Source organism: Pseudomonas algeriensis, assembly GCF_048847255.1.
Classification (GTDB): Bacteria; Pseudomonadota; Gammaproteobacteria; order Pseudomonadales; family Pseudomonadaceae; genus Aquipseudomonas.
The window spans coordinates 57672-162517 of sequence record NZ_JBKKRK010000012.1; the positions used below are offsets into that span (position 1 = coordinate 57672).

At 61.1% G+C, this 104846-nt stretch carries 105 protein-coding genes, 2 tRNA genes, 3 pseudogenes and 1 riboswitch (1 of these 111 only partly in view); of the genes and pseudogenes, 53 read left to right on the forward strand and 57 right to left on the reverse strand.

Annotated elements, in window-relative coordinates; genetic code table 11:
* Positions 1–296, forward strand: the 3' portion of a protein-coding gene (locus ACLK1G_RS18105) for an AAA family ATPase (protein ID WP_053143593.1). Its footprint begins 550 nt before the window's first position; only the last 296 of its 846 coding nucleotides appear in the window; its start codon lies off the left edge, out of view; its stop codon occupies positions 294–296.
* A gap of 34 nt (positions 297–330) precedes the next feature.
* Complete coding sequence (locus ACLK1G_RS18110) at positions 331–1509, forward strand: vWA domain-containing protein (RefSeq protein ID WP_003198888.1); 1179 nt, start codon at positions 331–333, stop codon at positions 1507–1509.
* A gap of 119 nt (positions 1510–1628) precedes the next feature.
* Here the strand turns inward: ACLK1G_RS18110 and ACLK1G_RS18115 are convergent, their stop codons facing one another.
* The 7 genes from ACLK1G_RS18115 to ACLK1G_RS18145 form a co-directional block, all read right to left on the reverse strand.
* On the reverse strand, positions 1629–2549 hold the full coding sequence (locus tag ACLK1G_RS18115) for a 5-oxoprolinase subunit C family protein (RefSeq protein ID WP_420766675.1): 921 nt from the start codon (positions 2547–2549) through the stop codon (positions 1629–1631).
* Positions 2546–3250, reverse strand: coding sequence for a 5-oxoprolinase subunit PxpB (pxpB, locus tag ACLK1G_RS18120; protein WP_420766676.1), 705 nt, complete (start codon positions 3248–3250; stop codon positions 2546–2548). The genes ACLK1G_RS18115 and pxpB overlap by 4 nt, the downstream gene beginning before the upstream one ends.
* On the reverse strand, positions 3247–3999 hold the full coding sequence (locus ACLK1G_RS18125) for a 5-oxoprolinase subunit PxpA (protein WP_420766677.1): 753 nt from the start codon (positions 3997–3999) through the stop codon (positions 3247–3249). Before ACLK1G_RS18125 ends, pxpB begins: the two co-directional genes overlap by 4 nt.
* A gap of 62 nt (positions 4000–4061) precedes the next feature.
* Positions 4062–5348, reverse strand: coding sequence for an MFS transporter (locus ACLK1G_RS18130; RefSeq protein ID WP_420766678.1), 1287 nt, complete (start codon positions 5346–5348; stop codon positions 4062–4064).
* A gap of 293 nt (positions 5349–5641) precedes the next feature.
* Positions 5642–6184 carry a DUF2937 family protein gene (locus ACLK1G_RS18135; RefSeq protein WP_420766679.1) on the reverse strand — a complete coding sequence of 181 codons (543 nt, stop codon included), beginning with the start codon at positions 6182–6184 and terminating at the stop codon, positions 5642–5644.
* A gap of 12 nt (positions 6185–6196) precedes the next feature.
* Positions 6197–6973: a class II glutamine amidotransferase gene (locus tag ACLK1G_RS18140; protein ID WP_420766680.1), complete on the reverse strand. Its 777-nt coding sequence runs from the start codon at positions 6971–6973 to the stop codon at positions 6197–6199.
* 31 nt (positions 6974–7004) lie between these two features.
* Complete coding sequence (locus ACLK1G_RS18145; protein ID WP_420766681.1) at positions 7005–7499, reverse strand: MFS transporter; 495 nt, start codon at positions 7497–7499, stop codon at positions 7005–7007.
* Between the two features lie 159 nt (positions 7500–7658).
* Between ACLK1G_RS18145 and ACLK1G_RS18150 the strand changes: the two genes are divergently transcribed.
* Both ACLK1G_RS18150 and ACLK1G_RS18155 read left to right on the forward strand, forming a co-directional pair.
* Entirely contained in the window at positions 7659–9713 is a 2055-nt protein-coding gene (locus ACLK1G_RS18150; RefSeq protein ID WP_420766682.1) for a S9 family peptidase, read from the forward strand.
* A gap of 130 nt (positions 9714–9843) precedes the next feature.
* A complete protein-coding gene (locus ACLK1G_RS18155; RefSeq protein WP_420766683.1) occupies positions 9844–10317 on the forward strand; it encodes a cyclic nucleotide-binding domain-containing protein in 474 nt (157 codons plus the stop codon).
* Between the two features lie 46 nt (positions 10318–10363).
* Here the strand turns inward: ACLK1G_RS18155 and ACLK1G_RS18160 are convergent, their stop codons facing one another.
* The gene (locus tag ACLK1G_RS18160; protein WP_420766684.1) at positions 10364–10648 is read right to left on the reverse strand and encodes a hypothetical protein; all 285 of its coding nucleotides are present in this window, start codon (positions 10646–10648) and stop codon (positions 10364–10366) included.
* 76 nt (positions 10649–10724) lie between these two features.
* Here ACLK1G_RS18160 and ACLK1G_RS18165 point away from each other — a divergent pair, with 76 nt between their 5' ends.
* The 4 genes from ACLK1G_RS18165 to ACLK1G_RS18180 all read left to right on the forward strand — a co-directional run bounded on the left by ACLK1G_RS18165 (position 10725) and on the right by ACLK1G_RS18180 (position 12963).
* Positions 10725–11411: a spermidine synthase gene (locus ACLK1G_RS18165; protein ID WP_039593339.1), complete on the forward strand. Its 687-nt coding sequence runs from the start codon at positions 10725–10727 to the stop codon at positions 11409–11411.
* A 48-nt stretch (positions 11412–11459) separates the two neighbouring features.
* Entirely contained in the window at positions 11460–11834 is a 375-nt protein-coding gene (locus ACLK1G_RS18170) for a YajD family HNH nuclease (protein WP_003184246.1), read from the forward strand.
* A gap of 203 nt (positions 11835–12037) precedes the next feature.
* Positions 12038–12508, forward strand: a complete 471-nt coding sequence (locus tag ACLK1G_RS18175) for an RNA methyltransferase (RefSeq protein WP_420766685.1) — start codon at positions 12038–12040, stop codon at positions 12506–12508.
* A 77-nt stretch (positions 12509–12585) separates the two neighbouring features.
* On the forward strand, positions 12586–12963 hold the full coding sequence (locus ACLK1G_RS18180; RefSeq protein ID WP_420766686.1) for a YgaP family membrane protein: 378 nt from the start codon (positions 12586–12588) through the stop codon (positions 12961–12963).
* 120 nt (positions 12964–13083) lie between these two features.
* Here the strand turns inward: ACLK1G_RS18180 and ACLK1G_RS18185 are convergent, their stop codons facing one another.
* Both ACLK1G_RS18185 and ACLK1G_RS18190 read right to left on the reverse strand, forming a co-directional pair.
* On the reverse strand, positions 13084–14313 hold the full coding sequence (locus ACLK1G_RS18185; protein WP_420766687.1) for a hypothetical protein: 1230 nt from the start codon (positions 14311–14313) through the stop codon (positions 13084–13086).
* A 35-nt stretch (positions 14314–14348) separates the two neighbouring features.
* On the reverse strand, positions 14349–14798 hold the full coding sequence (locus ACLK1G_RS18190; RefSeq protein WP_420766688.1) for a YcgN family cysteine cluster protein: 450 nt from the start codon (positions 14796–14798) through the stop codon (positions 14349–14351).
* A 159-nt stretch (positions 14799–14957) separates the two neighbouring features.
* Between ACLK1G_RS18190 and ACLK1G_RS18195 the strand changes: the two genes are divergently transcribed.
* A complete protein-coding gene (locus ACLK1G_RS18195) occupies positions 14958–15551 on the forward strand; it encodes a nitroreductase family protein (protein ID WP_420766689.1) in 594 nt (197 codons plus the stop codon).
* Between the two features lie 121 nt (positions 15552–15672).
* On the opposite strand, the gene ACLK1G_RS18200 is transcribed toward ACLK1G_RS18195, so the two are convergent.
* The 8 genes from ACLK1G_RS18200 to ACLK1G_RS18235 all read right to left on the reverse strand — a co-directional run bounded on the left by ACLK1G_RS18200 (position 15673) and on the right by ACLK1G_RS18235 (position 23910).
* A complete protein-coding gene (locus ACLK1G_RS18200; RefSeq protein WP_420766690.1) occupies positions 15673–16605 on the reverse strand; it encodes a D-2-hydroxyacid dehydrogenase in 933 nt (310 codons plus the stop codon).
* 122 nt (positions 16606–16727) lie between these two features.
* Entirely contained in the window at positions 16728–17021 is a 294-nt protein-coding gene (locus tag ACLK1G_RS18205; protein ID WP_420766691.1) for a YcgL domain-containing protein, read from the reverse strand.
* Positions 17018–18151: a ribonuclease D gene (gene rnd, locus ACLK1G_RS18210; RefSeq protein WP_420766692.1), complete on the reverse strand. Its 1134-nt coding sequence runs from the start codon at positions 18149–18151 to the stop codon at positions 17018–17020. Before rnd ends, ACLK1G_RS18205 begins: the two co-directional genes overlap by 4 nt.
* Positions 18152–18272: 121 nt before the next feature.
* A complete protein-coding gene (locus ACLK1G_RS18215) occupies positions 18273–18914 on the reverse strand; it encodes a class I SAM-dependent methyltransferase (protein ID WP_420766693.1) in 642 nt (213 codons plus the stop codon).
* Positions 18915–18979: 65 nt separating this feature from the next.
* Positions 18980–20629, reverse strand: coding sequence for a phosphoethanolamine transferase (locus tag ACLK1G_RS18220; protein ID WP_420766694.1), 1650 nt, complete (start codon positions 20627–20629; stop codon positions 18980–18982).
* A gap of 162 nt (positions 20630–20791) precedes the next feature.
* Positions 20792–22165 carry a glutamine synthetase family protein gene (locus ACLK1G_RS18225; protein ID WP_420766695.1) on the reverse strand — a complete coding sequence of 458 codons (1374 nt, stop codon included), beginning with the start codon at positions 22163–22165 and terminating at the stop codon, positions 20792–20794.
* A 372-nt stretch (positions 22166–22537) separates the two neighbouring features.
* The gene (locus ACLK1G_RS18230) at positions 22538–22903 is read right to left on the reverse strand and encodes a 5-carboxymethyl-2-hydroxymuconate Delta-isomerase (protein ID WP_420766696.1); all 366 of its coding nucleotides are present in this window, start codon (positions 22901–22903) and stop codon (positions 22538–22540) included.
* Between the two features lie 71 nt (positions 22904–22974).
* Entirely contained in the window at positions 22975–23910 is a 936-nt protein-coding gene (locus ACLK1G_RS18235) for a LysR substrate-binding domain-containing protein (RefSeq protein ID WP_420766697.1), read from the reverse strand.
* Between the two features lie 162 nt (positions 23911–24072).
* Between ACLK1G_RS18235 and ACLK1G_RS18240 the strand changes: the two genes are divergently transcribed.
* From ACLK1G_RS18240 to ACLK1G_RS18250, 3 genes and pseudogenes are all read left to right on the forward strand, one after another.
* Positions 24073–24264 carry a YegP family protein gene (locus ACLK1G_RS18240; RefSeq protein ID WP_249873713.1) on the forward strand — a complete coding sequence of 64 codons (192 nt, stop codon included), beginning with the start codon at positions 24073–24075 and terminating at the stop codon, positions 24262–24264.
* A 134-nt stretch (positions 24265–24398) separates the two neighbouring features.
* Positions 24399–25205 (forward strand): AraC family transcriptional regulator, encoded by an 807-nt coding sequence (locus tag ACLK1G_RS18245; RefSeq protein ID WP_420766698.1) that lies wholly within the window; start codon positions 24399–24401, stop codon positions 25203–25205.
* Positions 25206–25305: 100 nt separating this feature from the next.
* Positions 25306–25675: pseudogene (locus ACLK1G_RS18250) on the forward strand (cupin domain-containing protein).
* A 9-nt stretch (positions 25676–25684) separates the two neighbouring features.
* Here ACLK1G_RS18250 and ACLK1G_RS18255 read toward each other — a convergent pair.
* The 8 genes and pseudogenes from ACLK1G_RS18255 to dapA form a co-directional block, all read right to left on the reverse strand.
* Complete coding sequence (locus ACLK1G_RS18255) at positions 25685–26431, reverse strand: phytanoyl-CoA dioxygenase family protein (protein ID WP_420766699.1); 747 nt, start codon at positions 26429–26431, stop codon at positions 25685–25687.
* Between the two features lie 12 nt (positions 26432–26443).
* Positions 26444–27232: a methyl-accepting chemotaxis protein gene (locus ACLK1G_RS18260; RefSeq protein ID WP_411829982.1), complete on the reverse strand. Its 789-nt coding sequence runs from the start codon at positions 27230–27232 to the stop codon at positions 26444–26446.
* 69 nt (positions 27233–27301) lie between these two features.
* A pseudogene (locus ACLK1G_RS18265) lies at positions 27302–28078 on the reverse strand (MCP four helix bundle domain-containing protein); the annotation flags it as partial.
* 301 nt (positions 28079–28379) lie between these two features.
* Positions 28380–28469, reverse strand: a tRNA-Ser gene (locus ACLK1G_RS18270).
* An 83-nt stretch (positions 28470–28552) separates the two neighbouring features.
* Positions 28553–29266, reverse strand: coding sequence for a phosphoribosylaminoimidazolesuccinocarboxamide synthase (purC, locus tag ACLK1G_RS18275; RefSeq protein WP_025212375.1), 714 nt, complete (start codon positions 29264–29266; stop codon positions 28553–28555).
* A gap of 28 nt (positions 29267–29294) precedes the next feature.
* A complete protein-coding gene (locus ACLK1G_RS18280; protein ID WP_420766700.1) occupies positions 29295–30053 on the reverse strand; it encodes an MBL fold metallo-hydrolase in 759 nt (252 codons plus the stop codon).
* A 4-nt stretch (positions 30054–30057) separates the two neighbouring features.
* Complete coding sequence (gene bamC, locus ACLK1G_RS18285) at positions 30058–31173, reverse strand: NlpB/DapX family lipoprotein (protein ID WP_420766701.1); 1116 nt, start codon at positions 31171–31173, stop codon at positions 30058–30060.
* Between the two features lie 17 nt (positions 31174–31190).
* The gene (gene dapA / locus ACLK1G_RS18290) at positions 31191–32069 is read right to left on the reverse strand and encodes a 4-hydroxy-tetrahydrodipicolinate synthase (RefSeq protein ID WP_420766702.1); all 879 of its coding nucleotides are present in this window, start codon (positions 32067–32069) and stop codon (positions 31191–31193) included.
* Positions 32070–32384: 315 nt separating this feature from the next.
* Here dapA and ACLK1G_RS18295 point away from each other — a divergent pair, with 315 nt between their 5' ends.
* Positions 32385–32945 carry a glycine cleavage system transcriptional repressor gene (locus ACLK1G_RS18295; protein WP_003184325.1) on the forward strand — a complete coding sequence of 187 codons (561 nt, stop codon included), beginning with the start codon at positions 32385–32387 and terminating at the stop codon, positions 32943–32945.
* A gap of 10 nt (positions 32946–32955) precedes the next feature.
* On the forward strand, positions 32956–33429 hold the full coding sequence (locus ACLK1G_RS18300; protein ID WP_420766703.1) for a peroxiredoxin: 474 nt from the start codon (positions 32956–32958) through the stop codon (positions 33427–33429).
* A 130-nt stretch (positions 33430–33559) separates the two neighbouring features.
* On the opposite strand, the gene ACLK1G_RS18305 is transcribed toward ACLK1G_RS18300, so the two are convergent.
* Together ACLK1G_RS18305 and ACLK1G_RS18310 are read right to left on the reverse strand one after the other, a co-directional pair.
* Positions 33560–34630: an AI-2E family transporter gene (locus ACLK1G_RS18305; RefSeq protein ID WP_420766704.1), complete on the reverse strand. Its 1071-nt coding sequence runs from the start codon at positions 34628–34630 to the stop codon at positions 33560–33562.
* A 29-nt stretch (positions 34631–34659) separates the two neighbouring features.
* Positions 34660–34899, reverse strand: a complete 240-nt coding sequence (locus ACLK1G_RS18310) for a sulfurtransferase TusA family protein (RefSeq protein ID WP_420766705.1) — start codon at positions 34897–34899, stop codon at positions 34660–34662.
* Between the two features lie 98 nt (positions 34900–34997).
* Between ACLK1G_RS18310 and ACLK1G_RS18315 the strand changes: the two genes are divergently transcribed.
* Entirely contained in the window at positions 34998–36431 is a 1434-nt protein-coding gene (locus ACLK1G_RS18315) for a M48 family metalloprotease (protein WP_420766706.1), read from the forward strand.
* A 70-nt stretch (positions 36432–36501) separates the two neighbouring features.
* Here the strand turns inward: ACLK1G_RS18315 and ACLK1G_RS18320 are convergent, their stop codons facing one another.
* From ACLK1G_RS18320 to rpoE, 4 genes are all read right to left on the reverse strand, one after another.
* The gene (locus ACLK1G_RS18320) at positions 36502–37929 is read right to left on the reverse strand and encodes a DegQ family serine endoprotease (RefSeq protein ID WP_420766707.1); all 1428 of its coding nucleotides are present in this window, start codon (positions 37927–37929) and stop codon (positions 36502–36504) included.
* 229 nt (positions 37930–38158) lie between these two features.
* On the reverse strand, positions 38159–39106 hold the full coding sequence (locus tag ACLK1G_RS18325; RefSeq protein ID WP_420766708.1) for a MucB/RseB C-terminal domain-containing protein: 948 nt from the start codon (positions 39104–39106) through the stop codon (positions 38159–38161).
* 8 nt (positions 39107–39114) lie between these two features.
* Positions 39115–39702 (reverse strand): sigma-E factor negative regulatory protein, encoded by a 588-nt coding sequence (locus ACLK1G_RS18330; protein WP_039593313.1) that lies wholly within the window; start codon positions 39700–39702, stop codon positions 39115–39117.
* 30 nt (positions 39703–39732) lie between these two features.
* Positions 39733–40314 (reverse strand): RNA polymerase sigma factor RpoE/AlgU, encoded by a 582-nt coding sequence (rpoE, locus tag ACLK1G_RS18335; protein ID WP_003172477.1) that lies wholly within the window; start codon positions 40312–40314, stop codon positions 39733–39735.
* Positions 40315–40871: 557 nt separating this feature from the next.
* On the opposite strand from rpoE, the gene nadB reads away from it, so the two are divergent.
* Positions 40872–42488: an L-aspartate oxidase gene (gene nadB, locus ACLK1G_RS18340; protein WP_420766709.1), complete on the forward strand. Its 1617-nt coding sequence runs from the start codon at positions 40872–40874 to the stop codon at positions 42486–42488.
* On the opposite strand, the gene ACLK1G_RS18345 is transcribed toward nadB, so the two are convergent.
* Positions 42457–42909 (reverse strand): protein YgfX, encoded by a 453-nt coding sequence (locus tag ACLK1G_RS18345; protein ID WP_420766710.1) that lies wholly within the window; start codon positions 42907–42909, stop codon positions 42457–42459. The two genes, nadB and ACLK1G_RS18345, sit on opposite strands and share 32 nt — an antisense overlap.
* Complete coding sequence (locus ACLK1G_RS18350; RefSeq protein WP_003184348.1) at positions 42893–43147, reverse strand: FAD assembly factor SdhE; 255 nt, start codon at positions 43145–43147, stop codon at positions 42893–42895. The genes ACLK1G_RS18345 and ACLK1G_RS18350 overlap by 17 nt, the downstream gene beginning before the upstream one ends.
* Before the next feature lie 149 nt (positions 43148–43296).
* On the opposite strand from ACLK1G_RS18350, the gene ygfZ reads away from it, so the two are divergent.
* Together ygfZ and ACLK1G_RS18360 are read left to right on the forward strand one after the other, a co-directional pair.
* Positions 43297–44238 carry a CAF17-like 4Fe-4S cluster assembly/insertion protein YgfZ gene (gene ygfZ / locus ACLK1G_RS18355; protein ID WP_420766711.1) on the forward strand — a complete coding sequence of 314 codons (942 nt, stop codon included), beginning with the start codon at positions 43297–43299 and terminating at the stop codon, positions 44236–44238.
* 35 nt (positions 44239–44273) lie between these two features.
* Positions 44274–45095 carry an HDOD domain-containing protein gene (locus ACLK1G_RS18360; RefSeq protein WP_420766712.1) on the forward strand — a complete coding sequence of 274 codons (822 nt, stop codon included), beginning with the start codon at positions 44274–44276 and terminating at the stop codon, positions 45093–45095.
* Between the two features lie 58 nt (positions 45096–45153).
* On the opposite strand, the gene ACLK1G_RS18365 is transcribed toward ACLK1G_RS18360, so the two are convergent.
* Together ACLK1G_RS18365 and ACLK1G_RS18370 are read right to left on the reverse strand one after the other, a co-directional pair.
* Positions 45154–46539: a sensor histidine kinase gene (locus tag ACLK1G_RS18365; protein WP_420766713.1), complete on the reverse strand. Its 1386-nt coding sequence runs from the start codon at positions 46537–46539 to the stop codon at positions 45154–45156.
* Entirely contained in the window at positions 46532–47203 is a 672-nt protein-coding gene (locus ACLK1G_RS18370; protein ID WP_420766714.1) for a response regulator, read from the reverse strand. Before ACLK1G_RS18370 ends, ACLK1G_RS18365 begins: the two co-directional genes overlap by 8 nt.
* 420 nt (positions 47204–47623) lie before the next feature.
* Between ACLK1G_RS18370 and ACLK1G_RS18375 the strand changes: the two genes are divergently transcribed.
* From ACLK1G_RS18375 to ACLK1G_RS18390, 4 genes are read left to right on the forward strand one after another with little or no spacing between them, the layout of a single operon-like run.
* Positions 47624–48616, forward strand: coding sequence for a Bug family tripartite tricarboxylate transporter substrate binding protein (locus ACLK1G_RS18375; protein WP_420766715.1), 993 nt, complete (start codon positions 47624–47626; stop codon positions 48614–48616).
* A 54-nt stretch (positions 48617–48670) separates the two neighbouring features.
* On the forward strand, positions 48671–49132 hold the full coding sequence (locus tag ACLK1G_RS18380; protein WP_420766716.1) for a tripartite tricarboxylate transporter TctB family protein: 462 nt from the start codon (positions 48671–48673) through the stop codon (positions 49130–49132).
* A gap of 1 nt (position 49133) precedes the next feature.
* A complete protein-coding gene (locus ACLK1G_RS18385; protein WP_420766717.1) occupies positions 49134–50648 on the forward strand; it encodes a tripartite tricarboxylate transporter permease in 1515 nt (504 codons plus the stop codon).
* Positions 50641–51684, forward strand: a complete 1044-nt coding sequence (locus ACLK1G_RS18390) for an AbrB family transcriptional regulator (protein WP_420766718.1) — start codon at positions 50641–50643, stop codon at positions 51682–51684. Before ACLK1G_RS18385 ends, ACLK1G_RS18390 begins: the two co-directional genes overlap by 8 nt.
* Positions 51685–51809: 125 nt before the next feature.
* Here the strand turns inward: ACLK1G_RS18390 and ung are convergent, their stop codons facing one another.
* Complete coding sequence (ung, locus tag ACLK1G_RS18395) at positions 51810–52502, reverse strand: uracil-DNA glycosylase (RefSeq protein WP_420766719.1); 693 nt, start codon at positions 52500–52502, stop codon at positions 51810–51812.
* A 130-nt stretch (positions 52503–52632) separates the two neighbouring features.
* On the opposite strand from ung, the gene ACLK1G_RS18400 reads away from it, so the two are divergent.
* Complete coding sequence (locus tag ACLK1G_RS18400; protein WP_420766720.1) at positions 52633–53745, forward strand: enoyl-CoA hydratase/isomerase family protein; 1113 nt, start codon at positions 52633–52635, stop codon at positions 53743–53745.
* A gap of 118 nt (positions 53746–53863) precedes the next feature.
* On the opposite strand, the gene ACLK1G_RS18405 is transcribed toward ACLK1G_RS18400, so the two are convergent.
* Positions 53864–54259, reverse strand: a complete 396-nt coding sequence (locus ACLK1G_RS18405; RefSeq protein ID WP_420766721.1) for a hypothetical protein — start codon at positions 54257–54259, stop codon at positions 53864–53866.
* Positions 54260–54565: 306 nt separating this feature from the next.
* A riboswitch (guanidine-I (ykkC/yxkD leader) is annotated at positions 54566–54667 on the forward strand.
* Between the two features lie 60 nt (positions 54668–54727).
* Between ACLK1G_RS18405 and ACLK1G_RS18410 the strand changes: the two genes are divergently transcribed.
* The 12 genes and pseudogenes from ACLK1G_RS18410 to ACLK1G_RS18465 all read left to right on the forward strand — a co-directional run bounded on the left by ACLK1G_RS18410 (position 54728) and on the right by ACLK1G_RS18465 (position 67760).
* Complete coding sequence (locus ACLK1G_RS18410; RefSeq protein ID WP_420766722.1) at positions 54728–55795, forward strand: putative urea ABC transporter substrate-binding protein; 1068 nt, start codon at positions 54728–54730, stop codon at positions 55793–55795.
* Between the two features lie 15 nt (positions 55796–55810).
* Complete coding sequence (locus ACLK1G_RS18415) at positions 55811–56626, forward strand: ABC transporter permease (protein WP_420766723.1); 816 nt, start codon at positions 55811–55813, stop codon at positions 56624–56626.
* On the forward strand, positions 56623–57411 hold the full coding sequence (locus ACLK1G_RS18420; protein WP_420766724.1) for an ABC transporter ATP-binding protein: 789 nt from the start codon (positions 56623–56625) through the stop codon (positions 57409–57411). The genes ACLK1G_RS18415 and ACLK1G_RS18420 overlap by 4 nt, the downstream gene beginning before the upstream one ends.
* 13 nt (positions 57412–57424) lie before the next feature.
* On the forward strand, positions 57425–58150 hold the full coding sequence (locus ACLK1G_RS18425; protein WP_420766725.1) for an urea amidolyase associated protein UAAP1: 726 nt from the start codon (positions 57425–57427) through the stop codon (positions 58148–58150).
* 11 nt (positions 58151–58161) lie between these two features.
* A complete protein-coding gene (locus ACLK1G_RS18430) occupies positions 58162–58803 on the forward strand; it encodes an urea amidolyase associated protein UAAP2 (RefSeq protein WP_420766726.1) in 642 nt (213 codons plus the stop codon).
* Between the two features lie 304 nt (positions 58804–59107).
* Entirely contained in the window at positions 59108–62737 is a 3630-nt protein-coding gene (gene uca / locus ACLK1G_RS18435; RefSeq protein WP_420766727.1) for an urea carboxylase, read from the forward strand.
* 22 nt (positions 62738–62759) lie between these two features.
* Positions 62760–64544, forward strand: a complete 1785-nt coding sequence (atzF, locus tag ACLK1G_RS18440; RefSeq protein ID WP_420766728.1) for an allophanate hydrolase — start codon at positions 62760–62762, stop codon at positions 64542–64544.
* A gap of 245 nt (positions 64545–64789) precedes the next feature.
* Positions 64790–65407: pseudogene (locus tag ACLK1G_RS18445) on the forward strand (GGDEF domain-containing protein); the annotation flags it as partial.
* Positions 65400–65618: a cysteine-rich CWC family protein gene (locus ACLK1G_RS18450; RefSeq protein ID WP_420766729.1), complete on the forward strand. Its 219-nt coding sequence runs from the start codon at positions 65400–65402 to the stop codon at positions 65616–65618. The pseudogene ACLK1G_RS18445 and the gene ACLK1G_RS18450, both read left to right, overlap by 8 nt.
* A 33-nt stretch (positions 65619–65651) precedes the next feature.
* Positions 65652–66344: a pseudouridine synthase gene (locus ACLK1G_RS18455; RefSeq protein WP_420766730.1), complete on the forward strand. Its 693-nt coding sequence runs from the start codon at positions 65652–65654 to the stop codon at positions 66342–66344.
* Positions 66345–66653: 309 nt separating this feature from the next.
* Positions 66654–67538 carry an alpha/beta fold hydrolase gene (locus tag ACLK1G_RS18460; RefSeq protein WP_420766731.1) on the forward strand — a complete coding sequence of 295 codons (885 nt, stop codon included), beginning with the start codon at positions 66654–66656 and terminating at the stop codon, positions 67536–67538.
* Between the two features lie 148 nt (positions 67539–67686).
* Positions 67687–67760 (forward strand) — tRNA-Gly (locus ACLK1G_RS18465).
* Positions 67761–67976: 216 nt separating this feature from the next.
* Here the strand turns inward: ACLK1G_RS18465 and ACLK1G_RS18470 are convergent.
* On the reverse strand, positions 67977–68453 hold the full coding sequence (locus ACLK1G_RS18470; protein WP_420766732.1) for an Lrp/AsnC family transcriptional regulator: 477 nt from the start codon (positions 68451–68453) through the stop codon (positions 67977–67979).
* A 145-nt stretch (positions 68454–68598) separates the two neighbouring features.
* Between ACLK1G_RS18470 and ACLK1G_RS18475 the strand changes: the two genes are divergently transcribed.
* The 3 genes from ACLK1G_RS18475 (at position 68599) to ACLK1G_RS18485 (ending at position 70122) form a co-directional block, all read left to right on the forward strand.
* On the forward strand, positions 68599–69228 hold the full coding sequence (locus ACLK1G_RS18475) for a LysE family translocator (RefSeq protein ID WP_420766733.1): 630 nt from the start codon (positions 68599–68601) through the stop codon (positions 69226–69228).
* A gap of 267 nt (positions 69229–69495) precedes the next feature.
* On the forward strand, positions 69496–69711 hold the full coding sequence (locus ACLK1G_RS18480) for a type II toxin-antitoxin system HicA family toxin (RefSeq protein WP_420766734.1): 216 nt from the start codon (positions 69496–69498) through the stop codon (positions 69709–69711).
* The gene (locus ACLK1G_RS18485; RefSeq protein ID WP_198797116.1) at positions 69712–70122 is read left to right on the forward strand and encodes a type II toxin-antitoxin system HicB family antitoxin; all 411 of its coding nucleotides are present in this window, start codon (positions 69712–69714) and stop codon (positions 70120–70122) included.
* A 124-nt stretch (positions 70123–70246) separates the two neighbouring features.
* Here the strand turns inward: ACLK1G_RS18485 and ACLK1G_RS18490 are convergent, their stop codons facing one another.
* Positions 70247–70393 carry a hypothetical protein gene (locus ACLK1G_RS18490; RefSeq protein WP_420766735.1) on the reverse strand — a complete coding sequence of 49 codons (147 nt, stop codon included), beginning with the start codon at positions 70391–70393 and terminating at the stop codon, positions 70247–70249.
* A gap of 174 nt (positions 70394–70567) precedes the next feature.
* Between ACLK1G_RS18490 and ACLK1G_RS18495 the strand changes: the two genes are divergently transcribed.
* On the forward strand, positions 70568–70972 hold the full coding sequence (locus ACLK1G_RS18495; RefSeq protein WP_420766736.1) for a low affinity iron permease family protein: 405 nt from the start codon (positions 70568–70570) through the stop codon (positions 70970–70972).
* 46 nt (positions 70973–71018) lie between these two features.
* Here ACLK1G_RS18495 and ACLK1G_RS18500 read toward each other — a convergent pair whose 3' ends face one another.
* The 3 genes from ACLK1G_RS18500 to ACLK1G_RS18510 all read right to left on the reverse strand — a co-directional run bounded on the left by ACLK1G_RS18500 (position 71019) and on the right by ACLK1G_RS18510 (position 74208).
* Positions 71019–71927 carry an SDR family oxidoreductase gene (locus ACLK1G_RS18500; RefSeq protein ID WP_420766737.1) on the reverse strand — a complete coding sequence of 303 codons (909 nt, stop codon included), beginning with the start codon at positions 71925–71927 and terminating at the stop codon, positions 71019–71021.
* An 80-nt stretch (positions 71928–72007) separates the two neighbouring features.
* Complete coding sequence (locus ACLK1G_RS18505) at positions 72008–72511, reverse strand: DUF4142 domain-containing protein (protein WP_420766738.1); 504 nt, start codon at positions 72509–72511, stop codon at positions 72008–72010.
* A 347-nt stretch (positions 72512–72858) separates the two neighbouring features.
* Positions 72859–74208 (reverse strand): sensor domain-containing protein, encoded by a 1350-nt coding sequence (locus ACLK1G_RS18510; RefSeq protein ID WP_420766739.1) that lies wholly within the window; start codon positions 74206–74208, stop codon positions 72859–72861.
* 364 nt (positions 74209–74572) lie between these two features.
* Between ACLK1G_RS18510 and ACLK1G_RS18515 the strand changes: the two genes are divergently transcribed.
* The 3 genes from ACLK1G_RS18515 (at position 74573) to ACLK1G_RS18525 (ending at position 78111) form a co-directional block, all read left to right on the forward strand.
* On the forward strand, positions 74573–75808 hold the full coding sequence (locus ACLK1G_RS18515) for an aminotransferase class I/II-fold pyridoxal phosphate-dependent enzyme (protein ID WP_420766740.1): 1236 nt from the start codon (positions 74573–74575) through the stop codon (positions 75806–75808).
* A gap of 12 nt (positions 75809–75820) precedes the next feature.
* Positions 75821–76987, forward strand: a complete 1167-nt coding sequence (locus tag ACLK1G_RS18520; RefSeq protein WP_420766741.1) for an MFS transporter — start codon at positions 75821–75823, stop codon at positions 76985–76987.
* A 104-nt stretch (positions 76988–77091) separates the two neighbouring features.
* On the forward strand, positions 77092–78111 hold the full coding sequence (locus tag ACLK1G_RS18525; RefSeq protein WP_420766742.1) for a DUF4917 family protein: 1020 nt from the start codon (positions 77092–77094) through the stop codon (positions 78109–78111).
* Between the two features lie 22 nt (positions 78112–78133).
* Here ACLK1G_RS18525 and ACLK1G_RS18530 read toward each other — a convergent pair whose 3' ends face one another.
* The 5 genes from ACLK1G_RS18530 to ACLK1G_RS18550 all read right to left on the reverse strand — a co-directional run bounded on the left by ACLK1G_RS18530 (position 78134) and on the right by ACLK1G_RS18550 (position 82489).
* Positions 78134–78715 carry a DJ-1/PfpI family protein gene (locus ACLK1G_RS18530; protein ID WP_420766743.1) on the reverse strand — a complete coding sequence of 194 codons (582 nt, stop codon included), beginning with the start codon at positions 78713–78715 and terminating at the stop codon, positions 78134–78136.
* 201 nt (positions 78716–78916) lie between these two features.
* Positions 78917–80134, reverse strand: coding sequence for a class I SAM-dependent methyltransferase (locus tag ACLK1G_RS18535; RefSeq protein WP_420766744.1), 1218 nt, complete (start codon positions 80132–80134; stop codon positions 78917–78919).
* A gap of 282 nt (positions 80135–80416) precedes the next feature.
* Positions 80417–81034 (reverse strand): TPM domain-containing protein, encoded by a 618-nt coding sequence (locus tag ACLK1G_RS18540; RefSeq protein WP_420766745.1) that lies wholly within the window; start codon positions 81032–81034, stop codon positions 80417–80419.
* Positions 81035–81062: 28 nt separating this feature from the next.
* Entirely contained in the window at positions 81063–81881 is an 819-nt protein-coding gene (locus ACLK1G_RS18545) for a TPM domain-containing protein (RefSeq protein ID WP_420766746.1), read from the reverse strand.
* Entirely contained in the window at positions 81881–82489 is a 609-nt protein-coding gene (locus tag ACLK1G_RS18550) for a LemA family protein (protein WP_420766747.1), read from the reverse strand. The genes ACLK1G_RS18545 and ACLK1G_RS18550 overlap by 1 nt, the downstream gene beginning before the upstream one ends.
* A 261-nt stretch (positions 82490–82750) precedes the next feature.
* On the opposite strand from ACLK1G_RS18550, the gene bglX reads away from it, so the two are divergent.
* Positions 82751–85042, forward strand: a complete 2292-nt coding sequence (gene bglX, locus ACLK1G_RS18555; RefSeq protein WP_420766748.1) for a beta-glucosidase BglX — start codon at positions 82751–82753, stop codon at positions 85040–85042.
* A gap of 130 nt (positions 85043–85172) precedes the next feature.
* Here the strand turns inward: bglX and ACLK1G_RS18560 are convergent, their stop codons facing one another.
* The 5 genes from ACLK1G_RS18560 to ACLK1G_RS18580 form a co-directional block, all read right to left on the reverse strand.
* Positions 85173–86330, reverse strand: coding sequence for a phospholipase D-like domain-containing protein (locus ACLK1G_RS18560; RefSeq protein WP_420766749.1), 1158 nt, complete (start codon positions 86328–86330; stop codon positions 85173–85175).
* Between the two features lies 1 nt (position 86331).
* Positions 86332–86922: a YceI family protein gene (locus tag ACLK1G_RS18565; RefSeq protein ID WP_420766750.1), complete on the reverse strand. Its 591-nt coding sequence runs from the start codon at positions 86920–86922 to the stop codon at positions 86332–86334.
* A gap of 231 nt (positions 86923–87153) precedes the next feature.
* A complete protein-coding gene (locus ACLK1G_RS18570) occupies positions 87154–87465 on the reverse strand; it encodes an amidase (RefSeq protein WP_420766751.1) in 312 nt (103 codons plus the stop codon).
* Positions 87462–88556, reverse strand: coding sequence for a serine hydrolase domain-containing protein (locus ACLK1G_RS18575; protein ID WP_420766752.1), 1095 nt, complete (start codon positions 88554–88556; stop codon positions 87462–87464). Before ACLK1G_RS18575 ends, ACLK1G_RS18570 begins: the two co-directional genes overlap by 4 nt.
* Before the next feature lie 162 nt (positions 88557–88718).
* Positions 88719–89603: an acyl-CoA dehydrogenase middle domain-containing protein gene (locus ACLK1G_RS18580; protein WP_420766753.1), complete on the reverse strand. Its 885-nt coding sequence runs from the start codon at positions 89601–89603 to the stop codon at positions 88719–88721.
* A gap of 144 nt (positions 89604–89747) precedes the next feature.
* On the opposite strand from ACLK1G_RS18580, the gene olsB reads away from it, so the two are divergent.
* A complete protein-coding gene (olsB, locus tag ACLK1G_RS18585; RefSeq protein ID WP_420766754.1) occupies positions 89748–90503 on the forward strand; it encodes an L-ornithine N(alpha)-acyltransferase in 756 nt (251 codons plus the stop codon).
* Entirely contained in the window at positions 90503–91297 is a 795-nt protein-coding gene (locus ACLK1G_RS18590; protein ID WP_420766755.1) for a lysophospholipid acyltransferase family protein, read from the forward strand. Before olsB ends, ACLK1G_RS18590 begins: the two co-directional genes overlap by 1 nt.
* 112 nt (positions 91298–91409) lie before the next feature.
* On the opposite strand, the gene ACLK1G_RS18595 is transcribed toward ACLK1G_RS18590, so the two are convergent.
* Entirely contained in the window at positions 91410–91994 is a 585-nt protein-coding gene (locus ACLK1G_RS18595; protein ID WP_420766756.1) for an acyl carrier protein phosphodiesterase, read from the reverse strand.
* Between the two features lie 152 nt (positions 91995–92146).
* On the opposite strand from ACLK1G_RS18595, the gene ACLK1G_RS18600 reads away from it, so the two are divergent.
* From ACLK1G_RS18600 to ACLK1G_RS18615, 4 genes are all read left to right on the forward strand, one after another.
* Positions 92147–92449 (forward strand): ArsR/SmtB family transcription factor, encoded by a 303-nt coding sequence (locus ACLK1G_RS18600; RefSeq protein ID WP_057449693.1) that lies wholly within the window; start codon positions 92147–92149, stop codon positions 92447–92449.
* A gap of 17 nt (positions 92450–92466) precedes the next feature.
* The gene (locus tag ACLK1G_RS18605) at positions 92467–93633 is read left to right on the forward strand and encodes an MFS transporter (protein WP_420766757.1); all 1167 of its coding nucleotides are present in this window, start codon (positions 92467–92469) and stop codon (positions 93631–93633) included.
* A gap of 33 nt (positions 93634–93666) precedes the next feature.
* On the forward strand, positions 93667–94716 hold the full coding sequence (locus tag ACLK1G_RS18610; RefSeq protein WP_420766758.1) for an alkene reductase: 1050 nt from the start codon (positions 93667–93669) through the stop codon (positions 94714–94716).
* Between the two features lie 177 nt (positions 94717–94893).
* Positions 94894–95520, forward strand: coding sequence for a hypothetical protein (locus ACLK1G_RS18615; RefSeq protein ID WP_420766759.1), 627 nt, complete (start codon positions 94894–94896; stop codon positions 95518–95520).
* 199 nt (positions 95521–95719) lie between these two features.
* Here the strand turns inward: ACLK1G_RS18615 and ACLK1G_RS18620 are convergent, their stop codons facing one another.
* Positions 95720–96352: a TetR family transcriptional regulator gene (locus ACLK1G_RS18620; protein ID WP_420766760.1), complete on the reverse strand. Its 633-nt coding sequence runs from the start codon at positions 96350–96352 to the stop codon at positions 95720–95722.
* A gap of 264 nt (positions 96353–96616) precedes the next feature.
* On the opposite strand from ACLK1G_RS18620, the gene ACLK1G_RS18625 reads away from it, so the two are divergent.
* The 3 genes from ACLK1G_RS18625 to adeC are packed head-to-tail and all read left to right on the forward strand — an operon-like array spanning position 96617 to position 102396.
* Positions 96617–97774, forward strand: coding sequence for an efflux RND transporter periplasmic adaptor subunit (locus tag ACLK1G_RS18625; protein ID WP_420766761.1), 1158 nt, complete (start codon positions 96617–96619; stop codon positions 97772–97774).
* A 3-nt stretch (positions 97775–97777) separates the two neighbouring features.
* Complete coding sequence (gene emhB / locus ACLK1G_RS18630) at positions 97778–100942, forward strand: efflux RND transporter permease subunit EmhB (protein ID WP_420766762.1); 3165 nt, start codon at positions 97778–97780, stop codon at positions 100940–100942.
* Positions 100939–102396, forward strand: coding sequence for an AdeC/AdeK/OprM family multidrug efflux complex outer membrane factor (gene adeC / locus ACLK1G_RS18635; RefSeq protein ID WP_420766763.1), 1458 nt, complete (start codon positions 100939–100941; stop codon positions 102394–102396). Before emhB ends, adeC begins: the two co-directional genes overlap by 4 nt.
* A 72-nt stretch (positions 102397–102468) precedes the next feature.
* On the opposite strand, the gene ACLK1G_RS18640 is transcribed toward adeC, so the two are convergent.
* Positions 102469–102819, reverse strand: a complete 351-nt coding sequence (locus ACLK1G_RS18640) for a DUF6124 family protein (protein ID WP_420766764.1) — start codon at positions 102817–102819, stop codon at positions 102469–102471.
* Positions 102820–103448: 629 nt separating this feature from the next.
* Positions 103449–103745, reverse strand: a complete 297-nt coding sequence (locus tag ACLK1G_RS18645; RefSeq protein WP_420766765.1) for a hypothetical protein — start codon at positions 103743–103745, stop codon at positions 103449–103451.
* Here ACLK1G_RS18645 and ACLK1G_RS18650 point away from each other — a divergent pair.
* Positions 103744–104846, forward strand: a 1103-nt coding sequence (locus ACLK1G_RS18650) for an OprD family porin (RefSeq protein ID WP_420766766.1), incomplete at its 3' end; no start/stop codon positions are given. The two genes, ACLK1G_RS18645 and ACLK1G_RS18650, sit on opposite strands and share 2 nt — an antisense overlap.

The following is a 104846-nucleotide window of genomic DNA, read 5'->3' on the forward strand; positions in this document are numbered from 1 at the left end:
CCCTGCAGAAAATCGTCGACGTGCATTACCCGGATATCAAGAAGGACCTGGTCAGCGAAGCGCTGGACGTGTTTTTCGATGTGCGCAAAGTCCCGGGCCTGAAGAAAAAGCCTTCCACCTCCGAGTTGGTGGATTGGCTCAAGCTGCTGATGGCCGACAACATCGGCGAAGCGGTGCTGCGCGAGCGTGATCCGACCAAGGCCATTCCGCCGCTGGCCGGCGCCTTGGTCAAGAACGAACAGGACGTGCAATTGCTTGAGCGCCTGGCGTTCATGAGCCGTCGCGGCACTCGCTGATCCTCTTCGTCCAACAAGAGCGAGGGCGATTGCCATGCTGCTTAACCTGTTCAATGAGATGCGCGCCGCCAAGGTGCCCGTGTCGGTGCGAGAACTGCTGGACCTGATCAACGCGCTGAAACAGCGGGTGATCTTTGCGGACATGGATGAGTTCTATTACCTGTCCCGGGCCATCCTGGTGAAGGACGAGCGGCATTTCGACAAGTTCGACCGGGCGTTCGCCGCGTATTTCAATGGCCTGGAGAAACTCGACGATCACCTCCAGGCGCTGATTCCCGAAGACTGGCTGCGCAAGGAATTCGAACGCTCGTTGACCGACGAGGAACGGGCGCAGATCCAATCCCTGGGCGGCCTGGACAAGCTGATTGAAGAATTCAAGAAGCGCCTGGAAGAACAAAAGGAACGCCATGCCGGCGGCAACAAGTGGATCGGCACTGGCGGCACCAGCCCGTTCGGTTCCGGCGGCTTCAACCCCGAAGGCATTCGCGTCGGCGATGCCGGCAAGCGCCAGGGCAAGGCCGTCAAGGTCTGGGACCAGCGCGAATACAAGAACCTCGACGACCAGGTCGAACTGGGCACCCGCAACATCAAGATCGCCCTGCGCCGCCTGCGCAAGTTTGCCCGTCAGGGCGCGGCGGAAGAGCTGGACATCGACGGCACCATCGACCACACCGCCCGGGATGCCGGCCTGCTGAATATCCAGATGCGCCCGGAGCGACGCAATACCGTCAAGCTCCTGTTGCTGTTCGATATCGGCGGTTCGATGGACGCCCACGTGAAGATCTGCGAAGAGTTGTTCTCGGCCTGCAAGACCGAGTTCAAGCACCTGGAATACTTCTACTTCCATAACTTTGTGTATGAATCGGTATGGAAGAACAACCTGCGCCGTACCTCGGAGCGCACGTCGACTCAGGATTTGTTGCACAAGTATGGCGCCGACTACAAAGTGATCTTCATCGGCGACGCCGCCATGGCGCCCTATGAAATCACTCAGGCCGGCGGCAGCGTCGAGCACTGGAACGAAGAAGCCGGTTACGTGTGGATGCAGCGCTTCATGGAGAAGTACAAGAAGCTCATCTGGATCAATCCCTACCCCAAAGACACCTGGGGTTATACCGCCTCGACCAACATCGTGCGCGAGCTGGTGGAAGACCGGATGTATCCGCTGACCTTGCGGGGGCTGGAGGAAGGGATGCGGTTTCTTTCCAAGTAAAGTTCTTTGGTGCCTTTCAGGGCCTCTTCGCGAGCAGGCTCGCTCCCACAGGGGTCTTGTATACGACGAAGATCCAGTGTGGGAGCGAGCCTGCTCCGGGCGGCGATCCGACGAAGCTTTTAGCGATTTAATAGCCCCTGCAAACACTCAACCTGCTGCCGATGCGCAACTTCCTGCACCACCGGACGCAACCGCACCTGAGTTCCCGGCAGGCATTGCGCCAACCGCGCCAGGGACAGCGGCGTCAACGCACCCAGGCGTGGGTAACCGCCGATGGTTTGCCGATCATTGAGCAACACGATCGGCTGGCCGTCCGGCGGTACCTGCACGGCACCGAGGGGAATGCCCTCCGAGATCATCGCCGGCCCCTGATACTCCAGCGCAGTCCCCAGCAAACGCATGCCCATGCGGTCGGCGCGGCTGTCCAGCGTCCACGGGCTGTTGAACGCATCGAACAGGCTCCGTCCGCTGAACTCGCCATTCTGCGCACCCAGGATCAGATCCAGCGGCTGCACCTGCTGGAAATCCGGAATCCGCGTGTGCGGCATGGGCCGAGGCGTCGCCGAGCCTGAATAGCTCAAGCGCGCCCCACGATTCAGGGCCCGCCCTCGCCCATCCAGGCCACCGAGTTCTTCACGCACGACGGTCGAACGGCTGCCCAGGACTTGCGGTGCATCGAACCCGCCAGGCGCCGCCAGGTAGGCCCGGGCACCGAGCACGGGCTGGGTCAGCGCCAGCACCTGGCCCTTGCGCAAGCTGAAAAAGCGCCACGACGCCACGCCCTGGCCGTCTATCCGCGCACCCAGGTCCGCTCCGGCCAGGGCCAGCACACAATCCTCTTCAGCCACCACGGTGAAGCCGCCGAGGGCAATCTCCACCACCGCCGCGTCGAGATCATTGCCGAGCATCCAGTTGGCCCACGCCATCGACAACCAATCCGCCGCGCCGCCCTGGGTCACGCCCAAGTGCCTCACGCCGAAGCGGCCGGTGTCCTGCAACAGGCACAGCGGCGTGCTGGCTTCGATCAACAACCGACTCATGCCTGGGCCTCCAACGGTGTGTCGTCGCCACCCAGGGCGATGAATTCGGCGTGGTCCACGGCGGCGAAACGCACCGTGTCCCCCGGCTGCATCAGGCTGTAGCCGTCGCGCTCACGATCAAACAGCTTGGCCGGGGTGCGCCCGATCAGGTTCCAGCCGCCGGGCGACACCGCCGGATACGCTGCGGTCTGCCGTTCGGCAATGCCGACACTGCCCGCCGCGACCCGTTTGCGCGGGGTGTCGAGGCGCGGGGCGGCCAGTGCTTCGTCCACCAGCCCCATGAAGGCGAACCCCGGTGCGAAGCCCAGGGCGAATACCTGGTATTCGCGCTCGCTGTGGCGCCGGATCACCTGCTCCACCGTCAGCCCACTGCGACTCGCCAGCAGGCCCAACTCCGGCCCGACGGTAGCGTCGTACCACACCGGCAGCACGTGGCATTGACCGGCGGATCGGGCGTCCGGTGAAAGGTTATGCAATGCCTCGTCGATCAATTCGCGGGCCTGGACCGGGTTCAGGACGAGCAAATCGTAATGGACCATCAACGTGGTATAGGACGGCACCAGGTCGATCAAACGCTCGGCAAACACCGCTCGCAGGCGCTCGCTGGCGGCCAGCATCCAAGGCATGTTGGCCTCTGCGATTTCGTCGAACAGGCGCACCATCAGGCAGTCCACCGCCACCACTTCCAAGCGTGGTTTCATGGCGCGCTCTGCCGGTCCAGGGCTTCACGGATGCGTTGCACAGCGGCAACCGAACTGGCGTTGTCGCCATGCACGCACAACGTAGTGGCGTGCAGGTTCAGGGCGCTGCCATCGCTGGCCGTCAACGGATCGCCACGAGCAATTGTCAGGGCCTGCGCGATGATGACCTCGGGGTCGTGATGCACCGCGCCCGGCGTTTGCCGCGAAACCAGGCGGCCGGCACTGTCATAAGCACGATCGGCGAAGGCTTCGAACCACAGCGTCAGGCCATACTCATCGCCCAGGGCCTGGGCGGCGCTGTTGTCCCGGGTCGCCATGAGCATCAACGGCAACCCGCGATCATAAGCGGCAACGGTCTGGATGACGGCGCGCAGTTGCGCCGGGTTGGCCATCATGTCGTTGTACATCGCGCCGTGGGGCTTGACGTAGCTGACCTGCCCGCCCTGGGCCCGGCAAATGCCGTCCAGCGCGCCGATCTGATAATGCAGCAAGTCCTGCAGTTCCTGGGCGCCATAAGCCATGGAACGCCGGCCGAAGCCCGCCAGGTCCTGATAGGCCGGGTGGGCGCCTATGCGCACGCCGTGGCTCAGGGCGAGACCGACGGTCTTGCGCATGATGCTCGGGTCGCCGGCATGGAAACCGCAGGCGATGTTGGCGCAATCGATGAAGGGCATCACCTCGGCATCCAGACCCATGGTCCAACTGCCGAAACTTTCGCCTATGTCGCAATTCAATAGCAGGCGGTTCACAGTGAACGCTCCTGTAAGTTCTTTCTTTTAAGCCCGTGGGACCTCGTCCCTCAGGGTATCAGTTACTCGGCTTCCAGCTGCTTGCCTTGGGTTTCCGGCAGGCTCAGGGCCGCCAGGATCACCACGCCGTAGGACACTGCCGCGAACGCACCGATGCCAACACTCAACGGCACCTTCTGGCTCAAGATACCGATCAGCAGCGGAAACAGTGCCGCCACCGCCCTGCCAATGTTGTAGCAGAAACCCTGGCCAGAACCCCGGATGCGCGTGGGAAACAGCTCGGTGAGGAACGAGCCCATGCCACTGAACATACCCGATGCGAAAAAGCCCAGGGGAAAGCCCAGCCAGAGCATCACGTTATTGCTCACCGGCACCTGGGTGTACAGCAAGACGATGGTGAACGAGCCTACGGCATACAGGACGAAATTCTTCTTTCGTCCCAGGATGTCCGACAGGTACGCACTGATGACGTAACCCACGTAGGAGCCGACGATCACCATGGCCAAGTAGCCACCGGTGCCCAGGACGCTCAGGCCACGTTCGTTCTTGAGAAAAGTCGGCAGCCAGGACGTGATCGCGTAGTAACCACCCAGCGCGCCGGTGGTCAGCAACGAGGCTCGTATCGTGGTGAAGAGAATGCCGGGGGCGAAAATCTCGTAGAACTTCGCTGGGTTTTCCGGCGTCAGGCGGGCCTTGGTCTGGTTGTAGACTTCCGGATCCTTGACCAACCGGCGGACGAAAATCACGAACACGGCGGGCACGATGCCGAGAATGAACAGTGCGCGCCAGGCGTCTTCCGGCGGCAGCACCGAAAACAGCAGCGCATACAGGATCGCCGTCATGCCCCAACCCAGCGCCCAGCCCGATTGCACCATGCCCACCGCTTTACCGCGGTCCTTGGCGCGAATGACTTCGCCCATCAACACCGCGCCGGCGGTCCACTCGCCGCCGAAACCGAAGCCCATCAGCGTGCGGGCGATCAACAGTTGTTCGTAGTTCTGGGCAAAGCCGCACAGAAAAGTGAAGAATGCGAACCACAGCACCGTCAGTTGCAGGGTACGGACCCGGCCGATGCGGTCAGAGAGAATGCCCGCCACCCAGCCGCCAATGGCGGAGGCGATCAAGGTGCTGGTGTGGATCAGGCCTGCCTGCCCGGTGGTGATGCCCCACATCGCGATCAGGGTCGGCACCACGAAACTGAGCATTTGCGTGTCCATGCCGTCCAGGGCGTAACCGATCTTGCAGCTCCAGAAGGTGCGCCGCTCCTGCTGGTTGATGTTGCGATACCAATCGAACGGGCCGGACCGGGCCTGGGGTTGGGGGACGCCGAGCGTGTCGGGTGCACTCATGGTGGTTCTCCACGGTTTTATTGTTGTGAGTCTCGACGATGCTGGCGCGAAGACCCTTGCCCCGATTCTTGAGCGCGCAGCCGATCCCGTCCAACGAATAAAACCTTGGCCGGGTCATAAGAAAAATTTGATTGGGTGGGCAAGATTGCCGGAAAACTTGGAGGACACCGTTGTGGCGAGGGGATTTATCCCCGCTGGGTCGCGAAGCGGCCCCCAACAAGGCCAAACAGGATTATCTAATTGACTGCAATGAGGGCTGCTTTGCAGCCCAGCGGGGATAAATCCCCTCGCCACTAGAGCCCGCGCAGGTCACGCTCTTCGATCGGCCGGCTCTGGCGCAGGCGCTTGCCGCCCAGCACCACCCAGTCGATCAGGCGGAACAGGCATTCCAGGCCGAACGACAGCAACATCGCGCCGCTGATGCCCCAGATCATCGCCTCGGGGGTCAGCAGGATCTGGTAGCTGTAGCCGTTCCAGGTTTCCTTGCGGATGTCCGGATCGGCGGCCAGCGCCACTTGCAGCAGGCGGATGTACCACGGGCCTTGCATCGCCTGGAATTGCTTGTCCAGGGCCTGCTGGCGCATGAGCAAGGTGTTCAGGCTGTCGGCATCGCTGCGAAAGATCGGGTCTTCGCTGGCGCGGTAATGGGCCACGAGGGCCTGCATGTCGCCTTTGAAGAATTGATTGGCGGTGCCCTGGAAACCTTGCAGGCCAGTCTGCGCCTCGATCAGGTGAGCCTCGACCCGCTTGGCGTAATCATTGATGAACCCCGGAACCTGGACCCCCACCAACAGGCCCACCGCGAACAACACCAGCCGTAGATAACTGAGCAACATAACGTGACGTCCTTATTCGGTCCGGCCGTGGCTGACGCATTCGCCGCGCCGCCACAGGCTCCATTGGCCCGGCTCGTAGCGGGTCCAGGTTTCGTTTTCGGTCAAGGGTTCGGTAGCGATCACCGTGACCACGTCGTTGGGGGTGGTTTCCGCTTGGAAATCGACAATCACGTCCACGTCCTTGAGCCGCGCCGGGCCGAACGGCGCGCGACGGGTTATCTGCGCCAGTTTGGTCGAGCAATAGCAGAACAGCCAGTCGCCATCGCTGAGCAAGCAGTTGAACACGCCTTTGCTGCGGTATTCGGTGCAGGCCTCGATCAACGACGGCAGCAACTGTTCCACGTCCACTGGCTCGGGAAATGCCTGGCGCACGCGGTTAAGCAGGTCGCAGAACGCCGCTTCGCTGTCGGTATCACCCACCGGACGGTAGAAGCTTGCGCCCGGCTGGAAATCAGCGAGCTGGCCGTTGTGGGCGAAACACCAGTTGCGTCCCCATAACTCCCGCACGAACGGGTGCGTGTTGGACAGGCAGACCTTGCCGACGTTGGCCTGGCGGATATGCCCGATCACCACTTCGCTCTTGATCGGATAACGCTGCACCAGGTTCGCCACTTCAGACTCGCTACTCGCGGCCGGGTCCTGGAACAGGCGCAGGCCACGGCCCTCGTAAAAGGCGATGCCCCAGCCGTCGCGGTGCGGCCCGGTCTTGCCGCCGCGCTGCATCAGCCCAGTGAAGCTGAACACGATGTCGGTCGGCACATTCGCGCTCATGCCCAATAACTCACACATGCTCGAACCCTCGTTTGATTGGGCGGCCCGATTACAAGCGCGGTTCGATACGCGAACGCTGGGGGTTGCTCGGCACGGGTGGGCGACCGTAACGGTCGTCACCGGCCACGCCGAACGGCGGCTCGTCGTCAGGCTCGGCAGCGGCGGCGGCTTTAGCGGCGGCGGCCCGTTCCCTGCGAGCGTGGGCAGCGCGTTCGATGGGGAAGCGGATCAGCACGAAAATCAGATAAAGGCCGAACGCGATCATGCCGTACATAAGCAGGTCGGACGCTGCGCGCCATACGTTGTTGCCGACCTTGAACAACACGTCCAGGGCGACGATGGCCAAGGCCGGCGCGACCTTTTCCTTCACCGGGTCGACGATGGTGGGGCTGAACAGCAACACCGCCATCAGCAGCCGCAGCGGCTCGCGCAACCAGCGCCACATGAAGCGGGTCATGCGCATCCAAACCAGGAGGCAGCCCACGGCGGCAAAGGCGTACAGGCCCCAGGCAATCAGATAGTCGTTCTCGGTCATGGTGTCCATGGCAAGGCAGGCAAAGAGGCGCTTATAGTAACGGCTTTTCGCTCGTCAGGCTGCCCCGGCATCCAGCGGATGCCCGGCATGGAGAGTTTTTCGGTCCGGCGGCAGAACTGACCCCGCCAGGCACTTGTCCCTTTTCGTATCACGCTCGAGAGTTTTTCCATGCCCCGATCTGCCCACGTTACCGATGCCCCGATTGCCCGCAAGGCCCCTGGTATCGACCCGTATGCCTGGCTGCAAGACCGCGACACCGACGCCGTGCTCGATTACCTAAAGGCTGAAAACAGCTACCAGGAGGCCCTGCTTGCCGACCAGGCCGAACTGCGCGAAACGCTGTTCCAGGAAATCAAGGGACGAATCCTCGAAACCGACCTGTCCCTGCCCTCGCCCTGGGGTCCCTACCTGTATTACACCCGAACCACGGCGGGCGACGAATACCCGCGCCACTACCGCTGCCCGCGTCCGGCCGACGACAGCCTGACCGTGGATGAAAGCCATGAACAGCTGTTGCTGGACCCGAACGCCCTGGCCGGGGGCGGATTCTTTGCCCTGGGTGCGTTCAGCATCAGCCCCGATCACCAACGCTTGGCCTACAGCCTGGATACCACGGGTGATGAGATCTACACGCTGTTCGTGAAGGAATTGTCCAACGACAGGGTCAGCGAACTGTCCTTCGAAAACTGTGATGGCAGCATGACCTGGGCCAACGACAGCCTGACGCTGTTCTTTGGCGAACTGGACGACACCCATCGCCCGCATAAGCTGTTTCGTTATCGTTTGGACGGTACCGCCGCCGAAGAGGTCTTCCATGAGCCGGACGGGCGGTTTTTCCTGCATTGCTACCGCTCCAGCTCGGAAAAACAGTTAATCCTGTCCCTGAGCAGCAAGACCACGAGTGAAGTCTGGGTGCTCGACGCGGCGCAGCCGCAACAGCCGTTTACCTGCGTGGCGCCACGGGTGGAAAACCATGAGTACGACGTCGACCACGGCTTGCTCGATGATCGTTGGACCTGGTTTATCCGCAGCAACCGTGACGGCATCAACTTCGCGCTGTACGAGGCCGTCGACACGGGCGAGGCGCCGACCGAGGCCGACTGGCAGAACCTGATCCCCCACAGCGACACGGTGATGATCGACGGCCTGAGCCTGAACGCCATGGCCATGACCTTGAGCTTGCGCGAAGGCGGCCTGCCGATCATCGAAGTTCACCCACAGGGATCGCCGACATATCGGGTGCAACTTCCAGACGCGGCCTACAGCCTGCACGTACAGAACAGTCTGGAATTCGTCAGTGAGCGCATCCGCCTGCGCTACGAGGCACTGAATCGCCCGGCCCAGATCCGCCAGTTGGACCTGGCCAGCGGCAACCAGGTCGTGCTCAAGCAAACCCCGGTACTGGGTCCGTTCGATGCCGACGCCTATATCAGCCAACGGCTTTGGGCCACGGCACCGAACGGCACGCAAGTGCCCATCAGCCTGGTGGTCAAGCGCGAGGCCCTGGGTCGGCCAGTGCCGCTGTATCTGTATGGCTACGGCGCCTATGGCGAAAGCCTCGACCCGTGGTTTTCCCATTCACGGTTGAGCCTGCTGGACCGCGGCGTGGCGTTTGCCATCGCCCATGTGCGCGGTGGCGGTGAACTGGGCGAAGCCTGGTATCGCGCCGGCAAGCAAGAGCACAAGCACAACACCTTCAGCGACTTCATCGCCTGCGCCGAACACCTGATCGCCAATGGCTTCACCACCGCCGGCCAGTTGGCGATCAGCGGCGGCAGCGCCGGTGGGCTATTGATCGGCGCGGTGCTCAACCAGCGCCCGGAGCTGTTCAAGGTCGCGATCGCCGAAGTGCCGTTTGTCGATGTTCTAAACACGATGCTCGATCCCGAGTTGCCATTGACGGTGACCGAATACGACGAATGGGGTAATCCCGAGGAGCCGCAGGTCTATGATCGGATCAGGGCCTACGCCCCGTACGAAAACGTCCGCGCCCAGGAATATCCGGCGATGCTGGTGATCGCTGGCTACAACGACAGCCGCGTGCAGTACTGGGAAGCGGCTAAGTGGGTCGCGAAGCTGCGGGCCACCAAGACCGACGACAACCTGCTGCTGCTCAAGACCGAACTGGGCGCCGGCCATGGCGGCATGAGCGGTCGCTACCAGGGATTGCGTGACGTAGCGCTCGAATATGCGTTTGTGTTGAAGGTTTTGGGAGTGGCCTGAGGAACTCTGTGTGAAGGCCGGGTCTTAGCTCCATGCGCTGGGCCCGGATTTGACACAATCCTCTGTGGGAATTGGCTGATATCCAAGCACTCCAAAACCGCAACGAGCACAAGAAAAAGACCGTGACGACATGTCAGAACCGACCTTACTGAACAACCAAATCCGCGATTGGCTGATGGACTGCGGTCTGTTCGACCAACTGCTGCCCGTCGACTTCGCCGCCGCATCGGGTTACTTCAGCATCAGCACCGTCGCCGAGGGCGAGGCGATTTTTCGCGAGGGCGATGCCGGCAGTTTCATGTGCATCCTTCATACAGGACAGGTGGCCGTGCAGAAAACCGGCCCCGACGGCCAACCCGTGACCATTGCCACACTGCGCAGCGGCAGGGCGTTCGGCGAAATGGCCGTGCTCGACGGCGAACGGCGCTCGGCCAGCTGCATCGCGGCCACTCACTGCCAATTGCTGAACCTGGGCAAGGACTCATTGGAAAAAATGCTCAACGACGCACCGAAGGTCGCCGCCAAGATCATCCGCGCCCTCGCCGTCTCCCTCTCCAAGCGTCTGCGCATGGCGGATGGACAGCTGCTGTCGCAGCAGGTCTAGCTCCTAGCTGAAACACAGACCTATGGGATGGCGTCGTATGCGCAATCTACCCCCCCGGCGACTTGGCCTTCTCCGGCTTCGGCTCCATACCCGGTAGCGGCTGGTCCTTGGGCGGCCTGGGCATTTCGATGGGCGGCAACAGGGGCGGGCCGTTTCCTGGCGCCACCTTTGGGACGCCGCTGGGCGTAACCGGCGGATACGGCATGGGCGTGGCGGTGCCGGGAGAGCCGGGAATGCTCGGCGGCGCGACCGGAATCGTCGGTTGCTGGGCCTGGGCGCAACTTATCGAGAGCGCCACCAGCGCAATGGCCGTTAGAATGATGCACTTCATCAATGGCTCCATGGCTATTGTCTGCTTTCAGGCTAGCCCCTGCCGGGCCGGTCTGCTTCTTCTCCATGAGATTTCCATGAAACGTTTTGTTCTGCTCGACACCACGCCTATCCCCGACAACGGCGGCGCCTTGTGCCTGTTCGAGTATGGCGAGGACTTCGTCATCAAGATCCAGGGCGGCGACGGCGGGCAACTGATGAACACCCGCATGCACGGTTCCGAAGACGCCTTGGCCGAGATCCCCTGTCGCAAGGTCGCCGGTCGCCCCGGCTCGCGCGTGCTGATCGGCGGGCTTGGCATGGGCTTTACCCTCGCCTCGGCCCTCAAGCATTTGGGCAAGAGCGCTGAAGTGGTGGTGGCTGAACTGGTGCCAGGCGTGGTGGAGTGGAATCGTGGCCCCTTGGGCGAAAAAGCCGGGCGACCGCTGTCGGACCCACGCACGGTGATCCGCCTGGAGGACGTTGCCAAGGTATTGCAAGCCGAACCCCAGGGGTTCGACGCGATCATGCTGGATGTCGACAACGGTCCCGAAGGCCTGACCCAGAAAGCCAACAGCTGGCTGTATTCGGCCGGGGGCCTGGCCGCCTGCGCCAAGGCCCTGCGGCCCAAGGGCGTACTGGCCGTATGGTCGGCCAGCGCCGACCGGCAGTTTTCCGACAAGCTGAAGAAGGCCGGTTTCAAGGCTGAAGAGGTGCAGGTGTTCGCCCATGGCAACAAAGGCACCCGCCACACCATCTGGATTGCCGAGAAGCTCAAGGGCTGAGCTAAACTCTATCCAACCGTCATCAGTCTTTTCTACAAAGGTGAACCCATGAGTTCGTCCACCCCGCCGTCCAACACTGCCAAGCTGGACCGTATCCTCGCCGACGCCCAGCGCGACCGGGAGATGGGCTACCGCGACAAAGCCCTGAAAATGTACCCCCACGTCTGCGGCCGCTGCGCCCGTGAATTTTCCGGCAAGCGCCTGAGCGAACTGACCGTTCACCACCGCGACCACAACCACGACAACAACCCGCAGGACGGTTCCAACTGGGAACTGCTGTGCTTGTATTGCCACGACAACGAGCACTCACGCTACACCGACCAGCAGTATTTCGGCGACGGCTCCCTGAGCACGCCGAAGATCGCCAAGGCGACCCACAACCCCTTCGCCGCGTTGGCGGGGTTGATGAAAAAAGACGAGTAATCGTCATCACCCAAGAATTTTTACAGGCTGCAAGGCCGTCATCGCGAGCAAGCTCGCTCCCACAATTTTTTGAACGCCAAAAAATCCACTGTGGGAGCGAGCCTGCTCGCGATGACGATCGAACGAACACCACACATCTCGAACCTGACCACCCTCCCCCATTCCCCGTATAATCGCGCCTTTTCCCAAAGGCACTCCCGTCCGTGGCCAACAAACGCTACAGCTGCATCGGTCTGTTCAACCCCAAGTCACCGGAAAACGTCGGTTCGGTCATGCGCGCCGCCGGCTGCTACGGCGTGGCGTCGGTGTTCTACACCGGCAAACGCTATGAACGCGCGGCCGACTTTGTCACCGACACCAAGAAAGTCCACTACGACATCCCGCTGATCGGCATCGACGACTTGAAAAAGATCCTGCCCCTGGGCTGCGTGCCGGTGGCCGTCGAACTGGTGGAAGGCGCCCGTCCGTTGCCCGAATACACCCATCCGGACCGCGCCTTGTATATCTTCGGCCCGGAAGACGGCTCGCTGGACAAAGACATCCGCGACTGGTGCGAAGACGTGATCTACATCCCCACTCATGGCTGCATGAACCTGGCGGCAACGGTCAACGTCGTGCTGTACGACCGGATGGCCAAAGGCAACAACACGCGCTCGGGACCGCAATTCCGCTGACCGGCCGGAAATTCCATGGAACGACGGATTCGCTCTGGCAGTCAGCTTTATACAAATTCCCACACTGGAGACAGATCATGAGCGATAACAATCCGTTCGGGCCGGTTGAAACCACCCCCTTCCAATCCCACAGCCCACAGAACGTTCACGGCTGGGAGCGCATTGGTTCATTAGCCGGCGGGGTGCTGATGATGGGCAAGGGTCTGCGTCGCGGCGGGGTGATCGGCCTGGCGCAACTGGCAATCGGTGGCATGGCCTTGGCGCGCGGCATCACCGGGCATTGTTCGGCCAAGAGCATGCTGGAAAGAAATCGTCAGCATCTGCATGACGCCCGCGCCCGCATCGAACAGGCCGGCGACGAACTTAGCCGCATGAAGGCCAATGCCGAGGCGGCGACAGGTACGGCCACGGTGACGGGGAATGATTCGTTGAGTTCGCCTAAGGCTGGGCTCTGATTTTTTCAGTGCCGCTGATGGCCGCATCGCGAGCAGGCTCGCTCCCACATTGGATTTGTGGTGTTCACAAGAACCCTGTGGAGCGGGCCTGCTCCGGGCGGCGTTCCGACGATAGCGGTATTACTGAAGTAACCGGGTATCCAGAACAGTTGAACCACCACCCAGAATGCTCTCGCTGAGCTGCACAAATTCCTCGGTGTCGACCGTTTCCAGGCGCATCGCCGCCTGCAGCACATCATCGAGCGAGCGCTTGTTGCGAGTCTTCAGGCGAATCTCCCGGTCCAGCTCCTGTAACAACAGCACCGCCCTGGACACCATCGCGGGGCTCATCTGCTCGCCGCGCAGCGTGGTGACGCCCTTGCTGTCCCGGGCGAGCCGATCGTTCAGGGCCTGATAACGCTCATCGCTCATGCCTCCGGCTCGGCGCAGCAATTCGATGGCGTAGTATTCATTGAACCCTTCGCTGATCCAGTCGCTGCGATCATGATCGTTGATACGCGCCAGCACCTGCATCAACTCGCGCAGCAAAGGGCTGCTGCCTCGCTCGCTGACCAACGGTGGGCGGCTATGCAGATAAATCGATTCGCGGCCGGCCTGGGCGCCACGCCACAACGGATCGCCAGCGCCGACAATCAGCAACTTGCCGGGATGACGCGGCACCACCGCCTGAACCTGCGGCCAGACAAACGTCAGCAGTGTCAGTACGTCCATCCTGCGCATGCCCTGGCCCTTGGGCGAAGTCACCGTCACGTCGGTCTCGCCCAGGCGCGTGCGGCGACTGCCGAGCTTGCCGGCAAGCATCCAACCGGTGGGGCGATCGAAGAGGCGAGATGGATTATCGATACGAAAGCGTTGCTTGCCGATACGCGGCCAGGCCGTCTCGATGCTTTGCCAGCCGCCCGGCAACTCGAACGCCAGGCGCGACACCAGCTCAACGCCGTCCTGCTGGTCCAGCTTCGCCGGCGGCACCAGGGCATCGCCGCGCAGCAGCGCCCAGCCAGGGGTCATGCGGGTTTCGAAAGAGCCGTTCTTGCGCGACTCGCTGATGCGTACGCGGTAAGTCAGGCTCGCCTTGTCAGCAGCGGGACGCCAGACGCCTCGCGACGCCTTGCCGGATGTGAGCTGCCATTGGCCGTCCGCCTTGAAATCGCTGTAGCGGCCATCATCGCCGAGGTCAAAATCCAGGCTGCGCACCGCCGAGCCCCGCGCGAGGGTCAGGCGCACTTCAGCCTGGTCGCTCTGCGGCAACAAATGCACGTGATAATCCAGATCGACTTTCTGCGCCGCCCACAGCGGCCCGCACACCGCCAGCAGCCCCGCCGCCAGTGTCTGTCTCAATCCTGAAGCCATGGGCGCTCCCGTGATGCGATGCGATGTCTTTTGATTCAACCAGCGCGGAAAATCAGATGATCTTCCCAATCTTCTTCAGCCACGCTGCCTTCGGCCAGCATGCGCCCCGACTGGGAAATGCGCTCGTGATGCACGGCATCCCGGTCGCCACAGACCAAGTGGTGCCACAGCGGCAAATCCTTGCCCTCGCTGACCAGGCGATAACCGCAGGTCGGCGGCAGCCATTTGAACTCGTCGGCCTTGCCCGGCGTAAGCTGGATGCAATCGGGAACGAAGTCGCGGCGGTTGGGGTAGTCGGTGCACTGGCAGGTCTTCAGGTCCAGCAGTTTGCAGGCAATGCGCGTGTAATAGACGGCGTTGTCGTCTTCGTCCTCGAGCTTTTGCAGGCAGCACAGGCCACAGCCGTCGCACAACGATTCCCACTCCTGCGGATCGAGCTGATCGAGGGTTTTGCGTATCCAGAACGGTTCGACTTTGGCGGCCATGGCTCGAGCATCAACATCACGTGGTGAAAAGGCCGACAGTCTAGTGCCGAGGCTTCGTGAGGCCAAGCATTGGCGACTGTCGGTAGAAGGGACTTGTCAGGCCACACACCGGGACGTAGGTTGCGTCATCAGATTCCCTAACCTAGCCAAGGTGAACCCATGAGCGCCAACTTCCGCATTGCCGACTACGCGATCCATCCCCAATTCATCGAACGCTGGTCCCCCCGCGCTTTCACTGGCGAACATATTGCGGAAGAAACCTTGCTGAGTTTCTTCGAAGCCGCGCGCTGGGCGCCTTCGGCGTACAACTCACAGCCGTGGCGCTTCCTTTATGCCCGTCGTGACACGCCGAACTGGGAGCGTTACCTGGGCCTGCTCAACGAGTTCAACCGTGGCTGGGCCCAGCACGCCTCGGCGCTGGTGATCATTGCCTCGAAAACCACGTTCGCGGTGCCCGGCGCCACCGAAGAAACCCCGGCGCAATGCCACACCTTCGACACCGGCGCGGCGTGGGGCCATCTGGCGCTGCAAGCGAGCCTAAGCGGCTGGCATACCCATGGCATGGCCGGCTTCGACCAGGAGCTGACCCGCAAGGAATTGAAAATCCCGGACGGCTACGCCCTGCATGCCGCCGTGGCGATCGGCAAGCTGGGGGATAAATCCACCTTGGCCGACTACCTCCAGGCCCGCGAAGTCCCAAGCCCGCGCCGGCCGTTGAGCGAACTGGTGGCCGAGGGGGATTTCACTCTCTGAGCGTCACAAGCAACAGTGGGAGCGAGCTTGCTCGCGATGGCGTCAGGCCAGTCACTTTGGATGGCAACTGACACACCGCTATCGCGAGCAAGCTCGCTCCCACAGTTTGATCGGGGCTTGCTCAATAGCCCCGACTGAAATCCACTTCCCCACGCAGCGCTTCGCCAGCCTGGTAAGCGCGCAGGTTCTCCAGGAACAGCTGCACCATCATGGACGGCGAGGTCGGTGCCGAGCTATGCCCCGTCAACAGCAAGCCCCAAGCCGTCCAGAACGGATGGCGCTGCGGCAACGGCTCCTGGCGACACACATCGATCACCGCCCCGGCCAGGTGCCCGTCCTTCAAGGCTTGCACCAGGTCGGCATCAACCACGGCCACGCCACGGCCGACATTGATAAACAAACCGGTGGGCTTGAATCGCTTGAACAGCGCGGCGTCGTAGATGTCATGGGTATCCGGCGTGTTCGGCAGCAGGTTGATCACGTAATCCATCTCGCCCACCAACCGCGGCAAATCCGCCAGCGCACCGACTTCGATAAACGGCGCCAACTCACGGGCTTCACTGGCGATGCCGTACAACTGCACGCCAAACGGCACCAGGAACTGCGCCACGCGCTGGCCGATATCGCCGGTTCCGACGATCAGCACCTTGCGCCCCGCCAGGCTTTGCCCCTGGCGGTTGTCCCACTTGCGCTCCACCTGGCTGACCAGCCGAGCCAGCACCTCGCGCTCATGCCCCAGCATGTAGGTCAATACATATTCAGCCATCACTTGGCCAAAGATGCCCACTGCGCGGGTCAGGCGGTACTCGCGGGTCAGGCCCTCGGCCAGCAGCGGCGTGATGCCCGCCCACGTCGATTGCAACCAACGGGGTTGATGGCCCTGACGCAACAGCGTCGCCAATAGATCAGGCTGGCCGAGCCAGACCGGGCAGTCGGTGGCAAGCCGCGACAGCTCGGCGGAATCGCCGCTGGTCAGCACTTCGATATCGGGTGCAGCCTGACGCAGGAGCTGGGCATAGACCGCGTGGTCGTGTTCGGCAATCAGAACGCGCATGAATCAAACCTTTCAAAAACAGTGCAGACGACCGCTGACAGAGTATCGCTCCATCCTTGCGGCCAATCGCCAATAATCATTTTTCGTTTTCAACAGGCGCCTGGACAGGCGCCCGGGCATCGTCAGACCGGATCGTTGCGTCGCAGCAACTCTTCAGGCAGATGCTCGATGTACTCATCTTCGGCCGGTGGCATTTGCAGGTGATAACCCTGGGTGTCGAGGTTCTCCAGCACCTTGCCGATGTCCTCCCGGGACAACTGGCGCTCCGGGCTCAATACCAGGTCGAATGCGTGGATGGCCTTGCCGAATGCCGCCATCAACGGTTCCGGCACACGGGCCAACGCGTCGCTCTTGAGCACGTACAGGTACATCTCGTTTTTCTTCGAGCTTCGGTAGATGGAGCAGATTCGTTTCAAGGCTGTTCTCCGGCGGTGGCCAGGCTGTCGAGCAATGCCTGGCCCATCAACTCGCGGCGCCAGCCACGCAGCGAATCGGGCAGTTGGTAAGGGCCCTCGGGAAAGCCACTCTTGATCAGGGCTTCGAGGGTTTTCTTGCGCAGCATCAATTCCGGGGCGATGCCCAGGCGCTCGGCTTCGGCCTGTCCCAGTGCCTTGAGACGCTTGAGCAGCGCCGAGGCCTCGATGGGCAAGGGTTCAGCCACGGCGGGCGGCCACTGTTCGGGCGGCACGCTGCCCGCGCGCTTGATCAGGTCCAGCAGGAACTCACCGTCCTGACGCACGGTACGCGGATGCATGTCTTCGATTTTTGCCAGCGCAGCGAGGTTATCCGGCTGCGTGCGGGCCAGGGGCCACAACGAGTGCTCGCGAATGATCCGGTTGCGCGGCAAATCACGAGCCCTCGCCTCGCGCTCGCGCCAGGCACACAGTTCGCGCAGCACGGCCAACTGCGCGCGGGACAGTTTCCAGGCCAGCTTAGCCTCGCGGTAAACCTCGTAGGGGTCCACTTCGCGACGCAGGTTGGCGACCAGTTCGGCGCCGTCTTCCAGTACCCAGGCGTATTTGTCGTCGCAAAGCTTGGGACGCAGCTCTACAAAGACTTCCGCCAGATGCACCGCGTCCTCCGCGGCGTAGCTGATCTGCGTCTCGGACAAGGGTCGCTGCAGCCAGTCGGAGCGCGTCTCGCCCTTGGGCAACTCGATGCCCAGCACCTCCTGCACCAACCGCGAGTAACCCATGGAAAAACCCAGGTTCAGGTAGGCGGCGGCCAGTTGGGTGTCGAACAGCGGCGCGGGCAGGCTGCCCGTCAGGCGTAGCAGGACTTCCAGGTCTTCGCTGCAGGCATGAAGCACCTTGAGCACAGCCGGATTTTCCAGCAGCGCGGCCAAGGGCTGCCAATTGTCGATGCTCAAGGGGTCGATCAGGTACGCACTTTTACCATCGCCAATCTGCAGCAAGCCGGCGATGGGATAGAAGGTGTCGACCCGCATGAATTCGGTGTCGAGGGCGACGAACGGCAACTGTTGCCATTCGGCGCAAAACCGACCGAGGCTATCGTTGTCGCGAATCCAGTGAATATCGATGGCCACACGGCTCTCCCTTGAAGAATGGCGCGCAGTATATATCGCCGTCGGCGATTGCGAGCATCTACGGAGCAAGAGCTTGAGAGAAATCGCCTACGCAATCGCAAGAATAGTCCTACATCAGAACTTAACTGGCCTTGCGCAATACATAAACCCGTCTCAAGGCGAAACCCGGAAGGAAATCCTGATACCACAGCACACTGAAACCGGCTTCGACAAACTCCCCTTCGACGTCGTTCTTGCCAGCCAGGATTCGCCGCCCAGGCTGGCCGAGCTTGAGACGCCCTTCGATCCGGACCGACACGACCACCGTATCGCGGCTGACCCGATGAAACTCGCGCAACAAGGCCTGGCGATGTTCGCTGGCCTTGATGTGCTGAAACAGTTGCAGGCAGAAAATGCAGTCCACGGCGTTGGCTGACAGCCCAAGGGTAAACGCCGAACTGGGGAAGGTCTTGACCCGCTTGAGCAACGCACCACCGTGGTGGCTGCGTGCGTGATCGAGGGTGTCCGGCGAAGGGTCCGCCGCCAGGATGACCCGGTTGGCATGTTCGGCCAACACCGGCCAGAACCGCCCGGCTCCACACGCGACATCCAACACCAGCCCAGGCTCACCGGCCACTTTCATGGCGTTGCGCACCAATTGCTCGTCACGCCAGAAGGTCAGGCGTAAACGGCGGGGCACCGGCTGGCGACAGATTTGTGCATGCTCTCGGTCATGCTGCCTGGCGAATTCAAGCTCGACGGTGGATGGGGGTTGCCCGGACATACTTACGGCTCATGGAAGATTCGACAACAGCTTAAACAACGCCAGGTGAAAAAAAGGTGTAGGAATCATTCCCGGGCAAGCACGCCATCGATCACCGCTCCCCGGCAATTGGCAAACAGATCGAGGTCCGGGTTGTAGACCTTGCTGTTGACTTCCAACAGCCCAATCATCGAATGAAACAAGTTGTCCTGGCTCAGGGGCTTGTCCCGACTCAGTTGCAAGCAATGGGTGTCGACAGCAAAGGACTTCTGATAGCTATCGGAGAACCATGCCAGCATTGCCACATGTTTCTGTTGCTCCGGCGCTAGCATGTAGGGCGTGCCATGGAGGAACAGGTTGTACTCGCCCAAGGATTCGCCATGGTCCGACAGGTACAGCATGGCCGTGTCGACTTTGTCCTGGTTGGCCCGCAACAGATCGATGAGCGTCGACAACACGTGGTCGGTGTACACCAGCGTGTTGTCGTAGCCGTTGACGATGCTTTCGCGGCTGCAGTTGTTCAACGCGTTGCTTTCACACACCGGGGTGAAATGCTCGTATTCCTTGGGGTAGCGCTTGAAGTATTCAGGCCCATGGCTGCCCATCTGATGCAGTACCAGCACGGTGTCCTTGTCGAGGCTGTCGATGAAGTGCTGCAAGCCCTGAAGCAGGATTTCATCACGGCATTCACTGTTGGCGCACAGCGCCGGGTCCTTGAGATTGCTCACATCCTGCACCGTGACCCGATCACAGGTGCCTTTGCAGCCGGACTGATTGTCGCGCCAGATCACGTCCAGCCCGGCGTGCTTGAGCACGTCGAGCAACCCCTCTTCGTTCTTGGCCTTGCTCGCGTCGTAGTTCTTGCGCCCCATGTTGGAAAACATGCAAGGCACTGACACGGCGGTTTCGGTGCCACAGGAATGCACGTCGGTGAAGGCGATCAGGCCGGCCTCTTTGTCCAGTTGCGGCGTGGTATCACGGTTATACCCAAGAATGCCGAAGTTCTCGGCACGGGCGCTCTCGCCCACGACCAGCACAGTGAGGGATTTTCGTGGATGGGTTTGCCAGGCCGGGTTACGACTCGCATCCTCGCCCAACGTGATGAACGGTTGCTTGGCCGATGCGACCTGCTCGCGCAAATAGCCGATCGACGCACCGATGTAGTTGCTCGGCACGACCATCAAGTGCAACTCGTGATGATTGCGAAACAACGACGCCAAGCCCTGGTAGTTGACCAACGCCACCCCGCCGAGCACGGCAATCGTGACCACGGAGACCACAAACTTACTTAACAACTCCTTGGGCCAGCGACGATATTTTATCGGTGTCTTGAATAACAACCAGGCTGGCAGGACACCCAACGAGAATAAATAGGCAAACAACTTGAACGACAACAGGTCGCGAACTTCCGTGGCATTGGTTTCGGCAAAGTTGCGCAACATCCCGGCATCGATCAACACGCCGTACTCGGCCATGAAATATGCTACGCCAGCGCTGATCATAAACAGCGCCATCAACAACGGCTTTAGCAGCGGCCGGAACGCCAGCAGCGTGAGCACCAGGTTGAACGCGCAGAACACCATCACGCCAAACGCCAGGCACAGCAGCGCAGCGTGCCCATCGGATGCGGTTATGGTGAGCAGATGCTGCCAGAGGATCAGATTGAAACCCACTAACAAAAAGGCACTGGCGGCCAGCGTCACCCACTCGGGGCGCACGGCTTTGATAGTCAGCATGATGGGTGGAAACTTCCTGAAAAGTTGCTCTAAGAAAGAAAAGCGCCGCAAGGAAAATGTGAGAATTCATTCCCTACGGCAGCACAAACTTTAGGTAGCCCACCATCAATTTTTCGTGAAAAAGTTGCCGTTAAATAATTATTTAAATCCTTCTGAACGCCCTCAGGCCTGGTTCAGGTACCAACGCCAATCCTGCTCGCCGACCTCCCCCATGAACTGGCGATACTCCGCACGTTTGACCGCCAGGTAGACACCGAGGAACGCCTCCCCAAAAGCGTCCCGCGCCCAATTGGACGCCTCCAGGGCGCGTAAAGTCGTGAGCCAGTCGGTGGGCAATAATTGGGTGGCCTGGGCATAGCCGTTGCCTTCGACAGGCGCACCAGGATCAGACTGTCCGCGGATGCCCCGATGGATGCCAGCCAATATTGCCGCCGCAGCCAGGTAGGGGTTGGCATCGGCGCCACAGATACGATGCTCGATGTGCCGCGAGGACGCCGGGCCGCCGGGCACCCTCAAGCTGACGGTGCGATTGTCCACGCCCCACGTCGCCCCCAGCGGCGCGTAGCTGTTGCTTTGAAACCGACGGTAGGAATTGGCGTTCGGACAGAACATCAACAGCGAGTCGAGCAACGTTTCGAGCATACCGCCCACCGCTTGACGCAGTAACGGCGTGCCATCGGCGGCTTCGCTGGCAAACAGATTGTTACCATCCCGGTCCGCGAGGCTGACGTGCATGTGCAGGCCAGATCCCGCCAGATGCTCGAATGGCTTGGCCATGAAACACGCCGCCATCCCATGTTTATGGGCCACGCCCTTGACCAGCCGCTTGTAGCGCACCGCTTCATCCATGGCTTGCAAGGCATCGGCACGGTGTTCGAGGGTGATTTCCACCTGCCCCGGAGCGTATTCGGAAATGGCTGTCCGGGCCGCAATGCCCTGCAGTTTGCAGGCCGCATAGAGATCGGCGAGAAAGGGCTCGATCTGCTCCAGTTCACGCAAGCCATAGACCTGGGTATGGCGCGGCCTGCTGCCGTCGACGTCCCGCGCCGGTTGGGGCCGGCCCTCGCTGTCGCGCTGCCCATCCAACAGGTAGAACTCCAGCTCCGCCGCCATCACCGGGTAATAGCCGTCCGCCTGCAATTCGTCGATGACCCGGCCGAGCAGATGGCGGGGATCGGCGATGGCCGCCGGCATGCCCTCCTGGGGATGCATGGCCACTTGCACCGCGGCGGTGGGAATCTGCCGCCAGGGCATGCGTTGCAAGCTGCCGCTGATGGGATAGGCCCGGCAATCAATGTCACCCACATCCCAGACCAGGCCGGAATTCTCCACGTCGTCGCCATTGAAGGTCAGCCCCAGAATCGTGCTGGGCAGTGGCCGGCCACTTTGATAGACCGCGAGCAATTCGTCCCGATGCAGCCACTTGCCCCGGGGCACGCCGTTGTTGTCGACGATAAACAATTCGAACAGCTCGATATCCGGGTTTTGTGCCAGGAACGCCTGGGCCTGTTGCTCGGATGCAAAAGAAAGATTCATGGACACACTCGTATATTCATGTCGGACGGGCGACCAGGCGCCGTCAGGCTGTACTCGCCAGCGACGAGCACAGTTCAAGGATCAACAGGAAATACGAAGGTCTGGAGGACGCGCATGGCGGCAATGCCAGAGCGCCCAGAACGCCAGTTCACAGGGCAGCGCGCAGGATGAAGGTGCTATGGCAGGTATGCGACCGCCAGCCGCCCCCTCGGCGGTGAGTGGTGGGTATGCAGGGCCTGCGGGCCAACCGTCCATAGGGATATCACAGGAAATGTTCGGTTCAAGCGTCACACGACGCCATTGACCGTTAAACCATCATTTAGCGGAGTCTGGATCGACTCGCGCTAAACAATCGCACCGCTCGAACAGACATTAAAAACCGATGGCAGCCTTGGCGTACGGGCCACGGTCGATATCCAGCAGTTCCACGCACAACTGCACGCTAACGCCGGCGGGCCAAGGGCCCAGGTCCTGAATTACCACCAGCAGGCTGTCAGCCAGCTGTTTTTTGATTTCCGGTGAACGGCCGCTCAGCAAGGCCAGTTTCACATGCACGAAAGCCCGCTCCCCCATGCCGGTTCCTACGCGGAACGTCTCGAGCTTCACGGCCCGGCTCTTGATGTCGAACTCGGCAGCGAACTGCCCCGAGGCTACCAGCGCATTGTTCAAGCGCAACAGCGCGACATCAGCGTTCAGCTCGGTCAGGTTGGCGGTGTACTCCATGTGCAAGTGAGGCATGCGTTCGACTCCGATTCGAAAAAAGTGATTGCTGGAATGGGTTGGCGCAACCATACCTCGACTTTGTGCTTTCAGGCAGGTTTTGTTTCGCCCATCGCTCCCATGCGCTCGCTCATGAATGCCTCCAGCCGGGACCTCAACCAACGCTCCGCCGGATCGTTGTCGACATGGCTCAGCCAGACCATGGACAGGTCCAGCGTCGGCGTCTTGAAGGGAAATGGCTCGCTGAACAAGCGACCGGAAGCGGCCATGGCCGTGGCGGTGTAGTCCGGCAGGCTGGCGATAAGATCAGTGCCGGCCAGCAACGCCGGCAGGGCGCTGTACTGGGGCACGGACAACACCACCTGGCGCTTGCGACCGATCTCCGCCAGCCATTCGTCAGCCAACCCGGCGATGTTGGCGGTATGGGAAACCAGCACATGGGGCCGCGAACAATATTCATCCAGCGTCAGCGGCTTGTCCGAAGCGTCGGCCCGCAACACACAGGGCTGGATGTGCCGCAGCAGTTTGCGCTTGGCGTTGGCCGGCAGCCCGCGGGTCTGGCTGATGCCAGCGGTGATCTCGCCGGAAGCCAGCAGATCGGGGATGCGCCAATAATCGACATGCTGGACGACAAACACGATTTTCGGCGCTTCCTGGCGCAAGCTGCGCAACAGCGGGGGAAGCAGGCCAAACTCTACGTCATCCGACAGGCCGATGCGAAATGTCATGGTGCTGCTGGCGGGGTCGAAATCGTGGGTCAGGCTCAGGGCCACCGACAGCGAGTCCAGGGCCGGCGACAAGTGCTGGACGATTTCCTTGGCGCGGACGGTCGGCTCCATGCGGTGGCCGACGCGAATGAACAACGGGTCGTTGAACATTTTGCGCAAGCGGTTGAGCGCGGAACTGATGGTCGGCTGCCCCAGGAACAGCTTTTCGGCTGCCCGTGTCACGTTACGCTCCAGCATCAACGTTTCGAAGACGACCATGAGGTTGATGTCGGCCTTGCGCAATTCGTTGCGGTTCATCCTTTCGCTCCTGGTTATCAGTTTGAGCAGCGCTGAAATTCGCTGAAATATCCCATCATCATTGGAAACGTTTTCCCCATAGCGAAAACGTGCAGCTTGGCTAGGCTTGCGACGACATGTCCAGAACATGTCTTGAATGAATGAATCGCAGGGAGCGAACCGATGTATTTTGAAATCTACCGACAGACCCGAGGAACCCCAAGCACCGGACGAGGCCAGTGGCGCTGGCGCCTGAGGGCCGGCAATCACGAAACCATCGCCAGCGGCGAGTCCTATGTGAACAAGGCCGACTGCCTGCACGTTATCGGATTGATCAAAAGTGCCCACGGCGAGACGCCCGTAAAGGAAATCTGAAGCCGTCCATTGGCGGCGGATGCGCAAGCTGCTCTGCACCAGAGCAGCTTTACCCGAACTTGAGTTGAGTTTTTGCTGCGACGCGAGCTGGCAGGCGGGTATCGTGTGCAGACAACAGCGAGAGGTCGGAGCTCATGAGTCAATTCAGTCACCGTCGCGACTGGCTGATGCGTGCGCCTGAATCGAGGAAACTGGAACGCATCGAGGCCTATTTCAGCGGTCATGGGTATAACACCCATCGGCATGACACCTATGCAATCGGCTTCACGCTTTCCGGCGTCCAGAGCTTCAATTACCGGCACAGCAAGCGCCATAGCCAGCCCGGCGGAACCATCGTCCTGCACCCGGACGAGGTGCATGATGGGGAGGCCGGAACGATCGATGGCTTTCGTTACCGGATGTCCTACATTGAGCCCGCGTTGATCCAACAAGTGTTGGGCGGCAGGTCACTGCCCTTCATCGAAGGCGGACTTTCGAACGATCCACGACTCAACATAGCGACCCGCCGGTTATTGGCCAGCCTCGAGCATCGTCTCGATCCACTGGAGGAAGAGGATGCCATCTACGACCTGGCCCAGGCGCTCGCCGTCGCGTCAGGGAGCCGACGAGGCCGCAGGCTGCTTGACTACCCTGCTGCGGAACGCGCGCGGCTGTTCATTCATGATGCCCTTGACCAACCCATTACCCTCGATGACCTCGTGCAGGCCAGTGGCCGGGACCGATGGAGCCTGTCGCGGGACTTTCGCGCCTTGTACGGCACCAGCCCCTATCGCTACATCACCCAACGTCGATTGAGCGAAGCTCGTCGCCTGGTATTGCACGGCATGCCCTTGAGTGAAGCGGCGCTGGCCTGTGGCTTTTTCGACCAGAGCCACATGACGCGGCTCCATACCCAGGCCTTTGGTCTTTCACCGGCACGCTGGCTGAAAATGCTGCGCTGAAGCCCTGCGCCCCTCCAGCAGAAAGCTGCACGATCATCCAATACCCGCGACGATCCAGACCCTAACGTAGCACTCACTTTCAATTGAGGAGCGTACCGCGATGAATCATTACTCCCCCATTAACTTCGCGCAGAAATACGCGCTGTTCCATGAGCAGTGGACACCCAAGGTTGTCGCCGAGATGAACGACTACCAGTTCAAGATTGCTCGTCTCGAAGGCGATTTTATCTGGCACACCCATGCCGATACCGACGAAACCTTTATCGTGCTGGAAGGTGAACTGCGCATCGACTTTCGCGATGGCGCCGTCATGATTGGCCTCGGGCGAGATGTATGTGGTCAAGAAAGGCGTCGAGCACAAACCCAGTGCCGAGCGGGAAGTGAAGTTGTTGTTGATCGAACCGCGGGGCGTCATCAACACGGGGGAGCAAATCAATACGCGAACCGCAGTCAATGACGTCTGGATCTGACCGGGCAGCTCAGTCGTATTCCGCTTCCTGGTGATCGCCAAGCAGCCGTCGCTGGCGAGGCGTCGCGACGGCCAGTACTGCGGGGTTGAACTGCCACTGAAGATAAGGCGAGAACTTCTGCGCAACCATCCGCCGACCGTAATGCACTTGGAGCATGTACCGCGTGCGGTCGGCGGTCCGGTTGTCGCTGCCGGCGTGCCACAACTCACTGCGCAGTACCAGAACATCGCCCGCCCGGCACAACACTGGCTGCGCCGAACGTCCCTGCCACTGCGTTTCGCCCGCCGCAGGCGCCCGGCCCGCCTTGTGGCTGCCGGGTATTACCCGTGTCGGGCTCAAGTCAGCATCGATGTCATCAAGGTAAAACTGTGCGGTGAACACCTGCATCGGCAGTTCGAAACCGGGGTCGGTCAACAGGGCGGGCGGCAGCTCCATGGGCAGGTAATCCAGATGCAGAGGCGCGCCGATAAAACCGGGATGGCAGCGCCAGGCTGTCTGCCCGATGATATGGCAATCATCTCCCAAGGCGGCCTCGGCAAGCTCGATAACTGCGCTCACGTCCAGGTACGGCAACCAGAACGGATCCCGGTTGAAAACGCATTTGTAATGATCGATGACGCCGCTGTAATCCCAGTGCTGAGGCTTCAGCAAGTCGATAGCGCGACGCAGGTCGGCGACCTGCCCGGCGTCCAACACACCGGGCATCAGGACAAAGCCGTCCTGATGCAAGGCACGTAGAAGGTCGTCAGTCGCCACGACACCACCTCCTCAGGTGCGGAAGCGGCCGGTCAGCTCTGCGAGATTCCTCGACAGATTCGACAACTGCTGGCTGGCATGCATGCTTTGGGCAGAATTGGCGGCCGCTTCGTTGGAAAGATCGCGGATATCGGAAATATTGCGGGCTATTTCCTCGGTGACGCTGCTTTGTTCCTCACAGGCATTGGCGATCTGCGCGGCCATGTCGTTGATCCGCTGGATCGAACCGCCGGTACCGCTGAGCACCTGATCGACACCTGCCGCACGCTCCACGCTGTCCCGGGCCTTGCTGCTGCCCACGTGCATGGCTTGTACCGCCTTGGCGACGCCGCTCTGCAAGCGCTCGATGCGAACCTGGATGTCCTTGGTGGAGTCCTGGGTGCGGGCCGCGAGCGCCCTCACCTCGTCGGCCACCACGGCAAAACCACGGCCCTGCTCACCGGCCCGAGCGGCTTCGATGGCAGCATTCAGCGCCAACAGGTTGGTCTGCTCAGCGATGCCACGGATCACCTCGAGCACGGCACCGATACTGGAGGTCTCCTGGGCCAGTGCCTCGATCGTACCCGAGGCGCTCTCCACTTCCTGGGCCAACTGGCGGATCGACTCGATGGTGCTGCTGACCACCTCGGCGCCATCGCGAGATTGACTGCTCGCCTGTTGCGCTGCATCCGAAGCACTTACCGCGTTGTGCGCCACTTCATGCACCGCCGCGCTCATTTGGGTGGCGGCGGTACTGACCTGATCGAGCGCGGCGTGCTCGCTGCTGATCAACCGATCGTTCGTCGCGGCCATATCGGCCATGGCCCGCGCGGCGGAATCGACCTCGCCGGTCACCCGCCCTACTTCGGCAATCAGCGGTTGCAGCTTGTCGAGGAAACGGTTGAAGGCGCTGCCGAGTTGTCCCAGCTCATCGGACGAACGCACTTCGAGACGACCCTTCAGATCGCCACCACCTTCGGCGATCTGTTCGACCCGGTGGAGCAAGCGACGCATCGGACGCAACACGACCATGGGCAAGGTCACGATCAGCAGGATGCAGCCGACCAGGCCGACCAGCAAGATGCCTCCCTGCTGCAGGCCCACGGCTTGTCCGTGATCGATCGCCGCTTGACCTTCCCGTTGCGACGCCTCGTCTTCCAGCTCACCCAGTTTGTCGATGGCATCGCGCATGGTGTCGAATTTGCTCTCGCCCTCACCAAAACTCAGTGCACTGGCCGCCTGCGGATTGCTCGTGGCTTGCTCGACGACCTGACGCGAGATCTGCGACCACTGGACAAAGCGGTCATTGAACTGACCGACGAGCGCCTGCGCCTCGGCACCTGGCTGCATCGCCGCGTATTTTTGCACGCGATCGTACGCTTGCTTCAAATTGTCCCTGTGACTGGCCCGCAGCGCCTCGACATGAGCCGTCGCCCCGCCACCCAGCAAACTGCGTTCGGCAACGAAGGCCTGATACAGGTCACGATCCGCATTGAGCAACAGGCTGATGGCCGGCAGATAACGCTTGGTCAACTGCGTACTGGATTCGGTCACCTGGCCGATGCCGCGCATCCCCGTCCACCCCATCAGCACCAGCAACACAGCCAGGAACGCAATCGGCAGAGTGATTTTCCAACGAAAGCCCAAGTCGGCGAAAAACCGCAGCATGGTGTCACTCCTTACACGGGGGGAATACCTGCCTATCGGCAGCCTTGTCTTGAGCTATAGCCCATTAGTCTGATTGCCACAAACCAGCGGGTTGGCCGGGATGAACGGTTTGAGGTAGAAACTGCGCGACCTCCCGGACCTCATCCTGGGAGGACGGGCTACTGTCAGAATTTACAGGTCGGAGGAGATTCACGACGGACGGCAGGGTGAGGCTGGACGAGAAACGGATTGTTCAAATCGCCAAAAACGAAAAAGCCCCTGAAATGTTCAACCATTTCAGGGGCTTAGTCGTATTCAATAATGGCGGAGAGATAGGGATTTGAACCCTAGGTACTGTTGCCAGTACAACGGATTTCGAATCCGTCCCGTTCGGCCACTCCGGCATCTCTCCAGTGGCGCGCATCATACCAGCACATTCGCCGGAAGCGAACCCCCGGGCGAAATTTTTTCCGTGCTATCAGTCGCTTGCGTCGACTACAGCGGTACACCCAGGCGCTGGGCGACTTCTTCGTAGGCTTCGATGACGTCACCGAGGCCTTGGCGGAAGCGGTCCTTGTCCATTTTCTTCTTGGTGTCCTTGTCCCACAGGCGGCAGCCATCCGGGCTGAACTCGTCGCCCAGGACAATGGAGCCATCGCTGAACACACCGAATTCAAGCTTGAAGTCCACCAGCAGCAGGCCCGCGTCGTCGAACAGCTTGGTCAGCACTTCGTTGACCTTCAGGGACAGTTCCTTCATGCGAGCCAGTTGCTCGGCGGTGCCCCAACCGAAGGCCACGACATGGGATTCGTTGATGAACGGGTCGCCCTTGGCGTCGTCCTTCAGGAACAGCTCGAACGTGTAAGGGTTGAGCTTCATGCCCTCCTCCACGCCCAGGCGCTTGACCAGGCTGCCAGCGGCGTAGTTACGCACGACGCATTCGACCGGGATCATGTCCAGCTTCTTGACCAGGCACTCGTTGTCGCCCAGCAGCTTGTCGAACTGAGTCGGCACGCCGGCGGCTTCGAGCTTCTGCATGATGAAGGCGTTGAACTTGTTGTTCACCATGCCCTTGCGGTCGAGTTGTTCGATGCGCTTGCCGTCGAACGCCGAAGTGTCGTTGCGAAACAGCAGGATCAAGCGGTCAGCGTCGTCGGTCTTGTAAACCGACTTCGCTTTGCCGCGGTAGAGTTCTTCACGTTTTTCCATGATGGGCTCCGCTTGCTAAGTAGATGGGCTAGGCGATATGTCGCCAGTCGAGCCCTGAATCTTGATCGGCCAGTTGCAGCCAGTCCGGGTCGCACCCAAGGGTGTCGACGAAACATTGCCGGGCCAGCTGCGGCAGGTTGTTCTTGCTGCTCAAATGGGCCAGGACCAGGTGTTGCAGGCCTTGCCAGCCCAACTCGGCCACCAGGTATGCCGCCTGGTGGTTGTTCAAATGTCCGTGCTCCCCGCCTACCCGCTGCTTGAGAAAATACGGATAGTACCCACGCGCCAACATGTCCCGGCAGTGGTTGGACTCGATCATCAACGCATCGAGGTCCCGGTAGCTGTCCATGACCCTGTCGCAATACGATCCCAGGTCGGTGAGCAATCCAAAGCGCCGCTCGCCGTCGCTGAACACATACTGGGTTGGCTCCCGGGCATCGTGGGCCACACTGACCACGCTGATATCCAGGCCGCCGACACGCAGTTGCTCGCCGCCGGCCACGAAACCAGCTGGCTCGATGGGTTTGCGCAGGCCTTCGAACGTCCCACGGCTCAGGTACACCGGCAGATTGTAGCGCCGAGACAGCAAACCCACGCCATGCACGTGGTCGGCATGTTCGTGGGTCACCAATATCGCGCTCAGTTGCGCCGGGTGCACACCCAGGCGCAACAGGCGCTTCTCGGTTTCCCGCAGGGAGAAACCACAATCGACCAGAACGTAGGTCCCAGCACTGGCTATCAGCGTGCCGTTCCCCTGGCTACCGCTGCCGAGAACGGCAAAACGCATCGGATCAGCCCAGGTTGTCCTGAATCACGCCCAACACCTTGCGGGCTACATCGGCCGGCGCCACGGTGTTGATGTTCTTCTCGACGGTGACCTGGACGTTGTCGCCGACCTTGCTCAGGCGAACCTGGTAACGCTCGGCGCGGGCTTCGATTTCTTCCTTGTCCGGCGCGCTGCCGAACAGGTTGCTGAAGAAGCCAGGCTTCTCGTCTTTCTTCTCGGCTTTTTCAGCCAGGTTGATGTAGTACAGGCCCAGGCTGCGGTTGATGTCTTCAACGCGCCATTCGCCCTGCTCCAGCGCACGACCCACGCTCGACCAGGCACGGTCGAGGTCGGAGCCGACGTTGAGCACCGGGTTGCCGCTGCCGTCTTCGCTCAGGCTGACGCGGCTTGGCGTGTCGTAGTCGCGGGTCGCGAGCATCGAAACCGAACCGCCCTGCTCCGCGGTGCGGCTCATGCTGGCAAGCATGTCGTCCACCAGCGCGGCGTCGAGGCCGGTATTGACCGAGCGATTGGTGAAGGCCACGTCGGCGGTGCTGCCGGCGGGACGCTCGGCGCTGACCACGTAAATCTCACTGGTGTTGCGCTGTACGCCCGGCTCGATCCGTACGCGCACGCGGGTTTCGCTGTCTGCCGAGACACCGGCGGCGCTCAGGCGCTTGGCCATGGCGGCGGACAGTTCATCGGAACGCTGCCAGGTGGTGGTGAATTCACCCGTCTGTGGGCGCTGCTCGTCCAGGCGGAAACCGTTGTCCTGGAAGAACTGGATCGCCACCGGCCAGACTTCGGCCGGTGGGTGCTGGCCCATGACCCAGCTGGAGTCACCGCTCTTTTGCAGGGTGTAGTCACTCGCATCGGCCACGGCCGACAGCGGCTGTGGTCGCGGGACAACGTATTCGCCCTTGACGCTGTCGTCGGCGACGTTGCGCGGGATCGGCAGCAGCGGATCCAAACGCTTGGCGACGCTGACGTCCGGTGGCAGTTGCATCGGTGCAGTCTGTTGCGCTTCGAGGTAGTCGCTACCACGGTCGCGGAAGTAACCATCCGGTCCCCAGATCCACCCGCAGCCACTGGTGCTGGAGATAATCAAGGCAAGTGCGGAAAGTCCGGCCATTCGCTTCATGCGTTGTACTTCCTCAATTAAACCAGGACGCCGGACTGGCGCATGGCCTGCCGCAGCGGTTCGTGACAGGTGTTGCTCAACCAGGTGAGCGGCAGGCGAATGCCTTCGTGCATCAGGCCCATTTCGACCAAGGCAAACTTCACCGGGATCGGGTTGGCTTCGATGAACAGGTCCTTGTGCAGCGGCATCAGTTTTTCGTTGATTGCACGTGCGGTCTCGGCATCGCCCTTGAGCGCGGCCTCGCACAGATCGGCCATTTCTCGCGGAGCGACGTTGGCGGTCACGGAAATATTGCCCTTGCCGCCCAGCAGGATCAGCTCGACGGCTGTCGGGTCATCGCCAGACAGCACGATGAAATCCTTGCTGACGCCATCGAGGATGGCCTTGGCCCGTACCAGGTCGCCCGTGGCTTCCTTGATGCCGATGATGTTCGGCACGGTGGACAGGCGAATCACGGTCTCGGCTTGCATATCGCAGGAGGTGCGGCCGGGAACGTTATAGAGGATCTGCGGGATGTCGACCGCTTCGGCAATGTACTTGAAGTGCTGGTACAAGCCTTCCTGGGTCGGCTTGTTGTAGTACGGAACGACCAGCAGGCAGGCATCGGCGCCGGCTTCCTTGGCGTTGCGGGTCAGTTCGACGGCCTCGCGGGTCGAGTTGGCTCCGGTGCCGGCGATCACCGGAATGCGGCCGTTGACCTGCTTGACGACGGCGCGGATGACTTCGATATGTTCGTTGACATCAAGGGTAGCCGACTCGCCTGTGGTGCCGACGGCGACAATGGCATGGGTGCCGTTTTCAAGGTGGAAGTCCACGAGTTTGCTGAGGCTGGCCCAGTCAAGACGCCCTTGTGCATCCATGGGTGTGACCAGTGCCACCATACTGCCCGCAATCATGAAACCGCTCCTGCCGGAAAAAGAGAGCCGTAATGGTACTGGCGCCAAGATGCTTGTACAAGCGAACTCCCATTCCCCTTGGCGATGGTTTTCGCTACCCTTCAGGCTTTGATCGGTAGCGATAAGCTCATACGCCGGTCCCCAGCCTCCGTTTTCGTCGTTACAAGCCCCGATCCTGCGTGTGTCCCGGTGTATTTGTGTTGCCCCGCAACGCAACGCATCCACGAGGCGAAGGGCTTGAACCGTTCGATTTCCCAAGGCTGGCACCACATCGAGCTGAAACGTACCGACCGCTCATCGCTTTAGGAATGCTGCATGTCCACCCCCACAGTCCGCGAACAATTCCTTGTTATCAGTGCCCTTGGCGCCAACCCCATGGAGCTGACTAACGTCCTGTGCCGCGCCAGCCATGAAAATCGCTGCGCCGTCGTGACGTCACGCCTGACCCGTCATGGCGAGTGCAGCGCGCTCGTGCTGGAAATTTCCGGCAGCTGGGACGCGCTGGCCCGCCTTGAGGGCAGCCTGCCTGTACTGGCCAAGAAACATGCCTTCACCGTCAACGTGGTACGCAGCGCCGCCTTGGAGAATCGTCCCCAGGCCCTGCCTTATGTGGCTTACGTGAGCTCGGCCTACCGCCCGGACATCATCAACGAGCTGTGCCAGTTCTTCATGGACCACCACGTCGAACTGGAGAACCTGACCTGCGACACCTACCAGGCCCCGCAGACCGGCGGCACCATGCTCAACGCCACGTTCACCGTGACACTGCCGGCCGGCACCCAGATCAGCTGGCTGCGTGATCAGTTCCTGGATTTCGCGGACGCGATGAACCTCGACGCATTGATCGAACCGTGGCGCCCACAAAACCCAATGTAAGGAAGCGTTCATGGCCGTTGCCATCGACCAGCCGGTTACCGATTTCCAGGCGCCCGCCACCAGCGGGCAGACCATCAGCCTCGCAGCCCTGAAGGGCAAGCAAGTGGTCATTTATTTCTACCCCAAGGACAGCACGCCCGGCTGCACCACCGAAGGCCAGGGTTTCCGCGATCAGTACGCGCAATTCCAGGCCGCCACCACCGAAGTGTTCGGCGTCTCCCGGGACAGCCTCAAGTCCCACGAGAACTTCAAGTGCAAGCAGGAATTCCCCTTCGAGCTGATCAGCGACAAGGACGAAGCGGTTTGCCAGTTGTTCGACGTGATCAAGTTGAAGAAGCTTTACGGCAAGGAATACCTGGGCGTTGATCGCAGCACGTTCCTGATCGATAAACAGGGAGTGTTGCGCCAGGAATGGCGTGGCGTGAAGGTGCCGGGGCATGTGGATGCGGTGTTGGCGGCGGCTCAGGCGCTCAACAAGGCCTGAGTTATCGTTGTCAGCTTCGGCCTCATCGCGAGCAAGCTCGCTCCCACAGGATTTCACGGAACACCGCAAATCCCCTGTGGGAGCGAGCCTGCTCACGAAAGGGCCGGTAGCATCACCGGCTATATCACTGCTATAGCAACGGCGCCACTACCGGCTCCTTGCTCGGCCACGCATCCAGCACTGCCTTGAACAGCGTCGCCAGGGGAATCGCGAAGAACACTCCCCAGAACCCCCACAATCCGCCGAACAACAACACTGCGCAGATAATCGCCACCGGATGCAGGTTCACCGCCTCGGAGAACAGCAACGGTACGAGCACGTTGCCGTCCAGGGTCTGGATGATTCCGTAGACGGCCATCAGATAGATGAACTGATCGCTCCAGCCCCACTGGAACAGTGCGATCAATGCCACCGGCACGGTCACCACCACGGTGCCGACGTAGGGCACCACCACTGAAATACCCACCAGCAGCGCCAACAGGGCGGCGTAATTGAGCCCCAGGGCGACGAAGCCGATGTAGGTGACGCCGCCACAGATAAAAATCTCGATGACTTTCCCGCGGATGTAATTGGCGATCTGCCGATTCATCTCCTGCGCCACCCGGGTGATCAATGCCCGTTCGCGCGGCAGGTAACCGCGGACCCAGCGTCCGATCATTTCCCGGTCCTTGAGGAAGAAAAACACCAGGATCGGCACCAGCACCAGATAGATCATGATGTTCACGAGCAACGGCAGGCTGGACAGCGAAAACGTCAGCGCCCACTGGCCGAACTTGCCGATCTCGCCGCGTACCACTTCGATCGTCTGCAATACCTGCTCGTCCGAGACCAGGTGGGGATAACGCTCCGGTAGCAGCAACAGCAGCGATTGCCATTTGACGAGCATCCCCGGCAATTCGTTGAACAACGTCACCAACTGGTGCCACAGCAAGGGCACGATCACCACCAGGAAGACCACCAGCACGCCCATGAACAGCGCGAACACCAACCCTACCGCGACCGAACCCGGCAGTCGCAAGCGCTCCAAAGTGATGACCAGCCCTTGCATCAGGTACGCCAGCACCATCCCCGCCAACACCGGTGCCAACATGCCGCCCAAAGTGAGCACGGCGGTAAAAGCCAGGAACAGGAGCACTGCCAGGACCACCGCCTCTTCATCGGAAAAGTAGCGCTGGATCCAGTCGCGTAACACTTTGAACATTAAAAATCCCTAAGAGATGTCGCCTGCCTTCAGGCTTTTTTCAACCAGTAACGGTAGGTGCCGTTTTCGTCCTCTTCACGCAGCAGCGTATGACCGGCCAACCGGGCGAAGGTGCGGAAATCGCGCTGGGAGCCAGCGTCCGTGGCGGTTACCTTGAGCACGGCGCCACTGGTCAGGCGATTGAGTTCCTGCTTGGCCTTGAGCAACGGCAACGGACAATTCAGGCCACTGGCGTCCAGCTCGGCATCGTGGGCTACAGCATCGGTCATTGTTTCACTCCGCAATGGGTCGTCGAGCCGCCTAGAATATCTGGTCCCGGACCCGCTGTCCGGCTACAGTAAGGTCTTTGTCGACTAAGGCTTCGTGCATGACATTTCTGCGCCCCACCCTGCTGACGCTCGCCTGCCTGCTTGCCTCACCGGGCTTCGCCGACGACCTGCCGTCACTTGGCGACGCCAGTTCTGCCATCGTCTCGCCAGAACAGGAGCACCAACTGGGCCGCGCCTGGCTGGCGCTGCTGCGCAGCCAGGTTTCACAGCTCAACGACCCCCAGCTCAAGGACTACGTCGAAACCAGCGTCTACAAGCTGGTGGAGACCAGCCAGGTCAATGACCGGCGCCTGGAATTCATCCTGATCAACAGCCCGCAGCTCAACGCCTTCGCCGCACCGGGCGGAATCGTCGGGGTCAACGGCGGGCTGTTCCTCAACGCACAGACCGAAGGCGAATACGCGTCGGTCATGGCCCACGAGCTGGCGCACTTGTCGCAGCGCCACTTCGCCCGTGGCGTGGAAGCTCAACAGCGCATGCAAGTACCGATGATGGCCGCGCTGCTGGCCGGCATCGTGGTCGCCGCCGCTGGCGGGGGCGATGCAGGGATTGCCGCCATCGCGGGGACCCAGGCCGCCGCCATCCAGGAGCAACGGCGCTTTTCGCGCCAGAACGAACAGGAAGCCGACCGAATCGGCATCCAGAATCTGGAAAAAGCTGGGTACGACCCTCGATCCATGCCGACCATGTTCGAGCGTCTGATGCGCCAATACCGCTTTGACGCCAAGCCTCCGGAGTTTCTGTTGACGCACCCGGTCACCGAGTCGCGTATCGCCGACACCCGCAACCGCGCCGAACAGGCCAAGCCGGGGGGCATCGAGGACAGCATGCGTTATCAACTGATTCGTGCGCGCGTCCAGCTGACCTATGAGGAAACCCCAGGCCTGGCCGCCAAGCGCTTCCGCGCACTGTTGGACGAGAACCCCAAAAACGATGTGGCCCGCTATGGCCTGGCCATCGCCCAGGTCAAGGGTGGCCAGTTGAATGAAGCGCGGGAGAACCTCAAGCCGCTGCTGGCCAAATCACCCAACGAAATCATCTACAACCTGGCCCAAGTCGATCTGGACATTACCAACAACAAGCTGGCTGACGCCCAATCCCGCGTCGACCGGATGCTGGTTCAATACCCTGGCAACTATCCCCTCAACCAAGTGCGCGTTGACCTGCTGCTAAAGCAAAACCGCCCCGCTGACGCAGAAAAAGCCCTGGAGACGCTGCTCAAGAGTCGCCCGGACGATCCGGACGTCTGGTACATGGTTGCCGAGACGCGCGGCCTGTCGGGCAACATCATCGGCTTGCACCAGGCCCGCGCCGAATACTTCGCGTTGGTCGGCGACTATCGCCAGGCGATTCAACAATTGGACTTCGCCAAACGCCGCGCCAGCGGCAACTTTCCATTGTCGTCCCGCATCGACGCACGGCAGCGTGAGCTTATGGAACAGGAGCGAATGGTCAAGGACATGATGGGCTGAGCTTCAGCCAGGCATAAAAAAACCGCCTCGACATACATCGAGGCGGTTTTTTTTTCAGCTGCAGACGGGCTTATTCAGCCAGTTTGAACGTGATGAAGCTCGCACGTCCCTGGCGCAGGACTCGCATCGACACCGAGCGATTCTTCGGCAGGGCCTTGGCGATATCGGTGAATTCCTTGGCGGACCCGATGGCCTGGTTATTCAGGTGCGTAATGATGTCGCCCGGTTGCAGGCCGATCAGTGCAGCAGGACCGTCCTGTACTTCCCTGATCACCACCCCGCCCTGCAGTTCCAGAGTGCGCTTCTGCTCGTCGGTCAATTCGACCACCGCGACGCCCAAGCGATTACTGCTGCGCTCTACGCCGGACTTGGGCAGCGAATCCAGCTCCTTGCCCTCTTCCGGTATAGCGCCAACGGTCAACTCGACGTTCTTACGCTTGCCTTCGCGAATCACTTCGAGGCTGGCCTTGGCACCGGCCTTCAGGGCACCCACCAGGTGCGGCAAGTCGGCGGACATGACGATCGGCTGGCCATTGAGGCTGAGAATCACATCACCAACCTGCAAGCCGCCCTTGGCAGCCGGGCCACCTTCCTGGATCTGTGCCACCAGGGCACCGGCGGGTTTTTCCAGCCCGAACGACTCGGCCAGGTCCTTGTTCACTTCCTGGATGACCACGCCCAGCCAGCCACGGCTGACTTTGCCTTCGCTTTTCAACTGATTGGAAACGTCCATGGCGACGTCGATTGGAATGGCGAAGGACACACCCATGAAACCGCCCGAGCGGGTGTAGATCTGGGAATTGATGCCCACCACTTCACCGTCAAGGTTGAACAACGGGCCGCCGGAGTTGCCGGGGTTGATCGGCACGTCGGTCTGGATGAACGGCACGTAGTTCTCGTTCGGCAGGCTGCGGCCGATGGCGCTGACAATGCCCTGGGTCACGGTGTGGTCAAAGCCGAACGGCGAACCGATCGCCACGACCCATTGGCCGGCCTTCAGGTTCTGGGATTTGCCAAGCTTGAGGACTGGCAAATCCTTGCCTTCGATTTTGAGTAGCGCCACATCGGACCGTGGATCGGTGCCGATCAGTTTGGCCTTGAGCTCACTGCGATCGGCCAGGCGGACCAGGATCTCATCGGCATCCGCGATGACATGGTTATTGGTGAGGATGTAGCCATCGGGCGAAATAATGAAACCCGAACCCAGGGATTGCGCTTCCCGCTGGCGGCCACCACCCGGTGAACGAGGCTGCGGCATTCCGCGCTCGAAAAACTCGCGCAGCATGGGTGGCAGACCTTCCAGGTCCGGCATCTGTGGGTCCATCACCCGGCGCTCAGGCAGCTTCTGCGTCGTACTGATGTTCACGACTGCGGGTGAAGCCTGTTCGACCAGTTGGGTGAAGTCCGGCAATTCGACCGCCGCTGCGGGAACGGCCTGACCGAGGACCAGCACGGTGGCGAATATGGAGAGATAGGTTTTCAAGCGTGGTATCGACATACGGCTCCCGTTACGACGAGCATGGTTAAGCGATATGGAGCTGAAACACCGGAGAACGATACGCCGGTATTTTCGTTCCGCAAACAGACAAGGCCAGAGCCGAGCGGCTCTGACCTAATAGAAAAAAAATCGATTTTTTGCAAATGAAAATGCTGACAGGAAGTTTCAGCAATTCGATCAAGCCTTGGCGTTAACGGCCTGCCGCGCAATCGAGCCACTTGCGCAATGGCTACTTGGCTGCCGCGACGTCGGAGCGCATGGAAAGCGCGATCCGTTCCGCCGTCCCGATAGGTATCTCACCTACCACCGTGACCATCATTTCACCTTGCGGCGTGGTCAGACGGCGGGATACGGCGGCGGTCGGACCTAGCTGAGTTCGGGTATCGGTAGCCGTGGCGCCGTTCAACGGCTCCAGAAACACCGAGAACCGAGCCAGGCCATCGTCGTACATGAGGCTGCTGACCTGCACTTTGGTGTCAGGGTCATTTCGCGCGACACTGCTGGTCAATTCAAAGCCCGGCGGAAGCCAGTCCGAACGCCATGCGGTCTTCACTGCCGTCGCCTTGTTCGGATCCTGCGCCACAGCCGTGCATTCGGCACTGGCCTGCAGGTCAGCGTCCGAAGGTGAGGTGATGTTCAGGCGGGTGAATTGAAAGCGCTCGAGCAACTGTCCCTTGTCGTTGAGCAGCAGGGATTTGAGCGGCAGCCCGGTTTCCTTGTCCAGATGCAACTCGAACCCGTAGCGATGCTGGTCCTTCGGAGTCAGGGCCACAATGACAGCTTGTCGCCCAGCCACACGCGACTTGCCGATCACGGCAAGGTCATACCAATTCTTGAGTTTTTGCGGATCGAGCGCACGTGCAGTGCCATCTGGCGTATTTCCCAGCCCGGCGATCAAGGTGCCACTGACGCATTGAGTACGTCCATCAATGCGCATGACCTCCTGTGCCGAACCGTCGAGCTGGAGCAACCGCTCGCGGATTTTGCCATCCTGGACGCGATGCCAGATGTTATGGGTAGAAAAACTACCGTTACGCTCGTAAACGAAAGTGCCCTGGAAGCTTTGCTGTTGCTCGGCTTGACTCAGACGATTAAGCCAGTCTTGAGCCTCGCCGGCATGGGCTGGAATCACGCACCAGCCACCGAGCAGAAGCGATAAAAGAGGTATGGCGCGCATGGTCCTCCTTAACGGTTTTCCAGACTGGCCGCGCGAGCGTAGGGCAGCGCGCTTTCAGTGCCCTTCAATGCAGCCTGTTGGGCATGCTGGCGCAGGTAGTTAGGCAGGCGCTGATCGTGCCAGCCTGGTTGTCCTTGCAGGACACCATTGTTCATCGGGCCAGCAGCTTCCGAACCTTCACTGTAGCCGGCCAGCACCGCAGGACCTTTGACCTGTGGCGTTGCCAGGCTTGGCTGGTTCGATTGCTGCGCCATTTGAACGCCAGCGATCTCATCCTGGTTGTACAACCGCACACCGGCCAGTACCGCAACGGTGACCGAAGCAGCTACAGCCAGGCGACCCAGGCTGCGCCATGGACCGCGGGAGGCTTTTGCCGGTACGGCTTCATCAGCCAGCGCAGCAGACACTGCCGCAGCGATATCCAGACGCGGAAGCAGCAGGTCCTTGTGCATGACAGCCCGGGCGATCTGATAGCGCGCCCAGGTCTCACGGGTTTCAACATCGTCGAAGGCATTCAATACCCGACGTAATTCCAATTCGTCCGCTTCGTTATCCATCACTGCGGACAGCGATTCCTGCAGGGCTTCACGACTCATGGCGTTCCTCTCTTGGCTGTCGCCGCTGTCTCAGTTTTCCTGCAACAACGGTTGCAGGGCTTTATCGATGGCCTCCCGAGCGCGGAAGATCCGGGAGCGCACGGTACCCACCGGACATTGCATGACGCTCGCAATGTCCTCGTAACTCAGACCGTCGAATTCACGTAAAGTTAAAGCCGTACGCAAATCTTCAGGCAATTGCTGGATGGTTCGATGGACGGTGCCTTCGATCTCATCCCGCAGTAATGCACGCTCCGGAGATTCGAGGTCCTTGAGGCCATGATCGCCATCGTAGAACTCAGCATCTTCGGAACTCACATCACTATCCGGCGGCCGGCGGCCGCGTGAAACCAGATAGTTTTTCGCCGTGTTAATGGCGATGCGGTAAAGCCACGTGTAAAACGCGCTATCCCCGCGGAAATTTCCAAGTGCGCGGTAGGCCTTGATGAAGGCTTCCTGGGCAACATCCTGGGCTTCATGGGTGTCGTGCACGAAACGCACGATCAACCCGAGAATTTTGTGCTGGTATTTCAGCACTAGCAGATCGAAAGCTCGCTTGTCGCCGCGCTGAACGCGTTCGACCAGCTGCTGATCCTCTTCCTGGGTTAGCATGAACACTCCTCGATAAGCTCGAAGGAGGGTTGCACTACTAATCGACCGGGCTTGCAAACATAGACTCGGGCTTTTCGCAAAAGTTCTCCCCCTTCCAAGCAAGTTTCCGGCGCGCTCTGATCCGGCACGCACGAAAAACGCAGCACGAGATTCCCCGGCTGCGCGAATAATCTGTCGCCGGGCCTGTCGGACGAGGACTTGAATCGAAGTCCTTAACCAACCCGACGCTGTTCCCTTTTGCAGACAACCGTCTATTGAACGTAGGCGCTTGGCAAAAGTTCCCGCTATTTTCAGCTCTTCGAAACGAAAATCTGGCAACCGTGACGAGATAAACAACGTTCTGTCCGCGAAAACGTCGCGTTGTCGCCATTTCAAGAAAACCCTGATCCGACGAAGCGTGTTGTTTTTCCGTCACGCTGGTTTCACATCGCCATGATTGCCCGGCTATTGTGCCGATCCCCCCCTCTATATACTAGTGGGCTGCAAGGCTGCCCGACCCGTCAAACGGATGTCCGGCGCCAACCCCTCACGGGTCGCTTTGAGCGGAAATCATTCGAATGAGCCAACAGTTCCAACATGATGTTCTGGTAATCGGCAGCGGTGCCGCCGGATTGAGCCTGGCGTTGAATTTGCCCGCGCATCTGCGCATCGCCGTGCTGAGCAAGGGCGACCTGGCCAACGGCTCGACGTTCTGGGCCCAGGGCGGCGTCGCAGCCGTGCTGGATGACGCCGACACGATCCAATCCCACGTCGACGACACACTCAACGCTGGCGGCGGGCTGTGCAATCCGGATGCGGTGCGCTTTACCGTCGAGCACAGCAGGGAGGCCATCCAATGGCTGATCGACCAAGGCGTGCCATTCACCCGCGATGAGCAGTCCGGCACCGAAGATGGCGGCTTTGAATTTCACCTGACCCGCGAGGGCGGCCATAGCCATCGGCGGATCATCCATGCCGCCGATGCGACCGGCGCGGCGATTTTCAAGACGCTGCTGGCCCAGGCCAGGCAACGGCCGAACATCGAATTGCTGGAGCAACGGGTCGCGATCGATCTGATCACCGAAAAACGCCTGGGTCTGAACGGTGATCGCTGCCTGGGCGCCTATGTGCTCAACCGTGGCACGGGCGAAGTCGACACCTACGGCGCGCGCTTCGTGATCCTGGCCTCCGGTGGCGCGGCCAAGGTCTACCTCTACACCAGCAACCCGGACGGCGCCTGCGGTGACGGCATTGCCATGGCCTGGCGTTCCGGTTGCCGGGTGGCGAACCTGGAGTTCAACCAGTTCCACCCGACTTGTTTATATCACCCGCTCGCCAAGAGTTTTTTGGTGACCGAGGCCCTGCGCGGCGAAGGCGCGCACCTGAAGCTGCCCAACGGGGAACGCTTCATGCAGCGCTTCGATCCCCGCGCCGAACTGGCCCCACGGGACATCGTTGCCCGAGCCATCGACCATGAGATGAAGCGCCTGGGCATCGACTGCGTTTACCTGGATATCAGCCACAAGCCCGAAGCGTTCATCAAGAGTCATTTCCCGACGGTCTACGAACGCTGCCTGGAATTTTCCATCGACATCACCAAGCAGCCTATCCCGGTGGTGCCGGCGGCGCATTACACCTGCGGCGGGGTCATGGTCGATCAGTTCGGTCGCACCGACGTCCCCGGCCTGTATGCCATTGGCGAAACCAGTTTTACCGGGCTGCACGGCGCCAATCGCATGGCCAGCAATTCGCTGCTGGAATGTTTCGTCTACGCCCGCTCGGCAGCGGCCGACATCCTTGAGCAATTGCCGCGCATCGACATACCTGCCGCCCTGCCCTCGTGGGATGCCAGCCAGGTCACCGACTCGGATGAAGACGTCATCATCGCCCACAACTGGGACGAACTGCGGCGCTTCATGTGGGACTACGTTGGGATCGTGCGCACCAACAAACGCTTGCAACGGGCCCAGCATCGGGTACGACTGCTGCTCGATGAGATCGATGAGTTCTACAGTAACTACAAGGTCAGCCGGGACCTGATCGAACTGCGCAACCTAGCGCAAGTGGCCGAATTGATGATTCGCTCGGCGATGGAACGCAAGGAAAGTCGAGGGCTGCATTACACCCTCGATTACCCGGACCTGTTGCCCGAGCCATTGGATACTATCCTGGTGCCGCCCACCTACGCCGGCTGAACCTGAGCCGCACTCGCAGGCGTCGGTGCACATCCGGCGCCAGCGCATCACGGGGCACACACAGCGAGCGGACCCGCCGCTCGCCCTGGAGCCGAAAGCGCAACACGACGATTATCGGCAATGCGAGGCTATCGGGCCGCAACTGCACCGATTGCCAGCCGCCGTCGGAGCTCCATAGCTGCCAGCCACCGGCATCGCGACGCAAGCCGCGAAAAGCCTGTCGATGGGTCAGCAGCAGGTGTCGCGGCAGTACCCAGGCGCCATGGCCCAGGCACAGTATGATGCCGACGGCTGCGAACCCGGGTGGAACGGCCAATAGCAACAACGAGCCAAGGGCGAACAGCTGCGCCAGCAGATAGGCCGCCAACAACTGCCCGGAGGCGCGCCAGCGGCATTCGAAGCAATTACTTGGGTTGGACACGGTCCAGGATCATCCGGACCATGCGCTGCAACTCCGGATCTTCGGACTCACTGCGTTCCATGAACCAGCCGAACATGTCCTGGTCCTCACATTCCAGCAGGCGGACGTAGCATGCACGGTCAACCTCATTGAGGTGGGGGTAGACCTCCTTCACGAAAGGCACCAGCAACACGTCAAGCTCAAGCATGCCGCGGCGGCTGTGCCAGTAGAGGCGATTCAGTTCAACATCTTCGACCATGGAGCGCTCCTCAAATAGGGCGCAAGTATACAGGCCCGGCCGTGGCGGAACACACGGCTTTGTCGGCCGTCGACGATCCTTTGGCAACTACCCATTTCAAGGGCGCCCCCTTATGATGTCCACCAGACTTTTTTACCCTGCGATGACCCATGGCTGATTCCGCTTTTTTCTGCACCCTGTCCCACGAAGGCATTCTCGCGGTCCGCGGCGTGGATGCCGGTAAATTCCTGCAAGGCCAATTGACCTGCAATCTCAATTACCTGAGCGACAGCCGGGCCAGCCTCGGCGCCCGCTGCACACAGAAAGGCCGGATGCAATCAAGCTTCCGGATCCTGCTCGAGGGCGACGGCATACTCATGGCGATGGCCAGCGAGTTACTCGAACCGCAACTGGCGGACCTGAAGAAATACGCGGTGTTTTCCAAATCCAAACTCACCGATGAAAGCCCGGCCTGGGTTCGCTTCGGACTGGAAAACGCTGACGCCGCCCTCAGCGAACTGGGCCTGGAGCTGCCGGCCGACACCGATAGCATGGCACGCCATGAATCCTTGATCGCCATCCGCGTATCCCCGGGCCGCGCCGAACTCTGGGTCCGCGCCGAACAGGCCGATACGCTGCGCGCTCGCCTGGGCTCGCAACTGGCCGAAGGCGACTTGAACCGCTGGCTGCTGGGCCAGGTTCGTGCGGGAATCGGCCAAGTCATGGCGGCCACACGCGAACTGTTCATTCCTCAGATGCTCAACCTGCAGGCCGTTGGCGGTGTCAGCTTCAAGAAAGGCTGCTATACCGGCCAGGAAATCGTCGCGCGCATGCAGTACCTCGGCAAGCTCAAGCGCCGCCTGTATCGCCTGCAACTGGACGCCGCCGAGTTGCCGGAGCCTGGCACCCCGCTGTTTTCCCCTACGCATGGCAGCTCGATCGGCGAGGTCGTCATTGCTGCCCGGGCCGAGCAGAATATCGAACTGCTGGGAGTGTTGCAGGCCGAAGCCGCCGAGGATGGCAATTTGCACCTCGGTGCTTTGGAAGGACCCGCGCTACAATTGCTGGACTTGCCTTACGAACTGGACCGCGACCGCGAAATCCAGCGTTGATCGCAACATTTTGTCGCAACACCTAGAGAACCGAAATGAGCGATTTGGCGGATAAGGTCCAGCGGGATTTGGTGGCGGCCATCGATAAGGACGACCTGGTCCTGCCCACACTACCGGAAGTGGCCATGCAGATTCGCCGGGCCGCGGAAGATCCGGAGATCAGTGTCAGTAACCTGAGCAAAGTGATCGGTCGTGACACAGCACTCTCGGCGCGCTTGATAAAAGTGGTCAACAGCCCGCTGCTACGCGCCACGCAGGAAGTGACGGACTTGCACACGGCCATCACTCGGCTGGGCGTCAACTACAGCAGTAACCTGGCGATTGGCCTGGTCATGGAGCAGATATTCCATGCCCGCTCCGATGTTGTGGAACAGAAGATGCGAGAGGTGTGGCGCAAGAGCCTGGAGATCGCCGGTGTCAGTTATGCGCTATGTCGCAGCTATACCCACCTCAAGCCTGACCAGGCCGCGCTGGGCGGATTGGTCCATCAGATCGGCGTGCTGCCGATCCTGACGTACGCCGAAGACAACAACGAATTGCTGTCGGATCCAATCAGCCTCAACCACGTCATCGAGACGATCCATCCAGTGTTGGGGGACAAGCTGCTCAGCGTCTGGGAGTTTCCGGAACGATTGATGAGGTTGCCGGGGTTGTATCTGGATTTCACCCGGGATTCGGAACAACTCGATTACGTCGACCTGGTGCAAGTCGCCGCACTGTACTGCTACAAGGACTCCGACCATCCGCTGAGCAGGATCGACGTATTTGGCGTCCCCGCGATCAAGAAGCTGGGCATTGACCTGGACAACCACGACCGCTGCGCGGATCTGGAAGAAGCGCGGTCGATGTTTTACTGACAAAGCCCGTTGTGGCGAGGGACTTTGCTCCCTTTCCACGGGTTTTGCATTGCCTGGCTTAGCCGGGGATAAAACTCACCCGCACCTTCAGCCCACTCTCCTGCCCGTCATGCAGGGTGATCTGGGCCAGATGCGCGCGACAGATTTCCCCGACGATTGCCAGTCCCAAGCCAGAACCGGCCACTTGCTGGTTGCGTCGATAGAAGCGCTCGAATACTCGCTCGCGCTCAGTCTCAGGAATGCCGGGGCCGTCGTCCTCGACTTCCAGGATCGCCGGCGCGATCACCCGCAGGATGACGTTGCCACCCGAGGGGGTGTGGGCCAGGGCGTTGTCCACCAGGTTGCTCAACAGTTCGTTCAGCAACGTCGGTTCGCCCCGCAACCAGACGGGCTCATCGGCCTCCAGCGCCAACGCGACCCCACGGGCATGGGCCAAAGGTGCCATGGCCATGCCCAGCTCACGGGCGAGCTGGCTCAGGTCGAGCAATTGCGCGCCGCCCTCGGCAATCGCCCGGGCGCCATTTTCCACCCGGGCCAATGACAGCAACTGGTTGGCCAGGTGGGTCAAGCGGTCGGTGCCCTGGGCGGCGGTCTCCAGGGTTTGGCGCCACGTGGCCGGTTCGCTGGCGCGCAGGCCCAGCTCCAGGCGAGCCTTGAGGGCGGCCAATGGCGTTCGCAGCTCATGGGCGGCGTCGGCAATGAATTGCGCCTGACGCTCGAATTGGCCGCGCAGGCGCTCGGTGAAGTGATTGAGTGCCCGTACCAGCGGCCATAACTCATGCTGGACTTCCACCAGCGGCAGCGGTCGCAGATCGTCTGGCTGCCGCTCTTCCACCGCCGTGCGCAAGCGTTCCAGGGGACGCAGCGCGGCACTGACCGCGAACCACACCAAAAGCAGCGCACCCACCGCCAGCATGCCCAACCGCAGCAAGGTATCGGCCATCAAGCTGCGCGCCATGCTGACCCGCGCCTCTTCGGTTTCCGCCACGCGGATTTCCGCCATGCCGTTCATCTCCGGCTCGCTCACGGCCTTGAGCAGGCTTACGACGCGCACATTCTGGCCCTGATAAGAGGCGTTATAGAAGCGCGCCAGCGCGGGGTAATCGTCCGTGCGCGGCGTACCCGGCGGCGGGCCAGGAAGATTTTCGTATCCGGAGATGAGCTTCTGGTGGATATCGTTGACCTGGTAGTAGATACGCCCGGCGCTGTCATAGGCGAAGGTGTCCAAGGCCACGTACGGCACGTCCGCACTCAGGGTGCCGTCTCGCTGGGAAAGCCCGGCGGCAATGGTCCGGGCCGAAGCCAGCAACGTCCGGTCATAGGCAGTATCGGCCGCTTCGCGACCATTCCAATAGGCACTCAGCCCACTGGCGAGCATCAGCACCACCAGCAGCGATGCAAGGTTGCGAAGGAGCCGCCAGCGCAGGCTGTCGGGCTTATGCATCACGGGTTTCCAGCAAATAGCCCAGGCCCCGGAACGTCACGATCGCCACCGCATGGCCATCGAGTTTCTTACGCAGCCGATGAACGTAGATCTCGATGGCGTCGGGGCTGGCCTCTTCGTCCAGGCCAAACACCTGGGCGGCCAGTTGTTCCTTGCTCATCACCCGCCCCGGTCGAGCTATCAACGCCTCCAGGACCGCCTGCTCGCGGGAGGTCAAGGTCATCAGTTCCTCATCAAGGGTAAAGCGGCGGGTGTCCAGGTCGTAGACCAACCCACCGCAGCGCTGCTGGCGCTCGCCCCCGAGTACGCTACGGCGCAGCAACGCCTTGACCCGGGCTTCCAGCTCGGTCAGTTCGAATGGCTTGGCCAGGTAATCATCGGCGCCGAGGTTCAGGCCGTGGACGCGGTCCTTGACGTCGCTGCGCGCGGTCAACATCAGCACCGGCAAGGTCTTGCCCCGCGCCCGCAAGCGCGCCAGCACTTCGAAACCGTCCATGCGCGGCAGCCCCACATCTAGAATCGCCACGGCGTATTCCTCGCTGCTCAGGGCCAGGTCAGCGGCCACCCCATCGTGCAGCACGTCCACTGTCAAACCCGTGCTCTTGAGCGCCTGGGCAACACTTTCGGCCAGCTGCAGATGGTCTTCGACGAGCAGAACACGCATGGGTTTTTCCTCGATTCAGGGATGGCCGGCGCCATTCTTTGGCGCGGAGTTTACAGCCGCATCCGCCACTGTGAAGCCAAAAATCATCCTGAAAGCTTTTGAAAGGTTAGCGAAAGGTTGGGTCGTTAGAGTCGCTCCACGGACAGTTTCGACTGCCGGTCGCGACACACCTCGCGAACGAAAAACGCCACGAAGCGTTTTCGCCGAATAAAAACAATAAGCGGAGTATTCACCATGCTGTCCATACAGCTCCAGGCTTCAATGCCCACCCGCCTTTGCTGCCCCAACCAGACTACCCTTGCCTGTGCCTCTGCGCAGACCGAACTGCTGCGTCTTTGAAACGCGTTCAGGGGTCTGCACCGTACATGTTCTGCGAAGCCTGATTTGAAACACAAAACAACAACTCCTGTGGAGACAAAAATGAACCTAGCACTGCGTAAAGTAGCCCTTGCCGTCGGATGCCTGATGCTCGCCGGGCAAACGCTCGCCGCTGATTCGTCCAAAGAGCCAAAGCGCCCTGAGTGCATCGCCCCCGCCGCACCCGGCGGTGGTTTCGACCTGACCTGCAAATTGGCGCAAAGCGCACTGGTCAATGAAAAGCTGCTGACCAAGCCGATGCGCGTCACCTACATGCCCGGCGGTGTCGGCGCGGTGGCCTACAACGCAGTGGTTGCGCAGCGCCCGGCAGACGCCGGCACGCTGGTGGCCTGGTCCAGCGGCTCGTTGCTGAACCTGGCGCAAGGCAAGTTCGGCCGTTTCGATGAAACCAATGTGCGCTGGCTCGCTGCCGTCGGCACCAGCTATGGCGCCATCGCCGTGAAAAGCGATTCGCCCTACAAGAATCTCGACGATCTGGTACAGGCTCTGAAGAAAGATCCTGGCTCGGTGGTGATCGGCTCTGGCGGCACCGTCGGTAGCCAGGACTGGATGCAGACCGCTTTGATTGCCAAGGCCGCCGGTATCGACCCGCGCAAACTGCGCTACGTGGCCCTTGAAGGCGGCGGCGAAATCGCTACCGCTCTGCTCGGCGGTCATATCCAGGTGGGCAGTACGGACATCTCCGACTCCATGCCACACATCCTGAGCGGCGACATGCGTCTGCTGGCCGTATTCTCCGATAAGCGCCTGGACGAGCCGGAAATGAAAGACATCCCGACCGCCGTGGAACAAGGCTACGACATCCGCTGGCCGGTGGTACGTGGCTTCTACCTGGGCCCGAAGGTCACCGATGAGGAATACGCCTGGTGGAAAAACGCCTTCGACAAACTGCTGGCCTCCGAAGAGTTCGCCAAGCTGCGTGACCAGCGCGAACTGTTCCCGTTCGCCATGACCGGTCCGGAGCTGGACACCTACGTGAAGAAGCAAGTGGCCGACTACAAGATGCTGGCCAAAGAGTTCGGCCTGATCCAGTAATCGCCCCTGTCTCGCGGCGGCGTCGGCACAACCGGCGCCGCCCAGGAGTTAGTCATGCTCGTCATCCAACGTATTGTTGCCGCGGTGCTGCTGCTGGCCTGTATCGGCCTGGCGCTGATGGCCTGGCCTTATCAGGCCGCCTTTTCCTATGAACCGGTCGGCCCGCGCGCCTTTCCTCTGCTGATAATCGGGCTGATGGGGCTGGCGCTGCTGTACATGCTGTTTCGTCCTACCCCCGTCGTGCACAGCGAAGACGACCCGCAACTGGACCGTGAAACCCTGCAGAAAATCGGCATCTGCGTTTTGCTGCTGTTGGTCTTCGCCGGAACGTTCGAACCCCTGGGCTTCATCCTCGCCAGCATTGTCACTGGCGTGCCGATGGCGCGCCTGTACGGCGGCCGCTGGGTACCGAGCATAGTGATCATCAGCCTGATGGCCATTGGTCTTTATCTGTTGTTCGACAAGCTGATGGACGTGCCGCTGCCCCTGGGCCTGCTCGACGTCCTGGAGAATTGATATGGATACCCTGAATTATCTCGGCCAGGGTTTTGGCGTTGCATTGACTCCCTACAACCTAGTCACCGCGTTGAGCGGCACCTTGATCGGCACCGTCGTAGGGCTGCTGCCGGGCCTGGGCCCGATCAACGGCGTGGCGCTGCTGATCCCGATCGCCTTCGCCCTGGGCCTGCCGCCGGAGTCGGCGTTGATCCTGTTGGCGGCCGTTTACCTGGGCTGCGAATACGGCGGGCGTATCAGCTCGATTCTGCTCAACATCCCGGGCGAAGCGTCCACTGTAATGACCACGCTGGACGGCTACCCAATGGCTCGCCAAGGCCTTGCCGGGGTCGCTTTGTCATTGTCGGCGTGGAGTTCGTTCCTCGGCGCGCTCATCGCCACCTGCGGCATGGTGCTGTTTGCTCCCTTGCTGGCCAAATGGGCAATTGCCTTCGGACCGGCGGAATATTTCGTACTGATGGTGTTCGCCATCGTCTGCCTGGGCGGCATGGCCGGTGATCGACCGCTCAAGACGTTCATCGCGGCGCTGATCGGTCTGTTCCTGTCGTGCGTCGGCATCGACGCCAACAGCGGCGTCTACCGCTTCACCGGTGACAACATCCACTTGACCGATGGCATCCAGTTCGTCGTGCTGGTGCTGGGCCTGTTCTCCATCAGCGAGATTCTATTGCTGCTGGAAAAAACCCATCGCGGCCAGGAAGCTGTGAAAGCCACCGGGCGGATGATGTTCAACGTCAAGGAAGCTGCCTCGGTGTTCTGGGTGAACATGCGCTGTGGCGTGCTCGGTTTCATCATGGGCGTATTGCCAGGTGCCGGCGCGACCTTGGCCAGTGCCGTAGCCTATATGACTGAAAAACGCATGGCCGGTGCCACCGGTACGTTCGGCCAGGGCGACAAGCGTGGCCTCGCGGCGCCGGAAACCGCCATCGGTGGCGCAGCCTGCGGCGCCCTCGTGCCTATGCTGACCCTCGGCGTTCCCGGCTCGGGCACCACGGCGGTCATGATCGGCGCGCTGTCGCTGTACAACATCACCCCCGGCCCGCTGCTGTTCCAACAGCAACCGGACATCGTCTGGGGCCTGATCGCCTCGTTGTTCATCGCCAACGTCATGCTGGTGATCCTCAACATCCCTATGATCCGTGTGTTTACGCGCATCCTGGCGGTGCCGAACTGGGCGCTGGTGCCGGTCATCGCAATCATCACCGGGATCGGTGTCTATGCGGTACACGCCACCACGTTCGACCTGTTCCTGATGATCGGCATCGGTATCTTCGGCTATATCCTGCGCAAGCTTGAGTTCCCGCTGTCGCCAGTCCTGCTGGGCTTCATCCTTGGCGGCCTGATGGAGCAGAACCTGCGTCGTGCGTTGTCGATCTCCAACGGCGCGCTGGAAATCCTCTGGTCGAGCCCGATCACCTTCGGTTGCTGGGTCCTGACCGCAATCATGTTGTTCCTGCCGCTGCTGCGCATCTGGCGTCGCCGTAGTGCCCAGCGTCGTGCCCTGGCCAATGCCTGAGACGACAACTTTCAGACAATGCTGGGGAACACCGCTGGTCGGTCTAACCGGCGGTTATCTGGCAAGCCTGATCGGCTGGCCCTTGCCCTGGATGGTCGGCTCGCTGTTGGCGATCATCCTGGTGCGCTGCCTCACGCCATGGCAATTGATGGAAATCCCCGGCGGCCGCAAATGCGGCCAATGGGTGGTGGGCATCGGTATCGGCCTGCACTTTACGCCAGTGGTGATGGAGCAAGTCCTGAGCCACTTCGGCCTGATTTTCTTCGGCGCGCTGATCACCAGCGTGTCCAGCGTGGTGAGCGTGTGGCTGATGCGCCGCACCGGCGAGGACCGCGCCACCGCTTTCTTTTCCAGCATGCCAGGCGGTTCCGGCGAGATGGTCAACCTCGGCGCCCGCAACGGCGCGATGCTCAGCCATGTTGCCGCGGGCCAGAGCCTACGCGTGCTGGTGGTGGTGCTGTGCGTTCCCGCCGCCTTCAAGTACCTGCTGGGCGAAGGCACCCCACTGCAACACGCCACGACGGTGGACTGGATGTGGCTGGCGATCCTGTTCCCGGCCGGCGCACTGCTCGCCTGGATCTGGGAGCGCCTTCGCCAGCCCAACCCATGGCTGTTCGGTCCGCTGTTGGTCAGCGCGGCGGTGAGCATCGGCTGGGATTTGCACATCGGCCTGCCCGACGGCGGTAGCCAGATCGGCCAATGGCTGATCGGCAGCGGCCTGGGCTGTCATTTCAACCGGCAGTTCTTCCGCCGGGCACCGTCGTTCATGGGGCGTACATTGGTTGGCACGGTATTGACGATGCTGATCGCCACGCTCGCGGCCCTGGGCCTGAGCACCTTGACTCACCTGGATTTGCGTTCGCTGACCCTGGGCATGATGCCCGGTGGCATCGCGGAGATGAGCCTGACGGCGGAAACGTTGCAATTGTCGGTGCCGTTGGTCACGGCGTTGCAGGTGATGCGGCTGCTGTTCGTGCTGTTCCTGGCGGAGCCGTTGTTCAGGTATTGGATGCGCAAGACAGGTTCAAGCTTGTAACCGAGTTGACTCATCGCGAGCAGGCTCGCTCCCACGGGAGTCTGCGGCGAGTATCCATTTGGCGTCCCACCACAAAACCTTTGTAGAAGCGAGCCTGCTCGCGATGGGGCCCCTCGACCAGCGCGTCAAACCGGCGGCAACCGCCACTCGATCGGCTTCTCGCCGTGCTGCTCCAGAAACTTGTTGGTCCGGCTGAAATGCCCGCAACCAATAAAGCCCCGATGGGCCGACAGCGGTGAGGGATGCACCGAGGTCAAGACCAAATGCTTGGTCGCATCGATCAGCTTCTGTTTGCTCTGGGCATGGGCGCCCCACAGCAGGAACACCAGGTTCGACTGGTGTTCGCTGACCACCTCGATGACCCTGTCGGTAAAGTGCTGCCAACCTTTCTTGGCGTGGGCGTTGGCATTGGCGCGTTCAACGGTCAGGGTGGTATTGAGCAGCAATACGCCCTGTTCGGCCCAGCTTTGCAGATAACCGTGGTTGGGAATGTCGATGTTCAGGTCGCGCTTCAATTCCTTGTAGATATTCACCAGCGATGGCGGTGTCGGCACGCCCGACTGCACCGAGAAGCACAAGCCATGTGCCTGGCCCGGCCCGTGGTAGGGATCCTGGCCGAGGATCACGACCTTGACCTTGTCCAGCGGAGTGGAATTGAGGGCGTTGAAAATCAACGGGGCCGGAGGGTAGATCTCCTTGCCGGCGGCGTATTCACTGCGCAGGAATTCGCGCAACTCTGCCATGTAGGGCTGGTCGAACTCGGCACGCAGTGCCTGCTTCCAGCTGGGTTCGAGCTTGATACGGTCGTCAGCGGTCATGGTTGTACCCGGTAAAAACAATGGGCGCACCCTAGGAAAGCCCACAAGGCTTGTCAATTGATCTGACACGGATCCGGCACTTTCCCGTACAGCAGTCATACTGATCATTCAATTTCTGATCGAGGTCACGATGAATCTGCACTTCGAAGAACTCACCGGCATCGATGGCGCGCGCCTGGGCATCGCCACCCTGGACGCCGAAAAATCCTTGAACGCCCTCTCCCTGCCAATGATCAACGCCCTGCGTGATCGGCTCGACACCTGGGCCAGGGACCCGCAGATAGTCTGCGTATTGCTGCGCGGCAAAGGTGCCAAAGCGTTTTGCGCCGGTGGCGAGGTCCGCAGCCTGGCAGAAGCCTGCCGCGCCCACCCCGGCGAGGTGCCGCCGTTGGCCGCGCAATTCTTCGCCGCCGAATATCGCTTGGACTTCAATCTCCATACCTACCCCAAGCCATTGCTGTGCTGGGGCCATGGCTACGTGCTCGGCGGCGGCATGGGATTGCTGCAAGGCGCGAGCACGCGGATCGTCACGCCGAGCAGTCGGTTGGCGATGCCCGAAATCAGCATCGGGTTGTACCCGGATGTAGGCGCCAGTTGGTTCCTGTCGCGCCTGCCGGGCAAGCTGGGCCTGTTTCTCGGCCTGACCGGTGCCCACATGAACGCGCGCGACGCCATCGACCTGGGCCTGGCCGATCGTTTTTTACTCGATGAGCAACAGGACGACCTGATCGAGGGCTTGTTGCAACTCAATTGGCAGGAACAGACCGAGATGCAACTCAACAGTCTGCTCAAGGCCTTGCAGCAAGAAGCGCTGACCCAGTTGCCCGAAGCCCAGTGGTTGCCCCGTCGGCACAAAATCGACGAATGGCTGGATGTCAGTGACGTCCGCTGCGCCTGGAAGGCCCTCAGCTTGCTGGTGGAGCATCCTGATCCGCTGATCGCCCGCGCGGCCAAGACCATGACCGAGGGCTCGCCGTTGACGGCGCACCTGGTCTGGGAGCAGATCAGCCGGGCGCGGCATTTGTCGTTGGCCGGTGTGTTCCGCATGGAGTACACCTTGAGCCTGAACTGCTGTCGCCATCCGGAATTCAGCGAAGGCGTGCGGGCGCGATTGATCGACAAGGATCACAAACCCCACTGGCACTGGCCGGACATCAATCATGTACCGGAAGCAGCGGTGCAAGCGCATTTTCACAAGGTGTGGGAGGGTCGGCATCCGTTGGCGGATTTGTCCAACGAATAACCGAGCCAGAATCATATCCCCGCAGGAGAAAACTCACGCCCACAGAGGTCATCCCGCCGGATTTATCGCAGGCACAAAAAAAGCGGCGCTTCATGCGCCGCTTTTTGCTGCCTGTCCTTTACCGATGGTTGCCTCGCCCATCATGACCACGTCCTCGATGGTCATGTCCGCGGTCACGCCCGCCCCGGCCACGACGGTCATCGTTCCAGCCGCCTCGATCGCGACCATCCCAGCCGCCTCGGTGTGGATAAGGCCGGTACGCCGCTCGCGGTGGCGAGTAATAGCGCGGGCCATGTTGATAGTAGCGCGGGGCCGAGTAATAACGGGGCGCCGGTTGGTAGTACCGTGGGGCGTAATAGCCCCGTGGGGCCGAGTAATACCCACCGCTGTAATAGGCCGGCGCTGGTGAGGTATAGACCTCTGAACGATAGTAGCTCGAGCCTCCGTCGTAGTAAGGCACGCATGCCGAAAGAGTCAGACCAAGAAACGCAATGAGGAGCAGTCGTCGATACATGGCGGCCTCCTGGACCGCGAATGGGCCGCACCAGCGACGCTGATGGGCGGCAGTCATCTATTGGGGTGACTGACGATTAATCTGACAGCGAAATCGGAATCTGGTGCGACCTGGCAACAACTGGAAACATGTCCCTCGTCGCCCTCTTCCGGTGCGCGACAGCACCACAACCAAGCACAAATCCGCCCCCCGATCATTCCTCCCTCAGACCCACCCCCTCTGGCCCGGGCCTCTGCCCGAATTGGCACGGCTCTCGCTTTACCAATCCCGTGCAGGAGTCATCACAGGTTCGCGGCACCACAATTTGCAATGGCTGACTAGGGTTCCGGCTCGCCTCTGGCGAGTGGCTGGTCCGAGAGTTGGCGACCTCCAGTTGAGGTTACACGGCGGGACAAAAGCCCGGGAGACAAGACACCGTTCGCGGTGCCGCGTTGCTCCTGTCCGCCCTTGATCAACTGGAGAACCACCATGTTCAAGCTTCGTCTGTCCGCCCTGCTCGTCGCCGTCTTCTCGGCCTTCCTGAGCTTCTCATCCGCCGCCGCGCAAAAAGACCACTTCAGCGTCTGCTGGACCATTTACGCCGGCTGGATGCCCTGGGAGTACGCGGGCAGCCAAGGCATCGTCGACAAGTGGGCAAAAAAGTACGGCATTACCATCGATGTCGTGCAGCTCAACGATTACGTTGAATCCATCAACCAGTACACCGCCGGCCAGTTCGACGGCTGCACCATGACCAACATGGACGCCCTGACCATTCCCGCCGCCGGCGGCGTGGACAGCACCGCGCTGATCGTCAGCGATTTCTCCAACGGCAACGACGGCATCGTCCTCAAGGGCGAAGGCAAGAAAGTCGACGACCTTAAAGGCATGGACGTCAACCTGGTGGAATTGTCGGTGTCCCATTACCTGCTGGCCCGTGCCCTGGATTCGGTCGGCCTCGCCGAGAAAGACCTGAAAGTCGTCAACACCTCCGACGCTGATATCTCCGCTGCCTTCAACACCGACCAGGTCAAGGCCGTCACCACTTGGAACCCCATGCTTTCGGACATCAAGGCCCAGCCGGGCGTGAGCGAAGTGTTCAACTCCAGCCAAGTGCCCGGCGAGATCATGGACATGATGGTGGTCAACACCCAGACCCTGAAAGACAACCCAGCCCTGGGCAAGGCCTTGACCGGCGCCTGGTTTGAAGTGGTGGCGCTGATGAACGCCAGGAACGCTGCCGCCAACGCTGCGCTGGAACACATGGCCAAAGCGTCGGGCACTGACCTCAAAGGTTTCCAGGCGCAACTGGACACCACCAAATTGTTCGCCACGCCCACGGAAGCGCTGGCCTTCGTCACCAGCGAACAACTGCCCGCCACCATGGGCAAGGTGGCGGCGTTTTCGTTCCAGCACGGCTTGCTGGGCGAAGGCGCCAAGGACACCGATGCGGTCGGCATGGCGTTCGCCAATGGCGTGACTCGCGGCGACAAGGCCAACCTGAAGCTGCGCTTTGATCCGACCTACGTACAGCTGGCCGCCGACGCCAAGCTGTAAACCGGAGGAGCTGGCATGCGCCTGATCAACCGCTACCCGGACCGTCCCAGCCGCTTGTTGCTGGTGATCCTGCCGTTCGCGCTGGTGCTGTTCGCCTACTTCATGGGCTCGGCCGAACGGTTGACGGACAACCCCAACGACAAGCTGCTGCCCAGCGCCGGGCAGATGGCCGATGCGGTGAAACGCCTGGCCTTTACCGCCGATGCGCGCAGTGGCGACTACCTGCTCTGGCAAGACACCGCGTCGAGCCTGCGCCGGTTGGCGATCGGCCTGGGCATCAGCGCCCTGGTCGGGCTGTGCCTGGGCATCGCGGCTGGCACGCTGCCGCTGTTGGGCGCACCGCTTTCACCGTTGCTCACCGTGGTGTCGATGGTGCCGCCATTGGCGATTCTGCCGATCCTCTTCATCGTCTTCGGCCTGGGGGAATTGTCGAAAGTGATGCTGATCGTGATCGGCATCACACCGTGTCTGGCCCGGGACTTGGAACAGCGCGCCCGGGAGATTCCCCGTGAGCTGCTGATCAAGGCCCAGACCCTCGGCGCGTCAACCTGGACTCTGATCTTGCGCGTGGTCCTGCCGCAACTGCTGCCACGCTTGCTGATCTCTCTGAGGTTGATGCTGGGTTCGGCCTGGCTGTTTCTGATCGCCGCCGAAGCCATCGCGTCCACCGATGGGCTGGGTTATCGGATTTTCCTGGTGCGTCGTTACTTGGCGATGGACGTGATCCTGCCGTACGTGGTGTGGATCACCCTGCTCGCCTGGCTGATGGACTGGGGTCTCAAGCGCCTGACCCGTCGAGCGTTTCCTTGGTACGAGGGAGCGAAGGCATGAGTTTTATCTGTGTGAACAATGTCTGGCAGCAATACGCCGATCAGGTCGTGCTGGAACGCTTGAACCTGAACGTCGCCGAGGGTGAATTTTGCACCTTGGTGGGTGCATCGGGTTGCGGCAAGTCGACTTTCCTGCGCTTGCTGCTCGGCCAGGAGCGCGCCAGTCGCGGACAGATCCTGCTGGACGGCGAACCCTTGGCGGGCGAGCCGGATGCCAGCCGGGGCGTAGTGTTCCAGCGCTATTCGGTGTTCCCGCACCTGACGGTGCTGGACAACGTCGCCCTGGGCCTGGAGTTGCCGCGCTCGCCGTTGCTGGGGCGTTTGTTCGGCAGTGCCAAACGCCAGGCTCGCGAAGAGGCTGCGCAACTGTTGGACAAGGTTGGCCTCGGCCACGCGCTGGACAAATACCCGGCGCAGCTCTCCGGCGGCATGCAGCAACGGCTGGCGATTGCCCAGGCGTTGATCATGAAGCCCCGGGTCCTGCTGCTGGACGAACCGTTCGGCGCCCTCGACCCGGGCATTCGCAAAGACATGCACGCCCTGCTGCTGGAACTGTGGCGCGAAACCCGGCTGACGGTATTCATGGTCACCCATGATCTGTCCGAAGGTTTCAGCCTCGGCACACGCCTGCTGGTGTTCGACAAGGTCCGCGTCGATCCACATGCCCCTGGCGCCTATGGCGCGCGCATCACCTACGACATTCCATTGAACAGCGACCGTCGCACCGCCCGTGCCGCCGTCGACGCCCTGCCCGCCGAACTGGCCGGCACGCTGCGTATCGCTTGAAAGGAGCTTTTCCATGACCGATTCGATCCAAGTGTTTCCCCCCTTCGCTGAAGAGATTCTGCCCGGCGGCGGCCACCGTTCCTTCGTACTCAAGCGCGGCCAACTGCTGCGCCTGACCGACCTTCGCGGCGGCGCCAACGTGAGCCTGACGCTGCTCAACGCCAATGAAAAAACCGAACGCCTGAACCTGCCGGACAGCCTCAAGTGCCAACACACCGCCAAGCTCACCGCCGGCCATTGCCTTTATTCCGACATGGGCCGGGTATTGGCGGCGATCACCGTCGACACCTGCGGCTGGAGCGACAGCCTGGGCGGTGTGCTCTGCGCCGAGGAAGTCGATGAAAAATATGGCCAGGGCCGCTATCAGGAACTGCGCAACGGCTTCTTTCGCAACGGCACCGACAACCTGTTGGTGGAACTGGGCAAATGGGGGCTGGGCCTGTCCGACCTGCTGATGACCCTCAACCTGTTCAGCCGGGTCGATGTCGACGAGGCCGGCCACTTTCATTTCGTGGAAGGCAACTCCAAGGCGGGCGACTACATCGAGTTGTACGCGCCAATGGACACCTTGGTGGTGCTGACCGCATTGCAACACCCGATGGACCCGAACCCGCAATACGCCCCGCAGCCGCTCAAGCTCAGCTGGATGAATGCCAACCCCAGCATCGCCGAACACTGCCGCCTTTCGCGCCCGGAAAACCAGCGGGGCTTCATCAATACCGACCGCCTGTTCGCCTGAGGATCGTCGCCATGTCACTCGCCATCGCCACCGCACACAAGCACGCCGAGACCGCCGTCTACCGCGCCACGATTCCCGCCGGGGAACCCTGGCTGACCGAGGTCAAGGCCGGCCAGACCCTGCGCATCCTGGACCTGGAAGGCAACCAGGCGGTCGATACGCTGTTCTACAGCCTGGCCAACCCCAAGGAACGCTACGACGTGCAACGCACCCTGCGCCGGCAGAACAGCGTTTATCTAAGTACCGGCAGCGTGCTGTATTCCAACCTCGGTCGACCGATGCTGACGATCATCGAAGACACATGCGGACGTCACGACACCCTCGGCGGCGCCTGCGCCCAGGAAAGCAACACCGTGCGCTACGCCCTGGAAAAACGCTACATGCACAGCTGCCGCGATAACTACCTGCGGGCCTGCGCCCACGACGGCCGCCTCGGTAAGGGCGACATCGGGCCGAACATCAATTTCTTCATGAACGTACCGGTGACCGCCGACGGCGGCCTGACCTTCGAAGACGGGATCTCGGCACCGGGCAAATACGTCGACCTACGGGCCGAGATGGACGTGATCGTCCTGATCTCCAACTGCCCGCAGTTGAATAACCCATGTAACGCCTATAACCCCACGCCTGCGGAGCTTTTGATATGGAACTGAAACTCATGCGCCTGCGCGGCTGGCTGTTCGCGTTGTGCCAGAGCCGGTCGGGGCAGTGCATTAAATAAAGACAATTTTACGACCCCCTCCAATCCCCTGTGGGAGCGAGCCTGCTCGCGATAGCGGTCTGTCAGTCACATTGATGTTGAATGTACCACCGCTATCGCGAGCAGGCTCGCTCCCACAAAGGGAGGATTGGTGTTCGGAGATATTTGCCGCCGGGGACGACCCCGGCGGCCATCGAAAACTGCGGGACGGCCCGCATCCCAGTTCAGGCAGCACCCATGCCTGAGGGGGCAATGCCATGTTCGAAAAAATCCTCATCGCCAACCGTGGCGCTATTGCCTGCCGCGTCCTGCGGACCTTGCGCGAGCTGAATGTCCAAGGCATCGCGGTGTACTCCCAAGCGGACGAAGCCAGCCTGCACATCCTCCAGGCCGACGAAGCCCACTGCCTGGGCGAAGGCGCGGCGGCGGGCACCTACCTGGCGGTGGATAAGCTCCTGGCGATCGCCAAAAGCAGCGGCGCGAAGGCGATTCATCCCGGCTACGGTTTCCTCTCGGAAAACGCCGCTTTCGCCGAAGCCTGCGAGGCCGCCAGTATCGCCTTCATCGGCCCCACGCCGGAACAACTGCGGGTGTTCGGCCTCAAGCACACCGCCCGAGACCTGGCCAAGCGGCACGGCGTGCCGCTGCTCGAAGGCACCGAACTGCTCGACAGCCTCGACGCCGCGCTGCTGGCCGGAACGCAGGTCGGTTACCCGGTAATGCTGAAAAGTACGGCTGGCGGCGGTGGGATTGGCATGCGTGTGTGCCGTAGCGCCGCCGAATTGAGCGATTCCTTCGAAGCGGTCAAGCGCCTGGGACAGAACAACTTCAGCGACGCCGGCGTGTTCATCGAAAAATACATCGAACGGGCACGGCACCTGGAGGTGCAGGTCTTCGGCGACGGCCAAGGCCAAGTGATCGCCCTCGGCGTGCGCGACTGTTCGGTGCAGCGGCGCAACCAGAAGGTCATTGAAGAAACGCCCGCGCCCAACCTGCCCGAGGGCATGGCCGACGCCCTCTGCGCAGCGGCGATTAAACTGGCCCGGGCAGTGAACTACCGCAGCGCGGGCACCGTGGAGTTCGTCTACGACAGCGACGCCGGGCGCTTCTACTTCCTGGAAGTAAACACGCGCCTGCAGGTGGAGCACGGCGTTACCGAGCAGGTATGGGGCGTGGACCTGGTGCGCTGGATGGTGCAACTGGCCGCCGGCGAACTGCCGCCCTTGAGCGAGCTGAGCCTGGGCCTGAAAGCTGAGGGCCACGCGATCCAGGCGCGCCTGTATGCCGAGGATCCGGGCCGGGATTTCCAGCCGAGCCCGGGCCTGCTGACCGCCGTGAAATTCCCCCACGCCGACGGGCAACAACTGCGCATCGACACGTGGGTCGAGGCAGGTTGCCAGATCCCGCCCTATTTCGACCCGATGATCGCCAAGGTGATTCGCTGGGCGCCGACCCGTGAACAGGCGCGCTTGGGATTGCATCAAGCGCTGGACGAAAGCCTGCTCTACGGCGTGGAAACCAACCGCATCTACCTGCAACAAATTCTTCTCGACGCGCCCTTCGCCGACGGCCAGCCCTGGACGCGCTGCCTGGAAACCCTGGCCTATCGCGCCAACACCTTCGAAGTGCTCAGCCCTGGCACCCAGACCAGCGTGCAGGATTACCCGGGCCGCCTCGGTTATTGGGCCGTGGGCGTACCGCCGTCGGGTCCGATGGACAGCCGCTCGCAGCGCTTGGGCAATCGCCTGCTGGGCAATGACGAAGGCGCGGCGGCCCTGGAAATCACCATGAGCGGGCCGGTGCTGCGCTTCAATTGCAACGCCCGGGTGGCGGTGACCGGTGCGCAAATTGCCCTGACCCTGGACGGCGAAGCGGTGCCGATGAACGCCCCGCTGTCGATCAATTCCGGATCCACTCTGGCCCTGGGCACCATCACCGGCGCCGGGGCGCGCAGCTATGTGTGCCTGCAAGGTGGCTTGCAGGTACCGGATTACCTCGGCAGCAAAAGCACTTTCACCCTCGGCCAGTTTGGCGGCCATGGTGGACGGGCGCTGTGTACCGGCGATGTGCTGCACCTGGCTGCGCTGGATGAGCACGCCGTGTTGCCGACAGTGGACGAGCCGCCTCTGCTGTTGCCAGCCGTGCGGCAAATCCGGGTTATCTACGGCCCCCATGGCGCGCCGGAATATTTCACCGAGCGCTACATCCAGACGTTTTTCGATACCTCCTGGGAAGTGCATTTCAACTCCAGCCGAACCGGCGTGCGACTGATCGGGCCCAAGCCGCAATGGGTGCGCGCCGACGGCGGCGAAGCAGGCCTGCACCCGTCCAATATCCATGACAATCCCTACGCCATTGGCGCCGTGGACTTCACCGGCGACATGCCTGTCATCCTCGGCCCCGACGGCCCTAGCCTGGGTGGCTTCGTCTGCCCGGTGACGGTGATCGAGGCGGACCTCTGGCAGTTGGGGCAGCTCAAGGCGGGGGACAAGGTGCGGTTCGTACCGGTGGATCTGAAGACCGCCCGCTCCCTTGCATTGAAATGGGATCAATGTGGGAGCGAGCCTGCTCGCGAAGGGGCCAGTTCAACCACCGCGTCGACTTCTTCGCGAGCGGGCTCACTCCCACAGGGGATGGTGTCGCCTGTGGTATTGGACATCGGCCAGGACGATACCCGCCTGGTCGCACGCCTGTCCGGCGACACCCATCTGCTGCTGGAAATCGGCGCACCCGAACTGGACCTGGTGCTGCGCTTTCGCGCCCATGCCTTGATGCAGGCGCTGGAACAAAAACACCTGCACGGCGTGATCGACCTGACGCCAGGCATCCGTTCGCTGCAAGTGCATTACCAACCCGAACAACTGCCGCTGGCCGAACTGCTGGCAATCGTCGCCGGCGAGTGGGGCGCCGTGTGCGCCGCGCGAGATCTTCAAGTGCCGTCGCGCATCGTTCATCTGCCACTGTCCTGGGACGATCCGGCCTGCCAATTGGCCATCGAAAAATACATGACCACCGTGCGCAAGGACGCCCCTTGGTGCCCAAGCAACCTGGAGTTCATCCGCCGCATCAATGACCTGCCGAACCTCGACGAGGTCCAGCGCACGGTCTTTGACGCCAGCTACCTGGTGATGGGGCTGGGAGACGTCTACCTCGGCGCGCCGGTCGCCACCCCGCTGGACCCGCGTCATCGCCTGGTGACCACCAAATACAACCCGGCCCGGACCTGGACCGCGGAAAACTCGGTGGGCATCGGCGGCGCCTACATGTGCGTGTACGGCATGGAGGGTCCCGGCGGCTATCAGTTCGTCGGGCGCACGTTGCAGATGTGGAATCGTTATCGGGACGTCGCCGCGTTCGATGGCAAGCCCTGGTTGCTGCGGTTCTTCGACCAGATCCGCTTCTACCCGGTCAGCGCCGATGAGCTGTTGCGCATCCGCCGGGATTTCCCGCTGGGCCGCTTCGACCTCAAGATCGAGCACAGCCAACTCAACCTCGCGCACTACCAGCATTTCCTGGCCCGGGAAGCGGACAGCATCGGCGCATTCCGCCAGCAGCAACAACGTGCCTTCAACGCCGAGCGCGAGCGCTGGATCGCCAGCGGCCAGGCTCATTTCGACAGTGAGGAACCGACACTCGCGCCGAGCGAAGATGCGTTGCTGGGCGCGGGCCAACTGAGCGTCGACAGCCACATCGCCGGCAATCTCTGGCAAGTCCAAGTGCAGGTGGGTACGCGAGTTGCCGCCGGTGACGTACTGGTCATTCTGGAGTCCATGAAGATGGAGATCCCGGTGCTTGCGCCCATGGCCGGCGTGGTACGTGAAGTACGCGTCCAACCCGGTTCGGCGGTGCGCGCAGGGCAGCGTGTCGTGGTGCTGGAACGTGACTGAACTCAATCAAAGGATTAACGCGATGAACCTTTCTCTGCGCCTGGACAACCTTCGCGACGCCTATCGCAAAGGGGAAACGACACCCCGCCAGTTGCTGCTGGCCCTGCGGGAAAAAGCCGCTGCGCTCAACCCGGACTACCACCTGTTCATTCACCTGCTGTCGCCCGAGGAGCTGGAGCCTTATCTGGCGGCCCTGGAAAGTCGCGACCTGGACAGCTTGCCGTTGTATGGCGTGCCGTTCGCCATCAAGGACAACATTGACCTGGCCGGCATTCCCACCACGGCCGCCTGCCCGGCGTTTGCCTACGTACCGCAACGTTCGGCCACGGTGGTCGAGCAGTTGCTGGCGTTGGGCGCTGTTCCCCTGGGCAAGACCAACCTCGATCAGTTCGCCACCGGGCTCAACGGCACCCGCACCCCCTACGGTGCCTGCCGCAACAGCGTGCTGGCGGATTATCCGGCGGGTGGCTCGAGTGCCGGCTCGCCGCTGGCGGTGGCCCTGGGTGTGGCAAGCTTTGCCTTGGGCACCGACACCGCGGGCTCCGGCCGGGTGCCCGCGGCGCTGAACAATCTGGTCGGGCTGAAAGCCACCAAAGGTTTGGTTTCCACCGCCGGCGTGGTGCCGGCCTGCCGTACGCTGGACTGCGTGACGACCTTCACCGCGACGGCGCGGGAAGCCAGCCAGCTGTTGGCATTGACCGCGCATTTCGACCCGCGCGACGAATACAGCCGCCGCAACCCGCAATGGAACGACGGCTCGGCGTTCGGCGCGCCACGGCGCTTTCGTTTCGGTGTGCCTCGCTGGCAAGACCTGGAATTTTTTGGCTGCGACGAAGGCCCACGGTTGTTCCGCGACGCCATTGAGCGACTCGAACGTCTGGGCGGCGAAGTCGTCGAGCTGGACCTGTCGCCCTTCCTCGAAGCGGCGCGCTTGCTGTATGAGGGGCCTTGGGTCGCCGAGCGCTACAGCGTTGCCGGGGACCTGATCGAGCGCGACTCCAGCGCGGTACTGCCGGTCATCCGCGCCGTGCTGGCGAAAGCGCCTACCGTAACGGGTGTAGAAACTTTCCGCGCCCAGTACCGTTTGCAAGCGCTCAAGGCCCAGTGCGACCGAACGATGGAAGCCCTCGACTGCGTGCTCACCCCCACCATCGGGCGCCCGGTGAGCCTCGCCGAACTCGCTGCCGAACCGCTGCAGCGCAACGCTGAACTGGGTTATTACACCAACTTCATGAACCTGCTGGACTACGCCGCCGTCGCCGTGCCCAGCGCCTTCATGGCCAGCGGTTTGCCGTGGGGCGTGACGTTGTTCGGCCGGGCCTTCACCGATCAATACCTCCTGGGCGTGGCCGACGCCTTGCAGCGTCAGCAACTGGATGACTTGCCAACCCCCGCCAATCCCGCGCGCCATGATCGGGCTCGGCTGGTGGTGTGCGGCGCGCACCTGGAGGGTTTGGCGTTGAATTGGCAACTCAAGCAGCGTGGGGCCCGGCTGGTCGAGGTCAGCCAAAGCTCGCCGGATTATCGGCTCTATGCCCTCGCCGGCGGCCCGCCAATGCGCCCCGGCATGCTTCGGGTTGGCGAGGGAGGCATGGCGATCGAGGTGGAGATCTGGGATCTGCCAACCAGTGAACTTGGCTCGTTCCTGACCGGTATCCCCGCACCGCTTGGGTTGGGCAAGGTGCAATTGGCCGACGGGCGCTGGGAAAGCGGTTTCATCTGCGAGCCGTATGGCCTGGACGGCGCACAGGACATCACCCATTTGGGCGGATGGCGGGCTTATTTGCGAACCCTGGAATCGCGATGAACCGGTGGCGAGGGAGTCCGCTCCCTCGCCACCGTTTCACAAATCGCAAATCCAAGGGCTCCTTTTCTCACAAGGCCACTAAACTGATTCCATCGGGTCACTCCTGAGGAATCGCCATGTCGCTTCGTTCGCCGCTGTATTCCCAGCGCTCACCGGTGCTGATGCTCGCCGTTTTGCTGGGTGCCGCCTTCCTGCTGACTTCGCTGTTGGCTTATTACGCCGCCAACACGTCACTCAAGGACAACATCCTCAAGGCGTTGTACGTCAACCTCCTGATCGGCCTACTGGTCACGGTGACGGTGTTCGTCATGCTTTATCGACTGATCGCCAGTTTCCAACGCCGGATCGACGCCCAAGCGATTCTGGATGGGCTGACGGAACTGCCCAATCGCCGGGGCTTCGACCTGCTGGCGGTGCAAGCACTGCACGAAGCCCAGCGAGAACCCAAACCCTTGAGCGCGTTGTTGCTGGAGGTGGATGCTTTCAAACAACTGGATGCCACCCACGGCCATGTCGTCAGCGACCAATTGCTGAGCGGTTTCGCCCACGACCTGACCGACACATTGCGGCACTCGGACATCGTGTGTCGGTGGGGCACAGACGCCTTCGTCATGCTGCTCAAGGACACCGATGGACAGAACGGTCTGAAAATCGCTGAGAAAATTCGCCAGCGCATCGAGTTGCAGCGCTACTTTTGCAGCGGGAAACAATTGCAGGTCACCGTCAGCATCGGCCTGACCACCTTGCAGGACAAAGACACCTTGCATAGCCTGCTGTCCCGAGCCGATCATGCGCTGCAACGCGCCCGACAAACCGGCAGCAACCGAACCTGCGTGGAAATGCCTCACTCCAGCTATGAATGAACCTGACCATTGCCCGGCCTGCGGCGGCGCCAACGACTGCACCCTCGCCGATCCGAGGACCGCCGACCGCGCCTGCTGGTGCTATGGCGTCAGCATCGACCCGGCTGTGCTCCTGGCATTGCCGGCCGAGCTACGGAACAAATCCTGCCTGTGCCCACGGTGCGCTCAGGTCGACGACCAGCTGCGCGCCAATCCGCGACCGATCGCGTAATATTGCGCCCCCGCTTCCTGGCCTGAACGTCCCATGCGCGTTGACCGTTTCCTCAGTAATCTGCCGCGTTTCAATCGGCAGCAGGTCCGCCTGCTCCTGGTGGGGCGTCGGGTGCGTATCGATGGCCAGACCATCACCGACCCACACGCGCCGGTGCGCGAGTTCAGCCGCGTCGAAGTCGATGGTGACGTATTGCAAGCAGGCCGACCCGCGCGGTACTTCATGCTGCACAAGCCGCCTGGCTGCGTCAGTGCCACCCGCGATCCACAGCACCGCACCGTGCTCGATCTACTGGACGAGCCGGACAAGGACGACTTGCACATCGCCGGCCGCCTGGATTTCAACACCACCGGGCTGATGCTGATCACCAACGACGGCAGTTGGTCGCGGCGCCTGACCCAACCGCAAACCAAACTGCCGAAGGTCTACTACGTCGAGACCGAGCAGCCCCTCACCGCCGAGTACGCCCCCACCTTTGCCAAAGGCCTGTATTTCGGATTCGAAGACCTGACCACGCAACCGGCGCAACTGACGCTGCTAGGGCCGAAGTCCGCGCGATTGAGCATCGTTGAAGGTCGCTACCACCAGGTCAAGCGCATGTTCGGTCACTTCAATAACAAGGTGCTGCGCCTGCACCGCGAGAGCATGGGCCCCCTGGTGCTGGACTCGGATCTCGAGCCCGGTTGCTACCGTGCCCTTGGCCCCGAGGAGATCTGCCTGGTCTGAGCCAACGACCGCTGGGCAGAAGTGCCGGACAATTTTCAAAGAGCACTTGCGCAACGCTCGACCCCCTGCTTGAATCAAACCGTCGGCCGAAATGTGACCGACGAGTCACCTCATACCTCTAAGAAACTTTTTGCCGGCTGGAGCCCCCAGGTTCCGCCCCATCCCTCCGGCAAACTGCCCGCCATAACAATACCCGTCGACCGAATGTCATGGATCGACATGGGCCTTATCTTCCAGGCGTATGCCTACCTGTCACATTGCCCGTGCAATCTCATTGCGCGCATACCCGCTTGCCAGGAGTCTTATGACATGAGGCCAGAAATCGCTGTGCTGGATATACAGGGTCAGTATCGGGTTTACACGGAGTTCTATCGCGCAGACGCCGCGCAAAAGACCATCATCCTGGTCAACGGCTCGATGGCCACCACCGCGTCGTTTGCCCAGACCGCCAAGAACCTCTACCCGCAATTCAACGTCGTGCTGTACGACCAGCCCTACGCGGGCAAGTCCAAGGCCCATAACCGTCACGAGAAAATGCTCACGAAGGAAATCGAAGGGCAGATCCTCCTGGAGTTGATCGACCACTTCGCCGCCGAACACGTGCTGTCTTTTTCGTGGGGCGGCGCGGCCGCGCTGACGGCACTGGCCCACCGCCCGCGGCGCATCGAAAAAGCCGTCATCAGCTCGTTCTCACCGGTGCTCAACATGCCGATGCGCGACTACCTGGAACGCGGTGTCGACTACCTCAGCAGCCTGGACGGCGACCGTGTTGGACATTTGGTCAACAGCACCATCGGCAAGCACCTGCCGCCCCTGTTCAAGCGCTTCAACTATCGCCACGTCAGCAACCTGGCCGAGCATGAATACGGACAGATGCACTTTCACATCAACGACGTGCTTCACAGCGACCAGCAGTGCTACGTCAACGCAGCCAGGAAGGTCAACGTTCCGGTGCTGTTCCTGAACGGCGAATGGGACGAGTACACCTCGGCAACCGACGCCAGGCTCTTCGCCGACCACGTCCAGCACAGCAGCTTCACCACGTTGCAAGCGACCGGCCACTTCCTGGACATGGAACACAAAGCCGCCTGCCGCGACAGCCGCGACGCGTTGCTGGGCTTCCTCAAGCCGACCCGCCACGAAAGCCGACCGCGCTACAGCTATGTGCAGGACTACCATGCACTGGCTATCTGAAAAAAGTCATCGCGAGCGAGCCTCCCACAACGAGGCTTGCCCGCGACGACCGCTCTGCTTTAAGGCTTGCGCAGACGGATGACCTGACCGGCCGGAAAGAAAAACTTCAAATCCAAGGCGACATCTGGTACAAAGTCAGCCGCTCTGAGCGGGTGTCGTATAATGGCATTACTCCAGCTTCCCAAGCTGATAACGAGGGTTCGATTCCCTTCACCCGCTCCAATCGAATTCTGGTCTCGCGTCGTGGTGGTTTTTGACGGGAGATTGAAAAAACCGGCTCTTGGTGGCCGGTTTTTTTTGGTCTGGGGTTAGTGGGGTTTCTTTCCTGACGCTTACGCCGAGTCATTTATTGTTTTCCATAACGGCGGCAAGACGGCGGATGATCAGCGCTTGGTTCGTCGACATAAAACAGCAAGTTGCTTACGACAGACAACCGCCTCAATCCCCACCCAAATGCCCCAACGGCAGCGGCCCCGGCGCCTTCACCGTGTTGATCGCGAAATTGCTGCGAATATCACTGACCCCCGGCAACTTCAGCAGCTTGCCCGTGACAAAACGGTCATAGGCTCGCAGGTCAGGCACCACCACTTGCAGCAGGAAGTCGGACTCACCGGACACCAGGAACGCCGAGATCACTTCGGGCAGCGCGGTCACCGCCCGGCGGAAAGCCTCGGCTCGCTCGTCGGTGTGCCGTTCGACCTTGATGCCAACGAAAATCGTCATCCCAAGTCCCACTTCATCGCGATCCAGGATGGCTTGATAACCGCGAATCACCCCCGCCTCTTCAAGCATCCGCACGCGACGCAGACAGGGTGAGGGAGACAAGCCGATTTCTTCGGCCAGTTGCACGTTGCTCAGCCTACCGTCCCGTTGCAGTGCCGTCAGGATTTTGCGGTCGAACGTATCCAATTTCATAATTTGGCATTATCCGTTTCAGTTACCCGATTAAGTGGCAGGTTATGCCAATTTCAAGAGCTTTAGAAGCTGACTACGCAACCACCTGCCCTGCCCTTCGACCCTAGACTGGCGTCTCCAATCCACAGAATGCGGAGGGCATGCAATGACAGGGCTCTGGTTGTTTTTCATGGCATTGACGGTGGCGTATCTACTGCCTGGGCCGGACATGATCCTGGTGCTGCAAACCGGCGCTCGACAGGGCAAAGGCGTGGCATTGGCAACGGCGCTGGGATTGGGCGTTGCCCGGGCATGTCATGTCGCGCTGGCAGCGATGGGCCTTTCGGTATTGTTCAAGACGGCGCCGTGGACGTTTGATGCGGTGCGCCTGGCCGGGGCTGCTTATCTGGCCTGGATCGGGTTTCAATGTTTGCGGACGACGTTGTTGCCCCGCTTCGAAGGAGCCGCCGCTGAAATCGAGAAGCGGCAATGGCATCAGGCGATCCGGCGCGGTCTGTTGACGAATTTGCTCAACCCCAAGGCGTTGCTGTTCTGCTCGGTGTTGCTCCCGCAATTCATCGATCCACAGGACGGGCCGGTGTTGGGGCAATTCGCGATATTGGGTGTAGTACTGGTCGGCGTTGGCCTGCTGTTCGACAGCGCTTATGCATTGATCGGTGTAGCGCTTGGGCGATGGCTCCAACGCTCGCCTTCGGCCCAGCGCGTGCAGCGGTGGGTGTTTGGTGGTTTGCTGATCGGTTTTGCGGTCCGGCTGACGTTTGTGCAGCAGTCGTGAGTCCTATGGATTTGTAGCGGATACGCTGAAAAACCAGGGCTGCTCCGCAGCCCAGCGGCAGCAAGCTCCCTCGCCACGTCAATATCAACCACCCCGTCTCACATCCCGAAATAAAGCCAACCCGCCCTTTCCCACCCTAGCGTGACGCTGCTCCTAGACTTCAAGCAAAGAGCTCGCCAGCCCCAACCGTCCTCAATGGTGGTTATGGTGTTGATCATTTTTCTTCAGTAGGTATAGTACTTTCCGATGACACCACAGGGAGGTGTTGTGAACAGCCGATTTTTGATAAGCCAAATTGTTGCGGATGGTTGGTATCTGGTGCGTATCCGAGGCAGTCACCATCACTTCAAACACCCAACCAAACCGGGGCTGGTTACGGTTCCTCATCCCAAGAAGGACCTGCTCAAGAAGACGGCTATCAGTATCTTGCAACAGGCCCTTCTCCAAACGCCTGGTTGCCGCGCTTTTCCAGAGGACGATTGAATGCTTTACCCAATTGCGATTTCCATGGGCGATGACAAGCACGCCTGGGGTGTGGAAGTGCCGGATATTCCCGGTTGTTTTTCCGCAGGTGACGACCTGGACGAGGCCATGGCGATGGCGCGGGAGGCCATCGAGGGTCATTTCGAGATTCTGGCCGAAGACGGTTCGCCCATTCCATCGGCCAACACCGTTACCCTGCACGCAGCCAACCCACAATACGCCGGTTGCACCTGGGCGCTGGTGGACATCGATGTGACCAAGTACCTGGGCAAGGCGCAGAAACTCAACATCACGTTACCCGGCTACCTGCTCAACCGGATTGATGAATATGTATTGCACCATCCCGAAGAGAAGAGCCGCTCCGGCTTCCTCGCGTCGGCAGCGCTGAAGGTGCTGCAGCAAGGGCGATGAGCAATCGCTGACGAAACACGAACCGGTGGGAGCGAGCTTGCTCGCGATGGCTTAGGGTCAGCGATATCAGGTTGTCTGACACAGAGCCGTCACGAGCAAGCTCGCTCCCACCGGTTCACCGATCCTACCTGCTCTCCGACTTGGACTCCTGCATCTGCACCGAAGACTTGCTGCCGTCGGTGTTGTCCTTGGTCTCGTTACCCGAGTTGTCGAAGCAGCCTTGCAAAGCGAACAGGCAGCAGGCGAGGCAAAGGGTGCGGGCGATATTCATGATGTACTCCAATGCTGAGGGCTTTCATGAGTGACCCGTGGCAGCGGCAATGGTTGCGACTGTCATCGTGCTGCACGATGAACGTAAGGGACCTTGCGATTGAAATGTAAGTAGAATTTTCACCGCCTCGTTGCTGTCTCACCAGACAGGTGCATTCCAAAAGGAAACACAGCAATGACGTTCGCCAAAATCGCTCAAAAACTATCCCTCTGGGCCGGGAGCCCCAAGACCTTCCTAGGGGCCATCGTGCTGTTGGTGCTCTGGGCTGCCAGCGGACCTTTGTTCGGTTTCAACGATACCTGGCAACTGATCATCAACACCTCGACCACGATCATCACCTTCCTGATGGTGTTCCTCATCCAGAATACGCAGAACCGCGATACGGATATCCTGCACCTGAAAGTGGATGAATTGCTTCGGGCGTCCAAGGACGCGCAGAACGCAATGCTCGGTCTCGAATCGCTTGATCTCAAACAACTTGAAGCGTTGAGGAAGCGGTATCAGGACATGGGCAAGGTCGACGCCAAGAGCCTTGATGGCGTCGAACAGGAAAAAAAGGTAGACCTGAACCAATGCTGATACCGATGCGCGAGGGGCCCATGCCACTCGCGCACTCCCTTGGGCATCAGGGCAACGGGTTGCCTCCCGTCACGCCAAATACTTCCCCGGTGATATAGCTCGACTCCTGGGAAGCGAGCAGTACATAAAGCGGCGCGCATTCAGCGGGTTGGCCCGGACGTTTCATCGGAACCTGGGAGCCGAACGTAGGAATCTTCTCCCTAGGTTGTCCGCCGCTGGGTTGCAGCACGGTCCAGATTGGACCCGGCGCGACTGCATTGACACGAATGCCCTTGCTGATGACTTGCCCGGCCAGCGCCTTGGTAAACGCCACGATTGCCGCTTTGGTGGTGGCGTAGTCCAGCAGCGTCGCGGACGGATCGTAGGATTGGATAGAGGCGGTATTGATGATGGTTGCCCCAGCTGGCATCAGCGGAACAGCAGCCTTGCAGATCCAGAACATCGCATAGATGTTGGTCTTCATGGTGTCATCGAATTGCGCGGTGGTGATGTCGGCAATGTCTTTTTGCGCCTCCTGCTTACCGGCGACATTCACCAGGATATCCAGGCCATCGAGCTGCTGCTGCGCCATCTTCACCATCTGGACACAGAACGCCTCATCCTTAAGGTCGCCTGGTATGGCGATGGCCTTGCGGCCCTCAGCCTTGATCAGTTCGATGACTTGTTGTGCATCGCGCTCTTCGCTGGGCAGATAATTGATCGCGACATCGGCCCCTTCCCGGGCGTAGGCGATGGCAGCGGCGCGACCAATCCCCGAATCGCCGCCCGTGATCAAGGCCTTGCGCCCCTCCAGGCGACCAAAGCCTTGATAGCTTTTTTCACCATGATCCGGTTGCGGTTCCATATCCTGATCAATGCCAGGGGGTGACTGCGGCTGGTCGGGAAATTCCGGACGCGGGTATTGGGTCAGCGGATTCTGCATCGCGTATTGGTTGGGTTCTCGGCGTGTAGACATCGAGGTTCTCCTTTTCAGCGGGCAAAACAAGCCGGGACGTTGGCGCCCCGGCCCTGGAATTGACACAGGTGCAGCGAAGATCAACGGCTGGCTTGCAGGGCCCTGGCCATTTCAAGGTGCGTCTGCAATTTAGGCAGGGTTTCGTCGGCGAATGCCTTGATCTCCGGCACGTCAGTAGTCTGGGCCTGCTGCTGGATCTGCGCGATGGCGTCCTCAGTGGCCTTGACCTGGCTGGCGGCATACGCCGCTTCAAACGACTCGCCCTCGGCGACTTGCGGCTGCAGGGTCTTCGCTTTGTCCGCCACTACTTCCCGCGGCGCGACAGGCAAGTCGAGTTTCTTGGCGATCTTCGCCAGATGTTGGTTGGCGGTGGTGCGGTCGTTGATCACCATGATGGTGTAATCCTTGACTTCCCGTGACTCCGCCTTCGAATGTGCCTCGCGGCTGGCTTCGATGTCAGCCATGCCTTTGGCGGATGCATCGTTGATGAATTCGACAGGTGACTGGGCCCACGCACTGTTGGCACCCAGGCCCATCAGTACAACAACACTGGTGGTGCGTAAAAAGGTGGCCATCCGGCTCATGGTCGCGCCCTCCTCTGAAAGATATTGCGACGGGATTTTGCGCCGCAGAAATCAGAACCACCGTTGAACATTCAGCGAGACGTCCCGCCCGGCTTGCGGCCAATCTCGGCTTTCAGCGGACTTTTATCGACACTCGCGATGGTGGTTCTCCCACTTTTGCGACCCGCTTCGGACACCTTCGTTCGATCGTGGGCAATGTTTCCCGGATAAATGTTGCTTGATCCGCCCATAGTCCAACCCTCCGTAATCAAAGAATGATGGGCACGCTTACCCCGTATTCATTTGAAGTGACCTGGGATTCAAGATTTGGAAAAAACGCTCACGCCACGACGAACGGTGGCGCGAATTCAAATGCCGAAAGCCCTATGATTGTGGCGCTTGGCTGCGTACATCGCCTCATCGGCATGGCGGAACAGCGTTACGTCTTCGGTCCCGTGGTCAGGAAAACAGGCCAGACCGATGCTCGGCTCGATGCTGAGACAGTGGCCGTCCAGCCGCAGAGGTTGGGCCAATGCGAGACGAATTTTCTCCTGTACCCTGCCGGCATCTTCCACGCTGTGGACGCTATGGAGCAACACGACGAACTCATCGCCACCGATGCGCGCGACGGTGTCGGCGTCACGTATGCACCCCTTCAATCGGCTGGCGACCGCTTGCAGCAGCATATCGCCGACGCCATGGCCGTAGGTGTCGTTGACTTGCTTGAAACGATCCAGGTCGATGTACAACAACGCCATCCGTCCGGAAACAACACGGGCCGTGGCCAACGCGGCCTTGAACCGATCCCGCAGCAACTCACGGTTGGGTACCTGGGTCAGTTGGTCGTACTGCGCCATGTGCTGAAGCCGGGCGTGCAGTTGCTGGCGCTCGATGGCGAGGGTGATCTGGGCGCAGACGTATTGCAGCAATTCCTTGTCCTGCTCCGTATAGCGACCACTGTCCGGAGCACTTTTGACGATCAATGCGCCGATCGTACTGCCTTGCGAATTCAGCGGTACACCCAGCCAGCAAGGCGCATCAGGCTTCGCCACGAGGTCGCAGAACTCCACGGGCGACGAGCTGCAACCGGGCGTAAGCAGGATCGGCTGGCCGCTGCGTACCACTTCGGCGCACAAGCGCCCGATAGCCGTGCCAGGCAGCTCGGGCTGTCGTTCTCGATCGTCGACGTGATAGGCAAAGTTGAGCTGTGCGCACTGCTCGTCATACAAAGCCACCGAGAAATTCAGCGCTGGCAACCACTCGCCAATGATGAGGTGGATACGCTTGAATAATGCCAGCAAGTCAGCGGCGGCATGGGCCGCCTCGGAAATTGCATACAACGCGGCCTGCCTGGATTCCGCCTGCTTGCGCTCGGTGATGTCGCGAGCCACGGCGATCCGAAGCTGGTCAGCCTCCGACCAGCGCGCCGACCACAAGATGTGCACAACGCCACCGTCCTTGCGCAGATAGCGGTTTTCGAAATTGAGCTTGGGCTCGCCCCCCATGATCTCCCGCGCCGCCTCGAGGGTCCGTTGGCGATCGGCGGGATGAACCAGCTCGATCATCGACCGACCGATCAGTTCCTGGGGGGTATAGCCGAAAATACGCTCGCAGGCGGCGCTGACGAATACGAAGCGTCCCTGGACATCGACGGCGCAGACGGCATCGAGCAGCAGGTCGAGGTAACTGGCCAACGGCGTGGAGTTTCGGGTGTCCATGGCGCGCAAGCCATCCGGGTAATCAAGCAATGGGCGAACCGGGTCGCCCCCGTTCATGACGCCGACGGAGCATGCAAAGCCGACGCGCCCCCCACGGTACCGATGAGGATAGCGCAGGGTATCGACACGCGGGGTGCCCAGACGCCTGAGGATAGCAAACGCCCCGGGCTCAGAGGCCAGGAAGCAGCTCCGACATGGCAAATGGATTTCCCGGCCAAGGTCCTAGGCAGGGTCCTACGCAGAAGTCTCCGGTAACACTCAAACACGCCGGAATCAGCCGATTCAAAGCCCCGCCCATCGGTCTGTAAAGTCTGGACACACAAGCCCCACGGACAGCAACGCTAACCAAGGAATGTTCACGCCTATGAACCAGATTGCGCAGCCCACTCAGCACTTCAGTAACTATCGCAAAATCATTTCCCTGGCGGACCGGGACTGGCAGAACGCCGAAAACGGAAAGATCGCTGGACTGAGCGTCGAGGTCCAGTCTCCCAACGTGCTCATCGACCAATATGGTCGCACCTTGCATCACTTTTGCACCACGTCGTACCTGGGCCTGGATTACCACCCCGCCTTGCTGGATGGCGCCATGACCACGCTGTGGGAAACAGGAACACTGCGTGTCGCCAACTCCAGAAACCGCAGCCGGCTGGCAATCCTGGACCAATACGAAACCCAGCTGTCGGAGTTGTTCGGCGCCAGCTGCCTCAGTGCGCTGTCCTGCAGTGCGGCGAGTTCGGGAATCCTGCCGCTGCTGGCCAGCGGCGCGCTGACGAAAAACCGCCCGCCGGTGATGGTGTTCGACAAGCACGCCCACTACTCGATGAACCATATCAAGGCCGCTTGTGCGGATGAAACCCAGGTCCTCACCTGCCCACACAACGACATGGATTTTCTTGAGGACGTCTGCAAACGCCAGGGCAACGTGGCCTACGTGACGGACGGCGCCTACAGCATGGGCGGCATGGCGGACCTGGACAGTTTGTTGTACCTCAGACAGCGCTATGGTCTGTTCCTTTATTTGGACGATTCCCATGCCGTGTCTACCGTGGGGCCCTGCGGCATCGGTCGGGTACGCTCACGGATCCACGCCTTGGATGAGCGAACCCTGATCGTCGCCTCGCTGGCCAAGTCTTTCGGGGCCAGTGGCGGGCTGGCCATGTTCGGCAGCGAGCGGCACAAGACGCTGGTGCAGCGTTACGGCGGCCCCGCCAGCTGGTCGCAGAGCCTCAATTCGGCGGCTATCGGCGCCGGCATGGCCTCGATCCGCTTGCATCGCAGTCGAGAGTTCCACGCCTTGCAAGAACGTTTGCAGGCTAATATCCGTTTTTTCGACAGCCTCATCCGCACCGAACAGTATGCAAGCCCCATGGCAATCCGCCTGGTGCGCTGCGGTGAGGCAGCCCTGGCTACCCGCCTGGCGGTGGAGTTGGCCGACCTGGGGTATTTCACTTCAGCGGTCTTTTTCCCCGTGGTGCCGCAAGACAAGGCCGCGATCCGCATCACCCTGCGCGCCGACATGGCGCCGGACGTGATTCGTTCGTTCTGCGAACAGCTGACCAGTCTTTTGGTGGCCCAAGGCCGTGATATCCGTCCTTGAAACGAGACCTTGATGAAAAACCGTACAACACTGATCGTCACCTGCACCACGGTCTTCCTGGCACAGCTGGGCATGAGCATCTATCTGCCAGCCCTGCCGGATATCGCCCAGGCCCTGGGCGCCGATGCATCCCGAGTGTCGTGGGGGTTGTCGGTGTACCTGGTCGGCATGGCCTTGCCGATGCTGATGTGGGGCAGCCTGAGCCAGCGTCTTGGACGCAAACCGGTGCTGGTGGCGGCATTGACGCTGTACGGCCTCGCAAACCTGGCGCTGCCGTTGGGTACGACGATAGAAACGTTCCTGGCGTTCAGGTTGGTCCAGGGCGTCGGCGCCAGCGGTATTTCGGTGATGGCGAGGGTGCTGATCCGTGACAGCTTCAGCGGCGACCTGCTGGCCAAGGCCTTGTCCTGGATATCGATCGCCTTCGTGGTTGCCCTCGGCATCGGCCAGTACCTCGGCTCACTGATCCAGGCTGCGTTTGGATGGGAGGCGATTTTTCTCGGATTGGGCGCGGCCAGCCTGGTCATGGCCGCCGCGGTGTCCACGGCGGCGTTCCCGGTACTTGCCGAAAACAGCAATGGACAGTCGGCTTGGGGGATCTACGTACGGATACTCCAGCATCGTGGTTTTCTGTTGCCTGCGTTGGCGGGCGGGTTGGGTTATGGCGTGATCATCGCCTTCAACACCGCCGCGCCGCTGATCCTGCAACAGGGCTTTCACTGGTCTGCCATCGAGTATGGGCTGTTGGGCTGGCCGATCAGCGGCGCGTACTTGCTGGGCGCGCTCGCGGTCAATGCCTTTGTGCTGCGCACGGGCCAGCGCCGGCTGATGGGTTGGGGCATTGCCCTGGTCCTGGGTGGCAGCGCGACCATGCTGGCAGGAAGCGTTTCACTGAGCAGCGTCGCGCTTTTGTTCTGGTTGCCATACTGCTTCGCGGTGTTCGGCCAGTCGTTGAATTATCCGATCAGCCTGTCGCTGGCAAACGAAGGCTCGCCGATCGCCGGCGCTTACGCCATGGCGTTGAGCGGTTTCCTGCACCAGCTGATGGCGTCTATGATCGGCGCGATCGCCAGCCTCTTGCTAAGCCAACAGGCGTGGCCACTCGCGGTTTTATGCATGTTATTGGCGACGGCGGCGACGCTGTGCGCCAGGTTCACGCCAAATGGACCGGGTCGGTAATAACACAGGAAATCGACTGTTCAAAACGCATCTCGATCTGGCTCAAGACTGGGTCGTGATAAAGTCACGCCCTGCCTTAGCCACGTTTTGAGATGATTTTTGCGATGACCGATTTCCAGGAATACGACGCCCGGCTCGAAGATTGGGAGACCTTGCGCGCCGACACCGCCTTCAGCGGCTTGTTGGTGGGCAATGGCGCCAGCCGCGCCGTGTGGGATGATTTCGGCTATGACTCGTTGTTCGAGAACGCCCGCACCGTCGAGGAAAAACCCTTGAGCGCGTCGGAACTGAGCGTGTTCGACGCGCTGCAGACACGCAGTTTCGAACAAGTGCTGGGGGCGCTGAAAACCACCAGTCGGGTCAACAAGGCCTTGGCCGTCAGCTCCGCGGCGCCGCGCAATCGTTATTACGCGATCAAGGAAGCGCTGATCAACACCGTACATGCGGTGCATATTCCTTGGCGGCTGGTACAACCGTCGACCCTGGAGAACCTCAATCAGGAACTGGGCCGCTACCGTACGGTGTTTACCACCAACTACGATCTGCTGAGCTATTGGGCGATCCAACAAGCGCCCGAAACCCTCACCGATCTGTTCCTGGGGGCCGACCACAGCTTTGACCTGAGCCAGGCCCACCTCGACAAACCCCGTCTCTTGTACCTGCACGGTGGCCTGCACCTGGTGCGCAACCAGGACGGCACGGCACGCAAGCTCACCTCCACCGAAGGCACGCTGCTGGGCAGCTTCGCCATCAACAACACCATCAAGACCCTCGACGATGTGCCGTTGTTGGTCAGCGAAGGGCCGAGCCAGGACAAACTCAAAACGATTCGCAGCAGCGACTATCTGTCGTTCTGCTACGACCAACTGCTGCACCACCACGACAATCTGTGCCTGTTCGGCCACGCCCTGGGCGAGCAGGACAGCCACATTGTCGATGCCTTGCGCCAAGCCGCGCCGAAGACCGTCGCCATCTCGATCTACCCACGCAGCCAGGCGTTCATCCAGCATCAGAAACGGCATTACGCCAAGCTATTCCAGGGTCTGGGCACAGAGCTGCGTTTCTTCGATGCCAAGAGCCATCCGCTGGGCGATCCGAAGCTGTCGGTGCCGGTGGAGGTCTAGACCGCGCCGTTTGACTCGGCGCCTATAGGGTAATCGCCGTACCGAGCAACGTCAGGAACCCCGCCAGCCAGCTCGGGTGCGCCGGCCAGGCCGGTGCCGTGGCGAGGTTGCCCTGGACATGGCCTTCGGTCACCGGGATGTCGATGAACGTCCCGCCGGCCAAGCGCACTTCCGGGGCACAGGCCGGATAGGCGCTGCACTCGCGCCCCTCCAGGATGCCCGCCGCCGCCAGCAATTGCGCCCCGTGGCACACCGCCGCGATCGGCTTGCCCGCCAAGTCAAAATCGCGCACCAGTTGCAAGACTTTTTCATTCAGCCGCAAGTATTCCGGAGCGCGACCGCCTGGCACCAGCAACGCATCGTAGTCGGCCGCCTCGACGCTGGCGAAGTCATGGTTGAGGGCGAACAGATGTCCCGGTTTTTCGCTGTAGGTCTGGTCGCCCTCGAAGTCATGAATCGCCGTGCGGACAGTCTGCCCGGTCGTTTTATCCGGGCACACGGCATGGACGGTGTGGCCGATCATCTGCAGGGCCTGAAACGGCACCATGACTTCGTAATCTTCGACGTAATCGCCGACCAGCATGAGGATTTTCTTGGCGGCCATGGAATGGGCTCCTTTGGAATGCGTGAGAGTGGACGCATTAAAGGTAGACCGCTGTAACGACAGCCCGCCATTAACTGACAGACTGCACCACTTGATGGGTGGGAGCGAGCCTGCTCGCGAATCAGGCAGCGCGGTTTGTCAGATATTCGCGTTATCGTTCTTCGCGAGCAGGCTCGCTCCCACAGGGTTCAGGTCGGTTTGTCAGGCCAGGTAGCCATCCGCCCGCAGCAGCGTTTCGAGGCAGTGCTCGGTAATGTGGTAGAACGCCTTGAGTTCGTCGATCCTGGCCAGCAGTTCGGTGGGCTCCACCGGTTCGGGACGTTTGACCGCCAGGATCATCTTGTTCTTGTTGGTGTGGTCCAGGGAAATGAACTCGAACACCTTGGTCTCATAGCCGCAGGCTTCGAGGAACAACGCCCGCAAACTGTCGGTGACCATTTCCGCCTGCTGGCCCAGGTGCAGGCCATATTGCAACATCGGCTTGAGCAGCGCCGGGCTCTGGATTTGCAGGCGGATCTGCTTGTGGCAGCACGGTGAGCACATGATGATCGAGGCGTCCGAGCGGATGCCCATGTGGATAGCGTAATCGGTGGCGATGTCGCAGGCGTGCAAGGCGATCATCACATCCACCGCGCTCGGCGCCACGGTGCGCACGTCACCGTGCTGGAAACTCAGGCCCGGATGCTCCAGTCGTGCCGCGGCTTCATTGCACAGCTTGACCATGTCTTCGCGCAGCTCGACACCCGTCACCACGCCTTCGGCCTGCAAGGTATTGCGCAAGTAATCATGGATGGCGAAGGTCAGGTAGCCCTTGCCCGAGCCGAAATCCGAGACTCGCACCGGCTTGTCCAAGGCCAATGGCGAAGATGTCAGCGCGTGGCTGAACACTTCGATGAACTTGTTGATCTGCTTCCACTTGCGCGACATGGCCGGGATCAATTCGTGCTTATGGTTGGTCACCCCCAGGTCGGCCAAAAAGGGCCGATTCAGGTCGAGGAAGCGGTTTTTTTCGCGGTTGTGCCCGGCGGACGGTACTTCCCGCAGTTGCTGCGGCTTGCTCTTGAACAGCGAGCTCTTGCCTTTCTTGCTGTATTCCAACTGCGCCTCGTCGGTAATCGCCAACAAGTGAGCATTCTTGAACGAAGTCGGCAACAGCGTGGCGATGGCATCCACGCCTTCGGCCAGCGAAAAATTCTTGGTGATGTCGCGGGTTTTGTAGCGATAGACAAAGGACAGGCACGGCTGGTCCTTGACGGTCAGTTGCTTGATGATCAGCCGCTGCAGATCGCTTTCGTCACCGACGTACTTGGCCAGCACCAGCTTGATGAACGCGTTTTGTTCGAGACTGGTTTGCAAAAGCTCGATGAACTGAGCGTGGTGATCCGGCCCGGGACGGGTGGGAGTTGCGGTGACGGACATGGAAAAGCGGCCTCGGGGCGGGCGGATCGGGAATGACGGGTATTTTAGGGGGGATCGGATGCGGGGGCACGGGGAATTTCCCCAACGGTGCGAAATGCGCAGCGCAATCTAGGTGGCAGCGCGCTTTTGTGGCGAGGGAGCTTGCTCCCGCTCGGCTGCGAAGCAGTCGTCGATGTGCGAGCCCGTTGCCTGACCCTGGAATCGATGGGGACCGCTTCGCGGTCCAGCGGGAGCAAGCTCCCTCGCCACAAACGCGCCTTCGCCATGATGGCCGGCAGCCAATCAGCCCAACACCACCAACCGATTCGGCAGCTCATTACGCGCATGGGTCACCGGCACGTGCTCCTTGAGCAATTCGCCGCAAGCCTCGATGCACGCCACAAAACCTTGCAACGTCTGGCCCTGGCGAACCTGCTGGGTGAACGTACCGACAATGGCATCCCAATGGCTGTTGTCGAGTCGCTTGGAAATACCCTCGTCCACCAGGATTTCCACATACCGCTCGGCCTCGCAGACGAAAATGAGCATGCCGGTGCTGCCTACGGTGTGATGCAGGTTCTGTTCGAGGAATTGCCGGCGCGCCAGGTTGGAAGCCCGCCAGTGGCGTACCGAGCGAGGAATGAGGTGCGTGGTGACGGCAGGAATGCGAAACATCAGACACAGCACGATGAAACCACCCCATTGCACCCACAACAGGCTATGCACGCTCAGCCATCCCGTCACGTAATGCAGGATGCCCGGCACTACCAGCGCCAGCAGGCTGGCCCAGAGCAAGGGGATATAGGCGTAGTCATCGGCGCGGGCGGCGAGCACCGTGACCAGTTCGGCGTCGGTGTCGCGCTCGACCCGAGCGATCGCCTCGGCCACTTTGCGCTGTTCGTGTTCAGTCAGTAATGCCATGTTTGAAAATGCCCGCTCATTGTTATTCTCACCAGCCGCCGGACGAACCGCCGCCGCCGAAACTGCCGCCACCACCGCTGAAGCCACCGCCACCACCACCGCCGAAGCCGCCTCCTCCGCCTCTATAACTTGCGCCGGAGCCCCCTCCGCTGGGCAGGATACCGAGCACTTGGCAAACGAAAATCGTCAGGATGAAAAGCATCGCGAGGAAGATGAACAAGCCTGGGTGGCGCTCGACGAAATCGCCCTCGTCCGCACTGCCCGCGCTGTATGCCGCAGCCGGTTCATCGAGGGGGTTGCCACCCAACACCACGAGCATCGCCGCCACACCGTCACTGATGCCCTTGTTGAAGTTGCCCGTCTTGAACGCCGGGGTGATCACCTGGTTGATGATCACCGAACTCTGGGCGTCGGTCAGGCGATCTTCCAGCCCGTAACCCACTTCGATGCGCAGTTTACGGTCATCGCGGGCGACGATCAGCAGCGCGCCGTTGTTTTTATCCTTTTGCCCGATGCCCCAATGGCGCCCCAATTGATAACCGAAGTCTTCGATGCTGGCGCCTTGAAGGTTCGTCAGCGTAACGACAACCACCTGCTCGCCGGTGGTCTGTTCATGGGCCTTGAGTTGCGCATCGAGTTGCGTGCGCACCGATGGGTCGAGCAACTGGGCTGTGTCCACCACCCGCCCGGTCAGCGCCGGGAAGCTCAATTCTGCCTGGGCCGTGGCTGCAAAAGCCCAGAGCAACAGCACGAACAGCTTCAAGCTTCGAGCAGCAAGCCTCAAGCCGAAAGCCGTACGCGTTACCTGAGCTTGCAGCTTGCCGCTCAGAACTTGAGGCTGCTCCATCAGAACTTCACTTCAGGCGCTTTTTCGGCATTCGGGCTGGTGGCCTCGAAGGTCTCGCGAACTGGCAGATCGCTGTACATCACGCTGTGCCACAGGCGACCCGGGAAGGTACGAATCTCTGTGTTGTATTTCTGCACGGCCAGGATGAAATCACGACGCGCCACGGCGATGCGGTTCTCGGTGCCTTCGAGTTGCGATTGCAAGGCCAGGAAGTTCTGGTTGGCCTTCAGGTCCGGGTAGCGCTCGGATACCACCATCAGGCGGCTCAATGCGCCGCTCAACTGGTCCTGGGCCTGCTGGAACTGCTTGAGTTTTTCCGGGTTGTCCAGGGTGCTGGCATCGACCTGAATGGACGTGGCCTTGGCCCGGGCTTCGATCACCGCCGTCAAGGTTTCCTGCTCATGCTGGGCGTAACCCTTGACGGTCTCCACCAGGTTGGGAATCAGGTCGGCGCGGCGCTGGTATTGGTTCTGCACCTGGCCCCAGGCCGCCTTTGCCTGCTCGTCCAGGGTCGGGATGTTGTTGATGCCGCAACCGGCCAGCAGCGTGGTGAACAGCATCAGGGCCAGCATTTGCAGCGCGCTGCGGTGGTTCAGTCGTCGAATCATCGGGTGAAGCTCTCCCTTGTATTGCATTAAGAAAACACCGCCACCTATCTTACCGGCGTCTGGGGCATAATCGCCGCCGCACTGGATCGAATCGGGTCTATGGGCTAAAAGATGCGCAGTGCGAAACTAAGTTCATCGGCACAGGTTCGAAAGTGTGCTGCATTTAACTGGATAACACCCGAACAACAATAGCCGTTCCTCACATTTAGGCTGACCGGCGTGTCCTGATCACCGCCCTTTAGGCTTGCGAGAAAACTATTCATGAAGAAGCTGTGTTTGCTGGGCCTGTTTGTCAGTCTGGCCAGTCAATCCGTATTAGCCGACAACCTGCCAGCCCCCATAGAGAACAAGGACGCTTTCATCAGCAGCCTGATGAAGCAAATGACCCTCGAGGAAAAGATCGGCCAGCTGCGCCTGATCAGCATCGGCCCGGAGATGCCCCGGGAGATGATCCGCAAGGAAATTGCCGCCGGCAACATCGGAGGCACATTCAACTCCATTACCCGCGATGAGAACCGTCCGATGCAGGACGCGGCCATGCGCAGCCGGCTGAAGATCCCGATGTTCTTCGCCTATGACGTGATTCATGGCCATCGCACCATTTTCCCGATTCCCCTGGCCCTGGCCTCGAGCTGGGACATGGACGCCATCTACCGCTCCGGCCGCATCGCGGCCAAGGAAGCAGCGGCCGACAGCATCGACATCACCTTCGCGCCCATGGTCGATATCTCCCGCGATCCACGCTGGGGCCGGACCTCCGAAGGCTTCGGCGAAGACACTTATCTGGTGTCGCGCATTGCCGGGGTGATGGTCAAGGCGTTCCAGGGCACCGGCGCCAACGCCGCCGACAGCATCATGGCCAGCGTCAAGCACTTCGCCCTGTACGGCGCCGTGGAAGGCGGCCGGGACTACAACACCGTGGACATGAGCCCGGTGAAAATGTACCAGGACTACCTGCCGCCCTATCGCGCCGCCATCGACGCCGGCGCGGGCGGGGTGATGGTCGCGCTGAATTCCATCAACGGCGTACCGGCCACCGCGAACACATGGTTGATGCACGACCTGCTGCGCAAGGAATGGGGCTTCAAGGGCCTGGCCGTCAGTGACCACGGCGCGATTTTCGAGCTGATCAAGCATGGCGTCGCTCGGGACGGTCGCGAAGCGGCCAGGCTAGCGATCAAGGCCGGCATCGACATGAGCATGAACGACTCGCTCTATGGCAAGGAGCTGCCAGGGCTGCTCAAGGCGGGCGAGATCGAGCAGAGCGACCTCGACAACGCGGTGCGTGAAGTGCTGGCCGCCAAGTACGACATGGGCTTGTTCAAGGATCCGTACCTGCGTATCGGCAAGGCCGAGGACGACCCGGCCGATGTCTATGCCGACAACCGCATGCACCGCGCCGATGCCCGTGACGTGGCGCGCCGCAGCCTGGTGCTGCTGGAAAACCGCAACCAGACCCTGCCCCTGAAGAAAACCGCGAAGATCGCTTTGGTCGGCCCGCTGGCCAAGGCGCCGATCGACATGATGGGCAGTTGGGCCGCCGCCGGGCGCCCGGCGTTGTCGGTCACGGTGTATGACGGCATGGCCCGCGCGTTGGGCGGTGAGTCGAAGCTGATCTATGCCCGTGGCGCCAACATCACGGGCGACAAGAAGGTGCTCGACTACCTGAACTTCCTCAACTTCGATGCCCCGGAAGTGGTGGACGATCCGCGTCCGGCCCAAGTGCTGATCGATGAAGCGGTGAAAGCCGCGAAAGAAGCGGACGTAGTCGTCGCCGCCGTGGGCGAGTCCCGTGGCATGTCCCATGAATCGTCGAGCCGTACCGAACTGAACATTCCCGCCAGCCAGCGCGAGCTGATCAAGGCCCTGAAGGCCACCGGCAAGCCGTTGGTGCTGGTGTTGATGAATGGCCGCCCGCTGTCATTGCTGGAAGAAAAACAGCAGGCCGATGCGATCCTGGAAACCTGGTTCAGCGGTACAGAAGGCGGCAACGCCATCGCGGACGTGCTGTTCGGCGACTACAACCCGTCGGGCAAGCTGCCGATCACGTTCCCACGCTCGGTCGGGCAGATTCCGACCTACTACAACCACCTGAGCATTGGTCGGCCGTTCACGCCGGGCAAGCCAGGCAACTACACTTCGCAGTACTTCGACGACACCACCGGCCCGCTCTACCCGTTCGGCTATGGGCTGAGCTACACGACGTTCAGCCTGTCGGACATGGCCCTGTCGTCCACCACGCTGAACAAGACCGGCAAGCTCGACGCCAGCATCACTCTGGAAAACACCGGCGATCGTGACGGCGAAACCGTGGTGCAGCTGTACATCCAGGACGTTACCGGCTCGATCATCCGTCCGGTGAAGGAGCTGAAAAACTTCCGCAAGGTCATGCTCAAGGCCGGCGAGAAGAAGGTCATCCACTTCGACATCACCGAAGACGACCTGAAGTTCTTCAACGCGCAGCTCAAGTACGCGGCAGAGCCAGGCAAGTTCAACGTGCAGATCGGCCTGGATTCCCAGGACGTGAAGCAGCAGAGTTTTGAGTTGCTCTGACCCAACGACACTGCAATAACTTTGTGGGAGCGAGCTTGCTCGCGATGAGGCCCCATCAGTCACCGCATCATCGACTGTCAGGCCGCCATCGCGAGCAAGCTCGCTCCCACATTGGTTTTGCGGTGGATGGTTAACCCCGCCGATCCAGCAGATTCACCACCACCCGATCCACCAACCCCCATACCCTTTGCTTGAAGCGCTTCCACAATGGCCGGCGCTGCCAGGTGTCGAGGCTCACTTGCAGGCTCTGCTCGAAGTCCCGTTCAAAACTGGCGGCCACGGCCTTGCTCAGCCCAGAGTCCAGTGCTTCCAGGTTGGCTTCGAGGTTGAAGCGCAGGTTCCAGTGATCGAAATTGCATGAGCCAATGCTGACCCAATCGTCCACCAGCACCATTTTCAAGTGCAGGAAGCAGGGCTGGTATTCGTAGATTTTCACCCCTGCCTTGAGCAAGCGTGGGTAATAGCGATGGCCTGCGTATCGCACCGATGGATGATCCGTGCGCGGGCCCGTCAGCAGCAGCCGCACGTCGATGCCTCGCGCCGCGGCCTTGCGCAAGGAGCGGCGCACGTTCCAGGTCGGCAAAAAGTATGGCGTGGCCATCCAGATGCGTTTCTGGCCGCTGTTCAATGCCCGGGATAGCGACTGCAGGATGTCGCGGTGCTGGCGGGCGTCGGCATAGGCGACCCGGCCCATGCCTTCGCCCACCGGCGGGACGCGAGGCAGACGGGGCAGGCCGAAATTGGACGCCGGTTTCCAGGCCCGTCGATGGCGGTTGGCAAGCCATTGGCGATCGAACAGCAACTGCCAGTCCAGCACCAGCGGGCCGACGATTTCCACCATCACTTCGTGCCAATCGCTTCGGTCGTCCGAAGGGTTCCAGAATTCGTCGGTGACCCCGGTACCGCCCACCACCGCCAAGCGTTGGTCGACCAACAGCAACTTGCGGTGATCGCGGTAGAGATTGCGCACCCAACGCCGCCAACTCAGGCGATTGTAGAACCGCAGCTCCACGCCCGCCAGGATGAGGCGATTGCGCAGGCCCAAGGTAAACGCCAGGCTGCCATAGTCATCGAACAGACAGCGCACGCGCACCCCGCGCTCGGCCGCCTGGACAAGGGCCTGGACCATCGCCTCGGCGCAAGCGCCCGCTTCCACCAGGTACAACTCCAGTTCGACCTGTTCCTGGGCGCGGGCGATTTCCACCAGCATGCGCGGGAAAAATTGCGGGCCGTCGATCAACAGCTCGAAGCGATTGCCTTCACGCCAGGGAAAGACCGGGCCGCTCATGTCAGCGCGCCGTGAAAATCAGCACCGCACTCACCGGCACCGACAGGCTGATGGTCGACAATCCGGCCAGGTCGCGCAGCTTCTCCAACCCCGGCGCCAGGTCGAAATCCGCCGCGTTGAGCACCACCGGTTCCAGGGTCACGACCTGAAAACGCCGCTCATCCAGGCGAGTCGCCAGCAGTTGGACGTTGTACTCATGCTGCTTGCCATGCAGGTCCACGGTCACCGGCAGGCGCAGTTCCAGTTGCGCGCCGTTGGCCAGGTCCTGGATCGGCATCAGGTCGAGCTGCGCGGTGATGGTGGCTTCGGCGAATTGCTTGATATCGAACAACTCGGCGCGCATGCGCTCGTCCCGCAGGGGGATACCGCTGTTGATGGATTCGAGTTCGACCTCCAGCCGTGCCTGGCCCTTGGGCTGGACCTGCCCATGAAGCACCAGGAAACGCTGGACTTCGGAGACATTGCCGTTTTTGCTGCTGATAAAGGAAAGTCGCGAGGACTCACCATCCAGGTACCAGTCGGCCTGGGCCGGCAGCGTGGCGCAGGCCAGGAGCAAGGTGGTGACAGCGCGAGAAAATAACCGCTTGAACATACAGACTCGGGGGGCAGATAAACCTGTGGCGAACCTTAACCGGGCCGAGGGCGCTTGCAAACTGTCAGTTTCACAACATCGCTGCTGCCAACATAACCCAGTGGCGAGGGAGCTTGCTCCCGCTGGGCTGTGAAGCAGCCCCAAGTCGCGATTGACTGAAGGATTTGCGAGCGCTGCGCACTCGAGCGGGAGCAAGCTCTCTCGCCACAAAAGGCATCGCTGAAACAGCATTCAGGGTTCCAACCGACAGCCTTCCCGCTCCCCCATCCACCGCGCACTGTGGCTACGCCCCAAGCCGCTGACTGTGATGCGTTTTGCTTCGACGGTCTCAAGGAAATCGCTGATCGGCACCGACTGCTTCACATAGCCGCGGCAATAGTCGGCCGGTTGCCGCATCACATAGCGGCACGAGCAGTATTCCTTCGCGGTATAGGCGCTGATGATGTCGGGGAACGCCCGCAAGGCCACCCGCTCCTGCCAGCCCCAACCGAACAGGCCAACAAGCAACATCGACAAAATAATGAGCACTATCCTGCGCTTCATGGTTGCACCGTCCCGGCGAAGGCCGCCATGGCACGCTTGAGCAGTTCGTTGTGGCGATAGGTGCCGTCGCGGTCATCGCCGTAGCGCACGATCACCAGCCTGGCGCTGGGGATGACATACAGCGCCTGGCCCCAATGGCCCAGGGCGGCGAACGTATCCGGCGGCGCGTCAGGCCACGGGCGGGTCGACGGGTCGGCGCCGCGATTGAGCCACCAGTGTCCGCCAGGCACGGCTTCGTCCTGGCCCGCCTGAAACCGAGCGAAAGGCTCGCGGTTGAAGGCAATCCAATCCTTGGGAATCAATTGCCGATCGCCCCAACGGCCATCGCGTTGCATCAGCAGGCCGACACGCGCCAGGTCCCGGGCGGTGAGATAGCCATAGGACGAACCGACAAACGTGCCGCTGGCGTCGGTTTCCCAGGTCGCATGGCGGATGCCCAGCGGCTCGAACAAGGCTGTCCAGGGGTAATCGGCATAACGCGCCGGGCCGACGATATTTTTCAGGGCTTCCGCCAGCAGATTGCTGTCGCCGCTGGAATAACGGAACACCTGCCCGGGTGGGCTGAAGCTTTCGTGCCTGGCGGTGAACGCGGCCATGTCGTGGCGCCCACGGGTATAGAGCATCGCCACGACCGAGGAATTGAGTGGCGCGTATTCATAGTCTTCTTGCCAGTCCAGGCCAGACGCCCAATGAAAAAGATCGGCCAGGGTCATGTCCGGATGTCGCTTGAGCGGCGGGTAGTACTGGGCGGCTGGATCATCCAGGGCAAAGCGTTTTTCACCGTAGGCGACGCCGAACACCGTCGCCAGCAGGCTTTTACTGATGGACCAGGTCAGGTGCGGGGTCTGTGCGTCAGTCGGTCCGGCGTAGCGTTCGTAGACCAGTCGACCGTCCTGGATAACCACCAGCGCGTCGGTGCGGATGCCTTGGCGGGTGGCGTCGTCCCTGGGTGCAAAAGCGTAATGCGCCAAGGCTTCGATGGCCGGCCCACTCGAGGCCTGGCCGGTCGGCCATTGTTCGCCAGGCCAGACTTCGGCGCGGGCCGTCAGGGTCAGCAGCAGGAGCGAAAGCAACAACCAGCCTTTGGGCATGCGCGGGGCTCGCAGAGGTGAACTTGCAGAGCCTATTCAGACTTGATGACAGTTTAAGTTTTGGTGTTCGAAAGGACGCCATCGCGAGCAAGCTCGCTCCCACAGCGGACCTTATGCGCGACGCAAGCCCCGAAGGAGCGAGCTTGCTCGCGATGAGGCCCTTCAAATCGACGAAGACCCCAACGCCTTGTCCAACCGCTTGGCCCGCGCCCCCGCCGCGATGTCCATCACCGCCTTGTCACGCCTCCACATCTCACGCCACGCCGCCGGCCCATCGGCCAAGGCATCGTCCAACTCAGCATCGAGCCCTTTGAATTGGGCGAACAGCCCACCCAGCAACACATGCGCGACAGCACTCGAAGGGTTGTGGCGACTCGTCTGCGCGCAACCGGCGAGCAACGCCAACAGACGCAGTTGCAACGGCCGGGGCCAGCCGCATTCTTGCCCTAAGCCGTACAACCAGGCGGTGATCGCACTGAGCACGTAGACATCTTCCAAGGTGCGAAACGGTTTGACGTAGACGTCCCAGCCGTCGCCGGGGAGCAATTGGCACAGCGCACCGTCCAGCAACATCCGGCCATGGCTGATATCCGGCATGAACGGCAACGTCGGCAACTTTTCCAGCGTCACGCCCGGTTCGCCCGCATGCACCACCGCCAGGTTCAATCGCGGCGCCTCGCCGGGGGCCTCGCTTCGGGCCGCGACCAGCAACCACTCGGCGGCATCGCCCGCGGTGACGAAATCCTTGCGCCCGCTAAGCCGCAAGTCGGCGAGTCGGGTCTGCATGTCCGCCGGGCGCAAGCTGCGCTGCTCGGTTGCGCACAACGCACCGAGGCTTTGGGGCGCGCTCGGCCAAAGCGCCCGCAACGCCGCTTGGTAACCCACCAGAAACGCCAACCCGGGCGTGGCCATCGACCGACCGCCGACCACGGCCAACTCGAACGGCGTCACCGACCCCAGGCGATGCAGCAACGCGGCATAACCTTCGGCCAGATCCGCACAGGCGGGCAGCCGCTCGCCGCGTTCGATCAGGGTTTGCCAAGGCATCTGGGCCTCCTTGTGGGCTGTCATATAAGCATCACCAAAGCTTCATGGCGATGACACCGGGGCTACATAGCCTGACTTTGCACAACATGGCTGCATAAAGAAAGTCGACAGGCTGCAACTGAACAGCCCGCACGGAGATTCGCTATGACCCAGATCGCCCGCATCAGCGACACCGGCAATGAACGCCGCCTGCAAGCCGAACGCCTGATCGGCGCCCAGGCCTTGCAAGAAGCACAGGCCTTGCGCTTCAACGTCTTCAGCGGCGAATTCAACGCCAAGCTCAAGGGCGCGGAGGTGGGTCTGGACATGGATGACTATGATGTTCACTGCGCTCACATTGGCGTACGCGACCTGAACACTGGCCGCCTCGTGGCCACCACTCGCCTGCTCGACCACCAGGCCGCCAGCAGCCTGGGCCGGTTCTACAGCGAAGAAGAATTCGCCCTCCACGGCCTGATTCATCTCCAAGGCCCGATTCTGGAAATAGGCCGTACCTGCGTGGACCCGGCCTACCGCAACGGCGGTACCATCGCGGTGCTCTGGGGCGAGTTGGCCGAAGTCCTCAATCAAGGCGGCTACAGCTACTTGATGGGTTGCGCAAGCATCCCGATGCAGGACGGCGGCATCCAGGCCCAGGCAATCATGCAGCGCCTGCGCGAGCGCTACCTGTGCACCGAACACCTGCAAGCGGTGCCGAAAAAGCCGTTGCCGGCCTTGGACGTCCCGTCCAACGTCATCGCCGAAATGCCCCCGCTGCTCAAGGCCTACATGCGCCTGGGGGCGAAAATCTGCGGCGAGCCCTGCTGGGATGAAGACTTCCAGGTGGCCGACGTGTTTATCCTGCTCAAGCGCGACGAGCTCTGCCCGCGTTATGCCCGTCACTTCAAGGCGGCGGTCTGATGAGCCGGTTGCGGGTGTACGCGCGAATCGCGCGAGTATTGCTGGTCGTCACCCTGGGCCTGGCCATGGCCAGTGTGTTCGGGCTGCTGGAACGTCTGGGACTCGCTCATTCGATGGTGCGCCGCCAGCGCTGGTCGCGTTTCTTCATGGCGCGGCTGACCAACGCCCTGCCCTTTCGCGTCACCGTCCATGGGCAACTGCCGAAACAGCCGATGCTGTGGGTCAGCAACCACGTGTCCTGGACCGATATCCCACTGCTGGGCATGCTCACACCCCTGTCGTTCCTGTCCAAGGCCGAAGTGCGTACCTGGCCGGTCGCCGGATGGCTGGCAGCCAAGGCCGGCAGCCTGTTCATCCGTCGTGGTTCGGGCGACAGTCAGTTGATTCGCAAGCAGATGAGCCGTCACCTGGAGCAGGCCTATCCGCTGCTCATGTTCCCCGAAGGCACCACCACCGACGGCCGGACGCTGCGCACTTTCCACGGCCGCCTGTTGTCGGCGGCCATCGATGCCGACGTGGCCTTGCAACCGGTGGCGATCCGTTACCTGCGCAAGGGCGAACCCGATTTGCTGGCGCCGTTCATTGGCGATGACGATCTGCTGTCGCACCTGATGCGATTGTTCGCCAATGATCTTGGCGATGTGGAAATCCATCTCTTGGAGCCGATTGCTTGCCACGGCCAGGAACGCGCGGCCCTGGCTTTCCAGGCGCAACAAGCAGTACACAAAGCATTGTTCGGCGAAATGCCTGAGAAGCAGACAATTCCGGTTCGGCCGGCGGCGATTGCGGCTTGATCCGAATGCGCATGAGCCCCTGTGGGAGCGAGCTTGCTCGCGATCGCGATTTAACATTCAGCAGATGTGCTGGCTGATACACCGCCATCGCGAGCAAGCTCGCTCCCACAATTTAGTCCTGCGGTGAGGCCTGATTCCGCGCAAAATCCTGCAACTGCGGATAGAACAACCGAAAGTCTTCGCTCAACGGCTCATAGAGCCTGACCAGTTCTGACATCGCCCCCGCCAGTTCCTCCGGCCGCGATAGCCGCCGTGAAATGCCGCGCAGCACCTGGCCCAGCACCTCGAATTGCGTATACGACCCCAGCCAGTCGTCCGCCGCCATATAAGGTGCGATCTGCGCCAGCCGCCCCGGCAGTTGCGGTTCAGCAGCGAGGACCTGATAGACCCGGGAGGTGAAGTCCATCAGCGGTCCTTCGCTGTACAGCGCCCAATCCCGGGCCAGGCAATGGTCGAAGAATACATCCAGCACGATCCCGGCATAACGCCGCCGCACCGTGGAGAAACGCGACAAGGCGATATCCACCAGCGGATGGCGATCGGTGTACATGTCGATGCGTCGATGCAGGGCTATCGCCGCTTCGATCCGCGGGTTGAATTGGCCCTGCAGCGGCCCTTTGACGAAGTCGCCATAAAGGCTGCCGAGCAGTTGTTCCCGGCCAGGGCCGCCGAGGTGCAGGTGTGCGAGATAGTTCATGGCCCGCAGCTTAGCACCCCGACGCCTATATCGTTATAACCCGATATAGCGATTTGTAAGATCTTCAGATCAAATACATATTGGTATATCGCGAAGCAACGATTTAAGGTTCGCCTCATCGCGATATAGCGTTATTCATGTGAGCTGCCCCAATGACCCTCGACCTCGACGAAATAATAAAAGCCCTGGCACACCCAGTACGGCGAGACATCCTCAACTGGCTCAAGGACCCCAAGGCCCAGTTTCCCGAACAGTTGCACAACCACGAATTCGGCATCTGCGCGGGCCAGATCGACCAGCGCTGCGGCCTGTCGCAGTCCACGGTTTCGGCGCATCTGGCGGTGTTGCAACGGGCCGGGTTGATCACCAGCCAGAAGGTCGGCCAATGGCACTTCTTCAAACGCAACGAGGAAGTGATCCAGCAGTTCCTCAAGCAAATGAGCCAAGAGCTCTAAACCGACAAGGATTCGAAATGCCCCTTTCACTCTTGATTCTGGCGCTTAGCGCCTTCGCCATCGGCACGACGGAATTCGTCATCATGGGCCTGTTGCCCGATGTGGCGGCGGACCTGGGCGTATCGATTCCCGGCGCCGGCTGGTTGGTGACCGGCTACGCCCTGGGCGTGGCCATCGGTGCGCCGTTCATGGCCCTGGCCACCGCGCGACTGCCGCGCAAGGCTGCGTTGGTGGCATTGATGGGGATTTTCATTGTCGGCAACCTGCTCTGCGCAGTAGCCAGCGACTACAACGTGCTGATGTTTGCCCGAGTCGTCACCGCCCTCTGCCACGGTGCGTTCTTTGGCATAGGCTCGGTCGTCGCCGCCGGCCTGGTGGCGCCCAACAAGCGTGCCTCGGCCGTGGCCCTGATGTTCACCGGCCTGACCCTGGCCAATGTGCTTGGCGTACCGCTGGGCACTGCATTGGGCCAGCAAGCCGGCTGGCGCTCGACCTTCTGGGCCGTGACGATCATCGGCGTGATTGCCCTGATCGGCCTGATCCGCTTCCTGCCGGCCAAGCGCGACGAGGAAAAACTCGACATGCGTTCAGAGCTGGTGGCGCTCAAGGGCGCCGGCTTGTGGCTGTCGTTGAGCATGACCGCGCTGTTCTCCGCTTCGGTATTCACCCTGTTCACCTACGTCGCCCCGCTGCTCGGCGAAGTGACCGGCGTGTCGCCCCGTGGCGTGACCTGGACCCTAGTGCTGATCGGCCTCGGCCTGACCCTGGGCAACATCATTGGCGGCAAGCTGGCGGACAAGAGCCTGGCGAACACGCTGATGGGCGTATTCCTGACCATGGCCGTCGTGTCCACCGTCCTGAGCTGGACCAGCGTGGCGCTGATCCCGACCGAGATAACGCTGTTCCTGTGGGCCACCGCCTGCTTCGCCGCCGTGCCGGCCCTGCAGGTCAACGTGGTGACCTTCGGCAAAGACGCGCCCAACCTGGTGTCCACCTTGAACATCGGCGCCTTCAACATTGGCAATGCCTTGGGCGCCTGGGTCGGCGGCACTGTCATCGACCATGGCCTGGGCCTGACCACCGTGCCCCTCGCCGCCGGCGCGCTGGCCGTGCTGGCGCTGCTGGTGACCCTGATCACTTTCCGTCAGGGCGGCCATGCCGACCTGGCACCTGCCACTCACTGACTACTGATCCTTCACTTTGCGAGGTTGTATTTCATGGCAACAATTTTCGACCCCATCAAACTCGGCGACATCGAGCTGAAGAACCGCATCATCATGGCCCCGCTTACCCGCTGCCGCGCCGACGCAGGCCGCGTACCCAACGCCTTGATGGCCGAATACTACGTGCAACGCGCTTCCGCCGGCCTGATCCTCAGCGAAGCCACGTCAGTCACGCCAATGGGCGTGGGTTATCCGGACACCCCTGGCATCTGGTCCAACGACCAGGTACGCGGCTGGGCCAACGTGACCAAAGCCATCCACGGCGCCGGCGGCAAGATCTTCCTGCAGCTCTGGCACGTGGGCCGGATCTCCCACCCTTCCTACCTGGACGGCGAACTTCCAGTGGCACCGAGCGCCATCCAGCCCAAGGGCCACGTGAGCTTGGTTCGCCCGTTGGCTGACTACCCGACGCCGCGAGCACTGGAAACCGCTGAAATCGCCGACATCGTCGATGCCTACCGCGTCGGTGCCGAAAACGCCAAGGCCGCCGGTTTCGACGGGGTGGAAATCCATGGTGCCAACGGCTACCTGCTCGACCAGTTCCTGCAAAGCAGCACCAACCAGCGCACCGATCACTACGGCGGCTCCCTGGAAAACCGTGCTCGCCTGCTGCTGGAAGTCACCGATGCGGCCATCGACGTCTGGGGCGCCGGCCGCGTGGGCGTACACCTGGCGCCGCGCGCCGATTCCCATGACATGGGCGACGAGAACCGTCTGGAAACCTTCAGCTATGTCGCCCGCGAGCTGGGCAAGCGTGGCATCGCCTTTATCTGCTCCCGCGAGAAAGAAGGCGACGACAGCATCGGCCCACAACTCAAGCAAGCCTTCGGCGGCCCGTACATTGCCAACGAGCGCTTCACCAAGGAAAGCGCCAACGCCTGGCTGGCAGCAGGCAAGGCGGACGCCGTGGCGTTTGGCGTGCCATTCATTGCCAACCCGGACCTGCCGGCACGCTTGAAAGCCGACGCGCCATTGAACGAGCCGCATCCGGAAACCTTCTACGGGAAAGGCCCGGTGGGTTATATCGATTACCCTGTACTTTAATCTCCACCTCTATAAAAGCCCTGCCTCGAAAGAGCCAGGGCTTTTTTAATTTCCAATATTCGGTCAAACATAAGAACTTTGTAATCAAGGCAAAGCCGCTCATTATCAGGAACAGTGAGCGCATACGGCGTTCCCCTCCTGCCATTGAAAGGCAACATTGAAAAAAGGAATTTGAGAATGAATGACGCGACGGACAGCACGCCACCGGCCAATAACGACCTTATCGAGAGACTCCTTTCACAGTTCCGCTTTTTGCCCTTGTCAGTCTTGTACGAGCAATTCAAGTCACTCGACACGACAGAGTACGCCGAGGCACTTAACGCCTTGATAGAAAAGAATAAAAAGAACGACGGAGTCGACCGGAAGATCCAAGTCTGGGAGCAAGAGAAGACTCGCAAGGATACAACCCGATTGCTGATCAAGATAATCAACCACACCGACCAGGCTTTTCAATTTCGCGATAACAACCTCAGCCTGGATGCCATTGAACATGACTTCATCAACATCCGTCGCGGAGATATCCAAGCGCTAAAGTTCGACTTTTCCTATTCCAGGACACTGGGCAGCCGCAGCAAGGATATGTTCAGGCACTTCATTATGTTTGGCGACAAACAATGTGGATTCCGCTTCGATTTCGGCTTACGCGTGGAGACTTCTTTTGGCGTTTTCACCCCCACCCTGACACCGGTACGGACCCATAACGTGACCTCTATTGGCACAACGCCCGTCAATTGCACAACTCGCATCACGCACGCGGCGGAGGGAGAACCCTACGGCTTTACCGTAGAAATCGTAATTAGCTGAAGATACTGCCCCGTCAGGCCAACCCGATGGGGCACATATTTCCACTTTGTAAGCGCACCGGGCCACTGCGCTTACAACCGCGAAACAATTTTCCTACAAAATTCGCCACCGATTTTATATACCCTTGGCCGACGTCAGTTTATAAAGCCTTTCTCACGCGCCCGTATTGACACAAACCGATTCAATTACGCATTTTGTTTCATTTGCGAAGGCTAGGGCTCAGGTGCAGCATATCCAGCCCGATGTCCACCCAGCGTTCGGCTTCATTCGCCAGGGCGAAACTGTCTGGAGCCAGCAACCACTGGTAAAGAATGCCGTCGATATAGGCATGGATGGCAACCGCCGCCCTTTCGGGATTGAGGTCATCCGGCAACTGGCCGCGTTTCATTGCATTGCGCAACGACAAGGCGATACGCACGTTGCAGTCGAGGCTGACTTCACGTCGCTGCTGGCGCAAATCGCACATTTCATCGGTGAACTCGCACTTATGGAACAGAATCTCATTGATGCGCCGGGTTTTCGGGTCTAGGGCCACCTGCTGGAACAACCGTACCAACAACTTGCGCACGCACCCCAGGGGATCAAGCTCTTCCTCGTTTTCGCTCGCGCGGGCCAATTCATCGAGCGGTTCATGCAGCGTATCGAGCATGGCCTGGAGCAGATCCGCCTTGTTGCTGAAATGCCAATAGATGGCGCCCCGTGTCACACCGGCGAGCGTCGCGATATCGGCCAGCGTGGTACGCGCAACGCCTCGCTCGAAGAAGGCTTTTTCGGCCGCTTCGAGTATCTGGCTGCGAGTCTCCAAGGCTTCCTCTTTGGTACGACGGACCATGGCAGTAAACACCTCAATCAGGATGCGTAAGCAATGCGTAAGGATCAGCAGGACAATCTATAGGCAACGTCTGCCTGCACGCGTCCCCGGTCCGCATTGGCCTTTGTCAGGCTTTTGTAAATCCGGATGGTACGCAATTTGGCTGTTTACAAACAACCGTGTACGTAAGTATATTTCTTAGCATCCTACTAATTGCTTATCTCGCTCTTTTTTCACCTTTCACTTTCGAGCGCGCCTGTTACGCGCCTGGACCCGAGGATTTCCATGCAATTCAAGCCAGCTGTTACCGCTCTGGTCACTGCCATCGCCCTGGCATCGCTGCTCAGCGGATGCAAAAAGGAAGAGGCTGCACCCGCGCCTCCCCCTCCTCAGGTCGGCGTCGTAACCCTCAAGACCCAGCCTTTTACCCTGACCTCTGAACTGCCGGGCCGCACCAGTGCGTTCCGCGTTGCCGAAGTGCGCCCTCAGGTCAATGGCATCATCCTCAAGCGCCTGTTCAAGGAAGGCGCCGACGTCAAGGCCGGCCAGCAGCTGTACCAGATCGACCCCGCCGTTTACGAAGCGAACCTCAAGAGCGCCGAGGCCAACCTGCGTTCCACCAAGTCGATCGCTGATCGCTACAAGCAATTGGTTGATGAACAAGCCGTGAGCCGCCAGGAATACGACACTGCCATGGCCAATCGCCTGGAGTCGGAAGCCAGCCTGCAGACCGCGCAGATCAATGTGCGGTACACCAAGGTCTATGCGCCGATTTCAGGTCGCATCGGACGTTCCTCGGTGACCGAAGGCGCGCTGGTCAGCAACGGGCAGACCGATGCCCTGGCGACCATCCAGCAACTCGACCCGATCTATGTTGACGTGACGCAAAGCTCCGTCGAGCTCCTGCAACTGCGCCGCGAGCTGGAAAGCGGCCGCCTGCAGAAGGCCGGCGACAACGCCGCCATGGTCAAGCTGACCCTGGAAGACGGCAGCCAGTACCCCCATGAAGGCAAGCTCGAATTCTCCGAAGTCTCGGTCGACCAGACCACCGGCTCCGTGACCTTGCGCGCTGTGTTCCCCAACCCCGACCACACGTTGCTGCCGGGCATGTTTGTCCACGCGCAACTGCAGGCTGGCGTGAACAGCGCGGCGATCCTGGCACCGCAGCAAGGCGTGACCCGCGACCTCAAGGGTACGCCGACCGCCATGGTCGTGGGCGCCGATAACAAGGTCGAACTGCGTCAGCTCAAGGCCAGCCGCACCGTTGGCAACCAATGGCTGATCGAAGACGGCCTCAAGGCCGGTGATCGCCTGATCACCGAAGGGTTGCAGTACGTACGGCCAGGGGTAGAAGTCAAAGCCACCGAAGCCACCAACGTTGGCGCTAAGAACCCGGCCCCCGCTCAGGCAGCTGACAAAGCCGCCGGCGGCAAAGGGGAGTAAACCATGTCGAAATTCTTTATCGACCGTCCGATCTTCGCCTGGGTGATCGCCCTGGTGATCATGCTGGTCGGCGCTTTGTCGATCCTCAAGTTGCCGATCAACCAGTACCCGAGCATCGCGCCGCCGGCCATTGCGATCCAGGTGACCTACCCAGGTGCTTCCGCACAAACCGTGCAAGACACTGTGGTGCAGGTCATCGAGCAGCAGCTCAACGGCATCGACAACCTGCGTTATGTGTCCTCGGAAAGTAACTCCGACGGCAGCATGACCATCACCGCGACCTTCGAGCAGGGCACCAGCTCCGATACCGCCCAGGTCCAGGTCCAGAACAAGCTGAACCTGGCCACCCCGCTGTTGCCGCAAGAAGTGCAGCAGCAAGGCATCCGCGTGACCAAGTCGGTGAAAAACTTCCTGATGGTGATCGGGGTGGTGTCGCGCGACGGCAGCATGACCAAGGACGATCTGTCCAACTACATCGTGTCCAACATGCAGGATCCGATCTCGCGCACTGCCGGTGTCGGCGACTTCCAGGTCTTCGGGGCCCAGTATGCGATGCGGATCTGGCTCGACCCGGCCAAGTTGAACAATTACAGCCTGACCCCGGTGGACGTCAAAAACGCTATCGCCGCGCAAAACGTCCAGGTCTCGTCCGGCCAACTCGGCGGCTTGCCTGCCCTGCCCGGCCAGCAACTGAACGCGACCATTATCGGCAAGACCCGCTTGCAGACCGCCGAGCAGTTCAAGGCGATCCTGCTGAAGGTCAACCCGGACGGCTCCCAAGTGCGCGTTGGCGATGTGGCCGACGTTGGCCTGGGCGGCGAGAACTACAGCATCAGCGCCCAGTTCAATGGCGCACCAGCGTCGGGCCTGGCGGTAAAACTGGCCAACGGTGCCAACGCACTCGACACGGCCAAAGCCCTGCGCAAGACCATTGACGACCTCAAGCCGTTCTTCCCCCAGGGCGTAGAAGTGGTGTTCCCATACGACACCACGCCGGTGGTGAGCGAGTCGATCAAGGGTGTGGTTGAAACCCTGGTCGAGGCGGTCGTGCTGGTGTTCCTGGTGATGTTCCTGTTCCTGCAGAACTTCCGAGCCACCATCATCACCACGATGACGGTGCCGGTGGTGTTGCTGGGTACCTTCGGGATTCTCGCGGCGGCCGGCTTCAGCATCAACACCCTGACCATGTTCGGCATGGTGCTGGCCATCGGCTTGCTGGTAGACGACGCCATCGTCGTGGTGGAAAACGTCGAACGGGTGATGAGCGAAGAAGGCCTGTCGCCCAAGGAAGCCACCAAGAAATCCATGGGCCAGATCCAGGGCGCCCTGGTGGGTATCGCCCTGGTGCTTTCGGCGGTGCTGCTGCCGATGGCGTTCTTCAGCGGCTCCACCGGCGTGATCTACAAACAGTTCTCCATCACGATCGTCTCCGCGATGGCGCTGTCGGTGTTGGTCGCCCTGATCTTCACCCCGGCCCTGTGCGCCACCATGCTCAAGCCCATTCCGAAAGGCGAGCACGGCACGCCGAAACGCGGTTTCTTCGGCTGGTTCAACCGCACTTTCGACCGTGGTGTCAGGAGCTACGAGCGTGGCGTGGGCAACATGCTCCAGCGCAAGGCTCCGTATCTGCTCGCTTACGTGATCATTGTGGTCGGCATGGTCTGGCTGTTCACCCGCATCCCTACCGCGTTCCTGCCCGAAGAAGACCAAGGCGTGTTGTTTGCCCAGGTACAGACACCGGCCGGCTCCAGTGCCGAGCGCACCCAGGTGGTGGTCGACAAGATGCGCGAGTTCCTGCTGCGTCCAAGCAAGGACGGTGGTGAAGGCGATGCCGTGGCCTCGGTGTTTACCGTGACCGGCTTCAACTTCGCCGGTCGTGGCCAGAGCTCGGGCATGGCGTTCATCATGCTGAAACCGTGGGAGGAGCGTAACGCCGACAACAGCGTGTTCAAGCTCGCCGCTCGCGCCCAGCAGCATTTCTTTACCTTCCGTGACGCAATGGTGTTCGCCTTCGCCCCGCCAGCAGTGCTGGAATTGGGTAACGCCACCGGTTTCGACGTGTTCCTGCAGGACCGCGCCGGCATCGGCCACGACAAGCTGATGGAAGCTCGTAACCAGTTCCTGGGCATGGCGTCCCAGAGCAAGGTCTTGACCCAGGTCCGTCCGAACGGCCTGAACGACGAGCCGCAATACCAGCTCGAGATCGACGACGAGAAGGCCAGCGCGCTGGGCATCACCTTGGCCGATATCAACAACACCCTGTCGATCGCCCTGGGCAGTAGCTACGTGAACGACTTCATCGACCGTGGCCGGGTTAAAAAGGTCTACGTGCAAGGCCAGCCGGGCGCTCGCATGAGTCCGGAAGACCTGAAGAAGTGGTACGTGCGCAACAGCGCCGGGACCATGGTACCGTTCAGCGCCTTTGCCAAAGGCGAGTGGACCTACGGTTCGCCGAAACTCGCGCGCTACAACGGCGTGGAAGCGATGGAAGTCTTGGGTGCTCCGGCGCCGGGCTATTCCACGGGTGAAGCCATGGCCGAGGTCGAAGCCATCGCCAAGAAGTTGCCGGCCGGCGTCGGCATCTCCTGGACAGGCCTGTCGTACGAGGAACGCCTGTCGGGTTCCCAGGCCCCAGCCCTGTACGCGCTCTCGCTGCTGATGGTATTCCTCTGTCTGGCGGCACTGTATGAAAGCTGGTCGATCCCGATCGCCGTCATGCTCGTGGTGCCGTTGGGGATTATCGGTGCCCTGCTGGCCACCAGCCTGCGCGGTCTGTCCAATGACGTGTACTTCCAGGTGGGCTTGTTGACAACGATCGGCCTGGCGGCGAAAAACGCCATCCTGATCGTCGAGTTCGCCAAGGAACTCCACGAACAAGGCCGGACCCTGGTGGAAGCCGCCATCGAAGCCTGTAGGATGCGTCTGCGGCCGATCATCATGACGTCCCTGGCGTTCGTCCTCGGCGTCGTCCCGCTGGCGATTTCCACCGGCGCCGGTTCGGGCAGCCAGCACGCCATCGGTACCGGCGTGATCGGCGGTATGCTCACGGCCACCATCCTGGCAATCTTCTGGGTGCCATTGTTCTTCGTGACAGTGTCGTCGTTAGGTCGTCGCAAAAATGCCGACCAGGACAACACTCCTGAAACTTCTAAAGAGGCTGGCCAATGAGCAAGTCGCTACTCTCTCTGACCATCGCCGCGGTCGTGCTCAGCGGTTGCTCGCTGATCCCGGACTATCAGCGGCCCGAAGCTCCGGTCGCGGCGCAGTACCCGCAAGGCCCGGCCTACGAACCGGCCAACGCTCCCGGCCAGGCAGCCGCCGAGCAGGGCTGGAAGCAGTTTTTCCATGACCCTGCGCTGCAACAGCTGATCCAGGTTGCCCTGGAAAACAACCGCGACCTACGCGTCGCTGCGTTGAACATCGACGCCTACGCCGCGCAATACCGCATCCAGCGGGCGGACCTGCTCCCGGCGGTCTCGGCAACCGGCTCCGGCAGCCGTCAGCGCGTGCCGGCACGGGCTTCGCAGACCGGCGAAGCGGCCATCAGCAGTTCCTACTCCGCAACGCTGGGGATCAGCGCCTACGAGTTGGACCTGTTCGGTCGCGTCCGCAGCCTGAGCGAGCAAGCGTTGCAAAGCTACTTCGCCACCGAAGAAGCCCGTCGCAGCACCCAGATCAGCCTGGTGGCCAACGTCGCCAACGCCTATCTGACCTGGCAGGCGGACAAGGAACTGCTCAAGCTGACCCAGGACACCCTGGGCACCTACGAACAGAGCCTGAAGCTGACCTCGCGCAGCGCCGAAGTCGGCGTGGCCTCGGCCCTGGACCTGAGCCAGGCGCGCACCGCGGTGGAAAACGCCCGCGTGCAACTGGCTCGCTACACCCGCCAAGTGGCCCAGGATGAAAACAGCCTGACCCTGCTGCTGGGCACCGGCCTGCCGGCCAACCTGCGCACTCAACCGTTGAGCGATGACCTGCTCAGCGAAGTGCCGGCCGGGCTGCCGTCGGACCTGCTGCAACGTCGTCCGGACATTCTCCAGGCCGAACGCAACCTGCTCGCCGCCAATGCCAACATCGGCGCCGCACGAGCCGCGTTCTTCCCAAGCATCAGCCTTACGGCCAACGCCGGTACCCTGAGCCCTGACCTGTCCGGTCTGTTCAAAGGCGGTTCGGGCACCTGGACCTTCGCGCCGCAGATCAACCTGCCGATCTTCAACGCCGGCAGCCTGCGGGCGAGCCTGGATTACGCCAAGATCCAGAAAGACATCAACGTCGCGCAGTATGAGAAGTCGATTCAGACAGCGTTTCAGGAAGTCTCCGACGGCCTGGCCGCGCGCCAGACCTACAACGAACAGCTGCAGGCCCAGACCGACTTCGTCGCCGCCAACCAGGACTACTACCGCCTGGCCGAGCGTCGCTACCGCATCGGCGTCGACAGCAACCTGACCTTCCTCGACGCCCAACGGCAGTTGTTCAGCGCACAACAATCGCTGATCACCGACCGCCTTGCGCAACTGACCAGCGAGGTCAATTTGTACAAGGCCCTGGGTGGTGGCTGGAATGCCGAGACGGGCAAGCACGAACCGCTGGCGGAAAAAGCGCCGGAGACGAAGTTGTTCTAATTTGATGCACTGAAAACACGAAGCCCACCGAAAGGTGGGCTTTTTGTTGGGGCCTTTTTTACAACGACAGGGTTAACGCGGGTCGACGATATCCAGCGCTCGACTGGCCAGCAACTCGCTCAAGTCAATCATCTGCGCAACGCCTAGCGCGACATGCCGTCGCGAGCCTCCCAGATCGAACGCCAGGTCGTTGAGCATGGCATTGGCCGAGGCCAGGGTTTCGCTGAGATTTGCCAGTAGACACTCGGTGTCGAGGGTATCGATGACGGTGAACACCTGAGTTGAGGTTTGGGGTTTTGGATCAGGGTGAGTGCCCAAATGGTAATCGAGGGCTCGGTCTGCGGCCTCTTGGAGCTTTTCTGGATCGGGGTCGTTGTAGGGGAAGGTGCTCTCTGATGGCGAAGAAGGATGATGTTTTTTCATGAAGGCGCTCCTGCATCAATTGCAGCCCAGACGCTGGGTCCGGGCGCTGGCGCCTAACGAATTCGGCGGGCTTGCAGTCCCGGTCGCTGAATTGGCAGCGACACGAACAAGCTAGAGATATCGCTTCCGAGCGGCAACCTTAAAATCTCGTCGGAAAAATCGCTGCGTCTGTCAGACCGGCCACAAACTCTGTGGGAGCGAGCTTGCTCGCGATGGCAATTTTACGGCCGTCCAAGGTTGTTGATCGGGTACATATCCATTTCTGCGGTAACGGCGGCTTAGGGTTCCGCCAGCGGCCCTTACCGCAGAAATGGATATGTACCCAGCCAATAAAAGCAGGGCCGACCGTCAGGCCGCCATCGCGAGCAAGCTCGCTCCCACAGGAGGTTGGCGTTCAACCGAAACTAGATCGGCAGTCCAGATCCTCGAAAACCGACCCTGCCAGTTAAAAACTGTTACCTATGTGAGTGAACTGATTTGTAACCTATGTGGGTGAGTCATACCCCCGAGCCTTTTTTGCTTACTTTTTTGGCGTCTGAAAAAAAGTGAGCCGCCGTAAGGGCGGAACCGCCAGCGGCCGTTACCGCAGCAATAGATATGTACCTAGACAAAAAAATCCCGACCGGCTGTCAGGCCGCCTTCGCGAGCAGGCTCGCTCCCACAGGACCCTCATCCAGCCAACTAGTGCTTTTGTCGTTCGTTAATCGCCCAAAACCAGCCAATCGCAATTGAATCAATCCCAGCCAGCCCGTCACCATCGCCCACACAAAACCAATAACAACAGGTTCGACGCCATGTTCATGCGCCCCGCTTCTTCCGGCTGATACCAGGGCAATTCCCACAATCCGAACGCACCGTTCCGCCGCAGCCCAAAGGTTGCGGCAACAACTCGCTTCGTCCACAAAAAAATAAGAGACAACGCCCATGAAGCCCACACAGCACTTGTTCCCCAGCCTCATTGCCGTCGCCCTGACCAGCACCGCCCTCCCCGTCCTGGCGGCGGAATCGGGGTTCGTCGAAGATGCCAAAGCCACGCTGAACCTGCGCAACTTCTACATCAACCGCAACTTCACCAACCCGGACAATGCCCAGGGCAAAGCCGAGGAATGGACCCAGAGCTTCATCCTCGACGCCAAGTCCGGCTTCACCCAGGGGACCGTCGGTTTCGGCGTTGACGTGCTGGGCCTATACTCGGTCAAGCTCGACGGCGGCCGTGGCACGGCCGGCACCCAGCTGCTGCCGGTGCACGACGACGGCCGCCCGGCCGATGACTTCGGTCGCCTGGGCGTGGCCCTGAAGGCCAAGGTCTCGAAGACCGAATTGAAAGTCGGCGAGTGGATGCCAGTGTTGCCGATCCTGCGTTCCGACGATGGCCGTTCCCTGCCGCAAACCTTCCGTGGCGGCCAGGTGACTTCCACCGAAATCAACGGCCTGAGTCTCTACGGCGGCCAGTTCCGCGCCAACAGCCCGCGTAACGACGCGAGCATGGAAGACATGTCGATGAACGGCCGCGGTGCATTCACCTCCGACCGTTTCAACTTCGGTGGCGGCGAATACGCCTTCAACGAAAAACGCACCCAGGTCGGCGTCTGGTACGCGGAACTGTCCGACATCTACCAACAGCAATATTTCAACCTGACCCACAGCCAGCCGATCGGCGACTGGACTCTGGGCGCCAACCTCGGTTACTTCACCGGCAAGGAAGACGGCAGCGCACTGGCCGGCGACCTTGACAACAAAACCGCCTTCGCCATGCTTTCCGCCAAATACGGCGGCAACACCTTCTACGTCGGCCTGCAGAAAGTCGGCGGCGACGATGCCTGGATGCGCGTCAACGGCACCAGCGGCGGCACCCTGGCGAACGACAGCTACAACTCCAGCTACGACAACGCCAAGGAAAAATCCTGGCAACTGCGCCACGACTTCAACTTCGCCGCCGTCGGCGTGCCGGGCCTGACCCTGATGAACCGCTACATCAGCGGTGACAACGTTCACACCGCCACGGTCGACGACGGCAAGGAATGGGG

Bases quoted from the DNA above. Each gene is read 5' to 3' on its own strand.
- emhB (WP_420766762.1), top strand. From the start codon at position 97,778: ATGTCGAAATTCTTTATCGACCGTCCGATCTTCGCCTGGGTGATCGCC.
- ACLK1G_RS18200 (WP_420766690.1), bottom strand. From the start codon at position 16,605: ATGCGCGTTCTGATTGCCGAACACGACCACGCGGTCTATGCCCAGCTC.
- nadB (WP_420766709.1), top strand. From the start codon at position 40,872: ATGAGCCAACAGTTCCAACATGATGTTCTGGTAATCGGCAGCGGTGCC.
- ACLK1G_RS18515 (WP_420766740.1), top strand. From the start codon at position 74,573: ATGAACCAGATTGCGCAGCCCACTCAGCACTTCAGTAACTATCGCAAA.
- dapA (WP_420766702.1), bottom strand. From the start codon at position 32,069: ATGATTGCGGGCAGTATGGTGGCACTGGTCACACCCATGGATGCACAA.
- ACLK1G_RS18150 (WP_420766682.1), top strand. From the start codon at position 7,659: ATGCCCCGATCTGCCCACGTTACCGATGCCCCGATTGCCCGCAAGGCC.
- ACLK1G_RS18325 (WP_420766708.1), bottom strand. From the start codon at position 39,106: ATGCGCGCCATACCTCTTTTATCGCTTCTGCTCGGTGGCTGGTGCGTG.
- ACLK1G_RS18225 (WP_420766695.1), bottom strand. From the start codon at position 22,165: ATGAATCTTTCTTTTGCATCCGAGCAACAGGCCCAGGCGTTCCTGGCA.
- ACLK1G_RS18410 (WP_420766722.1), top strand. From the start codon at position 54,728: ATGTTCAAGCTTCGTCTGTCCGCCCTGCTCGTCGCCGTCTTCTCGGCC.
- ACLK1G_RS18430 (WP_420766726.1), top strand. From the start codon at position 58,162: ATGTCACTCGCCATCGCCACCGCACACAAGCACGCCGAGACCGCCGTC.
- ACLK1G_RS18315 (WP_420766706.1), top strand. From the start codon at position 34,998: ATGACATTTCTGCGCCCCACCCTGCTGACGCTCGCCTGCCTGCTTGCC.
- ygfZ (WP_420766711.1), top strand. From the start codon at position 43,297: ATGGCTGATTCCGCTTTTTTCTGCACCCTGTCCCACGAAGGCATTCTC.
- ACLK1G_RS18310 (WP_420766705.1), bottom strand. From the start codon at position 34,899: ATGACCGATGCTGTAGCCCACGATGCCGAGCTGGACGCCAGTGGCCTG.
- ACLK1G_RS18305 (WP_420766704.1), bottom strand. From the start codon at position 34,630: ATGTTCAAAGTGTTACGCGACTGGATCCAGCGCTACTTTTCCGATGAA.
- ACLK1G_RS18215 (WP_420766693.1), bottom strand. From the start codon at position 18,914: ATGTCCGGGCAACCCCCATCCACCGTCGAGCTTGAATTCGCCAGGCAG.
- ACLK1G_RS18540 (WP_420766745.1), bottom strand. From the start codon at position 81,034: ATGGCATTACTGACTGAACACGAACAGCGCAAAGTGGCCGAGGCGATC.
- ACLK1G_RS18550 (WP_420766747.1), bottom strand. From the start codon at position 82,489: ATGATTCGACGACTGAACCACCGCAGCGCGCTGCAAATGCTGGCCCTG.
- ACLK1G_RS18160 (WP_420766684.1), bottom strand. From the start codon at position 10,648: ATGAAGTGCATCATTCTAACGGCCATTGCGCTGGTGGCGCTCTCGATA.
- ACLK1G_RS18115 (WP_420766675.1), bottom strand. From the start codon at position 2,549: ATGAGTCGGTTGTTGATCGAAGCCAGCACGCCGCTGTGCCTGTTGCAG.
- ACLK1G_RS18405 (WP_420766721.1), bottom strand. From the start codon at position 54,259: ATGTATCGACGACTGCTCCTCATTGCGTTTCTTGGTCTGACTCTTTCG.
- ACLK1G_RS18595 (WP_420766756.1), bottom strand. From the start codon at position 91,994: ATGAACTATCTCGCACACCTGCACCTCGGCGGCCCTGGCCGGGAACAA.
- ACLK1G_RS18575 (WP_420766752.1), bottom strand. From the start codon at position 88,556: ATGCCCAAAGGCTGGTTGTTGCTTTCGCTCCTGCTGCTGACCCTGACG.
- ACLK1G_RS18470 (WP_420766732.1), bottom strand. From the start codon at position 68,453: ATGAAATTGGATACGTTCGACCGCAAAATCCTGACGGCACTGCAACGG.
- ung (WP_420766719.1), bottom strand. From the start codon at position 52,502: ATGACCGCTGACGACCGTATCAAGCTCGAACCCAGCTGGAAGCAGGCA.
- ACLK1G_RS18245 (WP_420766698.1), top strand. From the start codon at position 24,399: ATGAGTCAATTCAGTCACCGTCGCGACTGGCTGATGCGTGCGCCTGAA.
- ACLK1G_RS18385 (WP_420766717.1), top strand. From the start codon at position 49,134: ATGGATACCCTGAATTATCTCGGCCAGGGTTTTGGCGTTGCATTGACT.
- olsB (WP_420766754.1), top strand. From the start codon at position 89,748: ATGACCCAGATCGCCCGCATCAGCGACACCGGCAATGAACGCCGCCTG.
- ACLK1G_RS18365 (WP_420766713.1), bottom strand. From the start codon at position 46,539: ATGCATAAGCCCGACAGCCTGCGCTGGCGGCTCCTTCGCAACCTTGCA.
- ACLK1G_RS18350 (WP_003184348.1), bottom strand. From the start codon at position 43,147: ATGGTCGAAGATGTTGAACTGAATCGCCTCTACTGGCACAGCCGCCGC.
- ACLK1G_RS18525 (WP_420766742.1), top strand. From the start codon at position 77,092: ATGACCGATTTCCAGGAATACGACGCCCGGCTCGAAGATTGGGAGACC.
- ACLK1G_RS18400 (WP_420766720.1), top strand. From the start codon at position 52,633: ATGAATCTGCACTTCGAAGAACTCACCGGCATCGATGGCGCGCGCCTG.
- ACLK1G_RS18615 (WP_420766759.1), top strand. From the start codon at position 94,894: ATGAATGACGCGACGGACAGCACGCCACCGGCCAATAACGACCTTATC.
- ACLK1G_RS18375 (WP_420766715.1), top strand. From the start codon at position 47,624: ATGAACCTAGCACTGCGTAAAGTAGCCCTTGCCGTCGGATGCCTGATG.
- ACLK1G_RS18130 (WP_420766678.1), bottom strand. From the start codon at position 5,348: ATGAGTGCACCCGACACGCTCGGCGTCCCCCAACCCCAGGCCCGGTCC.
- ACLK1G_RS18580 (WP_420766753.1), bottom strand. From the start codon at position 89,603: ATGCCTTGGCAAACCCTGATCGAACGCGGCGAGCGGCTGCCCGCCTGT.
- ACLK1G_RS18280 (WP_420766700.1), bottom strand. From the start codon at position 30,053: ATGCGTTTTGCCGTTCTCGGCAGCGGTAGCCAGGGGAACGGCACGCTG.
- pxpB (WP_420766676.1), bottom strand. From the start codon at position 3,250: ATGAAACCACGCTTGGAAGTGGTGGCGGTGGACTGCCTGATGGTGCGC.
- ACLK1G_RS18510 (WP_420766739.1), bottom strand. From the start codon at position 74,208: ATGGACACCCGAAACTCCACGCCGTTGGCCAGTTACCTCGACCTGCTG.
- ACLK1G_RS18495 (WP_420766736.1), top strand. From the start codon at position 70,568: ATGACGTTCGCCAAAATCGCTCAAAAACTATCCCTCTGGGCCGGGAGC.
- ACLK1G_RS18490 (WP_420766735.1), bottom strand. From the start codon at position 70,393: ATGAATATCGCCCGCACCCTTTGCCTCGCCTGCTGCCTGTTCGCTTTG.
- ACLK1G_RS18110 (WP_003198888.1), top strand. From the start codon at position 331: ATGCTGCTTAACCTGTTCAATGAGATGCGCGCCGCCAAGGTGCCCGTG.
- ACLK1G_RS18520 (WP_420766741.1), top strand. From the start codon at position 75,821: ATGAAAAACCGTACAACACTGATCGTCACCTGCACCACGGTCTTCCTG.
- ACLK1G_RS18230 (WP_420766696.1), bottom strand. From the start codon at position 22,903: ATGCCTCACTTGCACATGGAGTACACCGCCAACCTGACCGAGCTGAAC.
- ACLK1G_RS18220 (WP_420766694.1), bottom strand. From the start codon at position 20,629: ATGCTGACTATCAAAGCCGTGCGCCCCGAGTGGGTGACGCTGGCCGCC.
- ACLK1G_RS18560 (WP_420766749.1), bottom strand. From the start codon at position 86,330: ATGAGCGGCCCGGTCTTTCCCTGGCGTGAAGGCAATCGCTTCGAGCTG.
- ACLK1G_RS18605 (WP_420766757.1), top strand. From the start codon at position 92,467: ATGCCCCTTTCACTCTTGATTCTGGCGCTTAGCGCCTTCGCCATCGGC.
- ACLK1G_RS18370 (WP_420766714.1), bottom strand. From the start codon at position 47,203: ATGCGTGTTCTGCTCGTCGAAGACCATCTGCAGCTGGCCGAAAGTGTT.
- ACLK1G_RS18320 (WP_420766707.1), bottom strand. From the start codon at position 37,929: ATGTCGATACCACGCTTGAAAACCTATCTCTCCATATTCGCCACCGTG.
- ACLK1G_RS18390 (WP_420766718.1), top strand. From the start codon at position 50,641: ATGCCTGAGACGACAACTTTCAGACAATGCTGGGGAACACCGCTGGTC.
- ACLK1G_RS18625 (WP_420766761.1), top strand. From the start codon at position 96,617: ATGCAATTCAAGCCAGCTGTTACCGCTCTGGTCACTGCCATCGCCCTG.
- ACLK1G_RS18475 (WP_420766733.1), top strand. From the start codon at position 68,599: ATGACAGGGCTCTGGTTGTTTTTCATGGCATTGACGGTGGCGTATCTA.
- ACLK1G_RS18420 (WP_420766724.1), top strand. From the start codon at position 56,623: ATGAGTTTTATCTGTGTGAACAATGTCTGGCAGCAATACGCCGATCAG.
- ACLK1G_RS18505 (WP_420766738.1), bottom strand. From the start codon at position 72,511: ATGAGCCGGATGGCCACCTTTTTACGCACCACCAGTGTTGTTGTACTG.
- atzF (WP_420766728.1), top strand. From the start codon at position 62,760: ATGAACCTTTCTCTGCGCCTGGACAACCTTCGCGACGCCTATCGCAAA.
- ACLK1G_RS18140 (WP_420766680.1), bottom strand. From the start codon at position 6,973: ATGTGTGAGTTATTGGGCATGAGCGCGAATGTGCCGACCGACATCGTG.
- ACLK1G_RS18600 (WP_057449693.1), top strand. From the start codon at position 92,147: ATGACCCTCGACCTCGACGAAATAATAAAAGCCCTGGCACACCCAGTA.
- ACLK1G_RS18640 (WP_420766764.1), bottom strand. From the start codon at position 102,819: ATGAAAAAACATCATCCTTCTTCGCCATCAGAGAGCACCTTCCCCTAC.
- ACLK1G_RS18235 (WP_420766697.1), bottom strand. From the start codon at position 23,910: ATGAACCGCAACGAATTGCGCAAGGCCGACATCAACCTCATGGTCGTC.
- ACLK1G_RS18165 (WP_039593339.1), top strand. From the start codon at position 10,725: ATGAAACGTTTTGTTCTGCTCGACACCACGCCTATCCCCGACAACGGC.
- ACLK1G_RS18190 (WP_420766688.1), bottom strand. From the start codon at position 14,798: ATGGCCGCCAAAGTCGAACCGTTCTGGATACGCAAAACCCTCGATCAG.
- ACLK1G_RS18610 (WP_420766758.1), top strand. From the start codon at position 93,667: ATGGCAACAATTTTCGACCCCATCAAACTCGGCGACATCGAGCTGAAG.
- ACLK1G_RS18530 (WP_420766743.1), bottom strand. From the start codon at position 78,715: ATGGCCGCCAAGAAAATCCTCATGCTGGTCGGCGATTACGTCGAAGAT.
- ACLK1G_RS18455 (WP_420766730.1), top strand. From the start codon at position 65,652: ATGCGCGTTGACCGTTTCCTCAGTAATCTGCCGCGTTTCAATCGGCAG.
- ACLK1G_RS18570 (WP_420766751.1), bottom strand. From the start codon at position 87,465: ATGAAGCGCAGGATAGTGCTCATTATTTTGTCGATGTTGCTTGTTGGC.
- ACLK1G_RS18425 (WP_420766725.1), top strand. From the start codon at position 57,425: ATGACCGATTCGATCCAAGTGTTTCCCCCCTTCGCTGAAGAGATTCTG.
- ACLK1G_RS18145 (WP_420766681.1), bottom strand. From the start codon at position 7,499: ATGGACACCATGACCGAGAACGACTATCTGATTGCCTGGGGCCTGTAC.
- bamC (WP_420766701.1), bottom strand. From the start codon at position 31,173: ATGAAGCGAATGGCCGGACTTTCCGCACTTGCCTTGATTATCTCCAGC.
- ACLK1G_RS18460 (WP_420766731.1), top strand. From the start codon at position 66,654: ATGAGGCCAGAAATCGCTGTGCTGGATATACAGGGTCAGTATCGGGTT.
- uca (WP_420766727.1), top strand. From the start codon at position 59,108: ATGTTCGAAAAAATCCTCATCGCCAACCGTGGCGCTATTGCCTGCCGC.
- ACLK1G_RS18180 (WP_420766686.1), top strand. From the start codon at position 12,586: ATGAGCGATAACAATCCGTTCGGGCCGGTTGAAACCACCCCCTTCCAA.
- bglX (WP_420766748.1), top strand. From the start codon at position 82,751: ATGAAGAAGCTGTGTTTGCTGGGCCTGTTTGTCAGTCTGGCCAGTCAA.
- ACLK1G_RS18185 (WP_420766687.1), bottom strand. From the start codon at position 14,313: ATGGCTTCAGGATTGAGACAGACACTGGCGGCGGGGCTGCTGGCGGTG.
- adeC (WP_420766763.1), top strand. From the start codon at position 100,939: ATGAGCAAGTCGCTACTCTCTCTGACCATCGCCGCGGTCGTGCTCAGC.
- ACLK1G_RS18645 (WP_420766765.1), bottom strand. From the start codon at position 103,745: ATGGGCGTTGTCTCTTATTTTTTTGTGGACGAAGCGAGTTGTTGCCGC.
- rpoE (WP_003172477.1), bottom strand. From the start codon at position 40,314: ATGCTAACCCAGGAAGAGGATCAGCAGCTGGTCGAACGCGTTCAGCGC.
- ACLK1G_RS18155 (WP_420766683.1), top strand. From the start codon at position 9,844: ATGTCAGAACCGACCTTACTGAACAACCAAATCCGCGATTGGCTGATG.
- ACLK1G_RS18565 (WP_420766750.1), bottom strand. From the start codon at position 86,922: ATGTTCAAGCGGTTATTTTCTCGCGCTGTCACCACCTTGCTCCTGGCC.
- ACLK1G_RS18500 (WP_420766737.1), bottom strand. From the start codon at position 71,927: ATGTCTACACGCCGAGAACCCAACCAATACGCGATGCAGAATCCGCTG.
- ACLK1G_RS18135 (WP_420766679.1), bottom strand. From the start codon at position 6,184: ATGTTGCTCAGTTATCTACGGCTGGTGTTGTTCGCGGTGGGCCTGTTG.
- ACLK1G_RS18170 (WP_003184246.1), top strand. From the start codon at position 11,460: ATGAGTTCGTCCACCCCGCCGTCCAACACTGCCAAGCTGGACCGTATC.
- ACLK1G_RS18545 (WP_420766746.1), bottom strand. From the start codon at position 81,881: ATGGAGCAGCCTCAAGTTCTGAGCGGCAAGCTGCAAGCTCAGGTAACG.
- ACLK1G_RS18195 (WP_420766689.1), top strand. From the start codon at position 14,958: ATGAGCGCCAACTTCCGCATTGCCGACTACGCGATCCATCCCCAATTC.
- ACLK1G_RS18380 (WP_420766716.1), top strand. From the start codon at position 48,671: ATGCTCGTCATCCAACGTATTGTTGCCGCGGTGCTGCTGCTGGCCTGT.
- ACLK1G_RS18330 (WP_039593313.1), bottom strand. From the start codon at position 39,702: ATGAGTCGTGAAGCCCTGCAGGAATCGCTGTCCGCAGTGATGGATAAC.
- ACLK1G_RS18535 (WP_420766744.1), bottom strand. From the start codon at position 80,134: ATGTCCGTCACCGCAACTCCCACCCGTCCCGGGCCGGATCACCACGCT.
- ACLK1G_RS18620 (WP_420766760.1), bottom strand. From the start codon at position 96,352: ATGGTCCGTCGTACCAAAGAGGAAGCCTTGGAGACTCGCAGCCAGATA.
- ACLK1G_RS18415 (WP_420766723.1), top strand. From the start codon at position 55,811: ATGCGCCTGATCAACCGCTACCCGGACCGTCCCAGCCGCTTGTTGCTG.
- ACLK1G_RS18240 (WP_249873713.1), top strand. From the start codon at position 24,073: ATGTATTTTGAAATCTACCGACAGACCCGAGGAACCCCAAGCACCGGA.
- ACLK1G_RS18485 (WP_198797116.1), top strand. From the start codon at position 69,712: ATGCTTTACCCAATTGCGATTTCCATGGGCGATGACAAGCACGCCTGG.
- ACLK1G_RS18295 (WP_003184325.1), top strand. From the start codon at position 32,385: ATGTCCACCCCCACAGTCCGCGAACAATTCCTTGTTATCAGTGCCCTT.
- ACLK1G_RS18300 (WP_420766703.1), top strand. From the start codon at position 32,956: ATGGCCGTTGCCATCGACCAGCCGGTTACCGATTTCCAGGCGCCCGCC.
- ACLK1G_RS18450 (WP_420766729.1), top strand. From the start codon at position 65,400: ATGAATGAACCTGACCATTGCCCGGCCTGCGGCGGCGCCAACGACTGC.
- purC (WP_025212375.1), bottom strand. From the start codon at position 29,266: ATGGAAAAACGTGAAGAACTCTACCGCGGCAAAGCGAAGTCGGTTTAC.
- ACLK1G_RS18260 (WP_411829982.1), bottom strand. From the start codon at position 27,232: ATGGCCGATATGGCCGCGACGAACGATCGGTTGATCAGCAGCGAGCAC.
- ACLK1G_RS18360 (WP_420766712.1), top strand. From the start codon at position 44,274: ATGAGCGATTTGGCGGATAAGGTCCAGCGGGATTTGGTGGCGGCCATC.
- ACLK1G_RS18590 (WP_420766755.1), top strand. From the start codon at position 90,503: ATGAGCCGGTTGCGGGTGTACGCGCGAATCGCGCGAGTATTGCTGGTC.